104 protein-coding genes, 1 tRNA gene and 1 pseudogene (1 of these 106 only partly in view) are annotated in these 115,343 nt (G+C 61.5%); 67 read left to right on the top strand and 39 right to left on the bottom strand.

What is annotated here, in order from left to right:
- On the top strand, nucleotides 1–511 hold the 3' portion of the coding sequence (locus KZJ38_RS26105; protein WP_425518414.1) for a CaiB/BaiF CoA transferase family protein. 737 nt of this gene lie to the left of the window's left edge; 511 of the gene's 1,248 nt are visible here — the last part of the coding sequence; its start codon lies beyond the left edge, outside the window; the stop codon is at nucleotides 509–511.
- Between the two features lie 190 nt (nucleotides 512–701).
- Nucleotides 702–2,285 carry a methyl-accepting chemotaxis protein gene (locus KZJ38_RS26110; protein WP_219802743.1) on the top strand — a complete coding sequence of 528 codons (1,584 nt, stop codon included), beginning with the start codon at nucleotides 702–704 and terminating at the stop codon, nucleotides 2,283–2,285.
- Nucleotides 2,286–2,439: 154 nt separating this feature from the next.
- On the opposite strand, the gene KZJ38_RS26115 is transcribed toward KZJ38_RS26110, so the two are convergent.
- Genes KZJ38_RS26115 through KZJ38_RS26125 form a run of 3 tightly spaced genes read right to left on the bottom strand, consistent with a single transcriptional unit; the run spans nucleotide 2,440 to nucleotide 4,262 of the window.
- On the bottom strand, nucleotides 2,440–3,213 hold the full coding sequence (locus tag KZJ38_RS26115; RefSeq protein ID WP_219802745.1) for an energy transducer TonB: 774 nt from the start codon (nucleotides 3,211–3,213) through the stop codon (nucleotides 2,440–2,442).
- Nucleotides 3,210–3,629 carry an ExbD/TolR family protein gene (locus tag KZJ38_RS26120; RefSeq protein WP_219802747.1) on the bottom strand — a complete coding sequence of 140 codons (420 nt, stop codon included), beginning with the start codon at nucleotides 3,627–3,629 and terminating at the stop codon, nucleotides 3,210–3,212. The genes KZJ38_RS26115 and KZJ38_RS26120 overlap by 4 nt, the downstream gene beginning before the upstream one ends.
- A gap of 21 nt (nucleotides 3,630–3,650) precedes the next feature.
- Complete coding sequence (locus KZJ38_RS26125; RefSeq protein WP_219802749.1) at nucleotides 3,651–4,262, bottom strand: MotA/TolQ/ExbB proton channel family protein; 612 nt, start codon at nucleotides 4,260–4,262, stop codon at nucleotides 3,651–3,653.
- Nucleotides 4,263–5,328: 1,066 nt separating this feature from the next.
- Here KZJ38_RS26125 and KZJ38_RS26130 point away from each other — a divergent pair.
- The 8 genes from KZJ38_RS26130 (at nucleotide 5,329) to KZJ38_RS26165 (ending at nucleotide 15,704) form a co-directional block, all read left to right on the top strand.
- On the top strand, nucleotides 5,329–7,989 hold the full coding sequence (locus KZJ38_RS26130; protein WP_425518437.1) for a TonB-dependent receptor plug domain-containing protein: 2,661 nt from the start codon (nucleotides 5,329–5,331) through the stop codon (nucleotides 7,987–7,989).
- Nucleotides 7,990–8,229: 240 nt separating this feature from the next.
- Nucleotides 8,230–9,846, top strand: a complete 1,617-nt coding sequence (locus KZJ38_RS26135; RefSeq protein ID WP_219802752.1) for a peptide ABC transporter substrate-binding protein — start codon at nucleotides 8,230–8,232, stop codon at nucleotides 9,844–9,846.
- Between the two features lie 15 nt (nucleotides 9,847–9,861).
- A complete protein-coding gene (locus tag KZJ38_RS26140; protein WP_219802754.1) occupies nucleotides 9,862–10,800 on the top strand; it encodes an ABC transporter permease subunit in 939 nt (312 codons plus the stop codon).
- A gap of 4 nt (nucleotides 10,801–10,804) precedes the next feature.
- Entirely contained in the window at nucleotides 10,805–11,719 is a 915-nt protein-coding gene (locus KZJ38_RS26145; protein WP_425518415.1) for an ABC transporter permease, read from the top strand.
- A 1-nt stretch (nucleotide 11,720) separates the two neighbouring features.
- Nucleotides 11,721–12,716: an ABC transporter ATP-binding protein gene (locus tag KZJ38_RS26150; RefSeq protein WP_219802756.1), complete on the top strand. Its 996-nt coding sequence runs from the start codon at nucleotides 11,721–11,723 to the stop codon at nucleotides 12,714–12,716.
- Nucleotides 12,716–13,747: an ABC transporter ATP-binding protein gene (locus KZJ38_RS26155; protein ID WP_281425873.1), complete on the top strand. Its 1,032-nt coding sequence runs from the start codon at nucleotides 12,716–12,718 to the stop codon at nucleotides 13,745–13,747. The genes KZJ38_RS26150 and KZJ38_RS26155 overlap by 1 nt, the downstream gene beginning before the upstream one ends.
- Before the next feature lie 148 nt (nucleotides 13,748–13,895).
- A complete protein-coding gene (gene folE / locus KZJ38_RS26160) occupies nucleotides 13,896–14,543 on the top strand; it encodes a GTP cyclohydrolase I FolE (RefSeq protein WP_219802757.1) in 648 nt (215 codons plus the stop codon).
- A 96-nt stretch (nucleotides 14,544–14,639) separates the two neighbouring features.
- Nucleotides 14,640–15,704 carry a S1C family serine protease gene (locus KZJ38_RS26165; RefSeq protein ID WP_219802759.1) on the top strand — a complete coding sequence of 355 codons (1,065 nt, stop codon included), beginning with the start codon at nucleotides 14,640–14,642 and terminating at the stop codon, nucleotides 15,702–15,704.
- A gap of 27 nt (nucleotides 15,705–15,731) precedes the next feature.
- On the opposite strand, the gene grxC is transcribed toward KZJ38_RS26165, so the two are convergent.
- From grxC to KZJ38_RS36745, 4 genes are all read right to left on the bottom strand, one after another.
- Nucleotides 15,732–15,998 (bottom strand): glutaredoxin 3, encoded by a 267-nt coding sequence (gene grxC, locus KZJ38_RS26170; protein ID WP_219802760.1) that lies wholly within the window; start codon nucleotides 15,996–15,998, stop codon nucleotides 15,732–15,734.
- Nucleotides 15,999–16,182: 184 nt separating this feature from the next.
- A complete protein-coding gene (locus KZJ38_RS26175) occupies nucleotides 16,183–17,187 on the bottom strand; it encodes an AraC family transcriptional regulator (protein ID WP_219802762.1) in 1,005 nt (334 codons plus the stop codon).
- A 185-nt stretch (nucleotides 17,188–17,372) separates the two neighbouring features.
- Nucleotides 17,373–18,032: a hypothetical protein gene (locus KZJ38_RS26180; RefSeq protein ID WP_219802764.1), complete on the bottom strand. Its 660-nt coding sequence runs from the start codon at nucleotides 18,030–18,032 to the stop codon at nucleotides 17,373–17,375.
- A gap of 183 nt (nucleotides 18,033–18,215) precedes the next feature.
- Nucleotides 18,216–18,800: a hypothetical protein gene (locus KZJ38_RS36745; RefSeq protein WP_246642016.1), complete on the bottom strand. Its 585-nt coding sequence runs from the start codon at nucleotides 18,798–18,800 to the stop codon at nucleotides 18,216–18,218.
- A gap of 874 nt (nucleotides 18,801–19,674) precedes the next feature.
- Here KZJ38_RS36745 and pgaA point away from each other — a divergent pair.
- Genes pgaA through KZJ38_RS26205 form a run of 4 tightly spaced genes read left to right on the top strand, consistent with a single transcriptional unit; the run spans nucleotide 19,675 to nucleotide 25,699 of the window.
- Nucleotides 19,675–21,723 carry a poly-beta-1,6 N-acetyl-D-glucosamine export porin PgaA gene (gene pgaA / locus KZJ38_RS26190; protein ID WP_246642017.1) on the top strand — a complete coding sequence of 683 codons (2,049 nt, stop codon included), beginning with the start codon at nucleotides 19,675–19,677 and terminating at the stop codon, nucleotides 21,721–21,723.
- 19 nt (nucleotides 21,724–21,742) lie between these two features.
- Nucleotides 21,743–23,827, top strand: coding sequence for a poly-beta-1,6-N-acetyl-D-glucosamine N-deacetylase PgaB (gene pgaB, locus KZJ38_RS26195; RefSeq protein WP_219802767.1), 2,085 nt, complete (start codon nucleotides 21,743–21,745; stop codon nucleotides 23,825–23,827).
- Nucleotides 23,824–25,080, top strand: a complete 1,257-nt coding sequence (pgaC, locus tag KZJ38_RS26200) for a poly-beta-1,6-N-acetyl-D-glucosamine synthase (RefSeq protein ID WP_219803638.1) — start codon at nucleotides 23,824–23,826, stop codon at nucleotides 25,078–25,080. The genes pgaB and pgaC overlap by 4 nt, the downstream gene beginning before the upstream one ends.
- Nucleotides 25,073–25,699 carry a Biofilm PGA synthesis auxiliary protein PgaD gene (locus tag KZJ38_RS26205; protein WP_246642018.1) on the top strand — a complete coding sequence of 209 codons (627 nt, stop codon included), beginning with the start codon at nucleotides 25,073–25,075 and terminating at the stop codon, nucleotides 25,697–25,699. The genes pgaC and KZJ38_RS26205 overlap by 8 nt, the downstream gene beginning before the upstream one ends.
- Here the strand turns inward: KZJ38_RS26205 and KZJ38_RS26210 are convergent.
- A complete protein-coding gene (locus KZJ38_RS26210) occupies nucleotides 25,635–26,450 on the bottom strand; it encodes a Crp/Fnr family transcriptional regulator (protein ID WP_219802769.1) in 816 nt (271 codons plus the stop codon). The genes KZJ38_RS26205 and KZJ38_RS26210 overlap by 65 nt on opposite strands.
- Nucleotides 26,451–26,630: 180 nt before the next feature.
- On the opposite strand from KZJ38_RS26210, the gene KZJ38_RS26215 reads away from it, so the two are divergent.
- From KZJ38_RS26215 to glmS, 3 genes are all read left to right on the top strand, one after another.
- Complete coding sequence (locus KZJ38_RS26215) at nucleotides 26,631–28,040, top strand: sigma-54 dependent transcriptional regulator (RefSeq protein ID WP_219802771.1); 1,410 nt, start codon at nucleotides 26,631–26,633, stop codon at nucleotides 28,038–28,040.
- Between the two features lie 80 nt (nucleotides 28,041–28,120).
- Complete coding sequence (locus KZJ38_RS26220; protein WP_425518438.1) at nucleotides 28,121–29,428, top strand: hypothetical protein; 1,308 nt, start codon at nucleotides 28,121–28,123, stop codon at nucleotides 29,426–29,428.
- An 85-nt stretch (nucleotides 29,429–29,513) separates the two neighbouring features.
- Nucleotides 29,514–31,331, top strand: coding sequence for a glutamine--fructose-6-phosphate transaminase (isomerizing) (gene glmS / locus KZJ38_RS26225; RefSeq protein ID WP_219802774.1), 1,818 nt, complete (start codon nucleotides 29,514–29,516; stop codon nucleotides 31,329–31,331).
- A gap of 4 nt (nucleotides 31,332–31,335) precedes the next feature.
- On the opposite strand, the gene KZJ38_RS26230 is transcribed toward glmS, so the two are convergent.
- The gene (locus tag KZJ38_RS26230) at nucleotides 31,336–31,866 is read right to left on the bottom strand and encodes a hypothetical protein (protein WP_219802776.1); all 531 of its coding nucleotides are present in this window, start codon (nucleotides 31,864–31,866) and stop codon (nucleotides 31,336–31,338) included.
- An 808-nt stretch (nucleotides 31,867–32,674) separates the two neighbouring features.
- Here KZJ38_RS26230 and KZJ38_RS26235 point away from each other — a divergent pair.
- From KZJ38_RS26235 to KZJ38_RS26245, 3 genes are all read left to right on the top strand, one after another.
- A complete protein-coding gene (locus KZJ38_RS26235; RefSeq protein ID WP_219802778.1) occupies nucleotides 32,675–34,102 on the top strand; it encodes a discoidin domain-containing protein in 1,428 nt (475 codons plus the stop codon).
- 501 nt (nucleotides 34,103–34,603) lie between these two features.
- Nucleotides 34,604–34,891, top strand: coding sequence for a hypothetical protein (locus tag KZJ38_RS26240; RefSeq protein ID WP_219802779.1), 288 nt, complete (start codon nucleotides 34,604–34,606; stop codon nucleotides 34,889–34,891).
- A gap of 58 nt (nucleotides 34,892–34,949) precedes the next feature.
- Nucleotides 34,950–35,231 (top strand): DUF4148 domain-containing protein, encoded by a 282-nt coding sequence (locus tag KZJ38_RS26245; protein WP_219802781.1) that lies wholly within the window; start codon nucleotides 34,950–34,952, stop codon nucleotides 35,229–35,231.
- Nucleotides 35,232–35,316: 85 nt separating this feature from the next.
- On the opposite strand, the gene KZJ38_RS26250 is transcribed toward KZJ38_RS26245, so the two are convergent.
- The 3 genes from KZJ38_RS26250 to KZJ38_RS26260 are packed head-to-tail and all read right to left on the bottom strand — an operon-like array spanning nucleotide 35,317 to nucleotide 38,878.
- Complete coding sequence (locus KZJ38_RS26250) at nucleotides 35,317–35,811, bottom strand: GAF domain-containing protein (protein ID WP_219802783.1); 495 nt, start codon at nucleotides 35,809–35,811, stop codon at nucleotides 35,317–35,319.
- 46 nt (nucleotides 35,812–35,857) lie between these two features.
- On the bottom strand, nucleotides 35,858–37,318 hold the full coding sequence (locus KZJ38_RS26255; RefSeq protein WP_219802785.1) for an aminotransferase-like domain-containing protein: 1,461 nt from the start codon (nucleotides 37,316–37,318) through the stop codon (nucleotides 35,858–35,860).
- Between the two features lie 39 nt (nucleotides 37,319–37,357).
- Entirely contained in the window at nucleotides 37,358–38,878 is a 1,521-nt protein-coding gene (locus KZJ38_RS26260; protein WP_219802787.1) for an MFS transporter, read from the bottom strand.
- A gap of 179 nt (nucleotides 38,879–39,057) precedes the next feature.
- On the opposite strand from KZJ38_RS26260, the gene KZJ38_RS26265 reads away from it, so the two are divergent.
- On the top strand, nucleotides 39,058–39,942 hold the full coding sequence (locus KZJ38_RS26265) for a LysR family transcriptional regulator (RefSeq protein ID WP_219802789.1): 885 nt from the start codon (nucleotides 39,058–39,060) through the stop codon (nucleotides 39,940–39,942).
- Nucleotides 39,943–40,073: 131 nt separating this feature from the next.
- On the opposite strand, the gene KZJ38_RS26270 is transcribed toward KZJ38_RS26265, so the two are convergent.
- A complete protein-coding gene (locus KZJ38_RS26270) occupies nucleotides 40,074–42,389 on the bottom strand; it encodes an FdhF/YdeP family oxidoreductase (protein ID WP_246642019.1) in 2,316 nt (771 codons plus the stop codon).
- A 296-nt stretch (nucleotides 42,390–42,685) separates the two neighbouring features.
- On the opposite strand from KZJ38_RS26270, the gene KZJ38_RS26275 reads away from it, so the two are divergent.
- Together KZJ38_RS26275 and KZJ38_RS26280 are read left to right on the top strand one after the other, a co-directional pair.
- Nucleotides 42,686–44,110 (top strand): aminotransferase-like domain-containing protein, encoded by a 1,425-nt coding sequence (locus KZJ38_RS26275; protein WP_219802793.1) that lies wholly within the window; start codon nucleotides 42,686–42,688, stop codon nucleotides 44,108–44,110.
- A 45-nt stretch (nucleotides 44,111–44,155) separates the two neighbouring features.
- Nucleotides 44,156–44,488, top strand: a complete 333-nt coding sequence (locus tag KZJ38_RS26280; RefSeq protein ID WP_343223878.1) for a helix-turn-helix domain-containing protein — start codon at nucleotides 44,156–44,158, stop codon at nucleotides 44,486–44,488.
- Here the strand turns inward: KZJ38_RS26280 and moaA are convergent.
- From moaA to KZJ38_RS26300, 4 genes are all read right to left on the bottom strand, one after another.
- Nucleotides 44,485–45,555 (bottom strand): GTP 3',8-cyclase MoaA, encoded by a 1,071-nt coding sequence (gene moaA, locus KZJ38_RS26285; RefSeq protein WP_246642154.1) that lies wholly within the window; start codon nucleotides 45,553–45,555, stop codon nucleotides 44,485–44,487. The genes KZJ38_RS26280 and moaA overlap by 4 nt on opposite strands.
- A gap of 263 nt (nucleotides 45,556–45,818) precedes the next feature.
- On the bottom strand, nucleotides 45,819–46,241 hold the full coding sequence (locus KZJ38_RS26290; protein ID WP_219802795.1) for a hypothetical protein: 423 nt from the start codon (nucleotides 46,239–46,241) through the stop codon (nucleotides 45,819–45,821).
- Nucleotides 46,213–46,662: an SRPBCC family protein gene (locus tag KZJ38_RS26295; protein WP_219802797.1), complete on the bottom strand. Its 450-nt coding sequence runs from the start codon at nucleotides 46,660–46,662 to the stop codon at nucleotides 46,213–46,215. Before KZJ38_RS26295 ends, KZJ38_RS26290 begins: the two co-directional genes overlap by 29 nt.
- Nucleotides 46,663–46,734: 72 nt before the next feature.
- On the bottom strand, nucleotides 46,735–47,070 hold the full coding sequence (locus tag KZJ38_RS26300) for an ArsR/SmtB family transcription factor (RefSeq protein ID WP_219803641.1): 336 nt from the start codon (nucleotides 47,068–47,070) through the stop codon (nucleotides 46,735–46,737).
- 518 nt (nucleotides 47,071–47,588) lie between these two features.
- Here KZJ38_RS26300 and KZJ38_RS26305 point away from each other — a divergent pair.
- Nucleotides 47,589–48,110, top strand: coding sequence for a DUF6622 family protein (locus KZJ38_RS26305; protein WP_219802799.1), 522 nt, complete (start codon nucleotides 47,589–47,591; stop codon nucleotides 48,108–48,110).
- Nucleotides 48,111–48,175: 65 nt separating this feature from the next.
- Here KZJ38_RS26305 and KZJ38_RS26310 read toward each other — a convergent pair whose 3' ends face one another.
- From KZJ38_RS26310 to KZJ38_RS26325, 4 genes are all read right to left on the bottom strand, one after another.
- Complete coding sequence (locus KZJ38_RS26310; protein WP_219802800.1) at nucleotides 48,176–48,562, bottom strand: type II toxin-antitoxin system death-on-curing family toxin; 387 nt, start codon at nucleotides 48,560–48,562, stop codon at nucleotides 48,176–48,178.
- Nucleotides 48,559–48,900: a hypothetical protein gene (locus KZJ38_RS26315; protein WP_219802802.1), complete on the bottom strand. Its 342-nt coding sequence runs from the start codon at nucleotides 48,898–48,900 to the stop codon at nucleotides 48,559–48,561. Before KZJ38_RS26315 ends, KZJ38_RS26310 begins: the two co-directional genes overlap by 4 nt.
- On the bottom strand, nucleotides 48,876–49,769 hold the full coding sequence (locus KZJ38_RS26320) for a hypothetical protein (protein WP_219803642.1): 894 nt from the start codon (nucleotides 49,767–49,769) through the stop codon (nucleotides 48,876–48,878). Before KZJ38_RS26320 ends, KZJ38_RS26315 begins: the two co-directional genes overlap by 25 nt.
- A gap of 334 nt (nucleotides 49,770–50,103) precedes the next feature.
- A complete protein-coding gene (locus KZJ38_RS26325) occupies nucleotides 50,104–51,084 on the bottom strand; it encodes a cupin domain-containing protein (protein WP_246642020.1) in 981 nt (326 codons plus the stop codon).
- 201 nt (nucleotides 51,085–51,285) lie between these two features.
- Between KZJ38_RS26325 and KZJ38_RS26330 the strand changes: the two genes are divergently transcribed.
- Nucleotides 51,286–52,281: a LysR family transcriptional regulator gene (locus KZJ38_RS26330; protein WP_219802804.1), complete on the top strand. Its 996-nt coding sequence runs from the start codon at nucleotides 51,286–51,288 to the stop codon at nucleotides 52,279–52,281.
- A gap of 35 nt (nucleotides 52,282–52,316) precedes the next feature.
- On the opposite strand, the gene hmuQ is transcribed toward KZJ38_RS26330, so the two are convergent.
- Nucleotides 52,317–52,631 (bottom strand): heme-degrading protein HmuQ, encoded by a 315-nt coding sequence (hmuQ, locus tag KZJ38_RS26335; RefSeq protein ID WP_219802806.1) that lies wholly within the window; start codon nucleotides 52,629–52,631, stop codon nucleotides 52,317–52,319.
- A gap of 257 nt (nucleotides 52,632–52,888) precedes the next feature.
- On the opposite strand from hmuQ, the gene KZJ38_RS26340 reads away from it, so the two are divergent.
- Nucleotides 52,889–53,149: a DUF1488 family protein gene (locus tag KZJ38_RS26340; protein ID WP_219802808.1), complete on the top strand. Its 261-nt coding sequence runs from the start codon at nucleotides 52,889–52,891 to the stop codon at nucleotides 53,147–53,149.
- Between the two features lie 331 nt (nucleotides 53,150–53,480).
- On the top strand, nucleotides 53,481–55,028 hold the full coding sequence (hpnR, locus tag KZJ38_RS26345) for a hopanoid C-3 methylase HpnR (RefSeq protein WP_219802810.1): 1,548 nt from the start codon (nucleotides 53,481–53,483) through the stop codon (nucleotides 55,026–55,028).
- Between the two features lie 119 nt (nucleotides 55,029–55,147).
- On the opposite strand, the gene KZJ38_RS26350 is transcribed toward hpnR, so the two are convergent.
- Nucleotides 55,148–55,417 (bottom strand): hypothetical protein, encoded by a 270-nt coding sequence (locus KZJ38_RS26350; protein WP_219803827.1) that lies wholly within the window; start codon nucleotides 55,415–55,417, stop codon nucleotides 55,148–55,150.
- A 281-nt stretch (nucleotides 55,418–55,698) separates the two neighbouring features.
- On the opposite strand from KZJ38_RS26350, the gene KZJ38_RS26355 reads away from it, so the two are divergent.
- From KZJ38_RS26355 to KZJ38_RS26370, 4 genes are all read left to right on the top strand, one after another.
- Complete coding sequence (locus KZJ38_RS26355) at nucleotides 55,699–56,697, top strand: AraC family transcriptional regulator (RefSeq protein ID WP_219802812.1); 999 nt, start codon at nucleotides 55,699–55,701, stop codon at nucleotides 56,695–56,697.
- Nucleotides 56,698–57,249: 552 nt separating this feature from the next.
- Nucleotides 57,250–57,630, top strand: coding sequence for a response regulator transcription factor (locus KZJ38_RS26360; protein ID WP_219802814.1), 381 nt, complete (start codon nucleotides 57,250–57,252; stop codon nucleotides 57,628–57,630).
- Between the two features lie 176 nt (nucleotides 57,631–57,806).
- Nucleotides 57,807–58,088, top strand: a complete 282-nt coding sequence (locus tag KZJ38_RS26365) for a hypothetical protein (protein WP_219802816.1) — start codon at nucleotides 57,807–57,809, stop codon at nucleotides 58,086–58,088.
- 282 nt (nucleotides 58,089–58,370) lie between these two features.
- Nucleotides 58,371–58,841: a ferritin-like domain-containing protein gene (locus KZJ38_RS26370; RefSeq protein WP_219802817.1), complete on the top strand. Its 471-nt coding sequence runs from the start codon at nucleotides 58,371–58,373 to the stop codon at nucleotides 58,839–58,841.
- Nucleotides 58,842–58,896: 55 nt separating this feature from the next.
- Here KZJ38_RS26370 and KZJ38_RS26375 read toward each other — a convergent pair whose 3' ends face one another.
- Nucleotides 58,897–59,835, bottom strand: a complete 939-nt coding sequence (locus KZJ38_RS26375) for a hypothetical protein (RefSeq protein WP_246642021.1) — start codon at nucleotides 59,833–59,835, stop codon at nucleotides 58,897–58,899.
- A 353-nt stretch (nucleotides 59,836–60,188) separates the two neighbouring features.
- Here KZJ38_RS26375 and KZJ38_RS26380 point away from each other — a divergent pair, with 353 nt between their 5' ends.
- Nucleotides 60,189–60,554 (top strand): DUF2917 domain-containing protein, encoded by a 366-nt coding sequence (locus KZJ38_RS26380; RefSeq protein ID WP_219802819.1) that lies wholly within the window; start codon nucleotides 60,189–60,191, stop codon nucleotides 60,552–60,554.
- 140 nt (nucleotides 60,555–60,694) lie between these two features.
- On the opposite strand, the gene KZJ38_RS26385 is transcribed toward KZJ38_RS26380, so the two are convergent.
- Nucleotides 60,695–61,231 carry a GNAT family N-acetyltransferase gene (locus KZJ38_RS26385; protein WP_219802821.1) on the bottom strand — a complete coding sequence of 179 codons (537 nt, stop codon included), beginning with the start codon at nucleotides 61,229–61,231 and terminating at the stop codon, nucleotides 60,695–60,697.
- Between the two features lie 456 nt (nucleotides 61,232–61,687).
- On the opposite strand from KZJ38_RS26385, the gene KZJ38_RS26390 reads away from it, so the two are divergent.
- Nucleotides 61,688–62,377 (top strand): HD domain-containing protein, encoded by a 690-nt coding sequence (locus KZJ38_RS26390; RefSeq protein ID WP_219802822.1) that lies wholly within the window; start codon nucleotides 61,688–61,690, stop codon nucleotides 62,375–62,377.
- 84 nt (nucleotides 62,378–62,461) lie between these two features.
- Entirely contained in the window at nucleotides 62,462–63,916 is a 1,455-nt protein-coding gene (locus tag KZJ38_RS26395; protein WP_219802824.1) for a catalase, read from the top strand.
- 113 nt (nucleotides 63,917–64,029) lie between these two features.
- Here KZJ38_RS26395 and KZJ38_RS26400 read toward each other — a convergent pair.
- The 4 genes and pseudogenes from KZJ38_RS26400 to KZJ38_RS26415 form a co-directional block, all read right to left on the bottom strand.
- Nucleotides 64,030–64,125, bottom strand: a pseudogene (locus KZJ38_RS26400) (sigma factor-like helix-turn-helix DNA-binding protein); the annotation flags it as partial.
- Between the two features lie 45 nt (nucleotides 64,126–64,170).
- Nucleotides 64,171–66,051 (bottom strand): chloride channel protein, encoded by a 1,881-nt coding sequence (locus tag KZJ38_RS26405; protein WP_219802826.1) that lies wholly within the window; start codon nucleotides 66,049–66,051, stop codon nucleotides 64,171–64,173.
- A 7-nt stretch (nucleotides 66,052–66,058) separates the two neighbouring features.
- Nucleotides 66,059–66,472: a MarR family winged helix-turn-helix transcriptional regulator gene (locus KZJ38_RS26410; protein ID WP_219802827.1), complete on the bottom strand. Its 414-nt coding sequence runs from the start codon at nucleotides 66,470–66,472 to the stop codon at nucleotides 66,059–66,061.
- A gap of 61 nt (nucleotides 66,473–66,533) precedes the next feature.
- On the bottom strand, nucleotides 66,534–67,673 hold the full coding sequence (locus KZJ38_RS26415) for an HPP family protein (protein WP_219803645.1): 1,140 nt from the start codon (nucleotides 67,671–67,673) through the stop codon (nucleotides 66,534–66,536).
- A 382-nt stretch (nucleotides 67,674–68,055) separates the two neighbouring features.
- Here KZJ38_RS26415 and KZJ38_RS26420 point away from each other — a divergent pair, with 382 nt between their 5' ends.
- Entirely contained in the window at nucleotides 68,056–68,373 is a 318-nt protein-coding gene (locus KZJ38_RS26420) for a DUF1840 domain-containing protein (protein ID WP_219802829.1), read from the top strand.
- A gap of 49 nt (nucleotides 68,374–68,422) precedes the next feature.
- Here the strand turns inward: KZJ38_RS26420 and KZJ38_RS26425 are convergent, their stop codons facing one another.
- Together KZJ38_RS26425 and KZJ38_RS26430 are read right to left on the bottom strand one after the other, a co-directional pair.
- Complete coding sequence (locus KZJ38_RS26425; protein WP_219802831.1) at nucleotides 68,423–69,331, bottom strand: LysR family transcriptional regulator; 909 nt, start codon at nucleotides 69,329–69,331, stop codon at nucleotides 68,423–68,425.
- A gap of 56 nt (nucleotides 69,332–69,387) precedes the next feature.
- The gene (locus KZJ38_RS26430) at nucleotides 69,388–70,839 is read right to left on the bottom strand and encodes a cytochrome P450 (protein ID WP_219802833.1); all 1,452 of its coding nucleotides are present in this window, start codon (nucleotides 70,837–70,839) and stop codon (nucleotides 69,388–69,390) included.
- A gap of 383 nt (nucleotides 70,840–71,222) precedes the next feature.
- Here KZJ38_RS26430 and phaP point away from each other — a divergent pair, with 383 nt between their 5' ends.
- From phaP to KZJ38_RS26505, 15 genes are all read left to right on the top strand, one after another.
- Complete coding sequence (phaP, locus tag KZJ38_RS26435; RefSeq protein ID WP_219802835.1) at nucleotides 71,223–71,642, top strand: phasin family protein; 420 nt, start codon at nucleotides 71,223–71,225, stop codon at nucleotides 71,640–71,642.
- Between the two features lie 111 nt (nucleotides 71,643–71,753).
- Nucleotides 71,754–72,176, top strand: a complete 423-nt coding sequence (locus tag KZJ38_RS26440) for a MarR family winged helix-turn-helix transcriptional regulator (protein ID WP_219802836.1) — start codon at nucleotides 71,754–71,756, stop codon at nucleotides 72,174–72,176.
- A gap of 69 nt (nucleotides 72,177–72,245) precedes the next feature.
- Nucleotides 72,246–72,692 (top strand): MarR family winged helix-turn-helix transcriptional regulator, encoded by a 447-nt coding sequence (locus KZJ38_RS26445; RefSeq protein WP_219802838.1) that lies wholly within the window; start codon nucleotides 72,246–72,248, stop codon nucleotides 72,690–72,692.
- A 72-nt stretch (nucleotides 72,693–72,764) separates the two neighbouring features.
- The gene (locus KZJ38_RS26450) at nucleotides 72,765–73,859 is read left to right on the top strand and encodes an HlyD family secretion protein (RefSeq protein ID WP_219802840.1); all 1,095 of its coding nucleotides are present in this window, start codon (nucleotides 72,765–72,767) and stop codon (nucleotides 73,857–73,859) included.
- A gap of 69 nt (nucleotides 73,860–73,928) precedes the next feature.
- The gene (locus KZJ38_RS26455) at nucleotides 73,929–75,509 is read left to right on the top strand and encodes a DHA2 family efflux MFS transporter permease subunit (RefSeq protein WP_219802842.1); all 1,581 of its coding nucleotides are present in this window, start codon (nucleotides 73,929–73,931) and stop codon (nucleotides 75,507–75,509) included.
- A 32-nt stretch (nucleotides 75,510–75,541) separates the two neighbouring features.
- Nucleotides 75,542–77,077 (top strand): efflux transporter outer membrane subunit, encoded by a 1,536-nt coding sequence (locus KZJ38_RS26460; protein WP_219802844.1) that lies wholly within the window; start codon nucleotides 75,542–75,544, stop codon nucleotides 77,075–77,077.
- A 114-nt stretch (nucleotides 77,078–77,191) separates the two neighbouring features.
- On the top strand, nucleotides 77,192–78,376 hold the full coding sequence (locus KZJ38_RS26465; RefSeq protein ID WP_219802845.1) for a thiolase family protein: 1,185 nt from the start codon (nucleotides 77,192–77,194) through the stop codon (nucleotides 78,374–78,376).
- 138 nt (nucleotides 78,377–78,514) lie between these two features.
- A complete protein-coding gene (gene panE / locus KZJ38_RS26470) occupies nucleotides 78,515–79,453 on the top strand; it encodes a 2-dehydropantoate 2-reductase (RefSeq protein ID WP_219802847.1) in 939 nt (312 codons plus the stop codon).
- 153 nt (nucleotides 79,454–79,606) lie between these two features.
- Entirely contained in the window at nucleotides 79,607–79,909 is a 303-nt protein-coding gene (locus tag KZJ38_RS26475) for a hypothetical protein (RefSeq protein WP_219802849.1), read from the top strand.
- Between the two features lie 43 nt (nucleotides 79,910–79,952).
- Nucleotides 79,953–80,375 carry a hypothetical protein gene (locus KZJ38_RS26480; protein ID WP_219802850.1) on the top strand — a complete coding sequence of 141 codons (423 nt, stop codon included), beginning with the start codon at nucleotides 79,953–79,955 and terminating at the stop codon, nucleotides 80,373–80,375.
- Between the two features lie 474 nt (nucleotides 80,376–80,849).
- Nucleotides 80,850–81,296, top strand: a complete 447-nt coding sequence (locus KZJ38_RS26485; RefSeq protein ID WP_219802852.1) for an HU family DNA-binding protein — start codon at nucleotides 80,850–80,852, stop codon at nucleotides 81,294–81,296.
- A gap of 630 nt (nucleotides 81,297–81,926) precedes the next feature.
- Nucleotides 81,927–83,336, top strand: a complete 1,410-nt coding sequence (locus tag KZJ38_RS26490) for a circularly permuted type 2 ATP-grasp protein (RefSeq protein WP_219802853.1) — start codon at nucleotides 81,927–81,929, stop codon at nucleotides 83,334–83,336.
- Nucleotides 83,337–83,358: 22 nt separating this feature from the next.
- Nucleotides 83,359–84,309: an alpha-E domain-containing protein gene (locus KZJ38_RS26495; RefSeq protein WP_219802855.1), complete on the top strand. Its 951-nt coding sequence runs from the start codon at nucleotides 83,359–83,361 to the stop codon at nucleotides 84,307–84,309.
- 24 nt (nucleotides 84,310–84,333) lie between these two features.
- On the top strand, nucleotides 84,334–85,140 hold the full coding sequence (locus tag KZJ38_RS26500; RefSeq protein ID WP_219802857.1) for a transglutaminase family protein: 807 nt from the start codon (nucleotides 84,334–84,336) through the stop codon (nucleotides 85,138–85,140).
- Between the two features lie 140 nt (nucleotides 85,141–85,280).
- Entirely contained in the window at nucleotides 85,281–86,174 is an 894-nt protein-coding gene (locus tag KZJ38_RS26505) for a proteasome-type protease (protein WP_219802859.1), read from the top strand.
- 166 nt (nucleotides 86,175–86,340) lie between these two features.
- Here KZJ38_RS26505 and KZJ38_RS26510 read toward each other — a convergent pair whose 3' ends face one another.
- Nucleotides 86,341–87,546: a porin gene (locus KZJ38_RS26510; RefSeq protein ID WP_219802861.1), complete on the bottom strand. Its 1,206-nt coding sequence runs from the start codon at nucleotides 87,544–87,546 to the stop codon at nucleotides 86,341–86,343.
- Between the two features lie 374 nt (nucleotides 87,547–87,920).
- Complete coding sequence (locus KZJ38_RS26515; protein WP_219802862.1) at nucleotides 87,921–89,336, bottom strand: YihY/virulence factor BrkB family protein; 1,416 nt, start codon at nucleotides 89,334–89,336, stop codon at nucleotides 87,921–87,923.
- A 322-nt stretch (nucleotides 89,337–89,658) separates the two neighbouring features.
- Here KZJ38_RS26515 and fdnG point away from each other — a divergent pair, with 322 nt between their 5' ends.
- From fdnG to KZJ38_RS26550, 7 genes are all read left to right on the top strand, one after another.
- Nucleotides 89,659–92,730, top strand: coding sequence for a formate dehydrogenase-N subunit alpha (fdnG, locus tag KZJ38_RS26520; RefSeq protein ID WP_219802864.1), 3,072 nt, complete (start codon nucleotides 89,659–89,661; stop codon nucleotides 92,728–92,730).
- 8 nt (nucleotides 92,731–92,738) lie between these two features.
- Nucleotides 92,739–93,701 (top strand): formate dehydrogenase subunit beta, encoded by a 963-nt coding sequence (gene fdxH, locus KZJ38_RS26525; RefSeq protein WP_219802866.1) that lies wholly within the window; start codon nucleotides 92,739–92,741, stop codon nucleotides 93,699–93,701.
- A complete protein-coding gene (locus tag KZJ38_RS26530) occupies nucleotides 93,698–94,324 on the top strand; it encodes a formate dehydrogenase subunit gamma (RefSeq protein ID WP_219802867.1) in 627 nt (208 codons plus the stop codon). Before fdxH ends, KZJ38_RS26530 begins: the two co-directional genes overlap by 4 nt.
- A gap of 167 nt (nucleotides 94,325–94,491) precedes the next feature.
- Entirely contained in the window at nucleotides 94,492–95,436 is a 945-nt protein-coding gene (fdhE, locus tag KZJ38_RS26535; RefSeq protein WP_219802869.1) for a formate dehydrogenase accessory protein FdhE, read from the top strand.
- 12 nt (nucleotides 95,437–95,448) lie between these two features.
- On the top strand, nucleotides 95,449–96,912 hold the full coding sequence (selA, locus tag KZJ38_RS26540; RefSeq protein ID WP_219802871.1) for an L-seryl-tRNA(Sec) selenium transferase: 1,464 nt from the start codon (nucleotides 95,449–95,451) through the stop codon (nucleotides 96,910–96,912).
- Nucleotides 96,909–98,837, top strand: a complete 1,929-nt coding sequence (gene selB / locus KZJ38_RS26545) for a selenocysteine-specific translation elongation factor (protein ID WP_219802873.1) — start codon at nucleotides 96,909–96,911, stop codon at nucleotides 98,835–98,837. Before selA ends, selB begins: the two co-directional genes overlap by 4 nt.
- 32 nt (nucleotides 98,838–98,869) lie before the next feature.
- A tRNA-Sec gene (locus KZJ38_RS26550) sits at nucleotides 98,870–98,962 on the top strand.
- Nucleotides 98,963–99,000: 38 nt separating this feature from the next.
- Here KZJ38_RS26550 and KZJ38_RS26555 read toward each other — a convergent pair.
- The gene (locus KZJ38_RS26555; RefSeq protein WP_219802874.1) at nucleotides 99,001–99,780 is read right to left on the bottom strand and encodes a glutamine amidotransferase; all 780 of its coding nucleotides are present in this window, start codon (nucleotides 99,778–99,780) and stop codon (nucleotides 99,001–99,003) included.
- The gene (locus KZJ38_RS26560) at nucleotides 99,777–100,919 is read right to left on the bottom strand and encodes a phosphotriesterase family protein (protein WP_219802876.1); all 1,143 of its coding nucleotides are present in this window, start codon (nucleotides 100,917–100,919) and stop codon (nucleotides 99,777–99,779) included. Before KZJ38_RS26560 ends, KZJ38_RS26555 begins: the two co-directional genes overlap by 4 nt.
- A gap of 327 nt (nucleotides 100,920–101,246) precedes the next feature.
- On the opposite strand from KZJ38_RS26560, the gene KZJ38_RS26565 reads away from it, so the two are divergent.
- The 9 genes from KZJ38_RS26565 to KZJ38_RS26605 all read left to right on the top strand — a co-directional run bounded on the left by KZJ38_RS26565 (nucleotide 101,247) and on the right by KZJ38_RS26605 (nucleotide 109,711).
- A complete protein-coding gene (locus KZJ38_RS26565; RefSeq protein ID WP_219802878.1) occupies nucleotides 101,247–102,281 on the top strand; it encodes a LacI family DNA-binding transcriptional regulator in 1,035 nt (344 codons plus the stop codon).
- 50 nt (nucleotides 102,282–102,331) lie between these two features.
- Nucleotides 102,332–103,276: an ABC transporter substrate-binding protein gene (locus KZJ38_RS26570; protein WP_219802880.1), complete on the top strand. Its 945-nt coding sequence runs from the start codon at nucleotides 102,332–102,334 to the stop codon at nucleotides 103,274–103,276.
- Nucleotides 103,277–103,313: 37 nt separating this feature from the next.
- A complete protein-coding gene (locus KZJ38_RS26575; RefSeq protein WP_219802881.1) occupies nucleotides 103,314–104,093 on the top strand; it encodes an ATP-binding cassette domain-containing protein in 780 nt (259 codons plus the stop codon).
- Nucleotides 104,090–105,088 carry an ABC transporter permease gene (locus KZJ38_RS26580; RefSeq protein WP_219802883.1) on the top strand — a complete coding sequence of 333 codons (999 nt, stop codon included), beginning with the start codon at nucleotides 104,090–104,092 and terminating at the stop codon, nucleotides 105,086–105,088. The genes KZJ38_RS26575 and KZJ38_RS26580 overlap by 4 nt, the downstream gene beginning before the upstream one ends.
- Before the next feature lie 13 nt (nucleotides 105,089–105,101).
- Nucleotides 105,102–105,761: a TenA family protein gene (locus tag KZJ38_RS26585; protein WP_219802885.1), complete on the top strand. Its 660-nt coding sequence runs from the start codon at nucleotides 105,102–105,104 to the stop codon at nucleotides 105,759–105,761.
- A 27-nt stretch (nucleotides 105,762–105,788) separates the two neighbouring features.
- Nucleotides 105,789–106,640, top strand: a complete 852-nt coding sequence (locus KZJ38_RS26590; RefSeq protein WP_219802887.1) for a BtpA/SgcQ family protein — start codon at nucleotides 105,789–105,791, stop codon at nucleotides 106,638–106,640.
- Nucleotides 106,637–107,572 carry a ribokinase gene (locus tag KZJ38_RS26595; protein WP_219802889.1) on the top strand — a complete coding sequence of 312 codons (936 nt, stop codon included), beginning with the start codon at nucleotides 106,637–106,639 and terminating at the stop codon, nucleotides 107,570–107,572. The genes KZJ38_RS26590 and KZJ38_RS26595 overlap by 4 nt, the downstream gene beginning before the upstream one ends.
- Nucleotides 107,573–108,219: 647 nt before the next feature.
- Nucleotides 108,220–109,278: a porin gene (locus KZJ38_RS26600; protein ID WP_246642156.1), complete on the top strand. Its 1,059-nt coding sequence runs from the start codon at nucleotides 108,220–108,222 to the stop codon at nucleotides 109,276–109,278.
- A 160-nt stretch (nucleotides 109,279–109,438) separates the two neighbouring features.
- Nucleotides 109,439–109,711 (top strand): DUF4148 domain-containing protein, encoded by a 273-nt coding sequence (locus KZJ38_RS26605; RefSeq protein WP_219802892.1) that lies wholly within the window; start codon nucleotides 109,439–109,441, stop codon nucleotides 109,709–109,711.
- A 47-nt stretch (nucleotides 109,712–109,758) separates the two neighbouring features.
- On the opposite strand, the gene KZJ38_RS26610 is transcribed toward KZJ38_RS26605, so the two are convergent.
- Nucleotides 109,759–110,817: an ABC transporter substrate-binding protein gene (locus KZJ38_RS26610; RefSeq protein ID WP_219802894.1), complete on the bottom strand. Its 1,059-nt coding sequence runs from the start codon at nucleotides 110,815–110,817 to the stop codon at nucleotides 109,759–109,761.
- 279 nt (nucleotides 110,818–111,096) lie between these two features.
- On the opposite strand from KZJ38_RS26610, the gene KZJ38_RS26615 reads away from it, so the two are divergent.
- The gene (locus tag KZJ38_RS26615) at nucleotides 111,097–111,354 is read left to right on the top strand and encodes a DUF4148 domain-containing protein (protein WP_219802896.1); all 258 of its coding nucleotides are present in this window, start codon (nucleotides 111,097–111,099) and stop codon (nucleotides 111,352–111,354) included.
- 768 nt (nucleotides 111,355–112,122) lie between these two features.
- Here KZJ38_RS26615 and KZJ38_RS26620 read toward each other — a convergent pair.
- From KZJ38_RS26620 to KZJ38_RS26630, 3 genes are read right to left on the bottom strand one after another with little or no spacing between them, the layout of a single operon-like run.
- Nucleotides 112,123–113,376: an MFS transporter gene (locus KZJ38_RS26620; protein ID WP_219802898.1), complete on the bottom strand. Its 1,254-nt coding sequence runs from the start codon at nucleotides 113,374–113,376 to the stop codon at nucleotides 112,123–112,125.
- Nucleotide 113,377: 1 nt separating this feature from the next.
- Nucleotides 113,378–113,959, bottom strand: a complete 582-nt coding sequence (locus KZJ38_RS26625) for a hypothetical protein (protein WP_246642022.1) — start codon at nucleotides 113,957–113,959, stop codon at nucleotides 113,378–113,380.
- A gap of 60 nt (nucleotides 113,960–114,019) precedes the next feature.
- Nucleotides 114,020–115,171: a porin gene (locus KZJ38_RS26630; RefSeq protein WP_219802899.1), complete on the bottom strand. Its 1,152-nt coding sequence runs from the start codon at nucleotides 115,169–115,171 to the stop codon at nucleotides 114,020–114,022.
- Nucleotides 115,172–115,343 lie beyond the last annotated feature (172 nt).

Raw genomic sequence — 115,343 nt, forward strand, 5'->3', positions numbered from 1 at the left:
GCCGTATCAGGCATTTCGCACGCGCGACGGCTGGATCAATATCGGCGCCGCGAACCAGAGCAACTATGAGCGGCTGATCGGTGTACTGAAAATCCCAAATCTTGAGCGTGACGAGCGTTTCACCACGAATGCAGGGCGTTTGAAGCATCGCGAAGCGCTGGTCGAGATTCTGACGGCGCGCCTGGTCGAGCAGACCACCGCTGAATGGCTTGCCGCATTCGACGCAATCGGACTGCCGTCGGGCCCTGTGCTCGAAGTGCCGGACGCCGTTGCGCACGAACAGGCGCTAGCGCGCGGCATGATCGTCGAGACGCAGCATCCGATCGCCGGTAAAACGCGCGGCATCGGCTTGCCGATTCACTTTTCCGACGGCTGCACGCGCGCCTCGCGGCCTGCGCCGCTGTTCGGCCAGCATACGGCCGAGGTGCTGCGCGAATACGGCTTCGATGACGCACGCATTCGCGCATTGAAAGACGAAGGCGCGGTGATCGAAACGGAAGTGACTGCATAAAAACAGGGGCTTTTGCGGCATCGGCGTGCCGCATAACGGGGACCCGAGGGGAAACCTTCGGGTAGCCCTCTGACACCGGTCATTGGTTCGCACGGCCTAAAGTTTTGTAAGCTGCGTGCCGATGACCAATAAGAAGTGCCGCGAAGGAGACTTAAGCATCGCGGTGTCCGTCTGCTTACGCCGGATAATCATGAAAAACAATTTGTCGATTAGATCTTGCCTGACCTTGATGGTGGTTGCGTTCGCGATTACGTTGGTGATCGGCGCGGCCATCGGGCTTCTCGCATTGCGCTCGGAAAACCACGCGCTTCAGCAAACCTACACTGTCGATACGCCGGCGGTCGCGAATCTGGAAAACAGCGCCGGACAGTTGCTGCGATTGCGTCTTGCGCTTGCTACGTACGCATCGCTGACCGACCTTCACGATGCGAAGGGCGCGGATGCGGTGCTCAAGCGTTCGGACAACTACCTCGAGATTTCGAACGACAAGCTGACGAAATTTCTCGGCGGCGCCGTCGATAGCGACGAAGCGCGCAATCAGATTCAGTTGATGCAGACCGCGCGCAATACGCTGTTGAAGGAAGGCATCGAGCCCGGTCTCGCTGCATTGCGTGCGGGCGATCGCGACGCGTTCCTGCAGATTCAGGCATACAAGCTGCCGAAGCTCTATAGCGCGTTCGAAAAGGCGATGCTTGCGGTCGAGAAGGTGCAGATGGATCAGGGCGAGGATCGTTACCGCAAGGCGCAGGATCAGTTCCAGCTGGTGATGACGCTCGTCGCGGTGGGGCTGGCGGCCGCACTTGCGCTGGGATGGCTGATGCGCGTCGTGTTGCTGCGTGCGATCGTCAAGCCGGCCGATGCGGCGATTGCGCACTTCGAACGTATTTCGGGCGGTGACCTCGGCGGCAATATCGTCGTCGACAGCACGAACGAAATGGGCGTATTGACGGCGGCTTTAAAGCGTATGCAGGAGTCGCTGATCTCGACGGTTGGCGATGTGCGCAGCGGTGTGCAATCGATTCACACGGGCGTCAGCGAAATTGCCGCGGGCAATTCGAACCTGTCGCAGCGTACAGAACAGCAGGCTGCTTCGCTCGAAGAAACTGTTGCGAGCATCGAGGAACTTGCGGCGACGCTCAAGCAGACGGCCGACAACGCGAAGGTTGCGAGTTCGCTGGCGACGGGTGCGTCGACGCTCGCGAGCCAGGGCGGTGACCTGACGCGCGACGTGGTTGGCGCGATGGAAAACATCGTTAGCGATTCGCACAAGATCGGCGATATCGTCGGCGTGATCGAAGGCATCGCGTTCCAGACGAATATTCTCGCGCTCAACGCGGCTGTGGAAGCGGCGCGCGCCGGTGAGAATGGCCGCGGTTTTGCGGTTGTTGCGAGCGAGGTGCGTTCGCTTGCACAGCGCAGTGCGTCGGCCGCGAAGGAAATCAAGGATCTGATCGGCGAATCGACGGGACGTATCGAATCGGGCGCGACTCTGGTGACGCGCTCGGGCGATACGATGCGCGAAATTCTCGAGTCGATCACGCGCGTGAGCGCGATCATGAGCGAGATCGAAACCGCCTCGTCGGAGCAAAGCGCGGGCATCGGCCAGATCAATATCGCGATCGCGCAGATGGATCAGGTTACGCAGCAGAACGCGGCGCTGGTTGAAGAGGCGGCGGCGGCTGCGGGGGCGCTTGAAGATCAGGCGAACCGGTTGAATGCGGCGGTGGCGATATTTGAGCTGGGCGGCGCGACGTCGAGCGCAGTGCGTCGCTAATCGCGCTAAGCGCGGTACTCGCGGGTTACTCGCATTACTCTCGCGCGCCAGCGGCAAGCTGGCGCGCGAGCCTGCGGGTCGACGCAAGGTTCAAGGAAGCGCAAGCCTGTCATGGCGTTTTGCGCCTCGCCTTGCCTTGCTTCGCGCATCGACGTTATTCGTCCTCCGATGCACTCGTCTTGAACGAAAACTCCACTTCGCCCACGTAGGGTTCCGCGTTCTTTTCGCACTTGTACGCGCGTCCCGCTGCAATCACCGCCTGGTTGAACACCGACGTCGGCGGTGTCACTCGCACGATCTTCACGTCACCGACACTACCATCCGTGTTGATCGCCAGATGCGCGATCACATCCGCGGAAATGCCTTCCTGTAGCGCCTTCTGCGGAATCTGCGGCTGCACCGACTGGCAATGACCGCGTCCGTCGACGACGCCATGCAGGGCCGGCGCCGGGGCAGGCGCCGCCGGTGCGGCCGCGGCAGTCGGTGTCGATGGAGCCGACGTGGCAGGCGCGGTCGCGAGCGCAGGTGCGCTCTGCGCAGGATTGGCGGCAGCCGGAATCATCGCTTCCTTCGGCGCCGGCGCGGGCTTCGCGGGCGGCGGCTTGGGCGTCGGCAACGGTTTCGGTTGCACAGTCTTTGGCACGGGCTTCTGCGGTTCAGGAGGAGCGGGCGGCGGCTCCAGCTTCTTCACCTCGGGCGGCGGTGGCGGCGGCGCCATCTGCACGCGCATTTCCCTCGGCGGCGGCGGAGGGTCCTGCTGGAACTTCATATGCGACAAGCCCGTCACAAGCAGCACTTCGACGAGCAGCGCCACGCCGACCGCGGTCTTCATCGAGAGACCGTGATGACGCGTGGGCGCGGACGATGCCCAGAGTGCGCCGTTCAATGGCCGTTGCGGATCGTTCATATCGAGAGCCGGCGAGTTCATGTCGTCGGATTCGTTGCCAATGCAACCGAACTGATGCCCGCCGCGCGCACCAGGTCCATCACCTTGACGATGTTCTTGTAGCTCGTGCCTTCATCGCCTGCGATCGCGACGTCGACCTTCTTCGCGTCGTGCACAAGCCCTTGCAAATGCGCGGTGAGTTCTTCCGGCGTAATTTCCTTTGCATCCAGATAGAGCTGATCGGTCTTCGTGACGCCGATCGATACCTTCACGGTCTGCTGCAACTGCTCGGCGGTGCTCGATTGCGGCAGATCGAGCTTGATGCCCGCGCCCTGGATCATCTTCAGCGTCGCGAGCATGAAGAACACCAGCAGGAACATCATGATGTCGATCATCGGAATGATCTCGATGCGGGCCTTCTCTTCGCCGCCGAGGTAGTGACTGCGATGGTTACGCATGATTCTGTCCTCCAGCGCCGGTCAGGCGGCAAAGCGCGAGACGAGCAACGACTTGATCAGGTCGAACTGATTGACTGTCATGCGAATGCGCTTGTTGAAGTAGTTGAGGAAGATCACGCAGATGATCGCGATCGTCAGCCCGCAAGCGGTGGCGGTCAGCGCGTGGCCGATGCCGCCTGTCACGCCGTTCGGGTTCGCGGTGCCGCTCGCGCCCAGCACGTTGAACGATTCGACCATGCCGACGATGGTGCCGAGCAAGCCGAGCAGCGGCCCAAGCGTGACAGCGGTGTCGAGAATCCACAGGTTACGGTCGAGGCGCGGCAGCTGGAACATGATCGTTTCTTCGATCTCGCGTTCGACCAGCGCTTCGCTCTTGCCCTTCGCTTTCATCGCCGTTCTGACGAGTTCGGCCTGCACGGTCCGGCTGTAGTGGTCGGCAACCTTGGCAGCATCGTCAAGGTTACTCGTATCGACGAGCTTCAGATCGTGTTCGAGCGTGTGGCCCGCGCGCACCGCTCGCGAAAAGAACACGAAGCGTTCGATGATGATCGTGATGCCGATCAGAAAAATGAAGGCGAGCAGGGGGATGAGACCCATTGACTGGATCGAGTAGGTGATGAGCGTGTTCAGCACTGCGGACTCCTGTTGGAACAAATCGACCGTTGCATGACGGCGGGGTTTCTCGTTGTCGGTTCCCTTATGGGTGGCCGGCTCAAAAACGTCGCGAGCAATGCAAGGGGCGTACCAGCGGAATGCGGCATGCGGGGATGAAGACCTGCGGGTCGGTGCATCTGGACTAGCAGGATGTCGGAGCCACGGGCCTTGGCGAACGATCGCATGGTTGTGCACCCGGTTTTAAAGCGGTTTTTCGTACGCGCTAATGACACTTGAGTCGAGGGTGTGAATGCGGTTCAAATCTTCTCTGGAGAATTTCAAAGCGCCATTTGATGATTTGCCGGTATCAAGTTGGTGCTGGTGAATAAAACTGCCGTCGAGTGGTGCAATTAAGGCTTGGCAGATAGACAAGTTTCTTACAATTATTTTAAAGAGAAAGCTTGCTAAAATTGATGTGAGAATTGATCGAGCCATTGATGGTATTGGCTAAACAAGATGCACGCGCAATACATTTACAAAGTTTTCTTTCATCGCTTTTCTGCCCGCTTTCGGTGAATAAATGCGTTTCGGATTGTATAAAACCGCATGCACCGCTTTGAAGGAATGCGCATTCGACAGGTGCGAATGGCGCACCAACGCGGAAAAAAGATAAACGCGATCGCGGTAAATATTCTTATAACGCTTTAGCCTCGGCTGTGTTAATCGCGCGAGCGCGAGTCCTGAATTTCATCAGTGTCTTTTTGTGTCGCCATTAAAGCGCGATCAATCAATCACTTGCGCGCAAATCAATAGCTCTCGATGAAGTTGACGAGGCTGCGACTCGGTTTTGCATGGCATGCGTCCTGCTTACGCTGCGCTCGCTTTAAAAGCCAGCACGCGCCCGACACGATCGGCAAGGCGTGCTGGACGGGACGTGCGAGACCAGGGATCCAGGGATAGGTACCGGCGGCGACGAACTCGCCGATCACATCGGACTTCGCACGGCCGCGCCGCGCGCAACTCGCGCGCGGCGCGGATCGTTCAATGAAGGTGGCCTCTACAACAAGCAGGAGAGCAAGTGAAAAAGAAGAAACTGGTCTCGGCGATGACGAGAATCATAGGTGCCGAGCTCATGTTGACGGCGGTATGCATTCCGGCCGCGTATGCGCAAAGCCAACCGGATACCGCGTCCCCTCCCGCAGCTGCGGCAAGCGGCACGCCGGCCGCATCGGCGCCGGTCAGCAAGCTCGAAAAAGTGGAAGTAACCGGCTCGCTGATCCGCACGTCCGACAAGGTCGGGAGTATCGAAGTCCAAACCATCACCCCGAAGGAAATCGAGCAGAGCGGCTATACGACGGTGGCCGACTTCCTGCGCGGCATGGCGGCCAACTCCGGAAGCAGCTGGTCGCAATCGACGATGAACAGCACCGCGCCTGGCGGCGCCGGCATTGCGTTGCGCGGCCTGAGCGAGAAATACACGCTCGTGCTGATCGACGGTCAACGGGTCGCGAACTACGCGGTGCCGGTGAACTTCACCGATACGTTCTTCGACGTCAACTCGATTCCACTCAACATCGTCGACCACATCGAGGTGGTGAAGACGGGCGCGGTGTCGGAATACGGCTCGGATGCGATCGCGGGTGTCGTGAACATCATCACGAAGAAGAACTTCCAGGGGCTGCAGGTTGATGCGCAAGCTGGCAAGACGCAGCACCCCGGCGACGGCCAGGGCAGCTTAAGCGTGCTCGGCGGCTTCGGCGATCTGAACTCGGATCGCTACAACATCACGGCGGCCGCGAGCTGGTATCGCGATTCCGGCTCGACGCTCGGTGATCGTTCGATGACGGCGAATCAGGATTTTTCGTCGTTCCCTGGTGGCCATGCGGGGCCGCTCGGTCCGAACCAGCAGTCGAACTGGCAACTCGCCGACGGCAGCACCGTGCCGATCAATCCGTGTCCGCCGGGCACGAACTCCAATGGCGACGTATGCGTGCACAACCCGGCGTCGCAGACCTCATTGATGCCAGCGACCACGCGCTGGAATGCGAAAGTGCACGGCACGTTCAAGGTCGACGACAACACGCAGGCCTATGGCGACTTGTGGTTCAGCCGCGACGAGACGGTTCAGCTGCAAGGGCCGGCCGCGATCAGCAGCCTGTCGAACGTGTTCAATCCGGCAACGGGCTCGGTGTCGCCGCTCGACCGAACAGTCGCGGCAACCAATCCGTTCAATCCGTTCGGCGTGCCGACCGCGATCAACTACACGTTCCCGGACCACACGATCGTCGCCGATACGGTGTCGACGTTCTGGAAGGCGTCGACCGGCGTGAGGGGCTCGTTCACCACGCCGAAGGTCGGCGACTGGGACTGGCAGGTCGACTACGGACATTCGCAAAGCACGGTCGATACGAGTTACTCGAATGAACTCAATGTGGCCGGCGTGCAGAACATCCTCGCCAATGGGGTATTCAATTTCGCAAATCCGGCGGCCACGCCGAACGGCACTGCAGGGCTCTTCTCGCAGGACGACCAGCAGGCGATCTCGAAGCTCGACGACGTCAATGCGAAGATCTCGACGGGCAACCTGTTCACGCTGCCCGGCGGCAACGTCGGTCTCGGCTTCGGTTCTGAATTCAGCCACCAAAGCTCAGTGATCAATCCGCGCACGCTGTCGTCGCAAGGCATCGTCACGCCGGCGCAGGTGCAGATCGTCGACGGTTCGCGCAATGTCGCGGCAGTCTACTACCAGGTCGAAATTCCGATCGTGCACAACCTGACGTTTACCCAGTCGGGACGCTACGACCACTATAGCGACTTCGGCGGCGCGTTCTCGCCGAACTTCGCGTTGCGCTTCCAGCCGGTCCAGGCATTCACGACCTTCGCGTCGTATAGCCGCGGCTTCCGCGCGCCGACGCTGGTGGAGAATTCGCAGGCAGCCTATCTGGCTCACCAGAACCTGAGCGATCCGAACGATCCGAGCGGCACGCCGACGACGCACTTCACGACCGAGCGAATCAACGGCAATCCGGATCTGCAGCCGGAGCGCACGAAGAACTACAACATTGGTTTCGAACTGTCGCCGGACCGTTCGACCGATATCGGTGCGGCGTTCTACAAGATCCACATCGACGGCGTAATCGGCACGAACGATCCGAATGCGATATTGCAGGCGAACGATCCGTCGGTGGTGATCCGTAATCCGGACGGCACGATCAGTTTCATCAACCAGCAATACGTGAATCTCGGTTCGCTCGATACGGACGGCTTCGATTTCAACTTCCGCAAGTCGGTCGGCACGAAGGTCGGCACGTTCACGCTCTCAGGCGATTGGGCGTATGTATGGCACTTCAAGCTGAATTCGCCGGGCCAGCCGACGCAGGACTTCGCCGGCAACAACTTCGCCTTCCTGCAGCCGTTCGGCGCGAGCAATCCGCGCTGGAAGGGCAATACGAGCCTGACGTGGGATTACCACAAGTTCACGACGACGCTGACGTGGCAGTACACGGGCCCGTACACGAACGCGGTGGCGGAAGAGTTCGGCGACGGCGGCACGCTGTCGGTCGCGTCGTATAGCCAGTTCAACCTGATCGCGTCGTACACCGGGTTCAAGCACTGGACGATCTACGGCGGCATCACGAACCTGTTCGACCGCTCGCCGCCATTCGACGTGGAATGGCAGTCGTATCCGGACATCACCGGTTACGACCAGTCGCTTTACACCGATATGGGCCGGACTTTCCAGATCGGCGCGACGTATCGCTTCTAAACGGAGTGCTTCGAATCGCCGGCATGCAGTGCGCCGGCGGCAGTGCGGTTGTTGTGTAGCTGTTGTGTCGGAGTTGTGTAGATGGTGATGTGGTCTCCTCTCGCTCTTTCTGCGGTTCTTTTCGGATGAAGGGGCTTGGCGGCGGTGCTGCGCGCACCGCCGGTTTTTTTGTTTGATGTAACGAGACCGACTTAAGGCGCGCAGCCTGGTTCGTTTGGGGAGTTTCCGTTGAAATCGCCTATGAAATTGAAGCTTCTATTCGCGACGGCGCTCGGCGCGCTCGTCGTTTCGTTCGCCGGCCGTGCGCCGGCTGCCACGATTCCCGCGGGTGTGACGCTCGCGGCGCAGCAGGAAATGACGCGCGATGCGCAATCGGAGGTCGAGTCGCTCGATCCCGCGCATATCGAAACCGTCATCGCCAATACGATCGGCTGCGATCTGTTCGAGGGTTTGACGCGCGTCGATGCGGCCGGCGATGTCGTGCCCGGTGTCGCACAATCCTGGACGCGTACCGCGCCCGATACCTGGGTCTTCAAACTGCGTCACGACGCGCGCTGGAGCAACGGGCAGCCTGTCACGGCGGCCGACTTTATCTACGGGTGGCAGCGCAATGCCGATCCGAAGACCGGCTCGAAATACACGATCCTCGTTGAATTCGTGAAGAACGCAAAAGCGATTATCGCGGGCAAGGCGGCGCCGTCCTCGCTCGGCGTGCGCGCGCCCGACCCGTACACGCTCGAAGTCAAGACCGAAACGCCCGTATCGTTCTTTCCCGACGTCGTAGCGAAGTCGAACATGGTGCCCGTCAACCGCGATGTCGTGGCGAAATACGGCGATGCCTGGACACGCCCCGGTAATATGGTGAGTAATGGCGCGTATGTGCTATCGGACTGGCAGCCGAATAACCATATCGTTCTCTTGAAGAACGACAAGTATTGGGACACGCGCAACGTGCAGATCGCCAAGGTGACGTACTTGCCCATAGAAAGCGACGAAACTTCGCAGCGTATGTATCAGGCGGGTCAGTTCGACTTTACGTACTCGATTGCGTCGGGCGGTTATCCCCAATTAAGCAAGCAGTTCGGCAGCGAGCTGAAGCCCGGACTCGCGCTCGGCACGTATTACTACAACCTGAATAACAAAGATCCGGCACTGCGCGACAAGCGGGTGCGCCAGGCTCTTTCGATGGTGATCGACCGCGATCTGCTGACCTCGAGGCTGATACAGTCGGGCGAATTGCCCGCGTACGGTCTGGTTGTGAAGGGCACGAAGGGCGCCGAACCGTTCAAGCCCGATTGGGCGTCCTGGCCGATGCAAAAGCGCGTCGACTATGCACGCGGCCTGATGAAGGACGCGGGCTATGGGGACGCAAAACCGCTGACCCTAACGCTCACGTATAACACCAACGATCGGCACAAGAAGATCGCGCTATTCGTCTCTTCCGAATGGCGCACGAAGCTCGGCGTCAACGTAAAGCTCGAAAACGTCGAATACAAGGTTTTGCTCAAGATGCGTCATGACGGCAAGACGCAGGTCGCCCGCAATGGCTGGTTTCTCGACTACAACGATGCGATATCGTTCCTCGACCTCGTTCGTTGCAATAGTCCTCAGAATGACGAAAATTATTGCAATCCCCAGGTGGACGCGCTGATCGACCAAGGAAACGAGCAGATCGACGATGCGAAACGCACCGCGCTTCTCACGCAGGCGCACGCGCTTGCGATGAGTGACTATCCGGTGATTCCGCTTTACCAGTACACGACGGACCGGCTGGTAAAACCCTACGTGGGCGGCTATTCATTGACGAACTACATCGACCAGCGCGTGACGCAGGACATGTACATCGTCAAACACTAGGGGCGAGGTGCACTGATGTTCGCTTATACGCTGCGCCGTACGCTCTGGGCGATTCCGACCATACTGGCTGTCATTACCGTTTGCTACCTGCTGCTGCATCTGACGCCGGGTGGGCCGTTCGACTCGGAACGGAAGCTTTCCTCGGTCGTCATGCAAAACCTGAACGCGAAGTATCACCTCGACGAGCCGCTGTGGCGCCAGTATCTGCGCTATCTCGGCGCGCTGCTGCATGGCGACCTCGGGCCGTCGTTCCGCTATAGCGACTGGAGCGTCAACGATCTCGTGGGCAAGGCCTTGCCGGTCAGCCTCGGCATTGGCGGCGTTTCGGTGCCGATCGCGCTTGCGCTCGGTGTCGGCTTCGGCACGCTCGCCGCGGTGCGGCGCGACAGCGTCGTCGATCACGGCGTGATGGTGCTCGGCAATATCGGCAACGTCGTGCCTTCGTTCGTGCTCGGGCCGATGCTCGTATGGGTTTTCGCGATTCTGCTGCATACCGCGAGCGGACAAGGCTGGTTGCCCGCGGGCGGCTGGGGCGACGGTGCATGGTCGTACCGCGTGCTGCCCATCGCCTTGCTGACGCTGGTCAATGTCGCGACGATTGCGCGTGTCATGCGCGGCAGCTTGATCGAAGTGCTGGGCAGCAACTTCATTCGTACTGCACGTGCAAAAGGGCTGCCGACACATACGATTGTGCTCCGGCACGCGATGAAGTCGGCATTGATGCCGGTCGTCTCGCTGATGGGCTCGGTGTGCATTTCGTCAATCACGGCCGCGATCGTTACCGAATCGGTGTTTGCGCTGCCGGGGCTCGGCCAGCTCGTCGTGAACGGCGCGATCAATCGCGATTACACGCTCGTGCTCGGTCTCGTCGTGCTCACGACCGTCGTAGCCGTTCTGTTCAATCTGCTCGTCGATCTTGCTTATGCATGGCTCGACCCGCGCATCCGGTATTAACACCATGAGCCGCTCATCTTTCGTTGCCGGTATGGCCTCGTCTTCGGCGTCGCCCGTACCCGCACCGCCTCGCTCGCGCAGTCCGCTCGCCATGGCGGGCGCGCGCTTCATGCGCAACCGCGCGGCGCTCGTTGCGCTTGTTGCGCTGCTGCTGGTCGTGCTCGCGTGTTTCGCCGGCCCGCTACTGCTACCTAACAATGCGATCGATAACGACTGGTCAGCGATCAGCGTGCGCCCGACGTTGCAAGGCATGCACTGGTTCGGCACCGATGAGGTCGGCCGCGACCTGCTTGTGCGCTCGCTCGAAGGCGGCCGCGTGTCGCTCGAGGTCGGCTTGCTGGGCACCTTCGTATCGGGCTTCTTCGGCGTGGCGTACGGCGCGATTGCCGGTTACGCCGGCGGCCGGACCGATTCGGCGATGATGCGCATCGTCGACATGATGTACGCGATTCCGTACATGCTGATCGCGATCCTGATGATGACGCTGTTCGGCCGTTCGTTCTACCTGGTGGTGCTGACCATCAGCGCGTTTTCATGGCTCGATATGGCGCGCGTCGTGCGCGGCCAGACGCTGACATTGCGTACGCGTGAGTTCGTCGACGCGGCGCGTGCGACCGGCGTGCAGCCGCTCGCGATTATCGCGCGGCATATCGTGCCGAACCTGATAGGCGTGGTGGTCGTCTACGCGAGCGTCACGGTGCCGGGAATCGTGCTGACTGAATCGGTGCTGTCGTTTCTCGGCCTCGGCGTGCAGGAACCGATGACGAGCTGGGGCGTGCTGGTCGAAGACGGCGCGCAAAAACTCGAAGCGATGCCATGGCTGCTGCTCTGTCCGGCGACGATGCTGTGCCTGACGCTGTATTGCGTGAGCTTCGTAGGCGACGGGCTGCGCGACGCGTTCGATCCGAAGGAGCATTGACATGGCGTTGCTGGAAGTGAAGCGCCTCGGCGTGCGGTTTGCGCGCCACGGCGGCGCGCCGGTCGATGCGGTACAGGATGTGTCGTTTTCGCTCGACAGCGGCCGCACGCTCGGCATCGTCGGCGAATCGGGGTCGGGCAAGAGTCAGACGGTGATGGCGCTGCTCGGCCTGAGCGCATCGAACGGTGCCGTATCGGGCGAAGCGTCGTTTCGCGGGCAGAACCTGTTGAATTTGAACGCGCGGGATCTGAACCGTATTCGCGGCGACCGCATTGCGATGATCTTTCAGGATCCGATGACGTCGCTCAATCCGTTTTTGACCATCGAGCGGCAGATGACCGAGGCACTGCAGCTGCATAGGAAAATATCGCGTCGCAAAGCGCGCGCTCTGGCGATCGAAGCGCTCGAGCGTGTGCGGATTCCCGATGCGGCGCGCCGTATCGGCATGTATCCGCACGAGTTCTCCGGCGGCATGCGGCAGCGCGTGATGATCGCGATGGCCTTGCTGTGCGAACCCGATATTCTGATCGCCGATGAGCCGACCACGGCGCTCGACGTGACCGTGCAGGCGCAGATCATCGAGTTGCTGCGCGAGCTCAATCGCGAGCGCGGCACTGCGATTATTCTGATCACACACGACATGGGCGTGGTTGCCGGACTCTGCGACGACGTGATGGTGATGTATGCGGGCAGGACTGTCGAGCATGCAGGCGCATATGAATTGTTCAAGACTCCGAGTCATCCTTATACGGCCGGACTGCTCAACGCACTTCCACGGCTGACCGACGAGGGCGACGCGCCGCTGCGTACGATTCCCGGCAATCCGCCGCTGCCGGGCGCCGTGGGCAGCGGCTGTGCGTTTGCGCCGCGCTGTCCGCATGCGGGCGACGTATGCCGTGCGGAGCGTCCCGTGTTGCTGGCGTTCGAACGCGGATTGCGTGCGTGCCACAAAACGGCCGCTGAAATCGAGGGCTTACCGGTGGGAGTGCAGACGTGATGCGTCATCGTCATCAGATGGAATTCGACGACGGCGACGCGCCGTTGCTGTCGGTGGAAGACCTGACGGTTCATTTCAGTGTCGCGCGCGCGGGCCGCCGCGCGCTTCCGTGGTCGAAGCGCGCGACGGTACACGCAGTCGAGCGCGTGTCGTTCGACGTCAGGCGCGGCGAGACGGTGGGTCTCGTCGGCGAATCGGGCTGCGGCAAGTCGACGCTTGCGCGTGCATTGATCGGCCTCGCGCCGGTCACGCATGGCAGCGTTCGCTGGCGCGGCGAGGAAACCGTATTCGGCGCGCGGCGCGATATTGTGCAGTTGCGGCGCGAGGTTCAGATGATTTTCCAGGACCCGCTTGCATCGCTCGACCCGCGCATGACGATCGAACAGATTGTCGCGGAGCCGCTGAAAACCCAGCGTCCCGACATCGGCCGCGCCGAAGCGCGCGCGCGTGTGCAGGCGATGCTCGAACGCGTCGGGCTCAATGCATACCACTTGCAGCGCTATCCGCATGAATTTTCGGGCGGGCAATGCCAACGGGTCGGCATTGCGCGCGCATTGATCGGCGAGCCGCGGCTCGTGATCTGCGACGAGCCGGTGTCCGCGCTGGACGTGTCGATTCAGGCGCAAATCGTCAACTTGCTGCGAGATCTGCAACGCGAGCTTTCATTGTCGCTGCTATTCGTCGCGCACGATCTCGCGGTGGTCAAGGCAATCAGCCATCGCGTGCTCGTGATGTATCTCGGACGCGTCATGGAGTTCGGTACGAAAGAGGCCGTTTACAGTGCGCCGATGCATCCTTACACGCGCGCACTGCTGGCTGCGGTGCCGGCCCCCGATCCTGCTGTCGAACGCGCACGCGCCCATTCGTTGCTGCGCGGCGAAATTCCTTCGCCGCTCGATCCGCCGTCCGGCTGTGTGTTTCGCACGCGCTGCCCGCAGTCGATCGATGCGTGTGCGGGCGAAGTGCCCGTTGCGCGCGCATGGCCGCTCCGGCGCGGCAATGTGGCCTGCATTCGCGTCGACGAAGGCTAGTGGGTTAGCTTCAGCGTACGCCATATCGCGTCCAGATTCGCTCATCTGTGCGGTAAAGGAATATCAGCTCCTCGGGCCTGTTATCAGCTATCGAAGGGTGATGATTCCCGGCGGCGACGTCCGCCCGATTCTGCGCAAGGAGCGATCGATGGCTTACCCCGGATATCAGTATGTGCGCGACGATCAACCGCGCGTGCGTCCCACGACAGGTATTGCGCGCGTGAAGCCATTCGACGCGCCCGCGTTCGAGAAGGCCGTCGCCGCGATGCTGACGGCAGCGGGCGTCGACATGGAAAGCGAACACGTGCGCACGTCCGCGCAGACTGTGCGCGAACTGTGGCAACAGCGTTTGCTCGACGGCTACGATGTCGAGCCCGCCGATGCGCTTGGCTCCGGTTTCGCCGATGCGCGCCGCGATGCCGTGATCATGAGCGGCATTACGGTGCATGGGATGTGTCCGCATCATTTGCTGCCGTTTCGCGGAGTCGCGCATATCGCGTATCTGCCGGGCGGGCGCCTGTTTGGTTTTGGCGGTCTGACGCGGCTCGTCGACGCGATGTGTCACCGGCTTGTCTACCAGGAGTGGGCGACCGACGCGATCGCGAATGCGCTGGTGACGCATGGTGATGCGCGTGGCGCGGCCTGCGTGATCGAAGCTGAACAACTGTGTCAATTGATCGGCGAAGTGCGGCGTGGTGACGAACGGGTCGTGACGCAGTCGTTTGCGGGCGAATTTGCGAGCGATAGCGCGGCGCGGGCGGAATTTCTGCGGGTGATCGGCTCGCGTGGGACATAGCGAGCGGTCGCGGCCGCGCAGCCCTGCGCGTGCTTCGCCCTTGAAAAACAGCTGAAAGGCCCTGCATGTGCGGACCCATTTATCTGGAGCCATGCCATGGGAAGCCGTCCCCGTTTCATCGACGATTTATCGGGCGTACCCGAGGCCGGTCCGGAGCCGGCCGCACGTCAACCAGCCGGGCCTGAACCGGCTTCACCTATTCTTTCCGCGTCGTCCGACGACGTATTACTCGATGCTTACTCGCGCACTGTGATTGGTGCGCTCGACCGGGTGCGCCCGGCCGTTGTGTTTATCGCCGTGGACCGGCGTCTGCCCGACGGCCGCTCCGCGCGTGCCGGCACCGGCTCGGGCTTTCTCTTCACGCCTGACGGTTATCTGCTCACGAACAGCCACGTCGTGCACGGCGCGACGCATATTCACGTGACGCTCGCTGATGGCTCGAAATTCGATGCCGATCTGGTCGGTGACGATCCGCATACTGATCTCGCCGTGCTGCGTATCGGCTCGGCCGAACCGCTGCCGCATGTCGAACTCGGCGATTCCGGCAAGTTGCGTGTCGGACAGATCGCGATTGCCGTGGGCAATCCGCTTGGGCTCGAGCAGACGGTTACAACCGGCGTGGTTTCCGCGCTTGGCCGTTCGTTGCGTGCGAATTCGGGCCGGATGATCTATGACGTGATTCAAACCGACGCCGCATTGAACCCGGGCAATTCAGGCGGTCCGCTGATCAATTCGGCGGGGCAGGTGATCGGCGTGAACACCGCCATCATTCCGGGCGCGCAGGCGATCTGCTTCTCGACTGCGATCGATACCGCGAAGTGGGTGATCATGCAGATCTTCGCGCATGGCCGCGTGCGGCGGGCGTATATCGGCGTGGCCGGTACGACGGTCGCGTTGCCGCGGCGCGTGCAGCGCTATTTCGGGTTGACGTCGGAGAGCGCGGTGCATGTGATGGAAGTCGTCAAGGGCAGCCCCGCCGCGCTGGCGGGCCTTAGAACCGATGACAGAATTGTGTCGATCGACGCGCTGCCGGTGGATGGGGTCGACACGCTGCAGCGAGTACTCGACGCGTCGCGGATCGACCGCGCAGTGAGCATGACGGTAGTGCGCGGCGCGCAACGGCTCGAACTGACCGTGACGCCGGTCGAGCAAACGGGCTGACGCATCGCGGTGCTAATGGCGTAGCCACTACAGCACCGCTTCGCGGTCGAGCAGCGTATCCAGGCGGCCTGAATCGTCGAGCGCCTGCAGATCGTCGAAGCCGCCGACGTGATACGCGCCGATGTAGATCTGCGGCACCGTGCGGTGCACGTCGCGCTGCCATAGCGCAACCGTCGATCCGTGTGTGCCGGCAACGCTGATTTCGTGGACGCGTACGCCTTTGCGTTTCAAAAGCGCTTTGGCGGCCGTGCAGTATTCGCAGTCCGGCCGTGTGTAGATCGTGATCGAGTTCATGGCGTTCGTCATCCGGTTCGAGCGCAAGCGCGTTACCGCAAGTGAGTGGGTTGCCGTCGCGTGGGCGTTGGCTTGACTTCACTTTAGGTGCGCGCCGTATTTGCGTGAACCGCGTAACGGCTCATTTGCATGCTCGATCGGATCAATGCACTCGATGACGATCTTTCGGTGCTGCGGCCGGCCGTCACGACTCGGCGCTGTCCATCTCCGCTTCGTCGGTTTGTCTGGCCTGCACGTTACCGCCCGCTGTGCGCCAACGCGAGGGCGTGATGCCCGTGTGCCGCTTGAAGATACGCTGGAACGCGGCGTCCGATTGATAGCCGACTGTCTCGCCGATTTCCGCTACCGGCCGCGTGGTTTGAACCAGCAGACGGCCCGCGACCGTCATGCGGACTTCGGTCAACACATCGGTTGCCGAGCGGCCGATCGCTTCCTGGAACTGGCGCACGAAGGTCGCGCGCGACATGTTGCACAGCGCGGCGAACTGATCGAGCGTCCATGGTTCGCCAGGTCTGTCAAACATCGCGATGACCGCCGGTTGCAGACGCGGCCGGCCAGCCAGTGCGAGCAATCCGTGCGGCGCCGATGCTTCAGTGGCGAAACGCAGCGTGAGGCCGAATAGCGCGGCCGACAGATGATTGACGAGCGTCTCGCTGCCGGGGCCTTGATCGGTGGCTTCTTCGCGCATCAGTTCGATGAGCCTCGTGAGGCGCGTGCCGGCGCCGGACGAGGCAGCGTCGTGAGTCGAATCGTTGTCGGCGGCCGCATGTCGCGGTGTGCTATGCACGACGAGCCGACCGGGCAAATGATCGCGCAACAGACGGTCCGGCACCGCGCCGACCAGAAAGCGTCCGCATAGCAGATCCGCGGTGACGCCCGGGTCACCGCTCTCGACGATCAGCAGCGATTCGTTCCGCCGTTCGATGGGAGGCTTCGGCGACATGCCGCTGCCGTCATGGATGCGATGCGCGCTACCGGTGGGAAAAAGCACGATATCGCCGGCCACGATGCGCTCGGGCGGTCCATTGCCGTCCTCGACTACCGCGGTGCCGGAGAGCAGCACGTGATACGGAATCTCGCGCATGCCGGCGGTTTCTTCCTCGATGGCCCACGGCGCGCCGAAGTGGCAGCGTATTTCGAGCCGGCCGCTGACTGGCATCAGCGAAAGAAGACGGCTTAACAAATCCATAAGCGCCGCATCTGTTCTGTTGTAGTGGTTCGGAGGTGTGCACGCGGCGTGGCGACGTTACGCCCGGCGTGGCTACGTGCGGGGCACCAGGTCGCAAGGCGGCGTCGTGCAATGTTGTCCGATTCTACTAAAACAGATGGCGGCGCGCAGCGAGGGGGCTGCGCGCCAGGCGGCAGGCGCTTCTGTTACTCATCGTCTTCCGAAGATTTGCTGCGGCGTGCCGCAGTGTGCCAATGCCGCCGCGCGTGGGATCGCGACGCGGGTGCGGCAGCGCCGCTCGCCGCATTGGCAGCTTCGCGCGTGATCGACGATGTTTCGGTCGCCCAACCACCGTTGACAATCGCTCGTTGCAGTAATGACTGCGCTTCCGCATTGCCTTCCTGAATTGCGAGCACGCCGCTCGCGGCGTCGAGCACGCAATTCCAGTGCGATGCGGCCGCGCATGCACGCGCGCGCGCCAGCGATGCGTCGACGGTGGTGGTGGGCATCGCGGCACTTTGCGTGGCAATCGGCATGGCGACGGCCGGCGCGCTGCTTGCCGACGCATCGTCGCCGCTGCGCGCGTGCTGTTCGCGCATGTTCTGCGTCGCGGCCTGCTGCGGCGCGTCTTCGCGAGCCGCCTGTTTGGGTCCGGTATGTTGAAAACCGATGACGGCGCCGAGAATCACGACGAAGCACACGATGCTGAGCGCCGCGCTGCTGCCGGGTCCCCATGAGACCCAGCGTAAAACCGCATTCTGCCGCGGCGCGGATGCGCTCGCGTTAGCGGCAGGCGTTGCAGCCTTCGGTCCGGCTTTTACGTTGCCGAGTGTCGGCGTGTCTGATGAAAGTCTGTCGGTACTCACGATGTTGCTCCGGCAGGCTAGCGCATCACGGCGGCAACAGGCGTGACCTGTCCCGGCGACGCCGGGACAACGCAGTTGCTTCTTCTTGTGAACGGACGCGCGTACGACCTGTAAACGAGAGGCGAAAACCCCTGTGCGACGGCGGAGGCGCATACGCGACACCATCGGTGCACAGGGCGCGAATTACCACTTGATCTGCGTATCAAACGTTCCTGTTTCGACAATTTCGAACTTCATCTCACCATGATAGGTGCCTTCAATACGATAGCTCGCGGAAGGCACCGAGAACAGGCAGCGTGGCCCGCCCGCGACAAAATCCATCAACACTCTTCCATGCCGCCGCAAACGAACCGCGACGTCTGAAAGCGGTGCGCCGTTCTGTTGTGCAACGAAGGTGATACCGAGGTTGAACGGATGCTTCGGGTCAGGCGAAACCACGGTTTTTTCGAAACCCGCCTGACCGCACACGTAGTACAGCATTTCTTGTGCTTCGGAGTTCGCCCCCGATGCACCCGCTGCTTCCGACGACGATGCAGCGGATATGGACGCAGCCGGTGCGGATGCCGCGTCCTGCGCGGCGGCAATCGCGGGCCCGCCTAACGCAACAGCTGCAATAGCAATGACTGCCAGCGAGTACACCCGTCCCGCCGGCGTTGAACCTTGGTCTTTACTTGTATTTATGACAACACACATGACGACCTCCTCGGATCGTGGAAAGGAAAGCATAACGAACAGGGACCACAAAACGCAATCGAAAAGCGCCAGCAAAAATTGCTTTGTATTAATCAGGGATGCATATCATCTATCCGTAACGACTAATCTTTCGCGACGTATCGTTGTAACGAAAGGTTTCCGTTTTGCGCGGATGAAACGATTTGCGCACGTGCTTCGTGATGCGAGCACAACCATGAATCAAAAATGAAACATCTTCGACACGTCTGAGAAAGCCCGGCGAAGTTTGTGCGCGGTGAAGCGATCGGCGATGTTCAAGCGCGTCAAAGATAGTACGTTTGACGGCCTTTGGCTGCGGAACGCTCGCCGTAGCGTGCGCTCGACCTCATACGATGCTCGTCAGTAACACGCACGAGATGCGCGAGTCTGTGCGCTGTTTCCGTATCGTCGGCATCAGCACGTTTTCGTGTCGGGCCTTTGAGCATCAAGGAAAATCGCATATCTCGGGGTTGTATCGCAGATGAAACGCAAGCCTCGCGAAATGACTGCTAATCCCATTTCGTCTCGCGTATCGCGTGATGGTTACGCAATGGCATGGATGTCGCTTAACGTGCACGGTCTCGACTCCTTCAAAACAAGCAGTCCTTCAGAACAATGCACTCAACGTTAAGGACACATCGTGAACGCTCAAAAAAAGCGTCTTTATGCAGTGCTTGCTCAGCCGAAGCGGTCTCATCCGGCCAACTGCATCTCGTTAGCGACATGTGCGCCCCTTATGCTTCTGTTTCTTTCGTCAATGTGCTCTGCGGTGGAAGCGGAGAATGGAGGCGCACGCGAGCCTAACGACGTCGCGGAAGCGCAGGCCGTCACGCACACCTCGACCATCGCTCAATCGACCCAAGCGGTTCAACCGGTTCAGCAAGCTCAGCAGCCGGCTGAACAAATGCCTGAATCGCAAACGCAACGTCCGATGGAGCCTTCCTTAACACCTGCTGCCGCGCCGGCTCAACAAACACCGGTCGATCAGGCACCTGCTCAACAAGCGCCGGCTGCAGAGACGCCTGCGCAGGCACCCACGCCTGCATCTGCACCCGCAACGACGCTTCCTTCAGCGAGCACAGGCGGTCCGCAATCCGCCAGCACGATACGGACGGAAGTGTTCGGTCTGGCAACGGGAGGCGGCGCGATTCAAGCGCTCGAGGAGGCGAAAGCAAGGCCCGATATCTTCACTCCAGTAGATATTGCACAGCTTGAAGAACTTTCCATTCGTCAGCAGGTTAGAGGCGGACGAGATAAAGCGCGTGCGATGACGAGCCCCGATCGCTTCGACGGACTCGACACAGCGCTAAAGGCTGCTGACAATCTGCTGGCGAGTTTGCCGAACACGCCCGAGTATCAGCAAGTGCGTTACTCGCTCGCTGGAGACCTGACGGTGGCCTACGCGGGCCGCGGCGAAATGGAAAAGGCCATATCGTCATATGAGTCGATACCCGAGAATCAACCCATATCGGTTGAAGCACTTGCTTCGGCAGGCGAAGCGTATAGCTATGTGAATCAGCCCGGTAAGGCGGAAATCGCGTACCGCCGTGCGATTGCGCAAGAGACCGCGGCAAGTACCGATCCGGCTACGCGCGGCTATCAATACGGATCGCGCACAAGGCCGATCGATTTGCGCGAAGGGCTGTTCTACTCGCTGACGGATCAGAACAAATTTGTCGAAGCCGGTAAGGTGCTCGACGAAATCAGCGCATCGTTGCCGCCGCCCAACCAGGTGAGACCGTGGGATCTTGCCAATGACGATTATCTGCGGCTCAATCGGTTGCGTGCGCAGTATCTGATTTATGTTGGTCAGACAGATGCAGGGCTCGCTGAGCTCGATCGTCTTAAACAGCAGGTGCCGTTTAGCGCGGAAATACGTAACGCTGAAGCCGATGCGGAGCTCGGCAAGGGCCGAAATCGTCTTGCGAAACAAATGTATGTGGCCACGCTTAACGATCACCCGGACAATATCGAGGCCTTGGCTGGCCTCGGCCGTACCTCGCTTAACACCGGCGACTATCGGAACGCTACGCAGATCAATGCCGCGTTCGACGATACGTTTCCCGAGAACGGCTCGGTGCGGAACTTCAAGCGCGATTACAACGCGTGGCGCGCCCCGACATTTTCAACGACGCTAAACGCCGAACACGGCGCGGCTGCGATTGCCGACGAAGAATTCAGTGCAGATACGTACGTCTATTCACCACCGATCTACGACTTCTGGCGTATCTTCGCTCACAACTACTATTTGTGGGCGCTAACGGACCTGGGCAGGCTGCAACGTATCCGCAATGGTGTCGGCGGAGATTTTCGTCAAGGACCGCTGACCGTGCAGGCTGAAGTATCGCGCTCGACGGGACCCGATGGACGAACAGGCGGCAACGGCGAAGTCGAATATGTGTTTAACGACTTCTTCAAGGCGACCGCCGGCTTCGATAGCGATTCGAACGAATTGCCAGCGAAGGCTTACGTCAGTCATATCTTCGGGCGCACGGGGCAGGTTGGATTCAGCTATGCGGACGGCGAACGGCGTACGGCGGATATCGGCTATACGGTCGGCCGCTATAGCGACGAGAACTTTCACCAGGAGATTTCGATCGGCGGGTCGCAGCGCCTCCTAACGCTGCCGAATCAGCAGATCAATGCGACGCTGCGCTTCGGCACGAGCAGCAACACGCTGCAGAACACCCCTTACTTCAGCCCGTCGCGCGACTATTCAGGCGAGTTTGGCATCGTGCATCAATGGTCTGTATGGAGAAGCGGGGAGCGTTCATTGCTGCAACGTTTTTATATATCGGGAGGCCCCTATAACCAGCGGGGGTTCGGCACGAGTGGCTTTTGGGCTGCGCGGATCGAACATGTGTGGACTTTCAGCCACGACATCACCTTGACCTATGGCATCGGCGTTGGCCGGCATGCCTATGACGGAGAGCAGGAAACGTCAGAAACCGCATACGCATTGCTCACCGTACCGTTCTAACGTTTTTGGGGGTTCGACGATGCAGTCGCGCAGACGCTTTATTTGTGGTTGTCTTGGAGCACTGGCAGGTTGTTCACTATTTCCAAAGCTGGCACCAGCGAAATTGATCGACATACTTCCGCCATCGGATCCGGCCGATGGCAAGACGTTCAGAGTGATCTGTTTTCACGATGTTCGGGACAACCTGCTGTCTTCGTTCAACTCGCAGAACATGATCGACCCGTATGCGGTCGATACGGGAACCTTGACGTCGATCTTTTCGTGGCTGCAGAACAATGGCTACCATCCGATCACGGTCAAGGACGTCGTAGACTCGCGCTCGGGTGTCAAGCCGTTGCAACCGCGCTCGGTCATGCTCACTTTTGACGATGGCTTTCGCAGCCACTACACGAAGGTGTTGCCGCTGCTCGAACGTTTCCGCTTCCCGGCGGTGATGGGCATTGTGACGTCGTGGACCGATACGCCGCCTAACCAGAAGATCCGTCTTTCCGCCAAGCTCGAAGTGCCGAGAGAAACGTTCATGTCGTGGGACGAGGTCGCGCAGTTGTCCAAGTCTCCATTAGTTGAGCTCGCATCGCACACGCACGACTTGCATCACGGCGCCATTGCGAATCCGCAAGGCAACGAGTTGCCTGCGGCGACATCGCATCTGTATTTGCAGGATCAGAAGCGCTACGAAACCGATGAGGAATTCGAAGCGCGCGTGCAAAGCGATCTGAGCGGGTGCCTGCGCCGCTTGCACGACCATGCCGGCGTCACGGTGCGTTCGATGGTCTGGCCATACGGCGCCGAAAATCATTCTGTGCGGACCATTTCGTCGTCGCTTGGCATGCAGACGCAGTTCAGCCTCGAGGCGGGGCCGAATACGCCCGATGTGCCGCTCGATCGTCTGCGTCGGATTCTGATGACGTATGACGTCGACGTCGGCGGATTCGAACGGTCGATGCGCGAGCCGGCGACCAACCGCGGTCAGGTCAATCCGGTCGAACGTGTTGTGCGCGTCAGTCTCGACGATGTGTACGAACCTGACGGCGGTGAAAAGAAGCTCGGCCAGCTGATCGAACGGATCTACCGCATGGCGCCGAGCTCGGTTTATCTGCAGGCGTATTCGGATCCGAACAATACAGGGATTGCCGAGGCGCTGTACTTCCCGAACCGCCACCTGCCGATGCGGGCCGATCTGTTCTCGCGGGCTGCCTGGCAGTTGAATACGCGCGCCAATGTGCAGGTGTACGCATGGATGCCGCTTCTTGCATTCCGTTTGCCGGCGCAGCAGGCGGGCAAGATCGAGCTTGTGACGGCGGCGGCCGGCGCGCCGGCTGATCGGCGCGGCGCGAAGATCGAACGTTTGAGCCCGTTCGATCCGGCCGCTCGCGCGATGATCCGCGATATCTATTCAGACCTCGGCAAGTACACCGCGTTTACTGGTCTGCTGTTCGGCGGAGATGCGATGCTCGACGATTACGAGGACGCAGGCCGCCATGCCGCGCAAACGTTTCAACAGTGGGGGCTGCCGGCCGATATCGGTACGATCCGGGCCAACCCCGATCTGATGAAGCGCTGGACTCAGGCGAAGACGAAAGAGCTAATCGACTTTTCCGCGGAACTCGAGAAGATCGTGCTCGATAGCCAGAACGGCGGCGACGTGCTGACCTCGCGCGATCTTTACGCGGACGTGCTACTCGATCCGAACGGGCCCGCGCGCTTTTCGCAAAGCTACGAAGGGTATCTGCGGGCATACCATTTCGTCGCTTTGCTCGCGATGCCGAGTGGCGAGCGCTACGGCAACAGCGTCAACAGCCGGCTCGACGCGCTCGCGGACGTCACTTCGGCGACACCGAACGCCCTGCGGCAGACCGTATTCCAGTTGCCGGTGATCGATCCGCAAACGGGCGCCGATGTTCCGACCGAGAAGCTGCTTGCCGAAATGCGTTATTTGCGTCAGCGCGGCGTGGTGAATTTCGGCTACTACACGGACCGCTTCGCGACCGACACCCCGCAGTTGCAAACCATGATCGACGTCATGTCGCTGCGCGCGCGGCTCGATCCGACTTCGATCAATGCGCTCCTTCAGGCGCAGCAGGCTAAAGGAGTGACCCGCTGATGACGCACGACCTGATCAGCCGTTTGCAGGATTTCATTTTCTTCTACCCGTTCTTTATGTCGTATTTCTGGATGATCGGAGGTTTGGTTCACTACCTGGCGCTAGAGAAGGGACGTGCCCGTTCGCATCGGGCGCTGGTTGCAGCCGGCATGCCGAAGGTGTCGGTGATCGTGCCGTGCTTCAATGAAGAATCGAATGTGCGGCGCGTGATCTATCACCTGGCGAATCTCGGCTACGCGAACTACGACATCATCGCGGTGAACGACGGCAGCAAGGACGGGACGGGCGCGATTCTCAACGAACTCGCGAAGGAGATCCCACGCCTGACGGTGATCCATCATTCGAAGAACGAAGGGAAGGCGATCGGTCTGACGACGGCCGCAACGGTTAGCGATGCGCCGTACCTGATGTGCATCGACGGCGATTCGTTGCTGGGCCGCGACGCGATCGAATGGATGCTGGAGCACTTTATCTCCGATCCGAACGTCGGGGCGGTGACCGGCAATCCGCGTATTCGGACCCGCACGTCATTGCTTGGGCGCATGCAGGTTGGCGAATTTTCGTCGATCGTCGGGCTGATCAAGCGCACCCAGCAGGTGTATGGGCGCATTTTTACGGTGTCCGGCGTGATCACGATGTTCCGTAAGAGCGCGCTGGCCGATGTCGGCTATTGGAGCTCGGACATGTTGACCGAGGACATCGATATCAGCTGGAAACTGCAGACGCGCGACTGGCGTGTCGCCTACGAGCCGCACGCGCTGAGCTGGATTCTGATGCCCGAAACACTCAGAGGACTCTATCGCCAGCGCCTGCGCTGGGCCAAAGGCGGCATACAGGTGCTGCTCAAATACGCGCCGCAAATCGCCAGGCCTTCGATGATCATGATGTGGCCGCTGTTCATCGAATATCTGCTCGGTATCGCGTGGGCGTATTCGATGACGTTCGTCATGCTGCTTGGCCTCGTCAATATGATCGTGCCGTTGCCGGCCGACTGGCACATTTCACTGCTGCCTCACTGGCACGGCATGCTGCTCGTCGCAACCTGCGTGTTGCAGCTGATTATCGGTTGCATGATCGATCGCCAGTACGACGAAAAGCTTCTGTTCTATTTCATGGACACCGTGTGGTACCCGCTTGCTTTCTGGCTGATCAACATGATCACCACCGTGATTGCCTTGCCTTCCATCGTTCTGCGCCGCCGTGGCAAACGTGCGGTGTGGACTAGCCCTGACCGAGGAATCCAGCATGAATAACGCCCCTGTCATCGACCTGTCGCTGCGCACGCCCCAACAGATCATCGCGGATAAAGGAGTCAAGCTAGGTTTGCTGCAGGTCGTGTGGTTTCGCCTGATACGTCCTGCTACGGTGGGATCGCTGTGGGCCGCAATCGGCGTCTATACGTATCGCTATCTGATGCCGTTCAACGAGAATGAACTACCGGTCGAGCAGTTGTTGTCGTATATGGCGGCAATCGGGACGATCGCGGCCGCACTGGTGGTGTGGATGATCGTGTCGCGCGTCGCTCACCCGTTCGCGTCGCGTTCCCGCATGCAACGGCTGTTGCGACGCACGGCGGGCCTGACCGTCGAACCGGGGCCATTCGCGGCCGCTTCGCTTAAATGCCGAGGCGCGGTCGCGCGCGTCTTTATCGCATCGCACGATGCAAACGGGTTTATCGCGGCGCTGCGTGCGATGTCGGAGCCTGAAGTGGAGGGGGACGACGAAGGGCCGTCCGACGTGCCGATCGGCGCGGACCCGTCTCAGCTTCGCTGGTACGACACCGCGCACGACGGACCGCGTATGCCGGTCAATATGCCGATCCGGGTTCGCTATGTGATGGGGAGTCGTCCGATGACCGATACAGAGCTTTGAGGACGCGATAGCACTCGCATGAACGCTGCTCGAGCGCGGCGCGCTGCTGGATCAGCACGCCGTGGCGATCGTGGCTCACGACGCCGGCCACACCGAGCGCGTGCAGCGCGGAGCGCACCGAGCGCGCGGTCACGCCGAGTGCGCGCGAAAGCGACACGGCCGACGTCTCGATGCGCGACGCGCGGCCACTGTCCGCAAGCGTGAGCAGACGGCATGCAACCTGCTGTTCGATCGAATGGAGCCGCGTACATGCGGCCATTTGCGACATTTCGGCGAACACCAGTTCCACGTACTGCAGCATGCGCGCTTCGACCCACGGCTCTTCTTTCAGGCAGGCGAGCAGCGACGCTTCGCTGCAGCGAAACGCCGTGCCCGACGCCGTGACGATCGTGCGAAACGGCATCGATCCGGTGCGCATGATGACGGGCCACCCTGCAAAGCCGTTGCGGCCGATCGTGACGAGTTCGATCGAGCGGCCGTCGTCGAGAATGCATTCGTGCGCGAGGTGGGCCGTGAGGGGGAAATACACGTGATGAAAGACTTCGTTGCAGTCGCACACCACCTGGCCGGCGTGCAGGTCGATGCAAACGAAGTCGTCGGCGCGTTCGAGCAGGTGCAGGCGGCGCGATAGTTGCGTAAGCACGCTGTCGTAGTCGCCGAAGCGCATGCCGGATGCTGTCGACAGGCCGGACATGAGGGGTTCGGACGCATGCTTCATCTGGGCAGGGGCAAGCAGCTTGTCTCGATTCATGGTGCTTTGCTCGTGAGATGTTGAGCGCGCGCGGCCAACACGCGGCGGCGGAACGGAATTTCATCGTACGTTTGCCCGCGTTGCGCATAAGCATGATTGTGCGCGCAGACAGCTCGACGCGAACCGAACGCGTTGTTTCGCAGATGTGCGAAGCAACGCATCCTTGAGGAGGACGAGGTCGTGCCGAAGAGGAACCGTGATGCGCCGTCGCTCGTGTATGCGTCGGCCGCACATGACCCGAGCCTGTGCGAGCGTCTGCGCGAAGCGGGCTGGTCGGTCGGGCTCGTCGGCAGTGCGCACGAACTCGAGCGCGCGCTGCGGCACGCGACGGCGCCGAGTGTGGGCCTGCTCGAACTCGGCGACGAGCAGTCGGGCGCGCAGTTCGGTCCGCAGTCTGGTCCGGGCAGCATCGTCGAGCACTGCCTCAACGCGCCGCAGGTGCACTGGATCGCGGCCGTCACAACGAACCAGTTGCGGCGTGCCGCAACGCGCGAGTTGATCGGGTGCTACTGCCTCGATTACGTGTTTTTGCCATATGCGTTCGATGTCGTCGAGTCTGCATTGCGGCGCGCATTGCGCCTCGCGTCGCTCGTGCGGGGCGTTCCTTACGCGCCTCCACTATCGGGCGATCAAGCCATGATCGGGCGCAGCGAACCGATGCTGGCGATGCAACGTGAAATACAGAAAGTCGCCTATACGCAGGCGCCGCTTTTTATCGCTGGCGAATCGGGCAGCGGCAAGGAACTGACCGCGCGCGCGGTACATGACGCATCGTCCCGCGCGAATGGACCGTTCATTGCGATCAACTGCTGCGCCATTCCGCCGACGCTCGTGCAAAGCGAACTGTTCGGCCACGAGCGCGGTGCGTTCACCGATGCCGAGCGCCGCAAGATCGGCCATATCGAGGCGGCCAACGGCGGCACGCTGTTCCTCGACGAAATCGGCGACCTGCCGCTCGAATGCCAGGCGACCCTGCTGCGCTTCGCTCAGGACGGCACGATTCAACGACTCGGCAGCGACGTGTCCATTCCGCTCGATGTGCGCATCATTTCGGCTACTCACGTCGATCTCGAAGCCGCGGTCAGCGGCCAGTCATTCCGCTTCGATCTCTACCACCGGCTTTGCGTACTGCGTATCGATGTACCGCCATTGCGCACACGAGGCGCCGATATACATTTGCTCGCGTTTCATTTGCTGGGTCTGTACGCGGGCGAACGAAAGTCACGGATTCACGGCTTTACGCCATCCGCTTTGCGCGCCATGCTGCTGCACGATTGGCCGGGCAATGTGAGGGAACTCGCGAACCGGGTCAGGCGCGCGATCGTGATGGCGGATGGCGCTTATATCCGCACGGTCGATCTCGGCCTCGTGGAACCGCCGGCGCGACGCGCCCTGACGCTTGCCGATGCACGCGACGAAGCAGAGCGCAACTGTTTGCTCTCCGCGTTGCTCGCGCACGGTAACCGGTCAAACGACGTAGCAGAAGAACTCGACATATCACGCATCACACTTTATCGACTCAGAATGCGGCATGGGCTGCAGGACATTGCGGGCCTCATGCCGCCGGACCTATCGGAGCGGCGCAAGTGAGACCAATCGAAAAGCATATTTTTGTCGCGCGTGTCATGCGTGTGACGCTAAAAACGCTAACGGGCATCGGCTTTGTGACGATGTCGTTACATGCGGCTACGGCGGGAAGCGCGCAAGCGCCCGTGGCCGCGACTGTAGTTGCGAATACCGCTGCGACTGCAACCGCGGCACCCGATGCGAAGGCGACGGTGAAGCCGACCGTTGCGCACGCATCGAATTCGTTTATCGCCCCGGTCGGCGCCGTGATGGCCGTGCCCGCGCCCGGAGTGCGCGACGAGCGTAGCTTTATGCACGGGATCGGTCAGGCCGACGCCGGCAATGGCAAGACCTGGGTGTTCTTCAGCAGCTCGGGCCTGCCGCCGCACGGTGCGAATCGCAACGGCAATTGGCCGCATGATGTCTATGTCGGGCAATGGGCACCCGGTGACGCGCGGTTGACGAATGCGCGCACGTTCATCAAGCGCCCGGAAGCGCAGGAGCCCGTATCGGTTGCGCAGAACACGAAGGGCACGATTTTCATCACGTTCGAGGACGGCTGGAATGCGCCGCGCAACGTGAGCCAGCGCTACGGGGTTTACTCGCAAAACCTGAAGCCGATCAAGCCGTACCCGAAAGACGTCGAGTCCGGCGGGCATTCGGGACACGTTGCCGCGGTCGGCGAACAGTTCGTCGTGTTCTATTCGGCCGACTGGGTGAACGGCGGCGGCGTCGACAATCTAGGCACGGGCGGCGGCGTCTATGCGAATGTCTACGATGGGCGTGGTCGCTTCTTGCGGCACATCAACGTCGCCGCGCATGTGCGCGAATGGTGGCCGGTCGTTGCGGGTTCGCCGACTCAGGCACTGCTCGTCTGGCAAAAGTACATTCCGGGCAGCACGATCGCGTCGCTGCAATACGCGGTGCTCGATCCGCGCACCGGGAAAATTACGCGCACTGAAGAAAGTGTTGATCCATTCCGTGTGCAGTACTACGTCTATGCGGCCGCCTACGTGCCCGCGGTCGACCGGTTCGTTGTGCTTGCAACGCTCGATAGCGGCCGCGCGGTGGCGTTTCTCGTCGACAGTCAGGGACGCCGCACCGCGGAACTCAACTGCCTGCCGGCGCTCGTGCGTGAAAGCAGCGTAGCGGTGGAGGGCAACGCGGTCTTTGTGCCGACGCAGGACGGCCGGTTGATGACACTTGCAGTCGAAGGCGACCACATCACGTTGCGCGGCACGCAGCGCGCGCCGTTCGCGTGGGGCAACACAGGCGTGACCGGTATCGCGAACGGCGATTCCGTGCATTTCGTGTCGTTGTCGCCAGACGGTTTGCGCGAGGCGAGTTTCAGCACGCAGAAGCAGATCGCGGCGGGACCGGCCGATCGATGCGTCGTGCGCGCTGCACAGTGACAGTTCATATCGTGGCGATAAAGGAGGTAAGCAGTGCCATTAAAGAAGTCACATTAGATCGAGAACAGTATCAGTGGAGGTGGATATGTGTGGAATCGTGGCAGGAGTAAGCCAGCGCAATATCGTGCCGATGTTGCTGGACGGTTTGAAGCGACTCGAATACCGCGGCTATGACTCGTGCGGTGTCGCGGTGCTTCAGCAAGGCGCGGCACGGCGCGTGCGTACGCTTGCACGCGTGCGAGCGCTCGAGACGGACGTGACCGCCGAAGCGCTCGACGGTTCGACCGGCGTCGCGCATACGCGCTGGGCCACGCATGGCGTGCCGGCGATCGACAATGCCCATCCGATTTTCTCGCGCGACCAGATCGCGGTCGTGCACAACGGTATCATCGAAAACTACGAAGCGTTGCGCGAATCGTTGCGCGCGCAAGGATATGAATTCAACAGCCAGACCGATACTGAAGTCATTGCTCATCTGGTTCACAGCCACTATTGCGGCGATCTGCTCGCTGCCGTGCATAACACGACGCGCGTGCTGCGCGGCGCGTATGCGATTGCCGTAATCTGTCGCGACGAGCCGCGGCGCGTAATCGGTGCGCGGCAAGGTTCGCCGCTTGTCGTCGGGCTCGGCGACGACAGTGCGTTTCTCGCATCGGACACCTTCGCGCTCGCCAATTGCGCGCGGCGCTTTATCTACCTCGAAGACGGCGACATTGCCGATATCGTGCACGGCGATGTGCGCGTCATCGATCCGGACGGGCATGAGGTCGCTCGCGAAATCCGCTCGGTTGTCTCGAAGGAGGACGACGCCGAACTCGGCGCCTATCGCCATTACATGCAGAAGGAGATTTTCGAGCAGCCGCTTGCGGTCGCTCGAACGGCCGGACATGTGCATTCTCTCGATACCGGACCGTTCGGTACCGCTCCCCTCGAGATGCTGACGGGCGTGGAACGCGTGCTGATGCTCGGTTGCGGCACGAGTCACTATGCCGCGTTGACCGCGCGCGGCTGGTTCGAGCGTCTCGCGGGCATCACCGCCCATGCGGAGATATCGAGCGAATTTCGCTATCGCGATCATGTGAAGGAGCGCGGCACACTGGTCGTGCCGATTTCTCAATCGGGCGAGACGGCCGATACGCTTGCGGCGCTGCGTTACGCGCAGTCGATGGGTGAAGCGCTGACGCTGACCATCTGCAACGTCGCGGCAAGCGCGATGGTCCGGCAAAGCCGATGGGCGTTCGTCACGCAGGCGGGGCCGGAAATCGGCGTGGCTTCGACGAAGGCGTTTACGACGCAGCTCGCAGCGCTATTTCTGCTCGCGCTAACGATCGGCCGGCGCCGCGGGCGTATTAGCGACGAAGAAGCAGTCGTCTATTTGCGTCAACTCGCGGGCTTACCCGATGCGTTGCGCAGCGTACTTGCGCGCGAACCGCAGATCATGGCGTGGGCGGAGGAGTTGCATCGGAAGGAGAATGCGCTTTTTCTCGGGCGCGGGCTGCATTTCCCGGTTGCACTGGAGGGCGCGCTGAAGCTCAAGGAGATTTCGTATATCCATGCCGAAGGGTATCCGGCCGGTGAACTCAAGCATGGGCCGCTGGCGCTTGTGACCGAGGCGATGCCGGTCATCGTCACGGCGCCGAACGACGTGCTGCTCGACAAGCTGAAATCGAATATCCAGGAAGTGCATGCGCGAGGCGGACAGCTCTATGTGATCGCCGATGCGGACACGCAACTGTCGAATTCTCAAGGTGTGCGCGTGATCCGGATGCCTGCGTATTACGGTCCGCTTTCGCCGGTACTGCACGTCATAGCGTTTCAGTTGCTCGCCTATCACGTCGCCTGTTTGCGCGGCACCGACGTCGACAAGCCCCGCAATCTCGCGAAATCGGTCACGGTCGAGTGACCGGTCAGTGGTGCTGGTAGATGCTCAGCGAGCGCGGCGGTGCGACCGATGTGGTTTCGCTGTTCCACTGCATCGGCTGATCGAAGTCGCGTTGCACGCGGCGCGGGCCATTCCCCACGCCGCGGAACGGATCGACTGCCGGTGCTTTTGTCGCGTACTTGCGCACGCAGCCGCGCTGATTTGTGCTCGTGCACGCATCGCCCGTGCGCAAGGTTGGTTCGCGACGCGCGGCTGATTGCGCCGTGCGCGCGCGTTCGCGTGCCGGCGCCGCGGCCGCGACACTCTGCTTCTTCGCTATGGGTGGCGGCTGTACGTCGGCGAGCGGAGTAACTTCCGACGCGGGCTGCGCTACCGCTAGCGTTGCCGATGCCGGAATCTCGGGGTATGCCGCGAGATCTCCGGGCAGCCAGGTCATGCCGACCACGCGCGGCATGAGTGCTTCGGCGCGGCGTATCGCGGGGTTCCCCATTCCCGCTATCGCCACATACCCACCGAACACCAGCGCGAATGCGCTAAGCGCGACGCCCAGCCCCATCCACGCCGCCGCATTATTGTTCTGGCCAATCGACTCTGAAGCGGATTCCGAAAAGGGGCCGTGGTCAAACGTATGATTTGTACCACCAGGTATTGCGAACCCCATCGGAATTGGTCGGACGATTACTTTGTCAGACCGATCCCGTTCGCTGGACGTTCGAGGCCGGGGTTCACTGAGGTCGAGACTCACGCATTCAGCGCTGTCAGAGCGCGCGCGATCAAGCGGGGAACGATCGCGGAGCAATAACCTGTTGGAAACGGAAGCGAGGTAAGCACGGATGTGAATGGGCATTTTCACCTCATGTGCCTGCGTTTTAATCACGTTTCACTCTAGCAGACGAATGCCAGTTTCACGACAAAAGATGCGATGTTTTGCGCGGTGTCCCCCAAAAGAAATAAATAGGGGTACTACGTAAGTGTTTCTCTTCCGACCCTATACGTGATGCGATGCGCGGTCAAAATTTCAGAATAGACAAGCGCATTTTTCATTCCTGAGTCTTTATTTTTAAGATAACACCGGGTATCCTCCAGGCTCATTTGTCTGTCATTAGGTTTCTTTCGCAGCCCTAGCGGCTGCTTTTCGAAGCCTGCCAAACCGAAAGAAACGAACGTTCGACGTGCGATTTTTTTCAAGCACGCAGTCCTGAATTTCTTTCATCCCGCTTCGCCAACTCAGCGAATTGGCGTTTTTTTCCTCGGCTTCCTCCCGAGGTGGCGGAGCTTTTGTCCTTGAAAAAGGAAGACGGACAGATTTACCGCGTCCGCGCCACTTCGGCTAGAGCGGGCATTAATCATAGGAATCCTAAATTTTGCGACTGCCATCCCTCTCCCTCCGTCTCGCTGCTGCTGGTTTTGCTCTCACGGCCCTCGCAGGCCAGGTCCAGGCGGCATGCGTCAACAGCCCAGCTTCGCAATCGAATTCGACTTTCCCCGCCACGCTCACCGGCAAGCTCGTGTATCACAGTTACGTCGCCTACGGTGACGGCTCGAGCAACATCTTCATGTACGATTTTGCGGCGCATACTTTGACGCAGGTGTCAAAGAGCTCGTGGGGCATCAAGGATCCGATGAACGCCGTGTTCAGCCCGGACGGCAAATGGATCGTGTTCATGGGCGAGACCAGCAACGCGTGGAATGTGTTCATGTGGCAGGTCGGCTCGAACAGCGCGCCGATCAACATGACGAACAGCACGGGCCAGACGCGTAACGAAGACCCGAAATTCAGCAAGGACGGCAGCAAGCTGTTCTTCAAGCAGAACGGCGACGTGATGGAAGCGACGGTGTCGTTCACGAGCGGCGGTCCGCAGTTCACGTCCGTGGTCAACATCACGAACACGGCGCCGGGCATCGAAAGCTCGATGCCTTTCCCGTCGCCCGATAACAGCGCGGTCTACTTCGCGACGGGCGTGGGCGCGGCCTCCGGCATTTACAAGGAAACGATTGCGACGCATCAGAAGGTTGCATTCGATACGCCGTCGGGCCTCGAGACCTACTACCCGATGGTGCGCGGCGACGGCACGGTGTTCTACGCGCGCTGGAACAGCGCGTCGGGCAAGGCCGATCAGATCTACACGAAGGTGAACCCGAGCGACACGCCGAACCAGCTGTCGATCAACGACTGTAGGGGCAATAACTCGGACCCGGCGCCGGTCGACAACACGAACTTCGTGTTCTTCTCGTCGACGACGCAAGGTGGCTATCAGCTGTACGTCGGCGACGTGAGCAGCGGCAAGCGCTGGAACCTCGCGCAATTCGGCGTGAACTCGGACACGACCAAGGCGAAGCTCGGTTCGAACTACTGGAGCGGCACGAGCACGCCGACGTCGCCGAACCAGACGCTGCTGTCGCAAGGCAAGCCGGCTACCGCTTCGTCGAGCTACAACTCGACCCTGACGGCGGCCAAGGCGTTCGACGGCAATACCGCGAACACTTCGCGTTGGGATTCGATCGAAGGGAGCGCCGCGGGTACGCAGTGGATCACGGTCGATCTCGGCGCAGTGAAGACGGTCAGCGCCGTCGATATTTACTGGGATGCAGGTGCGAAGACGTATCAGATCCAGACGTCGAATGACAACGCGAACTGGACGACGATCTACTCGACGTCGAGCGGCGTCGGCTCGGGTCACGTGTCGCTCGCGAACCTGAAGGGCAGCGGCCGCTATGTGCGTATGTACGGCACGCAGCGCGCGACGTCGTGGGGCTATTCGATCGACGAAATGCAGGTCTGGGGTTCGTAAGCGGCGGCCTGATTCGCGTGCATGGGTTCGCGTAGGAAATTACGCGATGCCTATGCGCGCGAACATGAATCAGCGCGATAGCGGACGGAGATTCAATACAGGGGCCTGCATGGACATGACAGTTTCCTTAACAGTCTGAGCATGCGACGAGTGCGTTTCAAAAACGCACTCGTCCCGCGCGATTTTTTTTTGCCGCTGCATACATCATTGCGCACGCAACTGATGTGTCTATCGGCTTCTTGTCGGACCCCGCGACGGCACCGCACGGCGTTTATTCCCGATCGCGTGCGGCGCATGTGATTTTTTCCGGATTGCAAGAGAACGCTTGTTGGTCTATCACGAAAGAACATCCGAAAAAGACAAAAAGCGTCGAAAAAGACAACGTACTGCAGCACCAGGTAAATAATTTTCGGACGCCGGAATAGTGATCGTGGTGGCGATGTTCATGCAAATGTGGGCGCCGCTTATCCCACCCCCCATGATCACTGAAGGAGTCTGAAAATGAAGTTGCTTGCAATGCTGACGATGTCTGCTGCCGTCCTTGCTTCAACGACGGTTTTCACTAGCGCCTTCGCGCAGGACAACCCGCGCGCGGATGCCGGTCCGACCAGTCAGGAACAGGTGGTGCCCAACAATAACAACGCACAACGCTCGGGCAGCGGCGAAGGCCCTGGTGTGCCGGGCATGAGCCAAAGCGGCCATCGGGCGATGACGCCCGACGATACCTCCAACATTCAGAAGCCGTGTGTCGGTCCTGTGAGTTTTTGCAACCTCTATTTCGGTAGTTGATACGAGGCGCTCTATTCCGGTTTTCGAAGACCTTTTGACCAATCAAGGAATTCAGATCATGAAGACGCTCACCTATCTGACGTTGGCAGCCGCTGCGATTGCCTTGCCGGCCTTGTCGTTCGCGCAATCGTCGGTGACACGCGCGCAAGTCAACGAGGAACTTGCGCAGCTTGTGCGTGCGGGTTACGACCCATCTGCGGGCGAAAACGTGCATTACCCCGACGATATTCTCGCGGCTGAAGCGAAGGTTGCCCAGCAAGGTGGGGCGCGCGCGACGTCGGTCGGCGATGCAGGCACACGTGCGACGGTGAGTCGGGCGGCCGGCAATGAAGCGCGATAAAAAATGCGCGAAGTAGAGCGGGGCCGCGTTTGTCCCCGCTCCATCGTTACGTCTGAATAAGAAGTGGGTGTCCTTCGTCTTCCAGTTACCTGTCTATCGATTCGACGAATATCTTTGCGACTGCTTCGAGTCCCTGCCGGTCTTCGTCGTCAAAACGTTCGAGCATGGGGCTATCCAGATCCAGTACGCCGAGCAGTTCACCGTTTCGTGTGACTAAGGGAACTACGATTTCCGATTGCGATGCCGCATCGCATGCGATGTGATCCGCGAACGCGTGTACATCCGGCACGACTTGCGTCTGCCGTGTAGCGGCGGCGGTGCCGCACACGCCGCGCCCGATTGCGATGCGCACGCACGCCGGTTTGCCTTGAAACGGACCGACGACCAGTTCGCCGTCGTCGAGAAAGTAGAAGCCCGCCCAGTTCAGCTGCGGCATCGTGTGATAAAGCAACGCGGCGAAATTTGCCGCATTGGCGGTCTGATTCGTTTCGCCGGCTAACAGCGCGCGCGCCTGTTGTTCCAGTTCAGCATAGAAAGCCGGCTTCGGCAAATTTGCGGCGGGAATGGTTCCTTCGAACATGGGTTTGCCCCCTTCTTGAATGATGTAAACGCCGGAGCGCCGAATTTCAACGCCGCTTCACGGGTGCGGACACGGACGCGGATGTCGGCGCCGCTGGCACCTGTCGCACGAGTTGGCCCAGCACGCGCAGTGCGTCATCGATCTTCGCGTTCCACGGGTGCCCGAAATTGAGCCGTATGCAATTTTCGAATGCGTGCGAAACGGAAAACATCGGCCCGGGCGCGACGCTGATACCGTGTTCGATGGCAAGCCGATGCAATTCCATCGCGTCGATCGGCTCGGGGAATTCGAGCCATATAAAGTAGCCGCCATCGGGCCGCGTCCACTTTACCCCGGGCGGCATCCAGCGCCGGATCGCGGCATCCATGCTGGCAAGCTGCGCGAGCAGGGCCGAACGCAGCTTGCGCAAATGCCGGTCGTAGCCGCCGTGTTGCAGATAGTCGGCAAGGCCGGTCTGTACCGGAATGCTCGACGAGAGCGTGGTCATCAGTTTGAGCTTTTGCACCTTGTCCGCGAATTTTCCCGCGGCGACCCAGCCGATCCGATAGCCCGGCGCGAGCGTCTTCGAAAACGAACTGCAGTGCATGACCATGCCGCGCTTGTCGAATGCGCGCGCCGGCAACGGATAATCGGCCTGAAAATGCAGTTCGCCGTACACATCGTCTTCGATTAGTGGGACGTCGTGACGATCGAGCAAGTCGACGAGCGCGCGTTTTTTCTCGACCGTGAGGGTCACGCCAGTCGGGTTCTGAAAATTCGTCATGAACCAGCACGCGCGAACCGGATAGTTTTTTAGCGCCTGTTCGAGTGCGTCGAGGTCGAGTCCGCTGCGTGGGTCGACGGGAATTTCAACCGCGCGCAGATCGAGCCGTTCGATGGCCTGCAGCGCCGCATAGAACCCCGGCGATTCGATTGCCACGACGTCGCCCGGACGCGTGACGGCCATCAGGCACAGGTTCAGTGCCTCGAGCGCGCCATTGGTGACGACCAGTTCTTCAGCGGGCTGCGCGATGCCCATGCCGAGATAGCGCAGCGCGATCTGGCTGCGCAGCGCTTCGTTGCCCGGCGGAAGATCGGCGACGGTGCTCCATGGGCTCACGAAACGTACCGACTGGCCAAGCGATCTGGCAAGGCGCTGGAGCGGAAACAGCAGCGGCGAAGGAAATGCGGAGCCGAGCGGCACGATGCCCGGGTGCTTGGCCGCTTCGAGGACCGAGAAAACCAGATTGCTGATGTCGACCTTCGCCGGCTCAGCGGGCGCTGCGACGGGACGCTGTGCATGGCTTTGCGCGACCGCCGCGCCCGGTGCGACGTAGTAGCCGGAGCGCTCCTGCGCGCGTATCAGTCCCCACTCCTCGAGCAGGTAATACGCGCGGAAAACCGTCGACTGGCTCACGCCGTGCTGCGCGATGATCTGGCGCAGCGAAGGCATGCGCGCGCCTACCTTGAGGCTCCCCGAGCGGATCTGCGCCGCCATTGTGTTGGCGAGTACTTCATATCTTGTCATCGCGATGGTCGTCGTGAGCGCGCGGATGCGCGCACGACATTATCGCGCGCCGCGTCGCATCGAGCAGAACACGATAACGGCAGCCGCGAGCGCAAACACGGCGGCGGCCAGGAACGCATTGCCGAACCCGGCGCCGTAGCCGGTGCGCGCAAGGTGCGCGACACTTTGCACGACTGATTGCGGATACAGCTGTGTTGCGCGTTCGAAGTCGCCCGCGACGATACGGTCGACGAAGCCAGGCGCGGCCGGGACGTTTGCGTTGGCAAGATTGCGCAGTACCGCGTCATGCACGCTGACCGCGAGCACGGCGCCGAGGCCTGAAAAGCCGAGCAGAATGCCGGAGAAACGCGAGGTGGTGCTGATGCCGGACGCCATGCCCGCGCGGTCGCGCGGCACGGTGCCCATGATGGCTTTTTGCGTTTCGCCGTTCAGCAGACCGCCGCCGCTGCCGAGCAGCGCCATGCCCACAATCAGCACCGCGAAGCCTCCCGAGTGCGCGGCGATGCTCATCACCGCATTGCCGATGCCGACCACGAATAGTCCCAACGTGAGGATCTGATACGACGGAAGGTATTTGCCGAGCCGGCGGCCGAGCATCGGCAGGAACAGCATCGCGAGCGCGAACGGCAACATGCCGACGCCCGCGTCGAGTGCGCTTTCGCCACGCGCGTTCTGCAGAAAGAGCGGCAGCAGCGACGCCATCACCTGCGCACAGGCCGCATACGCGAACATCGCGACAATCGCGCCGACGAACGGCCATGCGCGAAACAGCGTGAGATCGAGCATCGGATGCGCGCGGCGGCGCTCGACAATCGCGAAGAGCGTGAACAGCGCCACTCCTGCGAGCCCGCGCAGCACGACCGCTTCCTGAGTCCAGCCGCGCTCGGGCCCGAGAATCAGGGCCCACGTGACGCCGAACATGGCGGCCGCGAAGAGCGCGATGCCGGGAAAGTCGAGTGTTCGTGGCGTCGGGTCGCGCGATTCCTCAACAATCCTCAACACCGCGATCGCCAGCGCCGCGCAGATCGGCACATTGATATTGAAAGCCCAGCGCCAGCCGAGAAAGGCGTTGATCACGCCGCCGATTAGCGGCGAGACGACCATCGTCAGGCCCATGATGCCGCCCCAGATGGCCCACGCACGTGCGCGTTCGTTTTCGCCGTGAAACGCATGGCCGATGATCGCCAGCGCCGGCGCAAGCTGAAACGCGGCGCCGACGCCTTGCAGCGCCCGCGCGACATAGAGCGCCTGCGCGGTCGGCGCCATACCGCACGCGAGCGACGAGAGCGCGAACAGCGTGATGCCGATGATAAATACGCGCTTGCGGCCGAAACGGTCGGCAATCGAGCCGGCCGGCAGCAACAGCGACGCGAAGCACAGCACGTACGCGCTGATCACCCACTCGATGTCGGCGAACGACGCGTTGAGGTCGCGCGCGATGGTCGGCAGCACGATGCCGACTACGTTCGTGTCGAGCACGGTCATCGCGCAGCCGAATGAAGCGGTCAGCAGTAGTGGGGTGTTGCGCGAGAGGGTCTGCGCAGCGGAAATGGAGCTCATTCGAGGCCTTTTGCTTTTTGCCTTTTGCGGTGCGGCCGCGAGGCGCGGCGCCGCTCAGGTTGAACAGGCCGCACGGGTAGCGGCCCGATCGTTATTCAACCAGCCATCGCCGTTACGCGCATTATCGATGTTTGTAAATATAATTAGCCGTAGACTAATAGAATGGTGCCAATCAGGACATGGAACTAAGACACCTTCGCTATTTCATCGCGGTCGCCGAGCAGCTGCATTTCGGCCAGGCCGCCGAGATGCTCGGTATCGCGCCGCCCACGCTGACGGTGCAGATCCAGCAGATCGAGCGCACGCTCGACGCGCAGCTTTTCACACGCACGAAGCGTTCGGTTGCACTGACGCAGGCCGGCGAGGCATTTCTCGTCGAAGCGCGCGCGGCGCTCGAGCAGTTCGAGCGTGCGGTCAATATTGGACGGCGGGCAGGGCGTGGCGAGCTGGGACGCGTAAAGCTCGGTTTCGTCGGCTCGGCGGCGTTCAGCGGCGTGCTGCAGCAGCAGGTGCGCGCATTTCGCGAGGCACGTCCGCACGTATTCATCGATACGCATGAGTTTCCGATGGATGAATTGCCGGCGCTGCTCGAAGACGGGCGCGTCGATATCGCATTTGTGCGCATGCCGGTCGAACTGTCCACTTCGCTGCGCACGCATGTATTGCTGCGCGACCGTTTCTGCGCGGCGGTGCCGGCCGAGCATCCGCTTGCGCAAGCCGATGCGCCGATCCGCTCACGCCTCTTTGCCGGCGAACATTTCGTCGTGCCGGAGCAGCGCGAGGGTACATTCGAGGTCGGGCGGCGCGGCCGGTTCAGTCCGCAAATCGTCAGCGCGCCCGGCGGCCTTGTTTCGGTGCTGACGGACGTTTCGCTCGGTGTGGGCGTGGCGATCGTGCCGAACGTGCTGACGAAAGCGGTCGACGTTCCGAATGTGGTCTATAAGGAGATTGCCGGCGGGCCTATTGCGTCGGAAGTGACCGCGGTGTTTCGCCGCTTCGAACGCGCGCCCGCGGTGAAAAGCCTGATCGATCAGATTACGCGTACGCCTGCGCAAGCGGCGTGATCCCGCGGCGCGCGAGCAGTCCCGGCGCGAAGCCAGCGCGTCGATAGTTGGGCGCGCAACGAGGCGTTGCGCGCAGTCATGCCAATAAATCGTGTTGCCGCCGGTTACGCCAGCTTACGCTGGTTACCGGCTTACGCCGCGTGCCGGTGCAACAGCACCGGAATCGACTTCGACGTCGGCGTATTGCTCACATCGCCCACGCTGTGCAGCGGCACGAGCGGATTCGTTTCCGGATAATACGCGCCGATACAGCCGCGCGGAATATCGTATTCGACGAGCCGGAAGCCATCCGCGCGCCGCTCGATGCCGTCTTCCCAGACGGTTTCCATATCGACCCATTCGCCGTCCGCGAAACCGAGCATTTTCAGGTCGTCCGCGTTCATGAACACGACGCGGCGCTGGCCGTACACGCCACGATAGCGGTCGTCGAGCGCGTAAATGGTGGTGTTGTACTGGTCGTGAGAGCGCGTCGTCATCAGCGTCATCACGCGTTCGCCATGCAGTGCGCGCGCGCGCTTGATCGGCGTGTCGCGCTCGACCGCGTGAACGATAAACTGCGCCTTGCCCGACGGCGTAAGCCAGATCCGTTCGCTCGACGCGATACGCAGGCGGAAGCCACCCGGATGCTTGATCCGCTCGTTGTATCCGTCGAAGCCCTCGATGCTCTTTTCGACTGCGTCGCGAATCCGCGCGTAATCTTGTGCGTACCAGAGCCACGGCACTTTCTTGCTGCCGAGTGTGGCGTGCGCCATGCCGGCGACGATCGCGATTTCCGATTGCAGATTCTTCGATGCCGGAATATTCATCCCATACGACACGTGCACCATCGACATCGAGTCTTCGACGGTGACGCCTTGCGAATAGCCGCCTTGCACATCGATTTCGGTGCGGCCAAGCGTCGGCAGAATCAGCGCGTCCTTGCCGTGCACGAGATGGCTGCGGTTCAGTTTCGTCGTGATATGCACCGACAGATCGCACATGCGCAGCGCGTCGAACGTGCGCGGCGTGTCCGGCGTCGCGATCGAGAAATTGCCGCCGAGGCCGATCAGCACTTTCACTTTGCCTTCGAGCATTTCCGCGATAGTTTCGACGACGTCGAGGCCGTGCTCGCGCGGCGGTTCGAAGTCGAATGCCTTGCCGAGCTTGTCGAGGAACGCTTGCGTCGGCTTGTCTTCGATGCCGACTGTGCGGTTGCCCTGCACGTTCGAATGACCGCGCACCGGGCACAGGCCGGCGCCTTCGCGGCCGATATTGCCGCGCATCATCATCACGTTCGACAGCATGTGGATCGTCGCGACCGAGTTCTTGTGCTGCGTGAGGCCCATGCCCCAGCACGAGATCACGCGGCGGCCCTTCGCGTAGATTTGCGTCAGCGATTCGATTTCATCGAACGGCAGACCCGCTTCCTCGACGAGCAGATCCCACGATTCGGCGCGCAGATCGTCGGCGAAGGCGGCGAAGTTCGTTGTGTGCGCATCGATAAATTCGACGTCGAGTACACGTTCGGCGACGGCTGCCTGGGCCGCATCGTCCATTTCGACGAGGCGTTTCGCCACGCCTTTCAACAGCGCAAAATCGCCGCCGAGCTTCGGCCGGATAAACGTCGAGGCGATTTTCGTGCTGCCGCCGGTCAGCATTTCGATCGGATGTTGCGGGCTCGCGAAGCGTTCGAGGCCGCGCTCGCGCAGCGGGTTGATCGACACGATCGTCGCGCCGCGCTTTGCGCACTCGCGCAGTTCGCCGAGCATGCGCGGGTGATTCGTCGCCGGGTTCTGGCCGAACACAAGAATCGTGTCCGCGTGCTCGAAGTCGTCGAGCAGGACGGTGCCTTTGCCTACGCCGACCGTGCCCGGCAAGCCGCGGCTCGTCGCTTCGTGGCACATGTTCGAGCAATCGGGGAAGTTGTTCGTGCCGTACATGCGCACGAACAGCTGATAGAGAAACGCGGCTTCGTTGCTGGCGCGGCCCGACGTGTAGAACGCAGCCTGATGCGGGCTGTCGAGCTGATTCAGGTGGCGCGCGATCAGTTGATACGCGTCGTCCCAGCCGATCGGTTTGTATTTGTCGGTGGCCGAGTCGTAGACCATCGGGTCCGTGAGGCGGCCGTGCTGCTCGAGCTCGTAGTCGCTCTGCGCCATCAGTTCGGCGACCGTATGCGCCTCGAAAAACGCAGGCGTCACGCGCTTGCCTGTCGCTTCCGCGGCCACCGCCTTTACGCCGTTTTCACAGAACTCGAACGTCGATGCTTTCTCGCGGTCCGGCCATGCGCAGCCCGGGCAATCGAATCCATCGGGCTGGTTCTGGCGGAACAGGGTGCGGTAGTTGGTGCCCGATACCTTTTCCTTGAGCAGATTCAGCGCGACATACTTCAGTGCGCCCCATCCCGCTGCCGCATGTTTATAAGGCTCGATGCGTCCTTGCTGCTTCAGTTCTTTGACTTCTTCCACGACGTTGACTCCACGATGCATTCGACTGCAACCGCTGCTGCGTCGATTTGTGCCTTGTGTTCACGCGGCGTTCGACGTAATGCGGTCTATGCGTTGCATGGTAGGGCTGCGCAAGTGCGACGGGCAGACACACAACGCGCGATGAAGGAGGAGTACAGTCGAGTCTTCGTTGCACGCGAAAGGTGCACAGTGCTCGCGGAGGCCTATGTGCGAGCGATGGCAAAATGCGGCTCGTTGCCCCGAGCCACGCATCGAGCGTGGCGAGCGGGGCGCGTCCGCGACGGGGAGAAAGGGCGTTGAAACTGTATGAGAAGCTTGCCGACGACATCGAGGCACTCGTCACGCAGGGCGTATATCGGCCCGGCGAGAAGATTCCTTCGGTGCGCCGCACGAGCCAGCATCATCGTTTGAGCATCACGACTGTGCTGCGCGCCTATGCGTTGCTCGAAAGCCGCGGCGTGATCGAAAGCCGTCCGCAATCCGGTTACATCGTGCGGCCGCAGGGGCCGGCTGTGGCGGCCGAGCTCGCACCGTCGAAGCCTTTGGCGATTTCCGCGTCAGTCGACGTGAGCCGGCTCGTGCTGTCGACGCTGCGCTCGATTCGCAGCGACGAAGCGGTGCCGCTCGGTTCGCCGTATCCGGACCCGTCCGCGTTTCCGTATCAACGGATCAACCAGTACGCGAATGCGATCGCGCGTCGCCCGGGCTTGTGGCACGGCTCCGAAGAACTGCCGCCGGGCGCCCGGCCGCTGATCGGCCAGATCGCCAAGCGCTATCTGGAGAACGGGCTGACGATCGACCCGAACGAAATCGTGATTACCGTCGGCGCGACCGAGGCGATCAATCTGTGCCTGCAGGCGGTCGCAAAACCCGGCGACGTGATTGCCGTCGAATCGCCGACCTTTTACGCGATGCTGCACGCGATCGAACGCATGGGCATGCGCGCCATCGAGGTCGCGACGCATCCGCGCGAAGGCATCGACCTCGGCGCGCTCGCGGACATTCTGAAATCGCAGAAGATCGGCGCGTGCATGGTGATGCCGAATTTCCAGAATCCGCTCGGCTTCCAGATGCCCGACGACAAGAAGCGCGAGCTCGTCGAACTGCTGGCGCGCTACGACGTGCCGGCGATCGAAAACGACGTGTATCACGAACTGTATTACGGGAATTCGCATCCGACTGCGCTCAAGTCGTACGACGAGAAAGGTCTCGTGCTGCATTGCGCGTCGTTTTCGAAGAGCCTTTCGGCGATGTACCGGATCGGCTGGGCCATCACCGGGCGCTATCGTGAGCAGGTCGAAAAGCTCAAGTTCCTCAATACGCTGACGACGCCGTCCATTCCGCAGCTCGCAATTGCCGAGTATCTGAAGAACGACGGCTACGACCATCATCTGCGCAAGCTGCGCAAAGCCTACGCTCAGCAGGCAAATCTGATGAAGGCGATGGTCAAGCGCTTCTTTCCGGAAGGCACCAAGATGTCGGAGCCGATGGGCGGCTATGTGCTGTGGGTCGAGCTGCCGGCCGAGGTCGATTCGATGCAGCTTTATCAGCTCGCGCTGGCTAACCGTATTACGGTCGGTCCCGGCTATATGTTTTCGACGACGCCGAGCTACCGGAACTTTATCCGGCTCAATTACAGTTACCCCTGGAACGAGCACGTTGAAAAAGCGGTGATTACGCTGGGCAAGATCGTTGCGTCGTGTATGCGGTCTGCTGCTTGAGTTGCTGCATGAGCGCTGTAATTCTATAAAAGACGGGAGGCATCAATGAGTGCGACTGGAGACGAATCGCAACACGAGCCACAAAATCCACAAGAGCCGCAAGACCAGGACGGCGTGCCGGATATGAACGACCCGCAGGTGCAGCTCGTCGTCGTGCTCGGTGAGTTGTGGGGCGCGCGCAATGAATCGCCAGACAAGCCGTGGTCGCTCGCGAAGCTCAGTAAGCGCGCACAGTTGCCGATGAGCACACTGCGGCGGTTGTTAACCGAGTTGACGGCAGCAGGCCTTGTCGATGTCGAGTTGCGGCCTGATGGCACGGGATCGGCGGTATTGACGGAGCAGGGTGCGCATGTGTGTGCCGATCTGTTTAGCGCCTAGCCGCCGACCAGCGACATCCGCACCGTCGGGTAACGTTTCTTGCCCGGCACCACGCGTGTTTCCTCGCGCAACTCGGAATAGCGATCGCCGCGGCGCGTCCACACTTCGCGGATTTCGCCCGCGAGATCGTTCGCGCTGCAGCCGCTTTTCACGAGCCGGCGCAGATCGAATGATTCGGTCGCGAAGAGACACAGGAACAGCTTGCCGTCCGCGCTGACGCGTGCACGCGTGCAGTCGCCGCAAAACGGTTGCGACACGCTCGAAATAAAACCGACGTCGCCCGCGCCGTCCGCGTAGCGATAGACCTGCGCGGTATCGCTCAGCTTGTGTTGCTCGCCGGCGCGCAATGGAAAGACCTCTTCGATCGCGCGGCGCGCATCAGCCGACGTGAATACGCCGTTTTGCGTCCACGATGCCGCGCCGCCGACGTCCATAAACTCGATAAAGCGCACCGTCACACCGCTAAAGCGGAAATGGCGGGCAAGCGGCACGATCTGGCGTTCGTTGACGCCGCGCTCGATAACCGTGTTCACCTTGACCGGCGCGAGCCCCGCCGCGCATGCCGCTTCAATGCCTTCGAGCACACGCGACACCGGATAATCGACGCCGTTCATCCGGCGGAATACCTCGTCGTCGAGACTGTCGAGGCTGACCGTCACGCGTTGCAAGCCCGCTGCTTTTAATGCGCGGGCTTTCGCGGCGAGCAGCGAGCCGTTGGTCGTCAGCGCGAGTTCGACGGGCGTGCCGTTTCGCGTTGTCATTGCCGCAAGCCGTTCGATCAGGCGTTCGAGGTCTTTACGCAGCAGCGGCTCGCCGCCGGTCAGGCGGATCTTGTCGACGCCCAACTGCACAAATGCGCCGGCAAGCGTCGTCAATTCGTCGAACGACAGGCGTTCCGTTGCGCTCAGAAAGCGATAGTCCTTCGTGAAGACTTCCTTCGGCATGCAGTACGTGCAGCGGAAGTTGCACTGGTCGATGACTGAAAGCCGCAGGTCTTTGAGCGGACGGCCGAGCGCGTCGAGGCAATCGGCCTCGTGGTCGAAGGTTGGCGTGCGAAGCTGCTGGATTTGCCCGCGCGCGGAGGCTCCGTGTAAGGCGGGCGCCCGCAGCGGCGTGCCGGCGTGTTGTGCGTCGGATTGGACTTCAGCTTCCGGTAGACAGACAGTGCTCACGCGCGGGCCTCTTAGTGCGGCGCGATCGGCTTTGCCGGACTATGCGCCTTACTTTGAGGATAAAAGCGTTGCGATGTAGTGCGTGCGTACAGAGCGTAAGCCGCCGATAGAGCACAGTTGGCGCGCGCACTCCCTGTGCGTCGCACCATTGCTCGGCGTCAGTGGCCGGCCCCGCCATACGTCACGCAGCTGATTACGAGCGTGCCGCCGTTGCCTGTATTGCCGCCGTGTACGTTTGCCACATGCGATTCCGCATTGCCGCAATGCCACTTGACGACGAGATTGTTACCGCATGCCGGCGCCGGCGCCGGCGCTGCACGGGCCGCGGCGCGCAGGACGTATGCGCAGGTGTCGCGGTTGTTGCAAGACGATGCGGCGTCGTTGGTCAGGTCGCCTGTTGGCTTGCCTGCCGGGTTACCCGCCAGGTTACCTGAGCGCGCATCGCACGCGTCGCCGTATGTTGCAGAGTCGATGCGGATCGTCCCGGCGTAAAGGTCGGGCGAAACGGCCGCGAGCGCCGCGGCTGCGGCTAGCGCCGCTGCGCGCGAGCCATCAGATGTCCTTCGTGGGTAGCACCACATGGCCAGTCTCCAGCAGCGACTTGAGATTCGACAGGATGCGCGGCCAGCCGCCCGACACCGCGCGGATAAAGTTCGAATCGTCTTTTTCGATCGAGTGTGTGATCGTTAGTTTTGCTGCGTCGCCGGACGTTTCGATTTCCATCACGCACAGCGAGTAACCTTCGGCCTTCAATTCGGGCCTGAATTCGTTACGCCAGCGAATGGCGAGCCGTTTCGGCGGTGTGCTTTCGACGATTTCGCCCGTATCGGCAACGCGCCCGTCCGGGAACACCATTCGCCACGACGAACCGCTCTGCCAGTCGGATTCGCAATGCATGCCGAACCAGTATTGCCGCATGAATTCGGCGCTGGTGAGCGCCGACCAGAGCTTGTCCGCCGACGTGCGGATATATGTGACATACACGAACGTGCTGTTTTCCATAGTAGCCCTCCAGACATCGCATTGCACTGCGGTTGACGAGGCCGCGCGGCGAGCATGGAGCACGGCCGCGCGTCAGCCGGTGGGTTCGCCTTCGTCCGGCCGTTCGAGTTCCTGCTTGAGGTCCGATAGCGCTGCGAGATGCGGCCGCTCGAACTTGCCGATCCAGCGCTCGGCGATCTCGTTGATCGGCACCGGGTTCAGAAAGTGCAGCTTTTCCCGGCCCTGACGACGGGTCGATACGAGGTTCGCGTGTTCGAGTTGCGCGAGGTGCTTCGCGACAGCCTGGCGCGTCATGGCGAGCCCTTCGCAGAGCTGGACCAGCGTCTGGCCGTTGCGTTGATGGAGCCGGTCGAGCAGCAGGCGGCGGCTCGCGTCGGCAAGGGCACGAAAAACGGCGTCGTCGTCCATGTCGATAATAGGCAACTGTTTGGTTGCGTGTCAAGGACGATTATAGCCCGCGAGCGCGTGCTGCGACGCGTGCGGTGAATTGATTTCCGGTTCGAGCGAGGGTGGGGTTGAAGGCGTGAATCGAAGGATGCGTGACGACGGAATGCACATACGGAGTCCTACTGTTTGCGTAATGGATGGGGACGCCCGCTTCGTGGCGACAGGTTTGCCGTGCCGCACGCCGGGCACCGACAGGCCTTCGACGATGGAACCGCCAGTCGGTGCGCCGATGATAGGCCGCAATGCATCGAAACCGCCTATCTGCGGCGGCACAATTTCTTGCACGAGACCGCCCCACGCGAATGCGTGGCGTACGCGGCGAAACACCGGTGCGGGGTGGACTTCCGGCGCGCGGGAAACACCCGGTGCACGGGGCCGTGTGCCGACGTCCCACTTGTGTTCGCCGCAGCATGTCTGACCCGCAGACGTGAGTGCCATAATCGCGTGACGCCGCCGTCCGGCATTTGCGGGAGACCACCATGTCCTTCGAAGCGATTGTGCGCGGTACGCCTGTGTGGGTTTGGATTCTGCTGGTGTTTTTGCTGTCGCGCGGTATCAAGGCGCTCAAAGGCGGGACCGCGCCGCTCGGCAAGCTCGCGATCGTGCCGGTCGTGTTCGCGGTCTGGGGTATCGCGCATCTGGCCACGGAGCAGGCCGCCGGCTGGCAGTCCGCCGCCGCATGGGTGCTTGGTGCGGTGGCCGGGCTGCTCGTCGGCGTGTTTATCGCGCGCAGCACAAGCTTTACGGTCGACCGGGTGCAGAAGACGGTGACGCTACCCGGCTCCGTGGTGCCGCTCATTCTGATTCTTGTGACCTTTGCGTCCAAATTCTGGCTCGGCGTCGAGCTCGCGATCTCAGCGCCTGTGCCGGTCGATTCGGGCTACGTCGTGCTCGATGCGCTGATTTCGGGGATCGTCGCGGGGATTTTCGCCGGGCGGTTTCTTGTCTATTGCATGCGATTTCGCGCGCAGGCGGCGGTGCCGGTTAATGACAATCTTTAGTTGGTTCTTGCATTGAATATTGCGCGGACGAGGTGGCGGTTTGATTCGAGGATATTTGCGTATCCTTAGCTGATTTCATTTGGCGCAGGGACCGCCAGTGACGCGAAAATGTTCGCGAGATCGAGGTAGTTCAGCTTGCCTTGCGCGACATCGACCATGAATTCTTCAAGCGCCTGAGTTCGACGAATGAGAAATCCTTCGACGGCCAGATAAGTAAGCGCGGACACGAGCGCTGTGCGCTTGTTTGCATCCGCAAATGCGTGACCTCGGGCAATCGCCTCGGCGTACATGCCCGCGATTTCGAACACATCGTCCAAACCAGCATACATTCGCCTGTTCTCAATACGACCGAGGGCGCTTTGCAACGCGCCCTCGTTCATACCGTCCACGCCAGGCTCGCGATCCAGGATGAACTTGTGTATGAGGATCACGAGATCTGAGTCCAGAATCATCTGTTTGCCAATGCCCGTATGACCGACTGATGTTGCTTGTACACAGCCTCTGCCGCCTTCAGAATCGCCTCGCGACCATCGGGCGTGGTGGTATCGACCTTAACGGTCGGCGCTTGCGTCTGGCTTCTAGCCTTGACTTCGACGCCGTGGATGACGCCCGTTTTCCCTTGCTGAATGCTCATGACTTTTCCCATTTGCGCAAACAATTGCATGTGAATCAAAGATTTACCCGCATGGTCGTCCGCGACTGATGTTTGAGGAATGATCATAGCATCGCTGGAATCGGCGGCGTCCTTAGCTTGAAACGTCTCCCTTACGCCCAATGCGCCGGAATCCACACACGTCCGACCCAGTGGCCCGGAATCCACACCGCGGGCCGCGGCTTCGGCGCGACATACACGACCGGCGCCGGTGCAACATAGACGACTGCCTTCGGCGGGGGCGGCGGCACATAAACCGCCGGCGGCGGGACATACACAGCAGGCGGCGGCACATAAACCGCCGGCGGCGGCGCCACGACCACCGCTGCGCCGACCGTCGTGACCGAACCGCTCGTCGTTACCGTCGTGCCGTGTGTGCCGGTGACGGTGCCCGTCGTGACTACCGTGCCCGTCGATACGCGCGTCGCACTGCCCGAGTGATAGACCGTGCCGCCGTCGTTGCCGGTCGCCGTCCCCGAGCGGTAGCACGAATTGCCCGCGCAATTCGTCGATGCCGAGTGACTAACCGTGTTGCCGTTCGATCCGGTCACCGTGCCCGATGACGAATACTGGCCCGGCGCCGTACGCGTCACGCTGCCCGATGTCGTCGCCGTGTTGCCGTTGGAGCCCGTCATCGAGCCGGTGTGCGAGCACGTGCCACTCGCGCAATTCGTGTTGCCTGAATGGTTGACCGTGTTGCCCCACGGGCCGACCGCGGTGCCCGAATTCGAGAACTGTCCCGGCGCCGTGCGCGTGACCGTGCCGCTGTTCGTGCCGACGCCGCCCCACGGACCGACCACGCCGCCCGCATGCGAGCAGCTGCTGCCGCCGCACGACGTGTAGTGACCGCCGCTGTACGTACCGTGCGACGTGTAGGCCGTGCCGCCGTGCCCCCAGCCGGCCCATGCCGACGCGCTGCCGAGCGTCAGCACGGCAGCCGCTGCCGTTACGACCAGATGGCGCACCATCTTGCGCGAGCGCGCGGCCGGTGCGGGGGAAACCGGCATCACGCGGCCGGCGGGTGCGACGTACGTTTGGATGTTCACGGCAAGTCCTTCGAGGTTCGGTTCGGGCCACTTCGTACTGCATTGCGTGGCGACGGAACGAACTATAGGAGGACCGGCTCGCGAAGTCTGTTGGAAAACTATGTCGGGTTATGTCATGGGCCGCGAAGCCTTGCGACGTAAGGCTCGAGCGAGATCGTACGAAGAATCGCATGCATCCGCCACGCCACGTTTCAATAGCTTTCTCGCGCATTCGGGCGCCGCGTTTCAAACGGCATTCCGGCGCGTTTCAATGCACGCGCCGAGGCGCGAATCAACGCGTGCATCGGCGTACGAATCAGCGAGCAAAACGGATGTCGAGCGAACGCAGATACGTTTGCAGGCCCGCGTCCTGGATCGGAATCACATACCCGTTTTCGCCGGATTCGTTGAAATGCGCATGCCAGTATCCGGGCGGCGTGACGAATGCCATGCCGGGTTCCCAATCGACGCGCTCCGGCTTCACGATCTCGCCGCGCTCGTCGAGCTCGGTGCCGACAAGCGTATAGCATCCCGGTTTGCAATCCGAAATGAAATCGAGCGCGATCGATTGATGGCGATGGGGCTTTTGCATCGTATTCGGCGCGACGACACCGAACATCGCCCACAGCGAATGCGTGACTGTGCGCGTCTGCGGAAAGCGCGCGTTGCCGAGCAGAATGCTGACGCGATTGCGCTGACCCGCGCCTGGGGCGCTGGACACTTTGCGCAGCTCTTCTTCGGCGCGCGCGGCAGGGTACAACGTCGGCGCAAAGCGTGCGCTGCTTGCGCTAACGCCGAGATACGTGAGCAGCGGCGCATCGTTGACGTAATACAGACGCATCGTCGATTCCGCCTCGATCTGCACTTGCGTGCTGCCCGGCATCGTGAAGAAGTCGCCCTTCGCGAACTGGAAGCGCGTGTTGCCTTGCGAGGCGATGCCCGATCCGTCGATCGCGTAGAACAGCAGCGAGGTCGCGTTAGGCGCGAACGCCATCCGTTCGCCGGCGACGATGCGCACGAAATGCGCGGCGAGCCCGGGACCGGTCGCAGGGCCAGGGCAACCGAGTTCCGCGGAAAGATCGAGCGGCACGGTGCGCGTCGGTCCGCTGTCGTGCAGCGATGCATGAAAGGTTCGATACGGCACGCGCGAGATCAGCTTCGCGCCGATCGGGTTTGCCGACGACGTGTACTCGAAATATTGCGCGTCCGCAGTGACGGCGTCGCGGATTGTGTCGCTGAATGAGTCGCTGAATGAGTCGTTCGATGCCTGTGTTCCTACGTCGGTCCTGTCCAGCATGATTTTCTCCGTAAAGTGATTGCCGGTTGCCTCACACGCATTCGGTGCTGCTGCGTGCTAAAAACCTTGATGTCACTTTAGGACGGGCGCGCTCGCGGCAGAACCGCCCCAACCGCGAATCTGCTTTGCAGAAATGGGATAGCCGGCGCGGCGCGCGACGTTATGGTCCAATGCGAGGTTCCAGCTACTCGATAGACCGATATGGACTATTTCGCTGCGGTGCGCGCCTTCCTTCATGCGGCGGAACTTGGCAGCTTCAGCAAGGCGGCCGCGCAGATGGAGATCAAGACATCGACGGTGTCGCGGCATATCAACGAGCTCGAAGCCGATCTCGGCATTGCGCTATTCAACCGCTCGACGCGCGGGCTCGTGTTGACCGAAGGCGGTCGCGTGTTTCGCACGCATGCGTTGACCGCGGTGGAAAGTCTCGACGAAGCGAGGCAGTCGGCGTCGTCGTTGAACGCATCGCCGAAGGGCGTGCTGCGCGTGACGATGCCCTCGTCGTTCGGCCGTCGACACGTCGTCCCGCATTTGCCCGAATTCCTTAAACGGTATCCGCATATCGACGTCGATGCGGTTGTAACCGATGAACCGTTGAATATCATCGAAGCGCGTATCGATCTCGCGATTCGCATCGGCGCGTTGCCCGATTCTCAACTGGTGGCGCGGCGGCTGGCGGAGCATCGGCGCATCGTCTGCGCGAGCCCCGCCTATACAAAGCGGCATGGTGTGCCGGCCTCTCCCGATGAACTGGCCGCGCATACGGCATTGCGCTTCACGCTTGCGCCCGACGACAAATGGATACTCGTAAAACGCGGCGATGAGACGGCTTCGAAGCATGCATCAATACACCGAGCCACGCCGAAGCACCCGCAGCGAAACGCCCGCGAACATGTACAGCAAAACGAAGTAGCGGTGCAACTGCAAGGACGCATTCGCGCGAACGATACCGATGCGCTGCTCGAACTCGCGATCGCGGGCTGCGGCATTGCGTTGCTGCCTGCGTGGAGCGTCGGCGACGCGTTGCGGCAAGGGCAACTCGTGCGACTGCTGCCGGGCTGGGAAGCGCAGACGTCGCGCGCCGCGCCGGCAGTATGGGCCGTGTATCCGCCGAAGAAGACGGTATCGTCGAAAGTGCGCGCGTTTCTCGACTTCTACGCGGCGCTCTTCGCAGACGATAGCTATTGGCAGGTTTGATCGGGCAGGTTTGATCGCGCCGCGCGGGCGCGTGCCTACTTGCCGATGGTCTGAATAACTTCGAAGCCTTCAAATTCCGGATGGCCCAGATAGAGCGGCCGGTTGTTGCCCGCACTACGATGCGCCGCGCGAAACGCTTCGGACTGTGTCCACGCTTCGAATGCTTGCTGACTTGCCCATACGGTGTGGCTCGAGTACAGCACGTGATCTTCCTTTTGCGGGCCTCTCAACAAGTGGAATTCGACAAAGCCGGGCACTTGCTGCAAGTGCGTATCGCGGCTTTTCCAGACCTGCTCGAACGCGTCCTCGGAACCGGGGACGACCTTGAAGCGATTCATCGCGATGTACATGGGTATCGATCCTGTGCGGCGCGTGGAACTTCGATGCTGAAGGGCGAGGGGCTCATGATGGTGCCGATGACTGATTATAAGGCGGCTATTGTGCGTCTTCAGCGAAGGGCATAGGCTGTCTTTTGTCGTACCTGCGCGGCGCGGCGCGCCACGCCGGAGCATAGGGCGTCATAACCGCGATCGTTATTGGCGCGGGAGCGATCCTTGCTGGGCGACAGATTCATCGTGCAACGGTTTCAGCACACGAGGAAAAGAAAATGACGATCGAATTTACCGGCCGGCGCCATATCGTGGCGGCGTCGCGCGTTGCATTCGAAGCGAAGGTGAGTGGCAAGGAAGTCTGGTGCAGCGTTTCGATGGATGCGTTGAACGATCATTTCGGCAATACGGGCACGTCCTCCCACGAGTTGATTCAGTCATTCGAAGCGAATCGCCCGCGCATCGAGGCGGCCGCGCAGCGCGTGCTCGAGCGTAATGGCGGCCAGTCGGTCGAACTGGAAACGCGCGATCTCGATTAGCGGGGCGCCGTGCGCCACGCTGGACGTCTGGGGTCTTTTTGAAGAACAAACGCGCCCCGGGCGAGTCCGATCACAGAGGTATGCAACGGCGGCAGGCCAGCGCGTGTTCCGTGCACGGCCCGCGCTGCGGCGCTGTTGCGCGCTTCAAGGCAGACCTGGCCGCTTCGACAGTAGAATCGTTTTGAAGAGCCGAACCGACGGGGGAGCGCCCTCGCCGAATGTCCATTGCCTCTGCGGGATAGGCGGGACGTTATGCGCAGGAATTTCATCGTAACCGGCAGCAACCGATCGTGCTGCACTTGGCGTGCCCTCCCGGCCGCAAGGAGATTGCATGAAAGTACTTGCGGTTCATCCCAGTGGCCTGATGTACACGCGGGTGTTCCTTCGACTGGAGCCGCTGGGCCTCGAAACCGTGGCGGCAGTGATCCGCGAAGCGGGCCACGACGTGCGCCTGATCGATCTGCAGGTCGAGACGCATCGCGATCTGCACCGCTGGATACGCGACTGGCGGCCGGATGCGGTTTGTTTCTCCGGCAACTATCTCGCCAATATTCCTGAGATTATCGATCTCTCCAAAGCGATCAAGCAGACCTCGCCGGACTGCTTCGTGTTCGTTGGCGGCCATAGCGTGTCGTTTACGGCGGCCGATCTGCTGCGGCATGCGGAAGGCGCGATTGATTGCATCCTGAAGGGCGAAGGCGAAGCCTCGGTCGCATTGCTGCTCGAGACGGTGCAGCAACGCGGCAATCTGCTCAGCGTGCCCGGCGTCGTGACGCGCGAAGGCTCGGGGCCGCCGCCGGGCTTTATCGAATCGCTCGATCACATTCGCCCTGCGCGCGATCTGCTGCGACACCGGCGCAAGTACTTTATCGGCGTGCTCGATCCTTGCGCGTCGATCGAATTCGCGCGCGGCTGCCCGTGGGATTGCACGTTCTGCAGCGCGTGGACGTTCTATGGACGCACGTATCGTTCACGCAGCCCCGAGGTGATTGCGGACGAACTCCAATCGATTCGCGAACCCGGCGTTTTTATCGTCGACGACGTCGCGTTCGTCCATGCGGATCACGGTATGGAGATCGCGCGCGCGATCGAGCGTCGCAATATCCGCAAGCAGTATTACCTCGAAACGCGCGGCGACGTTCTGCTGCGTAACAAGCATGTGTTCGAGTACTGGCGCAAGCTCGGCTTGCAATACATGTTTATCGGCATGGAAGCGATCGATTCGGCCGGGCTCGAAGCATTCCGCAAGCGCATCGATATCGACAAGAACTTCGAGGCGCTCGAGTTTGCGCGCTCACTCGGCATCACGGTCGCCATCAATCTGATCGCGGACCCCGACTGGGACCACGACCGCTTCGAAGCCGTGCGGCAATGGTGCCTCGACATTCCGGAGATCGTGAACATCAGTGTCAACACGCCTTATCCTGGCACCGAGATCTGGCTGCGCGAGCGGCGGCGTCTGACGAGCCTCGACTATCGTCTGTACGACATCCAGCACGCGGTGCTGCCGACGCGTTTGCCGTTGCCCGAGTTCTACAGGGAGCTGGTCAACACACAGCAGGTGCTCAATCGCAAACACCTCGGCTGGGCCGCGCTGCGCGGCGCGGTGTCCGAGGCGGCAGGGCTGCTGATGCGTGGGCAGACGAATTTCGTGCGCATGCTGTGGCGCTTCAATTCCGTATTCGATCCGCGTTTGCAGCTGGCCGATCATGCGCGCGAGGTGCGCTATGAGATGACGCCGCCGCCCGACCCTGCAGCCACCGAAACGCGCACGAGTGCGAAGACGCTTTATATCCACGGTCCGGTCGGCCGCAAGGGCCGCAAGATCGACGATGCGACCGAACAGTTCGTCGATCAGACGCGGATGGGTACGGGCTGAAAGCGCGGCGTTGCAGCGCCCCGTCGATCGGGTTGTCGCTCTACCTACCGGGAAGGGCCGTCATGCAGAGGCATGACGGCCCTTCGTTCATCTGCATGTCGTATCGAACCGACTGACGCTCAGTGTTTGTCTCCCGCGGTGAGCATCGGGTCTGCCGCGTCACGCTGCGCTGCATCCGCAGTGTCCGTTTCATTCATTGAGTAGCCGGACTTCTGTTCGGCGGCCAACGTCTGCGCGCTGATGCCGCGCTGCGATACCGGCGCGCCGACGCCGGGCTCGTAGTAAGGCGAAGGTCCGTAGCCGCTGGCGAAGGCGGGCGAGGCGAGCGCGCACACTGCGGATATGCTGGCGAGCGTGCGGACGATCGGGATGAGAAGGCTGCGAGTCATGATAGTGCTCCTGAAGAATCGAACGGTCGAAGGTCGGAGTGCTGCGCTGCCTGATATCGATCAACCCTCCGGAACGTGAAAAAACGTACGTGTTGATCGTTCAACTTCAAAACACGGATGACCGTTTCCGCGTGCATCGTTTGTGTTCGATGCATGCTGTTGCAGCTGTACGTGGGAGTAGTATCTTGACGAATGCCTTACCGATGAATGCTCCGGCGTCCACAGTTTTTGTGCGGAACGCCGGAACTGGAATTCAACGCGGTTTTCCGGGTGCGCTGAATATGGATGCGGTGTCCGATGTGCTGCGCTTCGTGCGACTGTCCGGCGCGCTTTATCTGAGCGGCGAATTCACCGCGCCGTGGTGTGTAAGCGGTGAACCCGACACCACGCTGTGCACGAGTTTCCTGCCGCGTGCGGAACGTGTGGTGTCCTATCATCTGATCACCGAAGGGCAGTGCTGGGCACAACTGCCTGGCGACCCGAGTTCCGCGATGCGTGTCGAAGCCGGTGAACTGCTCGTGGTGCCGCAAGGCGAAGCGCATCTGATGGGCAGCGCGCTCGATCTCGCGCCGGTGCCGGCGGCGCCGCTTCTGACAAGCCAGTTACAGGCAGCGCCCGGCGAAGTGCTGCGGCTCTCGTATGGCGGCGGCGGCGAGCGCACGCGGCTTCTGTGCGGCTTTCTCGCTTGTGACGAAACGCTGAATAACCCGGTGTTATCCGCGCTGCCGCGCATCTTCAAGATCGACATGCGCAACGATCCGCGCTCGGCGTGGCTCGAAGCGTCGCTCGAATTTGCGGCAGCCGAGGCTGCACAATGGCGTGCCGGCAGCGCGACCGTGCTCGCGCGGCTCTCCGAGCTGCTGTTCGTCGAAGCCGTGCGCCGCTGTATCGACACGCTGCCCGACGATCGTAAAGGCTGGCTGGCAGGCGTGCGCGACCGTTTTGTCGGCCGCGCGCTCGCTAGCCTGCACGCGCAACCTGCGTATGACTGGACCGTCGACGAGCTCGCGCGTAAGGTTGGCTTGTCACGTTCCGCGCTGGCGCAACGTTTCTCCGATCTGCTCGGACAGCCGCCGATGCAATATCTGGCGAGCTGGCGTCTGAGGATGGCCGCGCACGAACTGTCGTCAGGCAGCAAGACGCTCGCCGCAGTCGCGGAACTGGTCGGCTACGAATCCGAAGCGGCGTTTAACCGCGCGTTCAAGCGCGAGTTCGGCATGCCGCCCGCCGGCTGGCGCAAGAGCCGCACAAAAATGGATGGCTTCGACAGCGCAATGTAACGGTCGCCGCATGCATACCAGCTTTTCATGCGCGTCGAGCAGAACACGCGCGTAAAAAAATGCGCTGCTCGCGTCAATCGGCGAGCAGCGCAAAGGGGACCACGGCACGGTCCCTGGGAGGCTGTCCTGTCAAAGCCGAGCCGCCATCGTCGGCTCAACTCAAATTCATCCGCCGTGTCCGTTTCTCGTGATCTATTCGATCACAGACCTCACGATGCGTGTCGCGACGTAATGACCCGTAACGCAATGCTGCTATGCGTTGCGGTGCTTCTCCGGCACATTGCATCCTCATGGGTGGTCTACCTGTGACGATGCCTACGCATGAGTTAACCTCGCAGCCGTACGTTTATTCCCTGGTGGTGTTTTTAACGATCGTCGACGATGTATCGCGATGCGCGACGCGTATCCTTGAGCCCGGCTTAACCGATACATGATGGACTTCATACTTACATATGATTTACGCTAAAAGCCCCTGCAGATAGATTGAATTCGCAGTTTCGAGCGGGCGCGTCATTGGTCGCGCCCTGTCCATTTGCTTGAAGGATGTCCAGCTTGCACAACGCTTCCATCGTTTCGATCGTCGACGACGACGAGTCGGTCCGGCTTGCCACCGCGAGCCTGATACGCTCGTTGGGTTGGTGCGTGAAAATCTATGCATCGGCCGAGGCGTTTCTTCGTTCGCCGGAATTCGAACAGACCGCATGCGTGGTCTGCGATATCCAGATGCCGGGTATGACCGGGCTCGAGATGCAGGCCCAACTCGTCGCGAGCGGCAATCGCTTGCCGATCATTTTCGTCACCGCGTTTCCATCCGATGCCGCAAGGCGTCGCGCAAACGAAAACGGTGCGTACTTCTTTCTTCACAAGCCCGTCGACGCCGCGGAGTTTACGCGCTGCCTGCAGTCGATTCTCGGCTCCGAACAGACTCAGTAAGCGTTGCCGTCAAATCGACGCGCAATAGGTCGCGCGCGCTCGTGCGGATTTGAAATTGCGTCGCGAAAGTTAACTTCCGGTTCCTTCTTTTTGGCTAAGTTTGAAGCGGCGGGTCACCTGCGCGCTCCAGTGCGTCGGCCGGACTTGCCGAGTCGTGCTTTGCCAAGGAGGGAGTGATGAAAAAGTTTCTGTTGCTCACGACGTCAGTGGCCGCGCTCGCGCTGACCGGCGTTTCCACGAGCGCATTCGCCCAGTCGACTGGCGCTCAGCCGCCCGGGCAACCTGCGAGCGCTGGGATGGCTGCATCGCCCGGCGCTTCGGGCGAAGGTCCGGGCATGTCGGGCCAGACGGCAAGCGGCAAGTACAGGACCGGCTGGCCGTGGCACAGCGCAGGCAACCACAACAATAACTGCGTCGGGCCTATCAGCTTTTGCAATGTTTACTTTGGTGGAGGTTGAGACGGGGTGTGCCGGCCGCTGCGCCTGCCCGTGCGTGCACAACGTACGCCGGCCCGCGCGGTGTTGCGGCGCGCAAATTGCTCTCCTTGATTTGTGCCTCTCGCGTGGCGCACTATGAACGGCTCCGGCTGGCACGCCGGCCGGGCCTTAATGCATGTGAACCGCGCATGTGGCCCACGCGCGTGATCCGCGCGCGCAAACCGCACGGCTGAACCATGCATGCAGACCGCGCGTGCTCGTGCTGCATGCTGCATCGCGCGCATTGCTCAAGGGGAGGGAACGATGTCCGAACTCGATCGGGAGAGCGTGGTAGGTGTGCTCAACCACATTCTCGAATCGGAGCTGGCCGGTGTCGTGCGCTATACGCACTACTCGTTTCTCGTATTCGGATTCGGCCGGATTCCAATCGTCGCGTGGCTCCGGCAACAGGCCGATGAGTCGCTGCTGCACGCGCAGCAGGCCGGCGAGTGGATCACCACGCTTGGCGCGTACCCGTCGCTCGAAATCGGGCCGTTGCTCGATTCGCATACGTTCGATATCGGCTCGATTTTGCGCGAGTCTCTCGAAGCGGAGAATGTCGCGCTTGAGCTTTATCGCGAGTTGCTCGCGCTTGTAGAAGACCGCTCGGTCGCGCTTGAGGAATACGCGCGCCAGATGATTTACGCGGAAGAAATGCACGCCGGCGAAGTCGACAAGATGCTGCGCCGGCCCGGTGCGCTGGCGACGTCGCCGGGAGCCGCGCCGCTTGCCTGAGCGCCCTGGCTTGCAACGATAGCGGCGACACCGGTGTGTCGCTAGCGTAGCGTCGTCATTGCGCGGTTTGCTGCCGCTGATACTCGTCGTGTTTCATCTCGAGGTAATCGACCTTTTCGACCTCGTGCAACTGGCGCGGATACTGTTCGGTCGCATCGAACCAGTGGTTCAGCCGATCGTCGAGGCGCTGGTTGGCCGGCTTCGACAGCGAAGCCAGGTATGCATCGATCGCAAGGTAGTAACGCATCGTGTTGCGCTCGACGAGACCGCGCACGCCGCCAATATAGTCGCTACTGTCCGCCGATTTCGAAAAACCCACCTTGTCGCTGCCGATCGTGGCCAGATAGGTTTTCATCGCCAGGCGACCCGCGGTGCCGTAACCGTACGAATAGGTCAGGTGAATGAACGTATGCGTGCTGTCGATCGCAACCGCTTCGAGCACGATGTGATAGTCCTTCGTGCTCATCGGACCTTTGTCCGCGCTTAGATCGACCCTGAAGTAATTGGGGCGTGTGACGTCCGGGTGATAGTCGAACGTCACGCGGAATGTCGACGACAGTTTCTCTTCCACCTTCTTGCCGAGATTCACGTTGAGTGTGCTGCCGTTGGCGCCTGTCGTCGCATGGCAATACTTGATGTTCAGATGCAGGATCAGCACGTCGCACCAGTTCGCGGGCCCCTTCTCCGGATTGTTTAGCGCGCCGTTGACGGTGGCGAACGGATAGTCGAGCACGGCGTAGATGTCGCCTTTCAGCGAATCGTGCGCTTCAGTCGAATCGAGATACAGCGGGCGATGAAACGGGTTGCTGGCAAGCTGCGCCGACAGGCTCTGATATTTATCGCGCAGCGCGGCCTCGTTGTCCGCGCCGAACGCCGGCGCGAGCGGCGCAAAACACGCAAGCAAAAGCGCGAATAGCGCAGTAAGCGCTCGCAGTGTGCAACGCGTGCGCGAGAATGAAACGCGCGCGATGGTCCATTGGGCAAATGAGTCCATTTGCTCGAGCCTCCCTTATATTGTTTGTGATGTTGCGCTGCGTGCGCCGCACCTGTCTGCCTGTGTGCCGCGTGTGTGCCTTTTGCGCGATGCACCAGAAGCAAGCATACGCTACTCGCTTGTGTCATGAACGACACCGGCAATCGCCTGCTAACAACAGGCATAACGATGGTGTAAACGCCGCCGCTCTCTTCTGGTGCATGCAACCGCAATTGATCAGGACTAGGAATATTCGCGTCGCGCCAGGTGTTCTGTTGTTACCGCGTTGCACACTGCGTTCCTGATGAACGGCATACGTCGAACGCGGGCGTGCCGGCGCTGATCGCGTCCGGGCGAGCGAGAAAGGAGGCAGGATGCAACACTTGGCGCAACACATTCATGCGAATGTGCGACTTCCGAAAATCACCTATCACTTCGCAGTGAAACCGGGCGAGGTGTTCTACTGGGACTGCACGCCGGGCGCCGAAATCCGTACGCTGAGCGAACGCGTGTGGCTGACCCGCGCGGACTGCGATTACGACTACTGGCTCGAACCCGGCGGCGTGCTTCGGTTGCCGAAACACGAACGCATCAGCATGAGCACCGACGCCAACTGCGCCGCGGAGATTTCGGTGACCTGCGACTATTTTGGGTCGCAGCATGCCATGCGCGGCTGGTTCGATCGGGTCGTGTCCGTCTTTCGCGGCAGCCGGCAGGGTCCATCGCTACGCCATATGTGATCAGGATGTCGCCGCATTGCCAACAATGCAGCTAACAGCGCGTCTAGCAACGCAGCTAACAACGCGGCGACAGTATGGTGGCAGCATTGCACGAAATCGCGAGTTTCTGCCATTTGCGGCGAACAGAAACTGCGCCAACGTCAAAGATGTTTATAGAAATACGTCGTCGAGCAGAATTCGCCGTCCGGCATAAGCGCGTACTTCGGCACGTCGCCGACGCGCTGCCAGCCCGCCTGTTCGTATAGCCGCGATGCGGGCGAACCGGTGACGGTATCGAGCACGAGCACGGTCTTGCCTTCTTCGCGCGCGATCGTGTCGACCGCGGCCATCAGACGTCGCGCAATGCCTTGCCTGCGCACGGCGCGGGAGACGAGCATCTTGGCGACGTCGGCGCGATGCGGCTGATTGTCGGGCTGCGCGAGAATCATCTGGACGGTGCCGACGATGCGTCCGGCATCGTCTTCGGCGACGAGCAGCGCGCGCTCGCCACGCGTCACGCCTGCCACGACATCGCGCCAGAACTCGAGCGCGCGCTCGCGCGGCAGCGGCAGCATAAAGCTGACCGATGCGCCCCCTTCCACGCAATCGACGAGCACGTCGGCCAGCGCTTCCATGCAGCGTGCGGCTTCGTTTGCGCCGACGCGGCGCACCGTGATCTGTTCGCTTTTATCGCTCATGTTGTTGTCCGTTGATGTTGTTGTTCACCGATAGCGGGCGGTGTCAGTGTATCGCCTTCGCACGTGGTCGCTGCAACGGTTTAACCGTGCATTTAAGATACGCCTTGTGCAAATTGACAGAGGACGGCGGCAGCGTCAGACCATCATGCCGTACCCGGTGGACTTACCCTGGTTTTGTCACGCGGACGTAGCAACGCATTGATAGCGTCTATCGTTTCGATACCGCCGGAGGTTGCATATGCAACGATTGCGGCGACTCGCGCGCCGGCCGTCCGATGGCGGCCCCGAGACGCCCGATGGCAGAACTAGCAGTGCGAATGGCATGGATCGATGCATCGATTCGATTGAGTGAAGGCCGTATGCGAACGACACTTACTGCGTAGTCCAGACAAGGTGTGCCGCCCGCTTCAGATGGCGATCGGCAAGCCAGTGACCTTCCACTTTTGGAGCAACGCAATGAGCAAGATCATCGCCGGCATCAAGATCCCCGACAGCAAACTGGCGCGGGAAGCCACCGAACTGGTTCGCGACACCGAATCGGACCTGCTGTTCCACCACTCGACGCGCGTGTTTCTCTTCGGTGCGCTGGCCGGCGAGCGCATGAAGCTCAAGTACGACCCGGAGTTGCTTTATATCGGCGGCATGTTCCACGATATGGGTCTCACGCAGCGTTACAGCACTTCGCAGAACCGTTTTGAAGTGGACAGTGCGAATGCGGCAGCCGAATTCCTGCGCAAGCACGGCATCGCCGAGACGGATGTCGAACTCGTCTGGGATGCGATCTCGCTGCACACGACGCCCGGCATTCCGCCGTTCAAGAAACCGGTCGTGCAACTGGTGACGGCCGGCGTCGAAATGGACGTGCTCGGTCTTGCCTATGACCAGTTCACCGAAGAACAGCGCCGCCAGGTGGTGGCCGCGCATCCGCGCGCGGTGAACTTCAAGGAGCAGATTATCGATGCCTTCAACGAAGGCATGAAGCATCGCCCCGATTCGACATTCGGCACGGTCAACGACGACGTGCTTGCATTGAAGGACCCGAAATTCAAACGCTTGAACTTTTGCAGCATCATCCTCGGCAACGCGTGGGTTGATGATGCACACGGCTGTGCGCATTGCAACGATCCGTCGCATAAGCACGGCTGAGAGAGGCGCCGGCGGCGATCACGCCGGCGCCCGATTTGCCTGTTGCACCAATCGGCTTTGATCGACAATTTCAAAGGAAACCCCATGAGCAACAAACTCACCACGGCATTCGGCGCTCCTGTCGTCGACAATCAGAATACGCAGACCGCGGGCCCGCGCGGCCCGGCATTGCTGCAGGACGTCTGGCTGATCGAGAAGCTCGCGCACTTTGCGCGTGAAGTGATTCCTGAGCGGCGCATGCATGCGAAGGGGGCGGGTGCTCATGGCACGTTCACGGTCACGCACGACATCACGAAGTACACGCGCGCAAAAATCTTTTCGCAGGTCGGCAAGAAGACGCCGATGTTCGCGCGCTTTTCGACGGTGGCCGGCGAACGCGGCGCGGCCGATGCCGAGCGCGATATCCGTGGCTTCGCGCTGAAGTTCTATACGGAAGAGGGCAACTGGGACATGGTGGGCAACAATACCCCTGTGTTCTTCTTTCGCGATCCGCTGAAGTTCCCCGACCTCAATCACGCGATCAAGCGCGACCCGCGCACGGGCCTGCGCAGCGCGCAAAACCAGTGGGACTTCTGGACGCAACTGCCGGAAGCGTTCCACCAGGTGACGATCGTCATGAGCGATCGCGGCATTCCGAAGAGCTTCCGTCATATGCACGGCTTCGGCAGCCACACGTACAGCTTTATCAATGCGCAGAATGAGCGCTTCTGGGTGAAGTTCCACTTCCGCACGCAGCAGGGCATCCAGAACCTGACCGATGAAGAAGCAGCGGCAGTCTGCGCGACCGATCGCGAAAGCAACCAGCGCGACCTGTACGAAAGCATCGAGCGCAAGGATTTCCCGCGCTGGACGCTCTATGTGCAGATCATGCCGGAGAAGGACGCGGGCTCGTATCGCTACCATCCGTTCGATCTGACGAAGGTTTGGTCGAAGAAGGACTATCCGCTGATCGAAGTCGGCGTGATGGAACTGAACCGCAATCCCGACAACTTCTTCGCGGAAACCGAGCAGTCCGGTTTCGCGCCGTCGAACGTCGTGCCCGGCATCAGCTTCTCGCCGGACAAGATGCTGCAAGGGCGTCTCTTCTCGTACGCTGATGCGCAGCGTTACCGCCTCGGCTCGAACTACTTCCAGATTCCGGTCAACGCGCCGCAGAGCCCCGTGCACAGCTATCACCGCGACGGCAAGATGCGCGTGGACGGCAACATGGGCGGTGCTGCCTCGTATGAGCCGAACACGGTCAGCGAATGGCAGGAACAGCCGGACTTCCGCGAACCGCCGCTGTCGATCGAAGGCGCGGCGGATCATTGGAATCACCGCGTCGACGACGATTACTTCTCGCAGCCCGGCAATCTGTTCCGATTGATGTCCGCGGCGCAGCAGCAGGTGCTGTTCGACAACACGGCACGTGCGCTGCAAGGCACGACGAAAGCGGTGCAGGATCTGCACGTCGAGCATTGCACGAAGGCTGATCCGGCTTACGGCGCGGGCGTGACGAAGGCGCTGGCGGCAATCGCCGCAAGCAGCAAGGCCCGCTAGGTCGCTGCGCTTAACTTATCCAGTAGGGGTTGAGCCCGCTATCGCGATTGCGCGTTGGCGGGTTTTTTTTGCTTATTGAAGGGTGTTCGTGCTGACATTTATCGTTCGCTCATGCGCACCGTGGTCTCCGGAATGCCGAGGCATTGCGCGGTTTCCTTGACGCTCATCTCCTCAACGCTGCGCGACACGAACGCGAGGCGAACCGCGTTCCGGGCCGCGTTGCACGGCCCGCAGGCGAAGGAGGAAAGCCGCGATCAGCTATGCGGGGTCGTTTCTTTTGGCGGCGCGGCGAGCGGCTGTTTGCTGGCGCTCGGCCATAAGCCGATGTAGCGGAATTGCTCGCGTTTGTGCTCTTCTTCGAAGTGGCCGAGCGACGGTTTGATCAGATCGCTGCGCGACACGATGCCGATCAGGCGCATCGACTTGCGATCGGCCACCACCGGCAGCCGCTCGAGGCCGTGCACGGCAAGCCGCGTCGCGACCAGGCGGCAGGTTTCGTGCGGCAGGGCGATGGCCGGCGCGTCCTGCATCAGGTCGCCGACGCGCATGTCGAGCGCATCGGGCAGCATGTCGGAGGCTGCCGAGCCGCTCGTTTCGGCAGTCACGGCGGCGGCTGCCGCCATGCTTTTGTCCGCCGTTTCGCGAATGCGTTCGAGCGTCGCGCGGTCGAGTATGCCGAGCACCGCCTCGTTGCGGATGACCGGATAGGCGCGCCGCTTCTGGTTCGTGCCGAAGTACGTGGCAAGCGCGTCGCGCACGGTGACGTTCGCATCGATCGCTTCGACGGTGCGCGACATCACTTCATCGATGTAATGACGCTCGAGCGGATCGACGCCATATTCGCGGTAGATGTGGTACCCGCGTCGCGCGATCTTTTCCGTCATGATCGAGCGCTTCATGACGATCGTGGCGAAGCCGTGCGCGACCAGCGTGGCCGCCAGCAACGGTAGCAGCGCATTGGCATCGTGCGTGAGGCCGAAGGCGAAAACGATGGCCGTGAGCGGCGCGCCGAGCGTTGCACCGAGCGTGGCCGCCATGCAGACGAGCGGCCAGAGTGCCGGTTCGCCGCCGGGCAGCACATGTCCGAGCACGGTGCCGAGGCCTGCGCCGAGCATCAACAGTGGAGCGAGCACGCCGCCCGACGTGCCGGAGCCGAGCGCGACGACCCAGATCACCGCTTTTACGACGAGCAGTGCGATGGCGATTTGCAACGCAATATGTTGATGCAGCAGGTCGCCGATCACGTCGTAACCGACGCCGAGCGCGCGCGGTTCGACAAAGCCGCCGATACCGACCACGAGTCCGCCCAATGCCGGCCACCACATCCAGTGCAGCGGCAGACGCCCGAACAGGTCCTCGACCTTGTAGAGCGCGGACGAAAGGCCCGACGCAAGCGCTCCCGAAAGCACCCCCGCGATCGCGCAGGATACGAGCGACATCGCGCTCGGCTCCGCGGTTTGCAGCGGAAAAAGCGGCGCCGTGCCGAAAAACACGGCGCGGCCGAAGCCGGCCACCGCGCACGCAAGCGCGACCGGCAGGAAACTGCGCGGGCGCCATTCGAACAGCAGCAGTTCGACGGCGAGCAGCACTGCCGCGACCGGTGTGCCGAACACCGCGGTCATGCCGGCGGCCGCACCCGCGACGAGCAGCGTCTTGCGCTCGGCCGAGGTAACCTTGAAACATTGCGCGAGCAGCGACCCCAGCGCGCCGCCCGTCATGATGATCGGGCCTTCCGCGCCGAACGGGCCGCCGCTGCCGATCACGATGCCCGACGACAGCGGCTTCAGAATCGCGACTTTCGGCGACATGCGACTCTTGCCGAACAAAATGGCCTCGATGGCCTCGGGAATGCCGTGACCGCGAATTTTCTCCGAGCCGTAACGCGCCATAAACCCGACGATGAGCCCGCCCGCGATCGGAATCAGCACGACCCACGGGCCGAGCGTGTTCAGTGCCGGCGAACGGTCGGCGAACGAAAAGCTGCCGAAGAAGAACAGATTCGTGAACAGATGGATCAGGCTCAGCAGCACGAATGCAGCGAGCGTGGCGAGCAAGCCGATCACGACGGCAAGCGCGGAGATGCCGGGTAGACGGGCGTTGCTGGAAAAATCGCGCTTGTGGTCGTCGTGATTCATGGTGGTTTTACAGATCGATTTGCGGAATCGTAAAGGCGCCTTTGAGCGATCTCAGTTCGGCGCGATGCAGTTCGGCGAGGCGCGACAGCACGCGCTCGCCGGCTTTCAAAAGATGGACTTCCACTTGCCGGCGATCGGCTTCGCTGACACGCCGCTCGACCAGCCCCAGTGCTTCGCAACGCGACACCAGCGCAACGACGCCGTGATGCTGCGCCTGTAACCGCTCGGCGAGCTCGCCGATGGTGGCCCATTCGCGGTCCGGGTAGCCTTTGATATGCAGCAGCAACAGATATTGCAGCGGCGTGATGCCTTCGCCTTGTGCGGCCTGCTCGGAAAATCGTTCGAAACGCCGCATCTGATAGCGGAATTCCGATAGCTGCTCGAAGTCGGCTTTAGCCAACTCGCGTGCGAGGGTTTTCATACGAAAGTTCGCCGGAAGAGAGACTAGGGGAAACCTCTAATATATCACAAGGTGATATAAATTACGCTGCCCGGTAGGCTGGCGCGCGTGTGCGCCGGTAAAGGCCGGCGATCAGATCGGCCTGGGTGATGATGCCGGCCAGGCGGCGATGCGCATCGAGCACCGGGATGTGGTGGTGGCCATGCGTGGCGAAGATCGGCACCAGTTCGACGATGGGCGTGTCGACGGTAACCGTATGCACGTGGTTGGTCATCAGCGACTGGACCGTCGAGCGGCGCGCGGGCCGCGAGAGCCCGAGGCTAGGGCGCGGTGTGAACCAGCGCCGCGACCATTTTTCGATCCAGCCGGGCCGTGCTTCGGACGCACTGCTCGCGAGATTCGCGCGCGTGACGATGCCGATCACGCGCCGGTCGTCGGTAATCACCGGCAAGGCTTTGATGCCGTGCTGGTTCAACAGATAGGACGCGGTGCCCGCGGTCGCGCCGGGCGCGACGGTGATAACCGGATTCGACATGATGTCGCGGCAGGTTAGCTCGCCGAAATTACGTGCGTACGCTTGCATTTCCGTCTCGCGCAGCAGCGTTTCGAGATCGTCCGGGTTCACGTCGAGCAGTTCGCTGCGACGGCGCAGCACGGCTTCGAGATCGGCGCGCAGCGACGGCTGATGCGCGGCCGGATCGGCCGTCGCGTCGCGCGGGACCAGCGCGACGTGCGGATAGCGGTGCCCGGTGATCGCGTGGTAGACCAGCGCGGACCCCAGCAGGAATAGCGATTGCACGAACACAGGTTCGATGATGAAGCGGAAACCAAGCGCGTGGATCGCGGGGCCGCCGAGTACGGCTGTTAACGCGACCGCACCCGATGGCGGGTGAATGCAGCGGAACGCGAACATCGCGGCGATCGCACCGGCTGCCGCCAGCGCGGCCGCGATGAACGGATCGGGAACGAGCATGCCGCAGATCACGCCGACCGTTGCCGATACGAGATTGCCGCCGATCAGCGACCAGGGCTGCGCGAGCGGACTGGCCGGTACTGCGAACAGCAGAACGGCCGAGGCGCCCATTGGCGCGATCAGCATCGGAAACGCGGCGCTTGAGCCGAACGACACCTGCATCAGCGTCGCGGTGAGCGCGAGACCGATAAACGCTCCCGCGGACGAGCGAATCCGCTCCGGCCACTTGAGGAGGATGGGGCCGGGCATAAAGCTGGCCAGCCAGCGGATCACGTTGGTTCGGGACACGATGAGCGGGTACGGGGCAATGAATGGCGAGGGCGCCGGTGTCTCCCTCTTCTATTTATCCACACCGACGACGGCAAAAGACGTTCGCGGCACAGCCGGGATATCTCGACCAGCGATCGTAATTATATTTGAACGTGATATAAATGATCAATTCCCCTCAACATTCCGGGTGATTGAAAAAGGTACCTGTCAAGGCTGTGAAAGCGCGGAGTAAGTCTGCCCGACTCGCTGAAACGCCTCACACCATGACATAAAATGGATGCGAGACATACCGGATTCGAGTCCGGAAAACCCGGGCAGAAAAGCCTTCGCAGGCAAACACGTGCTCAGGGAAGGAGGCATTGTGATGATCACTTTTCAATCCCGCGCCACGCCCGATGTGGTGATGCTCCGGGATCTCGCCCACTATCTTCTGGGTCTTGTCGGAAAACGGCTCGACGCACGCGGCGTCATCCTGCACGACGAATTGCCGGGCGCGATCAGCCGCCTCGAAGCCGCCATTACCGATGACGACAAGGCGGAGGCCGCGCTCGAAGCGCTGCATTATGCGCGCGATCGCCATGAGGACGCGGGCGGCGGGCTCGCGCAGCGGGCCTGGCCGTTTCTCGACATGATGCGCGAAGCGTATCGGCAGGACGCCGATATTATCTGGGGGCTGTAGCGCGAGGCGCACGCGCCGGCGGCTTGAGACGTCAAAACTTCAAGCGGCGTCAGGCGATCCGGTTCAACGCCGGGTCCGTGCGCAGACGCTCGATCGCGAGATCGAGAAACGCGCGCACTTTCTGCGTTGCGTGCCGGCCTTCGCGATGCACGACATGAATCGGCAGCGGCGGCGGCTCGAATTCCTCGAGCAGCACTTGCAGCGTGCCGGCGCGCAGCTGGTTGGCGATCTGATACGAGAGCGGCCGCACGATGCCGAATCCCCTCACGGCGGCCGCGATGGCCGCGTCGTTGGATGTGCTCGTCATGCGCGGCTGCACGCGCAGCGCGTGAATGCGGCGCTCGACGGTGAAGCGCCACTCCGACGAATTCGACGCGGAGCTCGTTGATATGATGGTGTGCGCGTTGAGATCGTCGGGTGTGCGCGGTATGCCGCAGCGCTCGAGATACGCCGGCGACGCGCAGACCACGCGCCGCACGGTGCCGACGCGAATCGCCTGCAGCGACGAGTTCGGCAGTTCGCCGATACGCACCGCGACGTCGATGCCTTCATCGACGAGATTGACGACGCGATCGAGAAACCAGCAGTTCATATCCACTTCGGGATAACGCGTCAGATATTCGACGACAATCGGCGTCACATACAACGCGCCGAACAGCACGGGCGCGGTGATCGTCATCACGCCGCGCGGCGCTTCATGCTCGCCGCTCGCCGATTGCTCGGCCTCATCGATTTCGCCGAGAATGCGCCGGCAGTTTTCGAAGTAGGTCGCGCCGGTTTCGGTCAGGCGGACGATGCGCGTCGTGCGTGTGAGCAGCCGCACGCCGAGATGTTCTTCGAGTTCCGTGACGATGCGGCTGACCACCGATGGCGACACGTCGAGCTTGCGCGCGGCCGCCGAAAACCCGCCGGTTTCGGCGACCGTGACGAAGGTGGTCATTGCCTGCAGTCGATCCATGCCTGATTACGCGCTGTTGTTGGCTGTTGTTGTTGCCCGCTGTGATTGTCGCTGTTTTATGCCGCTTGCGGACGGATAGTCAGATTGATCGGCATCTTGCTCGGCTTCATGATGAAGTCGTTGATTTCCTCGATCTCCGACGCGTCGACGGCGAGCTTCGCTTCGAAGTTTGCGGCGAGCATCGACAGCGCCGCACGCATTTCGACGCCGGCCAGATGGCGCCCCGGGCATACACGCGGACCCGCGCCGAATTGCAGATAGGCGCGCTGTTCGTGTGCGCCGCGCGCGGGGTCGCGCGCATGCAGCCAGCGGTCCGGATCGAAGCGCTCCGGATTCACGAAGTTTGCCGGGTTATGCATAGCCGGGCGATTGAGGAAAAACATGAACGTGCCGGCGGGCACGAGCACATCGCCCATCGTCACGTCTTCGAGCGGCTCGAACGAACTGAGCGCGGCGACCGGCTTGAAGCGGCCGGTTTCGGTGCAGACCGCTTCGAACACGTCGAGCTCCTTGAGCCTGGCGTAGTCGGTGCAGACGGGCTCGGTGCCGAGCACCGCGCGCGCGTCTTTGGCGAGGCGCGCCTGCAAAGGCGCGTCGGTCGCGATGAACATCGTCGACCAGGCCAGCGAGTTCGCGGTCGTATCTTCGCCGGCGAGCAGCATGGTCAGCACGTTCGCGGAAACCTGATCGTCGGTGATGCCGGAATCGGGCGTATCGCGCATTGCGAGCATAGCTTCGAGCAGATTGCGCGGCATGTCCGACGGTTCGTCGTGCATGCGTTCGCGCGCGCGTTCCATCATCCGTCGTACATAGCGGTGAATCTCGATCAGCGCGCGGTCGAGGCGCCTGTCGCGCGGCAGTTTGATGTAATGCCAGTACGGGAACGGCGCGCTCGTGCGCGACATCAGCGCCGGCATGACCAGCTTCAGATGCTCCTGAATCACGTTCGTGTCGCGTTCGAGCGTGCGCGGATCTTCGCCGAATGCGAGCGCGCTCGTCACGTCGACCGAATAGCGCTTCATTTCCTCGACCATATCGACGGTGCGCTGCTCCTGCGCCGCGCGCATCCAGCGCGTGTAGAGCCGGCCAGTGATCTCGGCGAGCGTCGGGTAGACGGCGCGGATATGCGGAATGGACAGCGCCTGCATCACGAGCCGGCGCTGCGGCTCCCATGCCACGCCTTCCGCGGAAAAAAGGCCGTTCGCGCCGAATTCCGCGAGCACCGTTTCAACCGGCTTGAACCGGCGATAGCGGTGCGGGCGTTCGCGCGAGATGCCTTGCACGTGATCGGTGTCGCCGAGCACGACGATCTGCTGCCCGGGCATGCGGAACATATAGGGCGTGCCCAGTTCGCGGCCCCAGCGTTCGAGGTTCAGGTGAAACGTTCGTAGCGAAACCTGGTGCATATTGCCGATGATCGGCAAGCCTTTCGGTGACGGCAGGTCGGTCAGCTGCCGCAGCCGCGTGCCGTCGGTTCGGTTCGTATTGCCGCTTGCAGTGGTGCTCATGGGGGTCTCCGGAATGGTCTCCGCTAAGGCGTGGCGCTCGCACGGGCGAGCCGCGTGGCGTGCGACGCAAGCCGTTTTACGGCTCGCTTGCAGTACGCGTGCATTGCTCCGACTAATGCCTGGGCGCCATTGTATGCGGTTCGCAAGATTTTGCGCATGCACGCGAAGCGGCTTGCCGCAGGACGAACGTCACACCCTCAAGCATGCATCGTGTGCACGTATCGAGGCAAACGTGGCGGTGGCGCTGGCATATCGGGAACAGAACGTGCATGATCGCTGCACGCGCGGATAGTCGTGCCAATGCATGAGTGCACTGGTGCTGGTATTGGCGGCGATCCGGCCGTACCAACCATTTCGACGCATCGTTCCCCGGAGACTCGAGCATGGAACCCAAAGACGCAGCCAATCCGTTTGCCGAATTCAACAAGATGCTGGAGCAGTTCAAGTTGCCCGGCTTCGATGTTCCGGCTGTGATGGAAGCGCGGCGCAAGGATATCGAAGCGCTGATTGCCGCGAACCAGATGGCGCTGCAAGGCATGCAGTCGCTTGCGCAGCAGCAGGCGGAAATGCTGCGCTCGACGCTCACCGAACTGCAGACGCTCGCGGCGAAGCAGGCGGCCGCCGGCGGCATGCCGTCCGCGCAGACGGCCGAGCTCGTTCAGCAGACGCTGCACAAAGCGCTGGCCGACATGCAGCAGCTCGCGCAGGCCGCGTACCGCTCGCAAGCCGATTCGTATGCGGTAATCGCGAAGCGGGTCGAAGAAAACGTGCAGGAACTCAAAACGCTGCTGCAAAAGCAGTAACCGGACGAACGGCGCCGCCGATCTCATCGCCTTTGAGGCGAGTCCGGCGCCCTCGATATTTGCTGTGTTCGAGGGTTGACAGTGTGCGTACGCACATATATTCTACCAAGCATGAACAAGCCCTTGTCCCATGACGAATGCAACTGCTTTGCACTGCGCCAGGCCGCGCGCTTTGTGACGCAGATCTACGAACGCCATCTGAGCCGGGTCGGCCTGACGGCGGCGCAGTACACGATCATGGCGAAGCTTTCGCGCAAGCCGCAACTCACTATGGTGGATCTGGCCGATTCGATGGTCATGGAGCGCACCACGCTGGTTCGCGCACTGAAGCCGCTGCAGCGCGACGGGCTGATCGTCAGCGAGGCGTCGGAGCATGACGGCCGCACTTATCTGTTCAGCTTGTCCGACGCGGGCAAGCACCTGTTCGAGCAGGCAGCCACCGCATGGCGCGAAGCGCAGGACGAGTTCGAAGCGAAGTTCGGCAAGACACGCGCCAAAGCGTTGCGCAGCGAACTTTTCAGCATGACTGCGTGATTTCCTGTTTTTGTTTGAAGAAAGTCGCGATCAGCTTGACCTTATTAACTTGACAGTGATTTTGTGTATATGCACTCAGAAGATGAACCTATCAGCACGCCGTTGTTGCCCGACGATTGCTTCGCGATCCGGCAGGCCGCGCGTTTCGTATCTCAGATCTACGACCGGCACGTCGGCAAGGTCGGCCTGAAGATCACGCAGTTCTCGATCCTGAACCGGATTCGCCGCAGACCCGGCATCACGATGAAGGAACTGGCCGAGTGGATGGTGATGGAGCGCACGACGCTGGTGCGCGCGATCCAGCCGCTGCAGCGCGACGGCCTCGTGCGCAGCGACGCTTCGGAGGCAGATCGCCGCGCATTCCAGATGCGTTTGACGGACGCGGGCCTCGAGAAACTCCAGGAGGCGGCGAGCCACTGGCATGACGCCCAGCAAGAGTTTGAAAAGCATTTCGGCGCGCAGCGCGCCGCGTCGTTGAGGCAGGAACTGTTCGATTTGACGAAAAAGCCGCTTTAAGCAACAAAGGCAAAGGAACGCGCCTGAAGGCGCATTTTTTTAACCCCTTGAAGTGCATACGCACACGAATCTATGAGCTCAACTCCATCGACAGTCGCGCCGCCGAACGTGGCGGGAACCGCGAAGAAAACACGCCGTATCCCCTGGATGTGGCTTGCGGTTCTTTCCGTCGTCGTTGTGCTGATCGGCGCCGGCTCGTACTGGTACCTTGTCGGCCGCTTTATCGAAACCACTGACGATGCGTATGTGGGCGGCGACGTCACTGTGATGGCGCCGCGCGTGAGCGGCTTTGTGACCGACGTGCTCGTGACGGACAACCAGTTCGTGCACGCGAACCAGGTGCTGATCCGCATCGATTCGCGCGACTACGATGCGCGGCTCGCGCAGGCGAACGCCGAAGTGGAGAGCGCGCAAGCCGCGGTGACGGAGCTTCAGGCGAAGCGCACGCTGCAGCTCGCGCTGATCAACGAGCAGGCGGCCGGCGTGCACGCATCGAGTGCGGAACTGACGCGCAGCGCCGCGGACCAGTATCGCTATCGCGAACTCGTGAAAGACGAGGCGGTGTCGGACCAGGTGGTCGAGCGCGCGGATGCGGATCTGCAAAAGGCGCGTGCCGCGGTCGATCGCAGCAACGCATCGCTGATTGCCGCGCAGCGGCAGCTCAGCGTGCTCGATGCGCAAATCGGCGACGCACAGGCGCGCGTGGCGACGGCGAAAGCCGCGCAGCGCGTCGCGGAACTGAACGTCGAATACACGACCATCCGCTCGCCTGTCGACGGTTACATCGGTAACCGCACCGCGCGCGTCGGCATGCTCGCGAATGTCGGCGTTTCGCTTCTGACGGTGGTGCCGGAGCACGGCCTGTGGGTCGATGCGAACTTCAAGGAAGACCAGCTCAAGCACATGCATGCGGGCGACAAGGTCGACGTGCAGCTCGACGCATCGAGCGAGCCGATTACCGGTGTCGTGCAAAGCCTCGCGCCGGCGACGGGTGCCACTTTCAGCATCCTGCCCGCGGAAAACGCGACCGGCAACTTCACGAAGATCGTGCAGCGTGTGCCCGTGCGAATCTGGCTCGAAGTGCCGAAGAGCATGCATCACGTGTTGCGGCCGGGTTTGTCGGCGACGGTGAAAGTGCATCTGAACGAACAGCGCGCAGGCGCTTAAGTGCTCATCCATCGCGATTCCCTCGCGAGCGCTCGATAACCGCCCATCGCGCAACCCAAACTGCCCATCATGACGACTCCCGCCCACCCGCCCATCGACCCGATGAATCTGCCGATGCGCGAAAAAGTCTTCGCGTTCACGCTGATGTGCATCGGCTTTTTCATGGCGACGCTCGATATCCAGATCGTCGCGTCGTCGCTCAGAGATATCGGCGGCGGACTGTCCGCGAGCCAGGACGAGCTGTCCTGGGTGCAAACCGCGTATCTGATCGCTGAGATTCTCGTGATTCCGATGTCCGGCTGGCTCACGCGCGTGTTTTCGACGCGCTGGCTGTTCACCGCATCGGCCTTCGGCTTCACGGTAACGAGCATGCTGTGCGGCCTCGCGTGGGATATCAATTCGATGATCGTGTTTCGCGCGCTGCAAGGGGCACTCGGCGCGGCGATGATTCCGACCGTGTTTACCACCGCGTTCATGATCTTTCCGGGCAACCAGCGCCTGATCGCGTCGACGGCGATCGGCACGCTCGCGACGATCGCGCCGACCATCGGCCCGGTGATCGGCGGCTGGGTCACCGACCAGTGGTCGTGGCACTGGCTGTTCTATCTGAACCTGGTGCCGGGCGTGCTCGTGACGGTGCTGGTGCCGCGTTTCGTGCACGTCGATCACGGCGATGTATCGCTGCTCAAGCGCGGCGATTATCTCGGCATTCTGCTGATGTGCGGTTTTCTCGGCTGCCTCGAATACATGCTCGAGGAGGGGCCGCGCAAAAACTGGTTTGGCGACCATGTGATTCTTGCGTGTGCATGGATTTCCGGCATCTGCGGTTTTCTGTTCCTCGTCCATGCGTTCACCGCGAAAGAGCCGATCGTCGACCTGAAGGCGCTGGCGCTGCGCAATTTCGGCATCGGCAGCTTGCTGTCGTTCGTCACCGGCATCGGCATTTTCTGTACCGTGTATCTGACGCCGGTGTTTCTCGCGCGCGTGCGCGGCTTCGATTCGCTGCAAATCGGTCTTGCGCTGCTGTCGGTCGGCGTCTTTCAATTGATTGGGCTCGTCATGTATTCGACGGCGGCGCGGTTTATCAACCTGCGCGCGCTGCTCGTGTTCGGACTGATTCTGTTCGGCCTCGGCTGCTATCTGTATGTGCCGATCACGCACCAGTGGGGCTGGTACGAATTCCTGATTCCGCAGGCGCTGCGCGGCTTCGGCCAGCAGTTCTGTATTGCGCCGATCGTCACAATGGCGCTCGGTTCGCTGCCGCCGTCGCGGCTCAAATCGGCAAGCGGCCTGTTCAACCTGATGCGTAACCTCGGCGGCGCGATCGGCATCGCGGTGGTCAGCACGATGTTGAACGACCGCTTCAACCTCCACTACGAACGGCTCGACGAACACGTCACTGCCGGCCGGCCCGTCGTCGAATCGTTCTTGCGCGATCAGGCCGCGCATCTGTCGGCAGCCGGTGGCGATATGGTCAACGGACTGCAAGGCAGCGTCGCATCGCTGCACGCGCTGCTGACGCGCGAAGCGCTGACGCTGACCTTCGCCGACACGTTTCTTGCGGTCGCGCTGTGCTTCGTCGTCGCGCTCGTCGCGATGCTGTTTTCGAAGCCGTTCGGCTTTAGCGCGCCGCCCCCCGATGCTCACTAGAAGACTCACGAAGACTCACTAAAGGAACCGCCATGAAACCGATTCTGATGAAAGTGCTGGCTGCCGCGGCGGTGCTGACGCTCGCGGCCTGCGCGGTTCAACCCGCGACGCACGCTGATTTGCCCGAAACCGTGAAGACGGTTGCGCCGACGGCCTGGAACGTCGACGCGCCGCAAGACGCTGTCGATGCGACTACCTGGTGGACGCAATTCGGCGACCCCGTCATGCACGATCTCGTGCAGTCGGTGCTGAACGACAACCTCGATGTGAAAGCGGCCGTCGAGCGCGTGAAGCAGGCGCAGGATGACGTGAAGCAGCGCCACGCGGCGTTGCTGCCCGAACTCGATGCGACCGCGATCGCCTCGCACACGCGGCAAATCCTGCCGCCGCCACTCGGTTATGTCGACGCCGCAGGCGCCGGGCTTTCGGCAAGCTGGCAACCGGACGTATTCGGCGGCGAGCGTCTTGCCGTACTCGCCGCGAAGGCGCAGGTGTCGGGACGCCAATCCGCCCTGAACGAATTGCGGCTCGCGCTGGCCGCGAACACCGCGGCGGCCTATATCAATCTGCGCTGGGCGCAATCGGAGCTGCAGATTCTCAACGACAACGAGCAGATTCGCAGCCGCGCATTAAAGCTCACGCAAGACAGGCTCCGGTACGGACTCTCGACGCAGCTCGATGTCGCGCGTGCGCAGAATCAGCTGCAGGATCTGCAGGCGCGCATTCCGCGTGTGCAGTCGGAGATCCAGCATCAACTGAGCCTGATCGCGGTGTTTTCGGGCCGCACGCCGGAAAGCGTCAGCCAGCTCGTGCTGACCGACGCGCGTCCGATTCCGGTGCCGTCGCAAGGTGTGCCGGTCACACTGCCGTCCGAGGCGTTGCTGCGCCGTCCCGATGTGCAGACCGCGTACGCAAGGGTCGAACAGCGTGCCGCGGAGGTTGGTGTATCGCGCTCCGAGCGCTATCCGAAGTTTCAGCTTAACCTGACGGACGGGTTGCTCGCGGCGTCGTGGGTCGGTACGCCGACGCTGACCGATAACCTGTTCAGTGCCGCATTGAGCGCAACGAGCCCGATTTTCAACGCGGGCCGTATCACCGCGAATATCGATGCAAGCGAAAGCCGGATGCGCGAATCGCAACTCGGGCTGCAGCAGACGATGCTCAACGCGCTCAAGGAGATCGAGGACACGCGCAGCGACCTGGTGAGCGGCGGGACGCAGGTGGACCGGCTCGGCGGCGCGCTCGACTCTTCAGGCAAGGCGTTGAAGCTGTCGACGCAACTCTATAAAGGCGGTGCGTCGAGTTTTCTCGATGTGCTCGATGCGCAGCAGGCCTACCTCGTCGATGCCGAAGCGTTGAACGAAGCGAAGCGCACGCATGCGCAAGCAGCCGTCGCGCTGTACCGGTCGCTCGGTGGTGGCTGGAATGCCGCGGCGGATACGGCGACGGCCGCAAATACGGCAAATACGGCGAATGCGGCAAATACGGGCAATCCGGTTACGGGAGTACCTGCAATACCGGCAGCTTTGCCGGTGGCCGCTTCGTCTGCATCGGTCGCGGCCAATTAATCGGCGGGCGAGCGCGCTAACCGGCCGCTTCGACCATCGCCGCATGAACATCGGCGCCTCGCGTCCGGCGTGAGCGAGGCTTCCACGTGTAGCACTTCCTTGTGAGGAACAACGATGACTTCTCGAGATATCGTGATCAGCAATCCGGTCAGAACCGCGATCGGCGCATTCGGCGGCACGCTCAAAGACGTGCCGGCGACCGACCTGGGTGGGCTCGTCGTGCGCGAAGCAGTGCGCCGTAGCGGAATCGACGCAAGCAAGCTCGGCTCCATCGTGATGGGCAACGTCGTGCAGGCCGGCAACGGGATGAACCCGGCGCGCCAGGCCGCGATTGCTGGCGGCGTGCCGGTGTCGGTGCCGTCGCAGACGGTGAATCGCGTATGCGGCTCGGGCGCCCAGGCGGTCGTGTCGGCCGCGCAGGAAATCTGGCTTGGCTTCGGCGACGTCGCGGTCGCGGGCGGCATGGAAAATATGGACCGCGCGCCGTACCTGCTCGACAAAGGCCGCTGGGGCTACCGCATGGGTAACGCGCAGATCTATGACAGCGCGTTGTACGACGGACTCCTCGACGCGTTTTCGGGCGAGCATTCGGGCTGGCACACGGAAGACCTCGTCACGAAGCTTTCGATCACGCGCGAAGCGCAGGACCGCTGGGCCGCGCGTTCGCATCAGCGGTTCGCGGCCGCGCAAAAGCGTGGCGCGTTCGAAGCGGAACTGTTGGCGGTCGAAGTGCAGGGCCGCAAGGAAACGATCCGCTTTATCAACGACGAACAACTGCGCCCCGATACGACCGTCGAAACGCTGGCGAAGCTGCGTCCCGCCTTTCGCCGCGACGGCACGATTACGGCCGGCAATTCACCGGGCCTGAATTCGGGCGCGGCGGCCATGCTGGTCGCCGAGCGCGCTTACGCGGAAGCGAACGGCATCGAGCCGCACGCGCGCCTCGTCGCGTATGGCATCGGCGCGGTCGAGCCCGGCATGTTCGGCCTGGGCCCGGTGCCGGCGGTGCGTATGGCGGTCGAGCGCGCGGGCTGGAAGCTCACCGATGTCGAGCGCTTCGAGATCAACGAAGCGTTTGCCGCGGTGCCGCTCGCCATCATCCAGCAGCTGGGTCTCGCGGAAGACGTGGTCAACGTCGAAGGCGGCGCGGTCGCGCACGGTCATCCGATCGGCGCGACCGGCGCGATTCTCACCACGCGTCTGATTCATTCGATGAAGCGCGACGGTCTGAAGCACGGCATCGTCACGCTGTGCATCGGCGGCGGCCAGGGCATCGCGCTCGCGCTCGACATCCTCTGATTCAGCGCTCTGCCAGCGGCGAGCGCGCGCTCGCGCACGCCGCTGGCGGCGCCTGCCGTGTGCCGCACGCGTTTCTGGCCACTCCTGCATACTCACGCGTACGCTTTACTCAAGCAATCAATAGTCGAAGGAACGAAGATGCGAATTCTGGTCGTTGGCGCGGGCGCGCTAGGCGGTTATTTCGGCGGACGTCTGATTCAGGCGGGCCGCGACGTGACGTTTCTCGTGCGCGCCGGGCGTGCCGAAGAACTGAAGCGCTCCGGTCTCGTGATCAAAAGCACGTACGGCAACGCGACGCTGCGCGATGTGCCGACCGTGCTCGCCGACGGCATCCGCGAACCGTACGATCTCGTGCTGCTCAGCTGCAAGGCCTATAACCTCGACGACGCGATCGAATCGTTTGCGCCCGCGGTCGGCCCGTCGACGATGATCCTGCCGGTGCTCAACGGCATGAGCCATATCGACGCGCTCAAGGCGAAGTTCGGCGACGCGAACGTGCTGGGCGGGCTCGCCTTTATTGCCGCGACGCTGAACCGCGACCGCGAAGTCGAGCATCTGAACGAATCTCACTCGATCACCTACGGCGAGCTCGCGGGCGGCATGTCGGACCGCGTCCGCGAAATCGAGCGCACGTTCGACGGCGCCAACTTTATCTCCCAGGCGGTCGACAATATCGGCCAGCGGATGTGGGACAAATGGACGTTCCTCGCGACGCTGGCCACGAGCACCTGCGTCACGCGCGCGTCGCTCGGCGACATTCTGAAGACGCCGGACGGCAAGCGGCTCATCGATGGTCTCTACGGCGAGTGCCTCGCCGTCGCGCAACACAACGGTTTTCCGATCAGCGAGGCGGTGCAGGCGCGCGATCGCGGCGTCCTGCTCAAGGAAGGCTCACCGCTGACCGCGTCGATGCTGCGCGACATCGAGAACCGCTCGAAGATCGAAGCCGATCATATTGTCGGCGACCTGATTGCACGCGGCGCGCCGGCGCAACAGGCGGCTTCGTCGCTGTCGCTGCTGCGCGTCGCGTACACGCATCTGAAAGCATATGAAGCGCGCGAGGCGCGCGCGAGCTGAAGCGCCAGCCCATCCGCCGGCTGACCGCGCAGGCGTGTCCTCGAGCCTCGCCTCGGGGTGCGCTTCCGAAGCCAACCGGCCCGTGCTCGAAGCGCCATACGCTTGAAGTAGAATCGACGCCACGATAAAAAGCCTTGTGACAGGAGGTGAATCATGCCGAGTCCCCAAGGATCGGTGGTCGCGATCAGTTCCGCTTCTGCAACCCTGTTTTCGATCGGCATGGCGTTTCTCGGCTACTGGGGGATCAACGAGCCGGGCGGCTGGACGCGCGCCGACCGGCTCATCGCGGCGCTTGCGCTAGTCGGATTCGCCTGCCTCGGCGTCGTGCCCTGGATGGCCACCGCCCCTGTCGGCCCCGACGCCCCTGACGCGAAGATGCGCATCGCGCGGCATCTGTTTATGACGGGGGCCGCGCTTGTCTGGATCGCAATCGTCGTGGCGGTGGTGCTCATCTGAGACCGTTCCTCGCATCCTCTGCTGCAACCCGCCCTGCAATACGATGACAGACACATTGCGAACCGCCATCATCTACATCGCTTATCTGATCGATCCGCACGCCTACCCAACCGGCAGCGCACTGCCGCGCCTGATTCTCGACATCGCGGCCGCGCAGTGCGCGCTTGCCGTGCTGCTATTCGTACGGCGCGTGAGGAAGAGCGCATGGTTCGGCGTGCTCGCATTGCTGGGCGCGGTGGCCGTGCCGATCGGGTTATGGCTTGCCGGCACGCGCGAGGCGAGCATCCTCACGAACGCGCCGGTGTGGGTCTTCTGCGCGCTTCAACTGGCCGTCGCACTTTATTGGCTGGCGGCCCGGCACACACGGCTCATTGCGCACGTCGCGTTATTTATCGTGTTTGCCGTGCCTTGCGTGAGCTTGGTCGTCGCCTCGCATCTCGCCGACCCATCCCACCGCACTTACTGAACGCCGGCCGGACCGGACGAACGGACCCATCAAGCGGACGAGCAAGCCAACGAGCAAGCGGACTAGCCAGCGGCTATCCCAGGCATCTGCGCTAACCGCGCAGCCGGCTCGCGAGCGTGCGAAGGCCGGCGTGCTGACGCGGCGCCGCGGGTCGTCAGTCTCCCGGACGCCGCCGTGACTCGCGTCGATGCTTCCCATCCAACCTGCATCCAGGTGAGCATTCAGGCGCGTATCCGGACGAGCTTCCGCGTTCCAAAAGGTGGTGTACAGGTACCTACAAAATGCGACGTAATGACTTTTAACCCGTAAAACAAGCGTCAAAATGTGTCTCGTAGTCTGCGGCACGCAACAAAAGAGCGCATCGACGCATAAAAGATTCGCGCGAAACGCCTCGGCGCTTGTAGAATCCCGCGTGAAGCGTACACATGTCGTGTGCGCTTCGTGGCTCACTGACCAACAACAGGTAGGAGAAACATGCCGACTTCCGCAAAGAAGGTTGCCAAGAAGGCGACCACCGCAGCGACCAAGAAGGCCGCTGCGACGAAAGCTCCCGCAAAGAAAGCCGCGGCTAAGAAGGTCGCCGTGAAGGCGTCCGGCGCACCGTCGCCGATCAAGGACACCTTCACGAAGGCCTCGCTGGCCAATTACGTGGCTGAACGTGCGGGCGTTGAACCGAAGGCGGCCAAGGCTGTTATGGCTGCGCTCGAAGACACGATCCTCGGCACGGTCCACAAGAAGGGCGCTGGCGAATTCACGCTGTCGGGCCTTTTGAAGATCTCGGTGCAAGCTGTCCCGGCCAAGAAGAAGCGCTTCGGCAAAGACCCGTTCACGGGCGAAGAGCGCTGGTTCCCGGCCAAGCCGGCATCGGTGCGCGTCAAGGCACGTGCGCTGAAGAAGCTGAAGGACGCAGCAGCGGCCTAAGGGCTTAAATGGCCTGGCCTGATCGTCGCCGTCTTCGGGCGGTGTCGACGGACCTTGCCAATAGCGGTACTTGAATCCCCGCGAGGAACACTCGCGGGGATTTTTTATTCCGCGGTCTTTCTTCATTGTTCATTGCCGCTCGATTTGTCCAGCGCGCCTGTTCTGCCTGTTCTTTTAGCAGGCTTCTGTTATCCGGCTTCCACTAACCGGCTTCTGTTAACCCGCGTTGGTTATCCGGCTGCTCTTAACCGCCATGTTTTAACCGTCCGCTCCCCACCGGATTCCCTAACCCGGTTCCCTAACTCGGGTCGCGGCTGCCATCGAACCGGTCTTCGTGCGCTGCACCGCGCACCTTGGTAGCGCATTGCCGTCGTGCGCAGTACGATCGAATCAAGCCATTCGCGGCCGTGCTCGACGCTTGACCCGCTCAACGTACGGCATGGCGCGTTCGCAGTGCATAGTGGTGTGCGCATCGCTCGTCGCCAGGCGGTGATCGCGATGCCATCCGCGACGAGCATCGCCCGCAAAGCACGGCCCACAGTAGTGAATGGCATAACGCTTGCTTGAATCAGCCGGACCCGAATGCGCAGCGCATTCGCCTTCTATCCGACAAAAAGAGCGGGGCGTGACATGCGATGCTATGACGAGATGCGTCATCACGACGAAGCCGTGCGGCCGCACTACACGCGCTTTGCGAACTGGCTCGTGCAGCAGGGCAACGAAGCGATCGCGCGCAAACGCGCCGAGGCGGACCTGCTTTTCAGGCGCGTCGGCATCACGTTCGCCGTCAATGGCGACCTCTCCGGCACCGAGCGGCTCATCCCGTTCGACCTGATTCCACGCATCATTCCGCGCGACGAGTGGCGCACGCTCGAAGCCGGCCTGCGCCAGCGCGTGCAGGCGCTGAACCTGTTTATCCACGACGTCTATCACGACCGCAATATCGTGCGAGCCGGCGTCGTGCCCGCGGACCAGGTCTATACGAATGCGCAGTACCGGCCCGAGATGCAGGGCGTCGACGTGCCGCTCGGCGTGTATGCGCATATTGCCGGCGTGGACGTGGTGCGGGCCGGGATGGACGGCGAGTTCTATGTGCTTGAGGACAACCTGCGCGTGCCGTCCGGCGTCTCGTACATGCTCGAGAACCGCAAGATGATGATGCGGCTATTCCCCGAGCTGTTCGTGCAGAACCGTATCGCGCCGGTCGCGCATTATCCCGACCTGCTGCTCGATATGCTGCGCTCGGTCGCGCCGGCGGGCGTCGACGATCCGGTCGTCGTCGTGCTGACGCCGGGCATGTACAACTCCGCTTACTTCGAGCACACGTTTCTTGCGCAGCAGATGGGCGTCGAGCTCGTCGAAGGCAAGGATCTGTTCGTCGACGACAACTATGTATTCATGCGCACCACGCAGGGGCCGCGGCGCGTCGATGTGATCTACCGCCGCGTCGACGACGATTTTCTCGACCCGCTCGCGTTCCGTCCGGATTCGGCGCTCGGCGTGCCCGGTCTTCTGACCGCCTACCGCGCCGGCCGCGTCGCGCTCGCGAATGCGATGGGCACCGGCATCGCCGACGACAAGTCGATCTATCCGTACGTGCCGCAGATGATCGAGTTTTACCTCGGCGAAAAGCCGATTCTCAATAACGTGCCGACTTACCAGTGCCGCAAGCCCGACGATCTGGCCTATACGCTCGCGCATCTGCCCGAACTGGTCGTGAAGGAGGTGCACGGTGCGGGCGGCTACGGCATGCTCGTCGGTCCGGCCGCAACGGCTGCGGAAATCGAGGCGTTTCGCGCGCGCCTCGTGGCGCGGCCGGCCGGCTATATCGCCCAGCCGACGCTCGCGCTGTCCGCGTGCCCGACCTTCGTCGAAGCCGGCATCGCGCCGCGTCATATCGACCTGCGTCCGTTCGTGCTGTCCGGCAAGACCGTCGCGATGGTGGCGGGTGGGCTCACGCGCGTCGCGCTGCAGCAGGGGTCGCTCGTCGTCAATTCGTCGCAGGGCGGCGGGACGAAAGACACGTGGATGGTCGACTGAACAACAATAAAGGAAGGTCATTATGCTGAGCCGCACCGCCGACCACCTGTTCTGGATGGCCCGCTATATGGAGCGCGCCGAGAACACCGCGCGCATGCTCGATATCAACCTGAAAGCGCAGCTGCTGCCGCAGACCGCCGAACAGGACGCCCGCGCGCAGCGCGCGGTGCTGCGCATTTCCGAGCTCGAAAGCGCGTTTTCGCAGCGTTACGCGGAACCGACGCGCGAGCATATGCTTGACTTCATGGTGGCCGAAGCGGCCAACCCGTCGAGCATCCAGTCGTGCCTGCAGGCGGCGCGCGAAAACGCGCGCGCGGTGCGCGGCACGCTGACGACCGAATGGTGGGAAACGATCAACGACACGTGGCTCGAGTTCAACGAGCGGATCGCGGCCGGCCAGTTGTCCGGCAATCCGGCCGCCTTGTTCGAATGGGTGAAGTTCCGCTCGCACCTGTCGCGCGGGGTGACGATCGGCACCGCGCTGCAGGATGACGCGTTTTTCTTCACGCAACTCGGCACGTTTCTCGAGCGCGCGGACAATACCGCGCGGATTCTCGACGTGCGATTCGCCGACGCCGCGCCCAATTCGCGCGACGCCGCACGCCAGCTCGAAGACTTTTATTACTGGACCTCGATCCTGAGCTCGGTGTCGGCGCTCGAGATTTACCGCAAGGTCTATCGCGACGTCGTGACACCGGCGCGCGTCGTCGAACTGATGATCCTCAATTCGCAGATGCCGCGTTCGCTGCTTGCGTCGCTCGACGGCGTCTGCGCGAATCTCGCGATGCTGCGCACGGAAGGCTCGAATACCTGCGAGCGGTTTGCAGGCAAGCTTCGTGCTGAGCTGTTGTATGCCGATATCCGGCAGATTTTCGAAGCGGGGTTGCATGCGTGGCTCACGCAATTCCTCGCGCGCGTGTTCGAACTCGGCAATCTCGTCGCGCGCACCTACTTACTGCTGCCGGTGGCCTGAAGAAAGCCTGGACGGAGTACCCCTATGTTTCTGACGATCCGCCACGAAACGGTCTATCGCTACGATGCGACGGTCCACTATTCGATCCAGCAGTTGCGTCTGACGCCCGCGAGCGGCTCGGCGCAGACCGTGCGGCGCTGGTTTGTCGATGCGCCCGGCAAGCTCGATCAGACCTTCGACGCATACGGCAATGTGCTGCACACGCTCGTGATGAACCGTCCGCACGATGAGATTCGCGTGCATGTATCGGGCGAGGTCGAAACCCTGCCGCTAATCGACGGGCGCTTGAACGAGGACGCCGGTCCGATCCCGCTCGAACACTTTACGTGCAACACGCGTTTGACCGACGCGGATCCGGCGATCTGCGAGCTCGCGTATTCGGTGCCGCCGCTCGATACGCCGGCCGCGCTGATTACGATGGCCGAGCGGATCATCGAACGCGTGCCGTTCCAGTCGGGCGTGACCGAGGTGACGAGTACGGCGGCGCAGGCGCTCGCGCTTGGCCGCGGCGTGTGCCAGGACCATACGCATCTGATGCTCGCGTGCTGCCGCGCGCGCAATGTGCCGGCGCGCTACGTGAGCGGCTATATCGAGCCCGGCGAAGTCGACGATGCTGCAAGCCATGCATGGGTCGACGTCTGGCTGTCCGGCGTCGGCTGGGTGTCGGTCGACGTCACGCATGCGGCGTTCGCGTCTAATGTGTATTGCCGGCTTGCGGTCGCGCGCGATTACGAAGCGGCGTCGCCGGTGCGCGGGCGGCGCATCGGCGGGCTCGGCGAACGGCTCGACGTATCGGTTGCGGTCAGCGCGTTCGAGCAGTCGCCGCAATAACCGCGACAAGCGGGATATCAGGGGTAGAGCGATCGCGATGATCGTGGCCGGCGCTCGCGGCGCTTATACCGTTGATGGCGCTGATGGTGCTCGTGGCGCTTACAATAGCGGCGTTGTCCGTCCGCCATCAGGAATCTGTCATGACGTATTGCGTCGCACTGAGCGTCGATGAAGGGATCGTGTTTCTGTCCGATACGCGAACCAACGCCGGCGTCGACCATATCAGCACGGCGCGCAAGATGTCCGTGTTCGAGCAACCGGGCGAACGCGTGCTTGTGCTGCTCAGCGCCGGCAATCTGTCGCTCACGCAGGCAGTGCTGCGCGAGTTGTCCGAACCGTCGGATCCGCTCGAGCCGACGTTATGGACCGTTGCAACGATGGCCGATGCGGCCGGCGTGGTCGGCCGCGCGGTGCGCAACGTGCATCAGCGGGATTCGCAGGCCTTGCAGCAGTTCGGCGTCGACTTCAATTGCAGCTTCATTCTGGGTGGGCAGATCGCGCAGGGCGATCCCGACGACCCGGCTCGCGCCTTGCCGCGCCCCCGTCTTTTCATGATCTATTCGGCCGGCAACTTCATCGAGGCGTCGAGCGTCAACCCGTATTTCCAGATCGGCGAATCGAAATACGGCAAGCCGATTATCGACCGCGTGCTGGTGCCGCAGACACCGCTCGACGAAGCCGCCAAATGCGCGCTGATTTCAATGGATTCGACCTTGCGCTCGAATCTGTCGGTCGGTTTGCCGCTCGATCTGCTCGTCTATCAGAAGGATGCGTTGCGCGTCACGCGCTTCGTGACGGTGACGCAAGACAACGCCTACTACCAGATGATTCACCGCACGTGGGGCGAACGCTTGCGGCAGGTCTTCGCCGAGATTCCAGACCCGGACTGGCAGGATACGGCGGCGATTCCGCATGCCGACATCGAAGGCGAGAGCGTGCTGTATCGCGCGCCTTCGGGCGCCGCGCACGATGCGCTCGACGTGCGGCCGGCCCAAACGCTTGCGCAATCGGACAAGCCGAAAACGCCGCGCTAGGCGGGCGCCGCCGGGCGCCCCCGCCGAACATCTGCGCGACATTTGCCGGGCACGCCTCGCCAAACCTCCGCGACTCATCAAAGAAAAAAGCCAGCCTCGGCTTGCGCCTTCGGCTGGCTTCGAACTGCAGCGTAGAGCTTCACGCTGCGGAGTTTTGTTGTTGCTTTTAGAACTTGTGACGGATACCGAGGCTGATCATTTCCTGCGTGTCCTTGCCAGCCTGGAAGCCGTACGAACCGATCGAGGCCACTGCGTCGCCGGTCGTCGTCGAGTTGATGCGCTGCGTGCCGCTCGCATGCTGGTACGCGCCCATCAGGTAGATGTCGGTACGCTTCGACAGCGAGTAGTCGGCGCCGGCAGAAACCTGGTGGTAGTTCGACGACGTATCGCCCGAGCCGTGCGTCCACGTATAGCCGAGGCCCAGCAGCAGGGCCGGCGACAGCTGGTAGCCGGCGTAAGCACCTACGACGTTGAACTTTTCCTGGTTGCTGAACGCCGAGAAAGCGTCCGGCTTGTACTGCGCGAAGCTGTAACGGCCGTTGAAGGTGAACGGACCGAACACGTACTGGGCAGCCGCCGACGTGATGCTGATCGACTTCGCCGATGCGTACGCGCTGTTGATCGTCGAGCCGTCGAAGGTTGCGTCCGACGTCGCACCCGTGCTCCAGCCCGGTGCCGTGCCAAGCGGGTTCGCTGCAGTCGGCAGTGCGCCGCCGCGAGCGGCGAAGCCGTTGGCGTTGTCCATGCGGAAGTAGCCCGCGGCCACGTTGAACGGGCCCGTGCCGTACGTTGCGGCACCGCCCCACGACTGGCCGGAACCGGTCGTGCCGGCCACGCCGCCGAATGCGTACATGCCTTCGAACTGGAAGCCGCCCCACACCGGCGAGACGTACTTGAACGAGTTGTTCGTACGCGAGCTGTTGTCGTTGTTATCGACGTCACCCGGCGTGGCGAACATGCTGCCCCAGAAGTTGTCGGCCGTGATCGGCTGGATCATGTCGACGAGCGGGTCGTACTGGCGGCCCATCGTCAGCGTGCCGTACTTGTCTTGCGTCAGACCGACGTACGCTTGACGGCCAAACAGACGGCCGCCTTGCGACGATTTACCGTTGTTCGGATCGAAGCCGCTTTCCAGCTGGAAGATCGCCTTCAGGCCGCCGCCGAGGTCTTCAGTACCTTTCAAACCCCAACGATTACCTTGGATGTTGCCGGACTGCAGGTGATAGAGGTTGTCATTCGCCGGGTTCGAGTTGTGGACCCACTGGAACGCATCGTCGATGACGCCGTACAAGGTCACGCTGCTCTGGGCGTGCGCCGCGCTGGCAGCACCTAGCAGAGCCAACGAGAGGGTAGACAGTGCGATTCGTTTCATCCAAATCTCCACGCAGATGATTGTTTAGTTGTTGCGAAACGGAGAATAACGCAGGGGGTCCATGCACAAGAAACGAAAAAAATAAAGGTGTATCGAAAATGTGACAGGTAGGCGAAACCCTTGTTTCACAAGCCTAAACGTGATTATTGCAATATGGACAATGTTTTATCGTCTATCTCGCATTATTGTTGTTTTGGTGTGAGATATCGCCTGAGAATTGCATAAGTGGCTGTTTTGTGAAAGTTTTTTGTAATGTAGTTGTCTAAGGTAAATCGCTGCGCCGGGCAGGGAGTAAGCATGCTAACTGTTCGCTTTCAATTTGAGCGGGTGGACAGTCGTGCGGAAATATGGTGCGACGGCGCGGTAGAGAGGGTTCAGCGGCTGCCGCCGTTGCGGCCGGCCATGGTGGTGACGATGATCGCCGTGCCCGCTGCGACGAGCACCGAACTCCACGGGTGACGCCGCACATAGCGGTCGGCGACCGCGGCGGTGCGTCCCGCCTGGACGAGCGTGACGGCCGCCGCATGCGTCGCACGGGTTTCGGCGTGTATGACCGAGCGGCACATGTCGACGGCCTTGTCGAGCGCGCCCGGATCCTGTTTTATACCGCTGGCGGTAGTGGCCGCGGCTGCGGCTCCGGCTGATATCTCCGCTGCGGCCGCGGCAGCCTCATTGTTCACGGCGGCAGTGCCGGCGGCGGTTCTGGCGCTGCCACCCACGATCCCAGCCGGCGTCACGACCGGTGCTTGCGCTGCGCTCGCCGTCCCGGCGGCCGCCTGCGCCGGATCCAGCGATTTACCGCGCATCGGCCTGGCGTGCCGCGCCGGATCGACGCCGGCCGTCGGTGCGGCGAGCACCGACGCAATCATCGCGCGGCTGCCCGGCGGCGTGCCGTGCAAAAACGCCCATGCGCCGCGCGGGTCGTGCATCCGGCCGCGCGCCGCGGCGAATTCCGCGCCGAGCAGCAGCACGAGCGCCGAGAAGTACAACCACATCAGCAGCACCGCGAGCGAACCGGCCGCGCCGAACGAATTGGCCGTGCCCGCATGCGCGAGATAGAGCGCGAACAGCTTCTTGCCTGCTGAGAACAGCACGGCCGCGACAAAGCCGCCGACCAGCGAATCGCGCCAGCGCACAGGCGCGTCGGGCAGAAACTTCAACAGTCCCGCGAAGGCGAGCGACAGCACAAGCAGCCCCACGCCCAGTTGCAGCAGATTGCCGATCACGACATACGGCGAATCGCCCCACAGCCAGTTGCCGACGAACGTGATGCCCGCATCGAGCACGAGCGACACGATCAGCAGGAAGGCGACGCCGAGCACGAGGCTGAACGAAATCAGCCGCACCCGCACGAGCGCCAAGACGCTCGATGCGCGCGGACCGGTTGCCGGCCACACGATATTGAGCGCGCTGTTCAGCGACGAAAATGTTGCGGATGCACCTATCGCAAGCAAGACGAACGAAATGATCGCAGCCGCGCCGCCCGCGCCTCCGCTGCGGTGCGCGTTCTGCACGATCGTCGAGATTGCGGCCGCAGCGTCGTTGCCGAGCACGGTGTGCACCTGGCGATAGAGCTCGCCGCGCGCGGCTTCGCCGCCGAGAAACCAGCCGGCGACCGCAATCACCATCACCAGCGTCGGCGCGAGCGAAAACGCTGCATAGAACGCGATGCCTGCGGCCAGCGCCGGACAGCGGTTTTCGATGAACTGCCGCAGCGCGCCGACTGCCCACGATGCCTGCTTCCGGGCGGCCTTTTCGAACTTTTGCGCGGAAAGAGATTCGAGTTCCATGGCGATTCTTCCTGTCCGGGGGTGACACGGGAACTGCTCGGCGACTCATGAGACCGGCGGCGCCAGGCGCGCCGCGACGGTAGCGGTGCAATCCGTATGCCTGTTGCTGCGGTGCGGGCTCGAACACGGATCGACGCGGTCGACACGCGATCGACACGGGTTCGACGTTTGCCAGCTTAACCGCGTTTTCCCGCATGTTTGAAGGTGCCAAACCTGCGGAAGCGAACGCGGAGCGCAAAACAAGGGCAAAACGAGGGGCAAACACGTCGAAATAAACGACTTATACTTTTTGGATACCCCACACCCGAACGCGAGGGCTTCCATGCTACAGATGTCCCGGCGTCAGTTCCTGAAGGTCAGTGCAACCACACTGGCGGGGTCGAGCCTGGCTTTGCTCGGCTATTCGCCCGACGTTGCGCTTGCCGAAGTGCGGCAGTACAAACTGTCTCGCACCACCGAAACCCGCAACACGTGCCCTTATTGCTCAGTCGGCTGCGGCATTCTGATGTACGGCCTCGGCGACGGCGCGAAGAACGCGACCGCGAGCATCATCCATATCGAAGGCGACCCCGATCACCCGGTCAATCGCGGCACGCTGTGCCCGAAGGGGGCGAGCCTGATCGATTTCATTCATAGCGAGAGCCGGCTTCTCGTGCCCGAATACCGGCCGCCCGGCGGCAAGGACTGGCAGCCGATTTCGTGGAACGATGCGCTCGACCGCATCGCGAAGCTGATGAAGGAGGATCGCGACGCGAACTTCATCGAGACCACGGCGGACGGAAAAAAGGTCAACCGCTGGTTGACCACCGGCATGCTCGCCGCGTCCGCGAGCAGCAACGAAGTCGGTTATCTGACGCATAAGGTGATCCGCGCGACGGGGATGCTCGCGTTCGACAACCAGGCACGTGTCTGACACGGCCCGACGGTGGCAGGTCTTGCCCCGACGTTTGGCCGCGGTGCGATGACGAACCATTGGGTCGACATCAAGAATGCGGACGTGATTCTGGTGATGGGCGGCGATTCGGCCGAGGCGCACCCGTGCGGTTTCAAATGGGTCACCGAGGCGAAGGCGCATCGGCACGCGAAGCTGATCGTCGTCGATCCGCGTTTCAACCGCACCGCTTCGGTCGCGGATTTTTACGCGCCGATTCGCACCGGCACCGACATCGCGTTTCTCGGCGGCATGATCAACTACCTGCTGACGAACGACAAGATCCAGCACGAATACGTGAAGAACTATACGGACTTCACGTTCCTCGTCCGCGAAGACTTCGCGTTCAACGACGGCATTTATTCCGGTTACGACGCGCAAAGCCACAAATACGCGGATAAGGCTTCGTGGGACTACGAGCTCGGCGACGACGGTTTCGTGAAAACCGACGAGACGCTGCAGAACCCTCGTTGCGTGTACAACCTGATGAAACAGCACTACTCGCGCTATACGCCCGAAATGGTCGAGAAGGTGTGCGGCACGCCAAAGGACAAGTTCCTCAAGGTCTGCGAAATGCTCGCGACTACCGCGGCGCCGAACCGTGCCGGCACGATTCTCTATGCGCTCGGCTGGACGCAGCACTCGATCGGCTCGCAGATGATCCGCTGCGGCGCGATGGTGCAATTGCTGCTCGGCAACATCGGTATCGCGGGCGGCGGGATGAACGCGTTGCGCGGTCACTCGAATATCCAGGGTTTGACCGATCTCGGCCTGATGTCGAACCTGCTGACCGGTTACATGACGTTGCCGAACGAGGGCGAGCAGGATTTCGAGGGGTATATCAAGAAGCGCGCGTCGCAACCGTTGCGGCCCAATCAGCTTAGCTACTGGAAAAACTATCGTGCGTTCTTCGTCAGCATGATGAAGTCGTGGTACGGCGATGCGGCGAGCGCGGACAACAACTGGGGCTACGACTATCTCCCGAAGCTCGACAAGCCGTACGACATGTTGCAAATCTACGAGCTGATGGCGCAAGGCAAGGTGAACGGCTATCTCGCGCAGGGCTTCAATCCGCTGGCGTCGGCGCCGAACAAGGCAAAGATGACCGCGGCGTTCTCGAAGCTCAAGTGGCTTGTGATCATGGATCCGCTCGCCACCGAAACGTCCGAGTTCTGGAAGAACTACGGCGAATACAACAATGTCGATTCGTCGCAAATCCAGACGGAAGTGTTCCGGCTGCCCACTACATGTTTTGCCGAGGAACGCGGGTCGCTCGTCAGTTCGTCGCGCGTGCTGCAATGGCACTGGCAAGGTGTGCAGCCGCCGGGCGAAGCGAGGAGCGACCTCGAGATCATGTCGGGCATTTTTGTGCGGATGCGGGCCGCGTATCAGAAGGATGGCGGCAAGTATCCCGATCCGCTGCTCAAACTCAGCTGGCCCTACGCGCACCCCGACAGCCCGACGCCGGAAGAGATGGCGATGGAGTTCAACGGCAAGGCGCTTGCGGACGTGACGGACCCGAAGGATCCGGCGAAAGTGCTTGCGAAAGCGGGAGACCAACTGCCCACTTACGCGCTGTTGCGCGACGACGGATCCACGGCAAGCGGCTGCTGGATTTTCTGCGGGTCCTGGACGCAAGCCGGCAACCAGATGGGCCGGCGCGACAATGCGGATCCGACCGGCATCGGCCAGACGCTCGGCTGGGCATGGGCGTGGCCCGCGAACCGGCGCGTGCTGTACAACCGCGCTTCATGCGACCTGAACGGCAAGCCATTCGATCCTTCGCGCAGACTTATTTCGTGGAACGGCAAGGCATGGACCGGCGTCGATATTCCCGACTTCAAGGTCGACGAAATTCCGGATGCCGGCATGGGCCCGTTCATCAACAATCCAGAGGGCGTCGCGCGTTTCTTCGCGCGCGATGCGATGAACGAAGGGCCGTTCCCCGAGCACTACGAACCGTTTGAAACGCCGCTCGGCTATAACCCGTTCCATCCGCAGAATCCGCTCGCGACAAATAACCCCGGTGCGCGGGTATTCCCCGACGATCGCGCGGCATTCGGCAAGGTCGATGCATTCCCCCATGTTGCGACGACCTATCGCATCACGGAGCATTTCCACTTCTGGACCAAGCACGCGCGCCTCAACGCGATCATTCAGCCGCAGCAATTCGTCGAGATCGGCGAAGACCTCGCCAAAGAAGTCGGCGTGGTGGCGGGCGATCGCGTGAGGGTATCGAGCAACCGCGGCTATATCGTCGCGGTGGCGGTGGTGACGAAGCGGATCAAGCCGTTGATGGTCGACGGCAAGAAGATTCAGACCGTTGGCATTCCGCTGCACTGGGGGTTCAAAGGCCTCACCAAACCCGGCTATCTGACAAACACGCTGACGCCATTCGTCGGCGACGCCAATACGCAGACACCGGAGTTCAAGTCGTTCCTCGTGAAAGTCGAGAAGGCATAGGGGGCGCCATGGCACTGCAATCACTCGATATCAGACGCCAGTCGGCTACCACGGTGCAGCCGGCCTCGGTACGCGAGCCGGCGACCGGCAGCGTCGCGAAGCTGATCGACGTCACCAAATGCATCGGCTGCAAGGCGTGCCAGACCGCGTGCATGGAGTGGAACGACCTGCGCGATGAAATCGGCGTCAATACGGGCGTTTATGACAATCCGCACGACCTCACCGAACATTCATGGACGGTAATGCGCTTTGCCGAATACGAGAACCCGAACGGCAACCTCGAATGGCTGATCCGCAAGGACGGCTGCATGCATTGCGAAGATCCGGGGTGCCTGAAAGCGTGCCCGTCGCCGGGTGCGATCGTGCAATACACGAATGGCATCGTCGATTTCCACGAGGAAAACTGCATCGGCTGCGGCTATTGCATCGCGGGGTGTCCGTTCAATATTCCGCGGCTTTCGAAGGCCGACCATCGCGTCTACAAGTGCACGTTGTGTTCGGACCGCGTCGCGGTCGGGCAGGAGCCGGCCTGCGTGAAGACGTGTCCAACTGGCGCAATCGTGTTCGGCACGAAGGTCGACATGATCGCGCATGCGGAAGAGCGCATCGTCGACCTGAAAGAGCGCGGCTTCGAGCATGCGGGTTTATACGACCCGGCCGGCGTGAGCGGCACCCATGTGATGTATGTGCTGCACCACGCGGACCAGCCGTCGCTGTATCACGGCTTGCCCGATAACCCGACGATCAGCCCGATGGTGCGCGTCTGGAAGGGCATCGCCAAACCGCTCGCGCTGGCGGGCATCGTGCTCACCGCGCTCGCGGGCTTCTTCCACTACACGCGTGTCGGTCCGAACGAAGTAACGGAAGACGACGAACTCGCGGCACGCGACGAAGCGCGCAGGATCCGCGAGCAGCGCGGTTCGCAAACCGTCGACAGGCCGGAAGGCAAAACCGAGGAGCCGACCAAATGAAAGAACACGATCCGCACCTGATCGTGCGCTATACGGCAAACGAGCGCACGAATCACTGGATTACCGCGATCACGTTCGTACTGCTCGCGCTATCCGGTCTCGCGATGTTTCATCCGGCGATGTTCTGGCTATCCGCGCTGTTCGGCGGCGGTCAGTGGACCCGCATTCTGCATCCGTTCGTCGGGCTCGTGATGTTCGTGTCGTTCCTGATTCTTGCCGTGCGTTTCTGGCGCCACAACTATCTCGACGACAACGACTGGCAATGGATGCGTCAAATTGACGATGTGCTCGCCAATCGCGAGGAAAAACTGCCCGAAATCGGGCGCTACAACGCCGGGCAGAAGCTGCTGTTCTTCGTGATGGTTGTGTGCCTGGTATTGCTGTTGTTGAGCGGCATCGTGATCTGGCGTGCGTACTTTTCGTTTTACTTCCCGATCGGGCTGGTCAGGGCGGCGGCGCTCGTGCACGCGGTCGCGGCGTTCGTGCTGATCGTCGGCATCATCGTGCATATCTATGCGGCGCTATGGGTCAAGGGCTCGGTCAGCGCGATGGTGCGCGGCACGGTCACGCTCGGTTGGGCAAGGAAACATCATCCGCGCTGGTTCCGCGAAAGCATCAAATAGCGTGCGCGCATGCACGCAGGTTGGCGATTTGCGCGGGTTGCGGGTTTTGCGTGCTTGCTGATCGGCGAAACCGACGCCAGAATCGGGAGTCACGCACATGCGCTGGCGTGTGCGATCAGCGATCACCCGCTCACCCGATCACTTTCCGCCTAACCGGAGCCACGCAATTGGTGCAGCGCATACTCGAGCCGGGGCAGATCGAGTCTCTCGATCCGTCGGCCATTCCTCGCATCCGTCTGCCCGAACGGGCTTCTTTCTTCTCCACTCGCGCGGCGCGCTTGCGCACGCTGGCCAACGGCAATCCGATCGGCGGCTATCTGCGGCTGATGGCGTCGCTTGCCGATGCGCAGCAGCAGGTGCTTGCGAAGTTCGAAGCGGCGATGCCGGATGCCGACGCCATTGCACAGGCACAGCAACATTCGATGCCGCTCGTGCCGGCGTTGATGTCCACGCTGATGACGCAGCGCGAGCCCGCATGGCGCGACGTGTTGCAGCGTGTGCTCGATCGCATCGAGGCTGCGGGGCCGGTGTCGCCGGCGCTCGGCAAGGTGCTCGACGGTCTGCGTCTGGCGGGCGCCGGGCAGCTCGATGCGCAAGCGGATGCAATCCTCGCGCAGCGTTTCAACGAAGTCGATCCGGCGACCGCGCCATTCATCATGGCGGCGCTACAGGTTATATGGACCGATCTCGCGAGCCGCTTCGATGTGCGCGATATTCCTTATCTCGACACGCCGGGCGGGTGCCCGGTCTGCGGCGCGCAACCGGTCGCGAGCGTCGTACGCATCGGCGGCCCGTACCAGGGTTATCGCTATCTGCAATGCGGACTGTGCGGCACGGAAGCGCATATGGTTCGCGTGAAGTGCTCGAATTGCGATTCGACGAAGGGCATTGCGTACCACGGCGTCGAAGGCGGCAGCGAGGCATTGAAGGCCGAATCGTGCGACGAATGCCATACATACCGGAAGATCGGCTACATGGAAAAGGACGTCGATATCGAGCCGCTTGCGGACGATCTTGCGAGCCTCACGCTCGATCTGTTGATGAATGAAGCGGGCTATCAGCGCAGCGCGCCGAATCCGCTGCTATGGCCTGAGGTAACGTCGGACCGTTAAGCGGAGGCACGCGTGAGCGATGCGGCGACAAGTGAGCAGCGTGCGCGACTGGCGCGGTTGCCGGCGGTCGAGCGTGTGATGTCGCGGCAAGCGGCGCAGGCGTTGAGCGACGCATATGGGCGCAGCCAGGTTGTCGATGCGGTGCGTGCCGCGCTCGATGTATTGCGCGGGGAGATGCTTGCGGGCGTGGAGGCATCGAATTGCGCGGACGCAAGCGAATCGGATGGTGCCGATGCGACTGTCGAAGCACGCATCATCGATCACGCGAGCCATTCTCTCGAAGCACGCGCGCGCAGCCGCATGCGTGCCGTGTTCAATCTGACCGGCACGGTCCTGCATACGAATCTTGGTCGCGCATTGCTGCCCGACGAAGCGGTGCGCGCGGTCGTCGATGCGCTCACGCGGCCCACCAACCTCGAATTCGATCTCGCCACCGGCGCGCGCGGCGATCGCGACGATCTGGTCGACGACCTGATCTGCGAATTGACGGGGGCTGAAGCGGCAACCGTCGTCAATAACAACGCGGCTGCGGTTTTATTGACCTTGTCGGCGTTGGCATCGAAGAAGGAAGTGATCGTCTCGCGCGGCGAACTCGTTGAAATAGGCGGCGCGTTCCGGATTCCCGACATCATGACGCGCGCCGGCGTCCGATTGCGCGAGGTCGGCACGACAAACCGCACCCATGCGAAGGATTACGAAGAGGCGATCAACCCACGCACTGCATTGCTGATGAAAGTGCATTGCAGCAACTATGCGATCAGCGGCTTTACGAAAAGCGTCGATATCGGCGAACTGGCGCAGATCGCCCATCGTCATGCATTGCCGGTTGCGTTCGATCTCGGCAGCGGCACGCTGGTGGATCTCGCGCAATGGGGCTTGCCTGCCGAGCCGACTGTGCGCGGCACGATTGACGCGGGTGCTGATCTTGTCACGTTCAGCGGCGACAAGCTGCTCGGCGGCCCACAGGCGGGCTTGATCGTTGGGCGCGAAGCGTTGATTCGCAAGATCAGGAAGCATCCGTTAAAGCGCGCACTGCGTGTCGGCAAACTCACGCTCGCGGCGCTCGAGCCCGTGCTGCGGTTGTATCGCGCGCCGGAATTGCTTGCGCAGAGGCTGACGACCTTGCGTCTTCTGACGCGGCCCGCTGCCGATATGCATGCGGCTGCGCTGCGCATGCAGCCTGCCTTTCAGCTCGCGCTCGGCGAGCGTTATGCGTTGACTGTCGAACCGATGTTCAGCCAGATCGGCAGCGGTGCATTGCCGGTCGACCAGTTGCCGAGCTATGGGCTCGCGGTACGCGTTGCCGGTGCGAAACGCGGTGGACGCGCGCTCGTGCAGTTGGAACAGGCGCTGCGCGACTTGCCGCGCCCCGTGCTTGGCCGCATCGCCGACGATACCTTGCAGCTCGATCTACGTTGCCTCGAAGCGGCGGATGAAGCGGCGTTTATCGCGCAATGCGCGGAGCTGCACCTATGATCGTCGGCACCGCGGGTCATATCGATCACGGTAAGACGACGCTTGTGCGCGCGTTGACGGGCGTCGATACCGATCGCCTGAAGGAAGAAAAGGCGCGTGGCATTTCGATCGAACTCGGGTATGCCTATACGCCGCTCGCAAACGGCGAAGTGCTCGGCGTGATCGACGTGCCGGGCCATGAAAAGCTCGTGCACACGATGGCCGCGGGCGCATGCGGCATCGACTTCGCGTTGCTGGTGATCGCCGCGGACGACGGCGTGATGCCGCAAACACGCGAGCATCTGGCGATTCTGGAATTGCTTGGGGTCACACGGGGCGCCGTTGCGTTGACGAAGGTCGATCGCGTCGATGCGGCGCGGCTTGCGCAGGTGCGCGAGGAGATCGGGGCGTGGCTTGCGTCGACGGTGTTTGCCGGTGTGCGAATTTTCTGCACCAATGCGACGGTGGACGGCGATGCGGGTGTTGGCGAGCTTAATGCCTATCTTCGCGAGGCTGCTGCCGACCTTGTCCTGCATAAGGGTCGCGACGATGCGCTATTTCGTCTGGCAATCGACCGTGTGTTTACGCTCGCGGGCCACGGAACGATTGTGACCGGAACGGTCTTCGCGGGTCGCGTGACGGCGGGCGAAACGCTGATGCTTGCACCGGCGCTTGAACCGGTTCGCGTGCGCAGCATCCACGCGCAAAATCACGCGGCGGAAGGCGGACATGCGGGACAACGTTGCGCGCTCAACCTTGCCGGTGTTGACAAGGATGCGATTGCGCGCGGCGACTGGATTATCGATGCGCGGCTAGCAAGGCCTTCGGAGCGGCTCGATGTCGAATTGACGCTGCTCGAAGATGCAGGCCTTACGTTAGAACACTGGGCGCCATTGCATGTTCATCTCGGCACGACGCATCAGGTTGCTCACGTCGCTTTGCTCGATGGCGATACGTTGGCGGCTGGAGACAAGGCGCGTGCGCAACTCGTGTTCGATACGCCGCTTTGCGCGCTGCCCGGCGATCGTTTTATTGTGCGCAACGCGCAAGCGACGCGCACGGTCGGCGGTGGACGTGTGCTCGATCCATTCGGACCGGCGCGCAAACGCAGGACCGCGGAACGGCGCGCGTGGCTCGATGCGTTACAGACCTGGCTCGACGATGGACGCATCGAGCCGCTACTCGACCATGCGCCACATGGGATGCAGCGCTCCACGCTTGTATGTTTGACAGGGGTGTCGCATCACGCGCTGCAGTTTCCGCATGACGTGATCGATATCGCGCTACATGGCAAAGCCGCTGATGACGGTTTCGTTTTGCTGCGGCGCCATTGGAATGGACTGCGCGAACACGTCATAGGCGCATTGCAGCAGTTTCACGCACGTTTTCCCGATGAGCAGGGGCCGGATTCCGCGCGTTTGCGCCGCATTGCTGCGCCTTTGCTCACCGACACGTTGTGGCGCGCCTTGATCGAAGCGCTTGTTTCCGAAGGCCTTGTGTCTAAGAGCGGGCCCTGGCTACACCTGCCTGAGCATTCAGTATCGCTCGATAAGCAGGAAGAAGCGCTTAAACAGATGCTGTTGCCTTTGATGGCGGAAGGCCGCTTCGATCCGCCTTGGGTGCGTGAGCTGGCAGCGACCGTGCATCGACATGAAGACGACGTGCGCGCGTTGCTGCGCAAGCTTGCGCGACAAGGCGACGTGTACCAGGTCGTGCGTGATCTTTTTTACCATCGCGACTCGATGCGCGAGCTTGCGCGCGTGGTCGCGCAACTGGCGGCGCAGCAGGGCGGTGCGCTTTCAGCCGCGGCGTTTCGTGATGAGACGGGGCTTGGGCGTAAGCGGGCGATTCAGGTGCTGGAGTTTTTCGATCGTGTTGGATATACCCGCTTTCAGCGAGATGTTCATTTGTTGCGCGTGGATAGCAGGTTGAGTGAGATGTTGTAGCTGCAATTCGTCGTTGAGGGAAAGTGGTTAAGGGAAGGCATTCGCATCTGGTGGTGCGGCTGGACTTCAAATCCAGTAGGGGGTGTCAGACACTCTCTGGTAGGTTCGACTCCTGCTGCCTTCCGCCGGTTTTAAAGCGGTGGAACTCCACAACACGTATTAACTATCCTCCGAACCGCGCACGGCCTTGCGATTGGTGCGTCAGCCAGTCAAAGCAGTTACGCCACAGTCGCGCGTAACCGTTCCAGGACGAGAACTCGGGAGGTAGCCAATGGACGGACATGTCGCTGGTCCAGGCCAGCGTACGGCCAGAACCGAACTCGCCGGCAGCGAGCAACGGATGTCCTGTGCCGGGCACCCGCGCGATGAGCGTTGCGTCGGATTTGAGCTCCACTTCGTTGTAGCCGAGCAGATGCGGCCAGGGGGCGTCGATGCCCTGAAGCACCGGGTGGTCCGTTACGGTCTCGGGCGTGAATCCCTCCGGTACTTCAACGCGGTCGTCATAGGGTAGACAGCGCACGGGCAAGACTTCTTCGACCGGTGTGTGTCGAAAGCGCGCACTGCCGTTGATGCCCTGAAAGCTCAGATAGCCGCCGATCATCATGAGCCCACCGCCCGCGGCGACGTAGTCGCGCAGCAGCTTCAACCGGTTCGGCGTGCGCTGGCTTTTGATCCATGTGTCCGGGTGCAGCAGCAGCGTGTTCGCGCCGATATCGGACAGGATCACCGCATCCCATGCGCGAAGCGCTTCCGGTGTCTGCGGGAAGTGCGTCTGCGCATCGTGACTGGGCATATGCGTCACCGCATAATCGCCATGTTCGAACAGCGCGAGAAACTGCTCTGCACCGCTGTGGTGAGTGATCGACGCAAACTGATCGAAACCTTTCGCATGCGTGGCCGTCGAGGTCCACGATTCTCCGGCCAGCAATATCTTCTTTTTCATTCGATATCCTTTTCAATCCTTGACTGAGCGACGCCTTCGCTGTCCGCGCAGGCGCGGCGTGAAAATACGCGGGCAGGGTTTGCGACGAGCATCGTATCGATCTGCTCATCGGTTACACCGTGCCGTCTGAGCCTCGGAACGAAGTGCTCGAGGATATAGCCGTAGCCGAACCCACCGTAGTGCGTCAGCATCATCTTGAGAAAAACATCCTGCGACATCAGCAGCCGGTCGAGGTAGCCGGCATCGATCAGTGCGCGAATCGCGCGCGCATTTTCTTCGTCTGATGGCGATTGCGCGTCTTCGTCCGCGTAGTAGTAGTCCATACCGATCATGTCGTATTCAAGCCATGCGCCGCGTTCCGCAAGCGCGTGCTGGTACCCGACGTCCGCATGGCTCGGATTCATATGGCACAAAACGGTGTGCCGCAATTGCGCGCCCTCTTCCTCGACGATGTCGAGCACGCGGTGACCGTGCCGGGCCCAGCCCGGCAGATGCACCGAAAGCGGCACGCCAGTTGCAGCGCTCGCGCGCGCGGCGGCACGCAGCGACTTCGTTTCTTCCGCGGTGAATGCAGCCGACACACCGATTTCGCCAATCAGCCCGGCGATGACCTCGGGTCTGCGCTCAAGCGCGCCGACGTCGAACATCAACTGTTCGGCCAGTTCGTCGATGGTCCGTTCACGGACATAGGCGGGGTGCGAGGGCTCGAGATAGAAGCCCGTCGACATCACGATGTGCAGGCCCGTGCGACGCGAAACCTCCTGCAGTGCGGCCGGGTCGCGGCCGATGCCGATGTTGGTCGGATCGACAACCGTTGTGCCGCCGCGCTCGCGAAACTTCATCAGTTCGTCAACGGCGAGATCCACGTCGACGAGCCGGCAATTGTCGCGATTCATGAGCGGGTTCATGCGCAGCGCGCCGAGTATGCCGATGTGCACCTTCTGTTCGCCGATGTGGCGTCCGGCGCAGCAGGACGGCGGTACCCATTTGTTCGATGCGTCGAGCAGGATGTGTTCGTGCATTAGCGTCACACCCATTTGGTCGACAGGCACGGGGCCACACACGGTCATCACATGGCCGCTGTCGACGCCGACCGGTAAAGCAGCGGTCGGGAGCAACGCGGGTTGGGGCTCGGTCATTTGTTTGCCTCGCGAAACGCATCGAAGTAAAGCGCTTTACTGCGCAAGGTATGTCGATGTCGGCGCCCATGTCAACCGGACAAAAAAAGCGACGGCTAACCAGGCGATCGCGTCGGTCGACATTTCGATGCCTGTTTTACGGGGTTTCTAGCGCTCAACCGATGACCGTCCTCGGGAAAACACCAGCACACCGTTTATTTTGAAGTGCTTGACACGCGAGATATGGCCACGTTCAATCAGCTCAAACGGAAGTAAAGCGCTTTACAAACCAGGGCAGGTCGCGACCGGAGAGGGCGCGATCCGAGTGCCAAATTCAATGAGGCATGTGTGACGCAACGCCGTTTCGTACCCGGTCTGAAGGATGTCGCCCGCACTGCGGGCGTCTCGATGACGACCGTTTCGCGGTACCTGAACGCGGATCTCGTGCTGCCCGCCGACACCGCGCAGCGCATCGATGCGGCGATCCGGCAACTCGGCTATGTCCCGAACCTGCATGCACGCAGTCTTGGACGCGGCCGCTCGGACACGGTCGGGCTCGTGATTCCCGACATCGCGAATCCGTTCTTTGCGATGCTCGCCGCGGCGGTCGAGCAGGCGGCAGAAGCGAAAGGCCTCGGCGTGTTGCTGAGCGCGACTTCGAACAGCGCGAACCGCGAGCTGCAATACGTGACGCGCATGCGGCGCAATCAGGTGAGCGGTCTGCTGTTCGTGAGCGCGCATCACCACACGAGCGAACTCGCGCAAGCGCTGAACGACACGCGCGGGCTCGTGCTGATCGACGAAGACATTCCAGGCGTGCAGTGCGCGAAAGTGCTGTGCGACAACTGTCGCGGCGGATGGCTTGCCGGCGAGCATCTGACGGAACAGGGCCACCGGCGCATCGCGTTCATCGGTGGGCCGTCGGAACTCGCGAGCACACGCGAGCGCTTCGCCGGATTGCGCGACGCGGCAGCGGCAGCCAGCGCGGAAATCGCGTTCGAACTGTATGGACCGTATTCGGCCGCGCAAGGCGAAGACGCCGCGCGTGCGCTGCTGAGCGTCGGCCGGCCACCGACGGCGGTATTCGTGTCGAGTGGCGAGATCGCATTCGGGCTGCTCGATGCACTGAACCGCGCCGGCGTGGCGGTGCCGGAGCGCCTGTCGCTCGTCGTGTTCGACGATGCGGGCCCGCTGCATCTGTTCAATCCGCCATTGACGGCGATCCGGCAGCCGATCGCCGAAATGGGCACGCGCGCCGTCGATCTCGTGCTGGCCGCCTCGCACGGTGACGCCGCACAGCCGGAAGTCCGTTTGCCGGTGGAACTCGTAAAACGCGCATCGGTGGCGCCGCCGTCGTCCATGTCGTCAGCTTCGTTTGCTTGAACCCATTTTAGTTGCTCGATCCGCTTGTCCAACCTTCCTTGGAGAAGTCCATGAACAAGACATTACGTATTGCGATCCTGTGTTGTGCTTTGCCGTTTGGCCTCGTTGCACGCGCACAGGCTGCCGAGCCTCCGACCTACGCGCTCATTCTGATTAACCAGCAGGCCGTGTTCTTCAACCAGATGCGCAGCGGCGCCGAAGAGGAAGCGAAGAAGCTCGGCGCGAAGCTCGTCGTCTTCAACGCGAACGATGCATCGTCGGCGCAGGTGAATGCGATCGACGACTACATCCAGCAGAAGGTGAACGGCATTGCAATCGATGCGATCGACGTGAATGCCGTACGCGGCGCTTTGCGCAACGCAAGCACGGCGGGCATTCCGGTGGTCGGCGTCGACGCGGTGCTGCCGCCGGGGCCGCAGAAGGCACAGGTTGGTGTCGACAACGTAGTCGGTGCGAAACAGATGGCCACGCATTTTCTCGACTACGTCCAGAAGAATCTGCATGGCAGCGCGCAGGTCGGCGTGGTCGGCGCCCTGAGTTCGGTGATCCAGAACACGCGCCAGAAGGGTTTTGTCGATGCGCTTGCGGCCAATCCCAAGGTGAAAATCGTCGGTGTCGTCGATGGACAGAATACGCAGGACGTCGCCTTGTCCGCGGCCGAAAACCTGTTGACCGCCAACCCCGATCTCGACGCGATCTATGCGACCGGCGAGCCGGCCATGCTCGGTGCGATCGCGGCGGTGCAGGCGCAGGGCCGCGCAGGGAAGGTCAAGGTGATCGGCTGGGATCTCGCGCCGGAGGTGATTCGAGGCATCGAACGGGGCGTGGTGCTCGGCGTCGTGCAGCAGGACCCGTCCGCCATGGGCCGCGCGGCGATCGATGTGCTCAGCAGCGCGCATCAGGGCAAACCGGTGCAGGCCGTCGTGGCGACGCCGCTCACGATTGTCACGAAGGCGAACGTGAATGCCTATCGCAGCCAGTTCGCGGCCAAGTAGTGAAAACCCAATGGCAACTACGGTGACTAACCCAACGATGAACCCGCTTACTCCGTCGCGGGAGTCCGCTGCCGCGCAGGCTTCGCGTGTGCCCGTGCTCGCGCTGAAGGGCATTCGCAAGAACTTCGGTTCGTTTCCGGCGCTGCGCGGCGTCGATCTCGATCTGTATGCGGGCGAATGTCTCGGTTTGATCGGCGATAACGCGGCCGGCAAGTCGACGCTGACCAAGGTGATGGCGGGCACCTATCTGCCCGATGACGGCGCGATCTATATGGAAGGCGAGGAGGTGCGTCTCACTGGTCCGGCCGATGCACGCGCCCGCCACATCGAAATGGTTTATCAGGACCTGAGTCTGTGCGACACGGTCGACGTGGCGGGCAACCTGTTTCTCGGCCGCGAGATCTGCAAGGGTGGCATGTTGCAGCGCAAGCGCATGCTGACTGAAGCGCGCGCGCTGCTCGAGCGGCTCAAGATTCGCATTCCGAATCTGAGTAATACGGTTGAACAACTGTCCGGCGGGCAGCGGCAATCGATTGCGATCGCCCGTGCCGCGTCATTTGCACCGCGTGTGCTGATCATGGACGAGCCGACCTCGGCGCTTGCGGTCGCCGAGGTAGACGCAGTGCTCGAACTGATCAACCGGGTGAAGGCACAGGGCGTGGCCGTCGTGCTCATTACGCATCGGCTGCAGGACCTGTTTCGTGTCTGCGACCGGATCGCAGTGATGTACGAGGGGACGAAGATCGCGGAGCGCCGTCTCGAAGAAACCACCCTTGAGGATCTGGTCCAGTTGATTGTCGGAGGGAGGCACGGATGAGCACCACATCGTATACCGAGCGCGAACTCGGGTCGCGCTCGCGCGACTACTTCGCCGCGCATGCACAGGTGTTGTCGATCGCTGCATTCTTTGTGGGTTGCTGTGTGTTCTTCTCGCTCGGCAGCGCGAATTTCCTTTCCGCGAGCAATGCGCTGAACATCCTGCGGCAGCTTGCGCCGATCCTGGTGGTCGGGATCGCAATGACGTTCGTCATCACAACGGGCGGCATCGATCTGTCGGTTGGCTCGATGGCAGCGCTGAGCAACGCGCTGGTGGCGATTCTGATCCAGCATGGCGTGCCATGGCCCGTCGCGGTGCTGGCCACGTTACTGCTCGGCGGGGCGATCGGCTGGCTGCAGGGCTGGATTTCAGCGAGCCAGGCGATTCCGTCGTTTATCGTGACGCTCGCGGCCATGACGACATTGCGCGGCATCGCGCTGTATTCGACCAAGGGCTTTTCGGTCGCTATCGATCCCGGCACGGGCTTCGATTTTATCGGCACGGGCACGCTGTTCGATATTCCGGTGCCGGCGTTGATTGCAGTCGTGGTATCGGCGGCCGGCTATGTCTATCTGAATCGCGCGCGTTACGGCAGACGCGTGATCGCAGTCGGCTCGAATGCGGAAGCGGCGCGGCGGGCCGGTATGCCAACGCTGCGGATCAAGGCCTCGGTGTTTCTGCTAACCGGACTCGCGTCCGCGGTCGCAGGCCTGATTCTCGCCTCGCGCCTCGGTTCGGGTTCCTCGAATGCGGCGGTTGGCTTCGAACTCGACGTGATCGCGGCCGTCGTGCTTGGCGGTACGTCGCTGATGGGCGGACGCGCGACGATCATCGGCACGGTTCTCGGTTCGCTGACCATTGCGGTGATCGGCAACGGACTGATCCTTATGCATATCTCACCGTTTTTCACGCAGATCATCACGGGCGCGATCATTCTCGGCGCGATCTGGCTGAACACACGCGTGTTCGGCAATTACAAGTCGGCAAAGAAATAGGACGTTCAACCAGATGACAACACCCCACTCGCAGGAAACGCATTCGGCACGCCTGCTCGCATCCGCGACGGATGTGTGGCAGGCGATGCAGGAACATCGTTTCGTGGTCGACATCGAGCGCGACAGGCTGCCGGCCGATGCATTCACTCGGTATCTGTCGTACGAAGGACGCTTCGTCGAAACGGCGATGGCGATCTTCGGCTACGCGCTGGTGAAGGCCGATACGATCGCGCACAAGCACTGGCTGATCGGCGTGCTGCATGCGCTATCGACCGAGCAGGTGCCGTACTTCGAGCGCACGATCGCCGCGCTCGATCTGCCGCCTTCGTACCACGATGTGCCGTTGCCGGCTGCTGTCAGCGCGTTCGATTCGGGCATGCTCGATATCGCGCGAAACGGCACTTACGAAGAGGTCATCGTATCGATGCTCGCGGCCGAATGGATGTACGGCACCTGGTGCACGCGCGCGAATCGGGCGCCCGCCAGCAACCCGTTTGTGCGCGAATGGGTCGCGCTGCATGCGGAGCCGACCTTCCTTGGCCAGGTGCAATGGCTTAGGGCGCAGGTCGATGGATGGTCCGCGCAACGTTTCGACTTCGAGCGCAGCAGCACGATCTTTCGCAAGGTGCTCGCGCTCGAGATCGATTTCCACAGCGCGGCTTATGGCGGTTGATGCGCTCGACGCTACAGGTGAGAAGCGATGAATACTCAAAGCAAACCGGTTTTCAGGACCAAGCCCAACGCCATCGAGACGTTGTTCGGCAAGCGTAAGGCGGTGCTCGGCATGATTCATTGTCTGCCGCTGCCGGGCGCGCCGCGCTATGAGGGGCAACCGATCGGCGAGATCGTCGAGTTTGCGGTGAACGAAGCGAAGGCTTACGCGCAGTTCGGACTGGATGGCCTCGTTGTCGAAAACCATGGCGACATTCCATTTTCGAAACCCGAGGATCTCGGCCCCGAGACTGCCGCATCGATGGCGGTCGTAGCCGATGCGGTGCGTCGCGCGGTCGGCCTGCCGGTCGGCATCAACGTGCTCGCGAATGGCGCGCTGCAGGCGCTCGCGGTGGCTAAAGCGGCCGGCGCGACCTTCGTACGCGTTAATCAGTGGGCCAATGCGTATGTCGCAAACGAGGGCTTTATCGAAGGGCCGGCGGCGCTCGCAACGCGGTATCGCGCCCGGTTGCGCGCGCAGGATATTCAGGTGTTCGCTGACGTGCATGTCAAACATGGCGCGCATGCGATCACGGCGGATCGGTCGCTCGCGGAACTTGCGCGCGATGTCGAATTCTTCGATGCCGATGCGGCGATTGTCACCGGTCAGCGCACCGGCGATTCCGCGACGATGGACGAGCTGCGCGCGATTGCGCAAGGCACGTCGTTGCCGGTGGTGATCGGCTCGGGTGTTAATCCGTCGAATGTCGGCGAGCTGTTCACCGTTGCCGATGCGGTGATCGTCGCGAGCTTTCTGAAGCGGGACGGCGTGTGGTGGAACCCGGTCGATCGCGACCGTGTCGCGACGTTCATGAAAGAAGCCGTAAAGGCGCGCGCATGAAGGTGGCAAACCGGCTGTTCGTGGTCGGCAATGCGGTGTCCGATCTGACCTTGAGGGTCGAGCGCGCGGCGCACGCGGGCGAATCGATTCTCGCCGACAGCATGCAGCGCGCGCCGGGCGGCAAGGGATTGAATCAGGCGGTGGCCGCGCATCGCGCGGGCGCCGCAGTCGTTTTTCACGCGAGCATTGGCGACGACGGCGACGGCGCGGATATCGCCGCGCGTCTCGACGAGGAGGGCATGCATGCACTACGCCTCGTGCGACACGCGCTGCCGACCGATCTCTCGGTACTCACGGTCACGCGCAACGGCGAAAACTCGATCATTACGACGGCAGGCTGCACGCGCGCGCTCGATGCGGCGGGGCTCATCGCGCAGATCGCCGATATCACGGCGGCAGACACGCTGCTGATGCAGGGCAATCTGTCGCTCGAGAGTACCCGTGATGTGATCGACCATGCCCGCGGTTCGGGCGCCGCGGTTATCGTCAACGCGGCGCCGTGGTGCTGGCCCGACGCATCGGCGCTTGCATCGTGCGACGGCGTGATCGCGAACGAGGGAGAGATTTGCGCCATCACCGGTGTCGATGATCCCGGGCTCGGCGCGTCGCGCCTGCTTGCGCAAGGCCCGCGCTGGGTGATCGTCACGCTCGGCGCGCGCGGAGTGCTGATCGCGCGCGGTAACGAGCGGGTTCGCATGCCGGCCGCGTCGGTCGTGACCGTCGATACGTCGGGCGCGGGTGATGTGTTCTGCGGTGTGCTGGCTGCGCTCTATACATCACGACGCGAAGCTGTGCCGTTCTTGCGTGCGATTGAATACGCGCAACTTGCCGCGGCGATCGCTGTCGGGCGGCATGGAACGTTTTCGGCGATTCCGTCGGCTGGGGAGATGCGGCGTGTAATGGATTCGACGCGCGAGAGCACTGCGCGATAACCGGCTAAAGCTGAGGGTGCTTGTACGGCGTGGGCGCACTCTCACCGGACAATCCACCGGATCACGGCTGGAGCACATCCATCAACTCTGCAAGCGCCGTTTCAATGGCAATGTCGATAGGAGTGCGCGGGCCACTTCGGTCCTTGTCGGGCCAACCAGCAACTCACACGTCATGTCTGCATCGGGACGCTAATGCCGATGTTCGAGCGCGCTCGAGTTCTCACAGATACGCTCGCATGCGCTTCGCGTGCTTCAAGCCCTGACCCACGCGGTGCCTTGACAATGACTGGACCTTCCATGCATCATTTCTTCAGTTCCTATATATAGTTTATAGTTCTTATATACGGAACGATAGCGTATCTTTGAGCTTCCAGGCAGGTTCAGCACACTCGGTGTCGAACCAGCGGCGGCGCGTACCCGCGCGCCCGGCTGGTTGTGCAGGGCTGCCCGTCGGTATGAGGCTTTACAAAAAAGGTATGAGGCTCGCGGTTCTCGCGCGCCGCGCTATTTCCACGGAGACACGATGGGTCACTTTCTGACGTCCCTGCTCAACGACGCCGAGCGCAGCTGCCCGGTTTCTGCAGAGATTCTTCTCAAGGCGCCTTTGTGCGATGAGTAAATGGATCTTCGCTTCATTCGTTGGTGCAATGCTTGCCGTCCTTAGCACTACTTGTGGCGCGCAAAACGTAGCGTTGTACGGTGAACTTGACGCAGGGCTCGCTTACGTCAGCAACGTGAACGGCAATCCGCAATACCGTGCAACGTCTGGATTGATCGACGGTAGCTACTGGGGCTTGCAAGGGAACGAAGAACTTGGTGGTGGATCAAGAGCAGTGTTCCGTCTTGAGCGCGGCTTCTCAGCTACGTCAGGCGAAGACTTCAACGACCACCCGGCCTATGTAGGGCTTCAGTCGGATGCACTTGGGACGCTAACGGTCGGCCATCAGTACGACCTTATTCACGATGACTTCGCGCCGTACACGCTCACCGGTGGCACAGGGGGAACGGCATTCGCGCACCCATTCGATAACGACAATGCCAACAACACTTACCTCGCGCGCAACTCGATAAAGTATGCGAGTTCCTCGTTCGGTGGTTTCAGCTTCGGTGGCATGTACGCGTTCTCGAACGGCGCCGGGGCATTCGCGAACAACCGCGCGTACAGCATTGGCGCGAGCTATCAGGGCGGTGCACTCAGTGCGGGGGCGGCGTGGCTGCATGCGAATGGCCGCGGCAATACGGCGGACGGCGCCTACGATCCGGTTGTCCTGCCGGGTTTGAACACGGATGTGTTCGATGCCAACGTGCAGACGCAGAACACCTACGGCGTCGGAGCGAGTTTAACTATGGGTGATTTTGTCTTCGGCGCGGCCTGGTCTCGTTCGACCTATTCCGGTGTGGTCAACATTGAATCTGGTGATGCCAGTCCATCAGTTGGTTTCAGCAACTATGAAGTCAACGGTGTTTACCAGTTGACGCCCGCTGTGTCGCTCGCGGGTATGTACTCGTACACGAAGGGATCAGGTGCGCACTGGAACGAGGCCGCGTTGCAGGCGAGCTATGCGCTATCGAAGCGCACCGATGCGTATGTCGAAGCGATCTACCAACGGGCTTCGTCGGGTGCGCCAGCAGTTATCAACGCAAATGACCCTTCGTCAAGCTCCAGCCAGTTGATGATCGCAACGGGTATTCGACACCATTTCTAATTGACACCAACGTATCGTCTGCGCTGCAACGCCTCCATGTGCGTTCCGCATGCGAGAACGAAATTCTTTCATAAGTAACACTACTATGAGTGAAAACCCGTACAATGGCTTTCCAAGGGTTGGCTTGGCGCGGCACCCATGAATCACTACTGAATCTCACATGAAATCGCTCATCAATCTTGCCTTCGCGGTTGCTCTCATCGCTCCGGTGCTATCGCACGCTGCTTCACCGGTTACGCGCGCACAGGTGCGCGCGGAATTGATTGATCTTGAAGATGCGGGCTACAACCCCGTCGATGACAACCACTATCCGCAGAATCTGAAGCGCGCGGAGACTATCGTCGCGCGACAAAACGGTGCGAACACCGCGTACGGTTCGGACACCGCCGGAGCATCGCAATCCGGTGCAGTGGTGCGATCAAACGAAAAGTGAGAAAAGCTGCCCTAAAGAAAGCGCAGCTTTTTGCGGGAATGTGAACCCTAACCTAGAAACAGGTGATTAAAGAGGTCGTTCCATTTGTTGCGCTCGGCTGCCGACATCGTCGGATCCACAGGCGTCATCTTGCTATTCTGGAACGGTGACGGGATATTCCGATGCGTTGGAACGTAGTCCATGTTCGCCAGAATTTTCTGCGCGTCCGCTGAGAGCATGTAATCGTAGAGCAACATGCCCGCAGCGGGATGCGGCGCGTGCTTGAACAGCGCAATGCCATTCGCTCTCGCCACCGCAGGCTGCAACAGGAACCAGTCTATCGGCGCTTTTTTGCGCTTTGCCTGCATAGGCATGTAGTTGTATGTCTCGAGCGCAAGCGGCACTTCGCCTGAGCCAACCATATTGTTCAGCAATGAGTTGCCGTTGCGGACAGATATGCCATTGGTGGCAATCAATTCTTTGAAGAAGGCAATGCCTTTTTCGGTTCCCATCTGCTGACAAACCGTCGCAAACCAGTCAGAGCTCTTCGACTCGATGCCGAGTTTTCCTTTCCATTTCGGCAGCAGCAAATCACCAAATGAAGAGGGCAGGTCTTCCTTCTTGATGGCATTAGTATTGTAGGACTGGACCCATACGGACAGCAGCGTCGACGCCCACATACGATGTTCCGGTACCGATCCTGGTAGTAGATCCGCGAACATGGGTGATACGGCAGGCTGCAGCAGGTTCTCTTGTCGCAAGTTATCCAGGAACGAGGAGCCGACATGCACGGTGTCTGGCGTGTAACGACCGGCTCGTGCCTCTGAAACGGCACGTTGTACGACTTGCTCATCCCCTGCGCGCCAGGTATTGACCTTTACGCCGTATTTCTTCTCAAACGGATTCAACAACGGTTCGAGATCCGATTTGGCGATCGTAGTGTAAAAACTGACTTGCCCTTCTTTTTTTGCGGCTGTGAGAATTCGGGCTTCGCGATCCGATCCGGTGTAGTTCGCCAGTGCAAGGTTCGGCGAAATGACCTCGGCCGATCTGACATGGAACGGCACCCATGCCGCGCTCGATGCTAGTCCCAAACTCGCTTTCAATAGGGTACGTCGGCTAGTCATCCTGTCTCCATGCTTGAATGAGCTCTGAATACTGCAGCGTTTCTCGAAGCGCATTCTCCAGTTCGAAACGTTTATCCAGATTCGATACGGCTCAGCATCTCGGGATCAGTGGCTTTCTCGCAAATTGCACCTTACTCCCGCTCCGAATTCGGACGCGGTTAGCAATCACTCGATTTAGAATCCCACTATTTGTGTAAATTAGTGATTTCCCTATAGTGCCCCAATGATGGGTGTATACTGACTCCTTGAGTCAGACGTTTACACCCCAGAGGGGAGACCATGAAATCCCTAGTCAATATTGTTTGCGCGGCCGTCATTCTCGTCCCGCTGACGTCGCATGCGACCGAGTCCATCACGCGCGCTCAGGTAATCAAAGAACTTGAGCAGCTGGAAGCGGCGGGCTACAACCCCGGTGAGGCTGACGACAGCTACCCGGCAACGTTGGAACGAGCTCAGGCAGTCCTCCTCGAGCGGCAAGGAATCGAGGCAGCTTCATACGGGCCGGATATGCAAGGCGCAACGCAATCGGGTCACTAAAAAGACCGCGCTTGACGAGTCTGTTTAGACTGCCCGCCCGGGATCGGTCCCACTTAGCCGGGATCGCGTCCACGCGTCCCATGCGGTATCCCTGATCGCTAGTGCTGCCGAAACCGATCGTATAGAAATCGTTTCGGCTATTGCTAGCGCGATCCATTCCGACTTCCTGACCTCCGGATCTCTGATGTCGGCGCTTACGCGATTGCGCGTCGCGCTGGCTGCTGGTTGCCGACATGGCATCCGTAAGCCTGCCCGGAGACGGCATCAACGCGAATAAACAAACGCTTCTCTGTTTCTCTTCCATTGCGCCAGATTCGAAATTAGGTAAAAGCGATATTTGTGGGCGTTTGCTGCTACGAAGAACAATTGGGCACACGTCACAGGAAATATCGTCTTTCTTCGTGACTTTTGTCCGTCATGCCATCGTTCCTTTATATGGACCGATGGACCAATTCTAAAGCGCAAATAGACTCTACTTGCCGCCAGTATTGATGTCAATCGAGATTCATTGCTTTCCGGGTTAACCCCGTTTGCAAGCAACTCGAACGGGCGAAGTTGAATGAAAAATCGGTGCATTTCGAATCGACTTTCTACACTCTGCGTAAGAACAATTTTTAGAAAGGTAATACAGCAAAGTTCGGATGCCGAATAATATTCGACCCCTTAAATTTTGCCGCGCGTTAAACGCGCCTCCGGACTAGTCACAGCTGCTGACGAGCCAAAAAGGGTTGCCGAAGGCGTCCGGGAAACCAGACGGGGAGCCTGGAATCAGGCTGTCGCGCTCGCATCGAGTGCAGCTCGCTTAGGGTCACGCTGTTCCGGATACACGTAGGGCCCGAGACGTATGATCGAGACTGCGGCAATCGAAATGAAGCCGGAGAACGTCCAGAGGGCGATCTTGTACGAGTGTGTGAGGTCGAACGATAGTCCGGAGGCAAAGATCATGATGCCGGCACCCCATCCCCACGCCATCCACATCGCCCCGCTTACCCGGCCAAACAGGCGCAAATCGAAATAGCGGCTCACGATAAACGTAATGATGTCCGCTTCCGCGCCCATCGAAACGCCGATTAGTGCAGCAGCCATCATTGCTGCGGAGCCGGTCGCGCCCATTGCGAGAATGAGAACACCAACGAGGGTCAGCGAGAACGATAGCGCAGCACAATAGGGCGCATGAACCCGATCCATCAACCATCCTGCCAACAGACGGCCGACTGCGGATGTTAAACCGGCGATCGACAGCATCGTCGCGGCAGTCGCGACTGTTTCGCCGCGATCGGTCATCATCGGTACAAGCTGCGAAAGCAACGCGAGCAGCACACCGGACACGCAGAAGATCGAAAGGCCTAGCAGACGGAACGTGCGGTCCTTGAGGAATAACGTCCAGAGCGATGGAAGCTCGCCTCTTGCGACATGCGCCTTACGCACAAGCTCTTCGTCTACGCCTGGCGGCATTTTCACGAGGAAGTAAAGTGCGGGCACAGAAAACATGGCCATTAACGCAGCGACGCCGAAATAGCCAGCACGCCAACCGAAGTGCCTCAGCAGATAACCAGCATAGTGCGGCATGAACATCGCACCTATTGCTGTGCCGCCGACCATCAAACCGAGTGCGAGACCACGCTGGCGGTCGAAGCGGGTACAAATGACTTTCGCATACGGCAACGCGTTCGTGCTGGGTGCAAACAGACCGACCGCAACGAATGCTAGTGCAAAGATCCATGGAGACGCCGGCAACACGCCGACGAGCGCCGTGGACGCTGCAAACAGGATCAGAAACAGGAGCGTAGGGCGACGCACCCCCATTTTGTCGATAAGCGATCCGAGAAGGATTGTCCCCGGCCCCATGGAAAATTCGAAGACAGTCAAGCCAAGTGAAACCTGTGCACGGCTCCAGTGATTCTCGGCAGCGATCGCTTTGATAAACATGCCGAACATGAATGCCGACAACACGCCTGCACCGACTGAAACGCAGACCGCGCCGCCGAATACAGTCCACCATCTATTAATATCGCGTTTCACGCTATTCTCCTTGCTGCGCGCCGAGTGCGGAAAGCAGATCGCCCAGATAGCCGGCCATCGCTGGAAGAACCATCATCGTGCTGCAGGGGCGCAGCATATCGGCGGTGCTGTTCGATTTCTTCCCGGAAGGGCTGATCACGACGGACACGGTTACACCGTTCATGCGATACATCTTCGCTGCAACCGCAATCGCTTGAGCATCGTCACCTTCGCGTCCTGAGATCACGACGGTATCCGGCGAACCGAGCCATTCGTTTAGCGCATCGGGGATCAGGCCTGGCCTCTCATCCGGGTTTTGCAAAAGCACAGCGAAATCGCTCGCCCTCGAAAACTCCACATCGGCATATGTGTGGCAGTTCGCGACTTCTGGATCGTTATCTGTCAGCGCAATGACGCGAATGCGACGAGGAGAGGAATTCGGAGTCCGAATCCGATAACGCACTTCGGATGGGGTCGGGTAGTCAAGCATCGCTTGCTTCGAAGGGTCCGTTTCATCGAGACCCAACGTCCGCGTACTCACCTGCATCGTGTCTCGCCGGCGGTCAGTAGCCTTAAAGGTATTGGAGTGAAAAGTATCGTTCATCAGATTTCGTTCGAAAGGGGCGCGACGGGGCGCTCTTTATGCGAATGCCCGCGCCGCTGCCTAGAAGCGATGTCGCAGAATGAACTTCACTGCGATTTGGGTCGGTGTGGTCGAGGCGCCGAGTGATCCGATTGTTGCGACGGCCGCCTTGCCGGTCGAATCGATGCCGGAAGCGTGCTGCCAGATCCCGCTAAGCTGGATATCGGTGGCCTTCGAAAGGATGTAGTCCGGACCAAAATTGACCTGGTGATAGTGTGCCGCCCTGCCGGGTGCGCGTACGGTCGTATAGTCGTAGGCTGCCGCAACCAGCAACGTCGGCACGATGCGATAACGTACGTTGCCTTCATAGCTGTTGAACGTAGCCGAGCCGATATTAGGCGTCGTAGAGGTTCTCAGCATGTCGCTGAAGACCGTGCGCGTGTAGACAAAACTGACCTGGCCACCGGTGCCGAACCGGTAGCCAACACCTGCTGCGAAGATCGCCTGCGTGTTTGCGGACAGATAGCCGCTGAATGATGGGGATTTCCCCGGCGACTTGAAAGCCGGGTTAGTTGGTTCGACCGTACTATCGTAGACCGACACAGCAGGGTTGTTGATATTCTCGTATGCAACAGCACCGAGAACAGGACCCGATTCATAGGTCATCGCCAGTTGATACCGGCGACTCGTACCAAAGTTGCCCGGCGTCCCGCCCGGCGCAAATTCGCCATCGAACTTGAAACCCGCGAACGTAGGCGAGATATAGCGGATCGAATCGTCGAACCGGAAATTCGCGTTCAGATTATCGAAATCGCCCTGATGGCTTCCCACCCACGCCCAGATGCCCGTTGCTGCAAGGCGCTCGCCCACATCATCATGCATCGCATCGTATTGTCGTCCCAGCGTGAGTCGGCCATAGGGCGATTGCAGACCCATCCACGCCGAGCGGCCAAAAAGGCGACCGCCCTGAGAGAGCGTGCCGGCAGAACCGTCAAAACCGTTCTCCAGGTCGAAGATTGCCTTTATGCCGCCGCCGAGATCTTCGGCGCCACGCAGACCCCAACGACTGCCGTTGGTTTGACCTTTGATCAGCCCGACAACCGATCCGCCACTCTGATTGCTGATGTAGTTAATACCCTCATTGACGATGCCGTACAGCGTCACTGAGCTTTGAGCATGCGCGACGCTGGCGAGGGCCGGGAAAGCGATCAGCGGAAGTAATCTTATTCTCATATGTCTCCAATCATGACTTAAACGACAACCGGTCTATATCCAGCTGTTCCTTTCATGCAAACATGCCGCAGCCATACGAAACAAATCGCATAACTAATTAAACGAATTTATTGTGCAGCAGCCGGTAAATAATTACGGCACTGCATTTGATATGTGAGGCGGCGCTGACTGG

The sequence above is a fragment of the Paraburkholderia edwinii genome (genome assembly GCF_019428685.1).
Classification (GTDB): Bacteria; Pseudomonadota; Gammaproteobacteria; order Burkholderiales; family Burkholderiaceae; genus Paraburkholderia; species Paraburkholderia edwinii.

Coding starts and splice junctions, on each gene's coding strand:
- KZJ38_RS26110 (WP_219802743.1), top strand. CDS start 702: ATGAAAAACAATTTGTCGATTAGATCTTGCCTGACCTTGATGGTGGTT.
- KZJ38_RS26115 (WP_219802745.1), bottom strand. CDS start 3,213: ATGAACTCGCCGGCTCTCGATATGAACGATCCGCAACGGCCATTGAAC.
- KZJ38_RS26120 (WP_219802747.1), bottom strand. CDS start 3,629: ATGCGTAACCATCGCAGTCACTACCTCGGCGGCGAAGAGAAGGCCCGC.
- KZJ38_RS26130 (WP_425518437.1), top strand. CDS start 5,329: ATGACGAGAATCATAGGTGCCGAGCTCATGTTGACGGCGGTATGCATT.
- KZJ38_RS26135 (WP_219802752.1), top strand. CDS start 8,230: ATGAAATTGAAGCTTCTATTCGCGACGGCGCTCGGCGCGCTCGTCGTT.
- KZJ38_RS26140 (WP_219802754.1), top strand. CDS start 9,862: ATGTTCGCTTATACGCTGCGCCGTACGCTCTGGGCGATTCCGACCATA.
- KZJ38_RS26145 (WP_425518415.1), top strand. CDS start 10,805: ATGAGCCGCTCATCTTTCGTTGCCGGTATGGCCTCGTCTTCGGCGTCG.
- KZJ38_RS26150 (WP_219802756.1), top strand. CDS start 11,721: ATGGCGTTGCTGGAAGTGAAGCGCCTCGGCGTGCGGTTTGCGCGCCAC.
- KZJ38_RS26155 (WP_281425873.1), top strand. CDS start 12,716: ATGCGTCATCGTCATCAGATGGAATTCGACGACGGCGACGCGCCGTTG.
- folE (WP_219802757.1), top strand. CDS start 13,896: ATGGCTTACCCCGGATATCAGTATGTGCGCGACGATCAACCGCGCGTG.
- KZJ38_RS26165 (WP_219802759.1), top strand. CDS start 14,640: ATGGGAAGCCGTCCCCGTTTCATCGACGATTTATCGGGCGTACCCGAG.
- grxC (WP_219802760.1), bottom strand. CDS start 15,998: ATGAACTCGATCACGATCTACACACGGCCGGACTGCGAATACTGCACG.
- KZJ38_RS26175 (WP_219802762.1), bottom strand. CDS start 17,187: ATGGATTTGTTAAGCCGTCTTCTTTCGCTGATGCCAGTCAGCGGCCGG.
- pgaA (WP_246642017.1), top strand. CDS start 19,675: ATGGAGCCTTCCTTAACACCTGCTGCCGCGCCGGCTCAACAAACACCG.
- pgaB (WP_219802767.1), top strand. CDS start 21,743: ATGCAGTCGCGCAGACGCTTTATTTGTGGTTGTCTTGGAGCACTGGCA.
- KZJ38_RS26205 (WP_246642018.1), top strand. CDS start 25,073: ATGAATAACGCCCCTGTCATCGACCTGTCGCTGCGCACGCCCCAACAG.
- KZJ38_RS26210 (WP_219802769.1), bottom strand. CDS start 26,450: ATGAATCGAGACAAGCTGCTTGCCCCTGCCCAGATGAAGCATGCGTCC.
- KZJ38_RS26220 (WP_425518438.1), top strand. CDS start 28,121: ATGTCGTTACATGCGGCTACGGCGGGAAGCGCGCAAGCGCCCGTGGCC.
- glmS (WP_219802774.1), top strand. CDS start 29,514: ATGTGTGGAATCGTGGCAGGAGTAAGCCAGCGCAATATCGTGCCGATG.
- KZJ38_RS26230 (WP_219802776.1), bottom strand. CDS start 31,866: ATGGGGCTGGGCGTCGCGCTTAGCGCATTCGCGCTGGTGTTCGGTGGG.
- KZJ38_RS26240 (WP_219802779.1), top strand. CDS start 34,604: ATGAAGTTGCTTGCAATGCTGACGATGTCTGCTGCCGTCCTTGCTTCA.
- KZJ38_RS26245 (WP_219802781.1), top strand. CDS start 34,950: ATGAAGACGCTCACCTATCTGACGTTGGCAGCCGCTGCGATTGCCTTG.
- KZJ38_RS26250 (WP_219802783.1), bottom strand. CDS start 35,811: ATGTTCGAAGGAACCATTCCCGCCGCAAATTTGCCGAAGCCGGCTTTC.
- KZJ38_RS26255 (WP_219802785.1), bottom strand. CDS start 37,318: ATGACAAGATATGAAGTACTCGCCAACACAATGGCGGCGCAGATCCGC.
- KZJ38_RS26260 (WP_219802787.1), bottom strand. CDS start 38,878: ATGAGCTCCATTTCCGCTGCGCAGACCCTCTCGCGCAACACCCCACTA.
- KZJ38_RS26265 (WP_219802789.1), top strand. CDS start 39,058: ATGGAACTAAGACACCTTCGCTATTTCATCGCGGTCGCCGAGCAGCTG.
- KZJ38_RS26280 (WP_343223878.1), top strand. CDS start 44,156: ATGAGTGCGACTGGAGACGAATCGCAACACGAGCCACAAAATCCACAA.
- KZJ38_RS26290 (WP_219802795.1), bottom strand. CDS start 46,241: ATGTGGTGCTACCCACGAAGGACATCTGATGGCTCGCGCGCAGCGGCG.
- KZJ38_RS26295 (WP_219802797.1), bottom strand. CDS start 46,662: ATGGAAAACAGCACGTTCGTGTATGTCACATATATCCGCACGTCGGCG.
- KZJ38_RS26300 (WP_219803641.1), bottom strand. CDS start 47,070: ATGGACGACGACGCCGTTTTTCGTGCCCTTGCCGACGCGAGCCGCCGC.
- KZJ38_RS26305 (WP_219802799.1), top strand. CDS start 47,589: ATGTCCTTCGAAGCGATTGTGCGCGGTACGCCTGTGTGGGTTTGGATT.
- KZJ38_RS26310 (WP_219802800.1), bottom strand. CDS start 48,562: ATGATTCTGGACTCAGATCTCGTGATCCTCATACACAAGTTCATCCTG.
- KZJ38_RS26320 (WP_219803642.1), bottom strand. CDS start 49,769: ATGCCGGTTTCCCCCGCACCGGCCGCGCGCTCGCGCAAGATGGTGCGC.
- KZJ38_RS26325 (WP_246642020.1), bottom strand. CDS start 51,084: ATGCTGGACAGGACCGACGTAGGAACACAGGCATCGAACGACTCATTC.
- KZJ38_RS26330 (WP_219802804.1), top strand. CDS start 51,286: ATGGACTATTTCGCTGCGGTGCGCGCCTTCCTTCATGCGGCGGAACTT.
- hmuQ (WP_219802806.1), bottom strand. CDS start 52,631: ATGTACATCGCGATGAATCGCTTCAAGGTCGTCCCCGGTTCCGAGGAC.
- KZJ38_RS26340 (WP_219802808.1), top strand. CDS start 52,889: ATGACGATCGAATTTACCGGCCGGCGCCATATCGTGGCGGCGTCGCGC.
- hpnR (WP_219802810.1), top strand. CDS start 53,481: ATGAAAGTACTTGCGGTTCATCCCAGTGGCCTGATGTACACGCGGGTG.
- KZJ38_RS26350 (WP_219803827.1), bottom strand. CDS start 55,417: ATGACTCGCAGCCTTCTCATCCCGATCGTCCGCACGCTCGCCAGCATA.
- KZJ38_RS26355 (WP_219802812.1), top strand. CDS start 55,699: ATGGATGCGGTGTCCGATGTGCTGCGCTTCGTGCGACTGTCCGGCGCG.
- KZJ38_RS26365 (WP_219802816.1), top strand. CDS start 57,807: ATGAAAAAGTTTCTGTTGCTCACGACGTCAGTGGCCGCGCTCGCGCTG.
- KZJ38_RS26370 (WP_219802817.1), top strand. CDS start 58,371: ATGTCCGAACTCGATCGGGAGAGCGTGGTAGGTGTGCTCAACCACATT.
- KZJ38_RS26375 (WP_246642021.1), bottom strand. CDS start 59,835: ATGGACTCATTTGCCCAATGGACCATCGCGCGCGTTTCATTCTCGCGC.
- KZJ38_RS26380 (WP_219802819.1), top strand. CDS start 60,189: ATGCAACACTTGGCGCAACACATTCATGCGAATGTGCGACTTCCGAAA.
- KZJ38_RS26385 (WP_219802821.1), bottom strand. CDS start 61,231: ATGAGCGATAAAAGCGAACAGATCACGGTGCGCCGCGTCGGCGCAAAC.
- KZJ38_RS26390 (WP_219802822.1), top strand. CDS start 61,688: ATGAGCAAGATCATCGCCGGCATCAAGATCCCCGACAGCAAACTGGCG.
- KZJ38_RS26395 (WP_219802824.1), top strand. CDS start 62,462: ATGAGCAACAAACTCACCACGGCATTCGGCGCTCCTGTCGTCGACAAT.
- KZJ38_RS26405 (WP_219802826.1), bottom strand. CDS start 66,051: ATGAATCACGACGACCACAAGCGCGATTTTTCCAGCAACGCCCGTCTA.
- KZJ38_RS26410 (WP_219802827.1), bottom strand. CDS start 66,472: ATGAAAACCCTCGCACGCGAGTTGGCTAAAGCCGACTTCGAGCAGCTA.
- KZJ38_RS26415 (WP_219803645.1), bottom strand. CDS start 67,673: ATGCCCGGCCCCATCCTCCTCAAGTGGCCGGAGCGGATTCGCTCGTCC.
- KZJ38_RS26425 (WP_219802831.1), bottom strand. CDS start 69,331: ATGGATCGACTGCAGGCAATGACCACCTTCGTCACGGTCGCCGAAACC.
- KZJ38_RS26430 (WP_219802833.1), bottom strand. CDS start 70,839: ATGAGCACCACTGCAAGCGGCAATACGAACCGAACCGACGGCACGCGG.
- phaP (WP_219802835.1), top strand. CDS start 71,223: ATGGAACCCAAAGACGCAGCCAATCCGTTTGCCGAATTCAACAAGATG.
- KZJ38_RS26440 (WP_219802836.1), top strand. CDS start 71,754: ATGAACAAGCCCTTGTCCCATGACGAATGCAACTGCTTTGCACTGCGC.
- KZJ38_RS26445 (WP_219802838.1), top strand. CDS start 72,246: ATGCACTCAGAAGATGAACCTATCAGCACGCCGTTGTTGCCCGACGAT.
- KZJ38_RS26450 (WP_219802840.1), top strand. CDS start 72,765: ATGAGCTCAACTCCATCGACAGTCGCGCCGCCGAACGTGGCGGGAACC.
- KZJ38_RS26455 (WP_219802842.1), top strand. CDS start 73,929: ATGACGACTCCCGCCCACCCGCCCATCGACCCGATGAATCTGCCGATG.
- KZJ38_RS26460 (WP_219802844.1), top strand. CDS start 75,542: ATGAAACCGATTCTGATGAAAGTGCTGGCTGCCGCGGCGGTGCTGACG.
- KZJ38_RS26465 (WP_219802845.1), top strand. CDS start 77,192: ATGACTTCTCGAGATATCGTGATCAGCAATCCGGTCAGAACCGCGATC.
- panE (WP_219802847.1), top strand. CDS start 78,515: ATGCGAATTCTGGTCGTTGGCGCGGGCGCGCTAGGCGGTTATTTCGGC.
- KZJ38_RS26475 (WP_219802849.1), top strand. CDS start 79,607: ATGCCGAGTCCCCAAGGATCGGTGGTCGCGATCAGTTCCGCTTCTGCA.
- KZJ38_RS26480 (WP_219802850.1), top strand. CDS start 79,953: ATGACAGACACATTGCGAACCGCCATCATCTACATCGCTTATCTGATC.
- KZJ38_RS26485 (WP_219802852.1), top strand. CDS start 80,850: ATGCCGACTTCCGCAAAGAAGGTTGCCAAGAAGGCGACCACCGCAGCG.
- KZJ38_RS26490 (WP_219802853.1), top strand. CDS start 81,927: ATGCGATGCTATGACGAGATGCGTCATCACGACGAAGCCGTGCGGCCG.
- KZJ38_RS26495 (WP_219802855.1), top strand. CDS start 83,359: ATGCTGAGCCGCACCGCCGACCACCTGTTCTGGATGGCCCGCTATATG.
- KZJ38_RS26500 (WP_219802857.1), top strand. CDS start 84,334: ATGTTTCTGACGATCCGCCACGAAACGGTCTATCGCTACGATGCGACG.
- KZJ38_RS26505 (WP_219802859.1), top strand. CDS start 85,281: ATGACGTATTGCGTCGCACTGAGCGTCGATGAAGGGATCGTGTTTCTG.
- KZJ38_RS26510 (WP_219802861.1), bottom strand. CDS start 87,546: ATGAAACGAATCGCACTGTCTACCCTCTCGTTGGCTCTGCTAGGTGCT.
- KZJ38_RS26515 (WP_219802862.1), bottom strand. CDS start 89,336: ATGGAACTCGAATCTCTTTCCGCGCAAAAGTTCGAAAAGGCCGCCCGG.
- fdxH (WP_219802866.1), top strand. CDS start 92,739: ATGGCACTGCAATCACTCGATATCAGACGCCAGTCGGCTACCACGGTG.
- KZJ38_RS26530 (WP_219802867.1), top strand. CDS start 93,698: ATGAAAGAACACGATCCGCACCTGATCGTGCGCTATACGGCAAACGAG.
- selB (WP_219802873.1), top strand. CDS start 96,909: ATGATCGTCGGCACCGCGGGTCATATCGATCACGGTAAGACGACGCTT.
- KZJ38_RS26555 (WP_219802874.1), bottom strand. CDS start 99,780: ATGAAAAAGAAGATATTGCTGGCCGGAGAATCGTGGACCTCGACGGCC.
- KZJ38_RS26560 (WP_219802876.1), bottom strand. CDS start 100,919: ATGACCGAGCCCCAACCCGCGTTGCTCCCGACCGCTGCTTTACCGGTC.
- KZJ38_RS26570 (WP_219802880.1), top strand. CDS start 102,332: ATGAACAAGACATTACGTATTGCGATCCTGTGTTGTGCTTTGCCGTTT.
- KZJ38_RS26575 (WP_219802881.1), top strand. CDS start 103,314: ATGAACCCGCTTACTCCGTCGCGGGAGTCCGCTGCCGCGCAGGCTTCG.
- KZJ38_RS26580 (WP_219802883.1), top strand. CDS start 104,090: ATGAGCACCACATCGTATACCGAGCGCGAACTCGGGTCGCGCTCGCGC.
- KZJ38_RS26585 (WP_219802885.1), top strand. CDS start 105,102: ATGACAACACCCCACTCGCAGGAAACGCATTCGGCACGCCTGCTCGCA.
- KZJ38_RS26590 (WP_219802887.1), top strand. CDS start 105,789: ATGAATACTCAAAGCAAACCGGTTTTCAGGACCAAGCCCAACGCCATC.
- KZJ38_RS26595 (WP_219802889.1), top strand. CDS start 106,637: ATGAAGGTGGCAAACCGGCTGTTCGTGGTCGGCAATGCGGTGTCCGAT.
- KZJ38_RS26600 (WP_246642156.1), top strand. CDS start 108,220: ATGCTTGCCGTCCTTAGCACTACTTGTGGCGCGCAAAACGTAGCGTTG.
- KZJ38_RS26605 (WP_219802892.1), top strand. CDS start 109,439: ATGAAATCGCTCATCAATCTTGCCTTCGCGGTTGCTCTCATCGCTCCG.
- KZJ38_RS26610 (WP_219802894.1), bottom strand. CDS start 110,817: ATGACTAGCCGACGTACCCTATTGAAAGCGAGTTTGGGACTAGCATCG.
- KZJ38_RS26615 (WP_219802896.1), top strand. CDS start 111,097: ATGAAATCCCTAGTCAATATTGTTTGCGCGGCCGTCATTCTCGTCCCG.
- KZJ38_RS26625 (WP_246642022.1), bottom strand. CDS start 113,959: ATGAACGATACTTTTCACTCCAATACCTTTAAGGCTACTGACCGCCGG.
- KZJ38_RS26630 (WP_219802899.1), bottom strand. CDS start 115,171: ATGAGAATAAGATTACTTCCGCTGATCGCTTTCCCGGCCCTCGCCAGC.